Source organism: Rhodococcus sp. T2V, from assembly GCF_029269925.1.
GTDB classification, from domain to species: Bacteria; Actinomycetota; Actinomycetes; order Mycobacteriales; family Mycobacteriaceae; genus Rhodococcus_F; species Rhodococcus_F koreensis.
Map to the genome: position 1 here is coordinate 1 of NZ_JARJBD010000042.1, position 82,064 is coordinate 82,064.

At 68.4% G+C, this 82,064-nt stretch carries 74 protein-coding genes; 26 read left to right on the forward strand and 48 right to left on the reverse strand.

All coding sequences use genetic code 11. The features are described 5' to 3' along the window. Nucleotides 1–142: 142 nt before the first annotated feature. From P3H15_RS29695 to P3H15_RS29710, 4 genes are read right to left on the reverse strand one after another with little or no spacing between them, the layout of a single operon-like run. Nucleotides 143–634, reverse strand: a complete 492-nt coding sequence (locus P3H15_RS29695; protein ID WP_095862545.1) for a YbjN domain-containing protein — start codon at nt 632–634, stop codon at nt 143–145. Further along, the gene (gene mshA, locus P3H15_RS29700; protein WP_276140500.1) at nt 631–1,989 is read right to left on the reverse strand and encodes a D-inositol-3-phosphate glycosyltransferase; all 1,359 of its coding nucleotides are present in this window, start codon (nt 1,987–1,989) and stop codon (nt 631–633) included. Before mshA ends, P3H15_RS29695 begins: the two co-directional genes overlap by 4 nt. Nucleotides 1,990–2,001: 12 nt before the next feature. Further along, nucleotides 2,002–2,829 (reverse strand): alpha/beta fold hydrolase, encoded by an 828-nt coding sequence (locus tag P3H15_RS29705; RefSeq protein WP_276140501.1) that lies wholly within the window; start codon nt 2,827–2,829, stop codon nt 2,002–2,004. Then, nucleotides 2,775–3,977, reverse strand: a complete 1,203-nt coding sequence (locus P3H15_RS29710; protein WP_072939827.1) for an MFS transporter — start codon at nt 3,975–3,977, stop codon at nt 2,775–2,777. Before P3H15_RS29710 ends, P3H15_RS29705 begins: the two co-directional genes overlap by 55 nt. A gap of 56 nt (nt 3,978–4,033) precedes the next feature. Here P3H15_RS29710 and P3H15_RS29715 point away from each other — a divergent pair, with 56 nt between their 5' ends. The 3 genes from P3H15_RS29715 to P3H15_RS29725 are packed head-to-tail and all read left to right on the forward strand — an operon-like array spanning nt 4,034 to nt 6,295. Further along, nucleotides 4,034–4,807 carry a PIG-L family deacetylase gene (locus tag P3H15_RS29715; RefSeq protein WP_219459239.1) on the forward strand — a complete coding sequence of 258 codons (774 nt, stop codon included), beginning with the start codon at nt 4,034–4,036 and terminating at the stop codon, nt 4,805–4,807. A 47-nt stretch (nt 4,808–4,854) separates the two neighbouring features. Then, nucleotides 4,855–5,259, forward strand: a complete 405-nt coding sequence (locus tag P3H15_RS29720) for a PaaI family thioesterase (protein WP_276140502.1) — start codon at nt 4,855–4,857, stop codon at nt 5,257–5,259. Nucleotides 5,260–5,263: 4 nt separating this feature from the next. Next, nucleotides 5,264–6,295, forward strand: a complete 1,032-nt coding sequence (locus P3H15_RS29725; protein WP_276140503.1) for a tocopherol cyclase family protein — start codon at nt 5,264–5,266, stop codon at nt 6,293–6,295. Here the strand turns inward: P3H15_RS29725 and P3H15_RS29730 are convergent. Continuing rightward, entirely contained in the window at nt 6,288–6,953 is a 666-nt protein-coding gene (locus P3H15_RS29730) for a cysteine hydrolase family protein (protein ID WP_276140504.1), read from the reverse strand. The two genes, P3H15_RS29725 and P3H15_RS29730, sit on opposite strands and share 8 nt — an antisense overlap. 120 nt (nt 6,954–7,073) lie before the next feature. Here P3H15_RS29730 and P3H15_RS29735 point away from each other — a divergent pair, with 120 nt between their 5' ends. Next, complete coding sequence (locus tag P3H15_RS29735) at nt 7,074–7,658, forward strand: DUF742 domain-containing protein (RefSeq protein WP_276140505.1); 585 nt, start codon at nt 7,074–7,076, stop codon at nt 7,656–7,658. Between the two features lie 84 nt (nt 7,659–7,742). Here the strand turns inward: P3H15_RS29735 and P3H15_RS29740 are convergent, their stop codons facing one another. Then, nucleotides 7,743–8,954, reverse strand: a complete 1,212-nt coding sequence (locus P3H15_RS29740; protein WP_276140562.1) for an ROK family transcriptional regulator — start codon at nt 8,952–8,954, stop codon at nt 7,743–7,745. A 544-nt stretch (nt 8,955–9,498) separates the two neighbouring features. Here P3H15_RS29740 and P3H15_RS29745 point away from each other — a divergent pair. The 4 genes from P3H15_RS29745 (at nt 9,499) to P3H15_RS29760 (ending at nt 15,190) form a co-directional block, all read left to right on the forward strand. Beyond that, on the forward strand, nt 9,499–11,934 hold the full coding sequence (locus P3H15_RS29745; protein ID WP_276140506.1) for a penicillin acylase family protein: 2,436 nt from the start codon (nt 9,499–9,501) through the stop codon (nt 11,932–11,934). A gap of 84 nt (nt 11,935–12,018) precedes the next feature. Continuing rightward, nucleotides 12,019–13,317: an MFS transporter gene (locus P3H15_RS29750; RefSeq protein ID WP_276140507.1), complete on the forward strand. Its 1,299-nt coding sequence runs from the start codon at nt 12,019–12,021 to the stop codon at nt 13,315–13,317. A gap of 169 nt (nt 13,318–13,486) precedes the next feature. Next, entirely contained in the window at nt 13,487–14,434 is a 948-nt protein-coding gene (locus P3H15_RS29755; protein ID WP_276140508.1) for a TauD/TfdA family dioxygenase, read from the forward strand. 9 nt (nt 14,435–14,443) lie between these two features. After that, nucleotides 14,444–15,190 (forward strand): SDR family NAD(P)-dependent oxidoreductase, encoded by a 747-nt coding sequence (locus P3H15_RS29760; RefSeq protein ID WP_276140509.1) that lies wholly within the window; start codon nt 14,444–14,446, stop codon nt 15,188–15,190. A 343-nt stretch (nt 15,191–15,533) separates the two neighbouring features. On the opposite strand, the gene P3H15_RS29765 is transcribed toward P3H15_RS29760, so the two are convergent. Continuing rightward, nucleotides 15,534–16,733, reverse strand: a complete 1,200-nt coding sequence (locus P3H15_RS29765; protein WP_276140510.1) for an Ig-like domain-containing protein — start codon at nt 16,731–16,733, stop codon at nt 15,534–15,536. A 32-nt stretch (nt 16,734–16,765) separates the two neighbouring features. Then, complete coding sequence (locus P3H15_RS29770; RefSeq protein ID WP_276140511.1) at nt 16,766–17,857, reverse strand: UDP-N-acetylmuramate dehydrogenase; 1,092 nt, start codon at nt 17,855–17,857, stop codon at nt 16,766–16,768. A 26-nt stretch (nt 17,858–17,883) separates the two neighbouring features. Between P3H15_RS29770 and P3H15_RS29775 the strand changes: the two genes are divergently transcribed. From P3H15_RS29775 to P3H15_RS29790, 4 genes are all read left to right on the forward strand, one after another. Continuing rightward, the gene (locus tag P3H15_RS29775) at nt 17,884–18,381 is read left to right on the forward strand and encodes a DUF2505 domain-containing protein (protein WP_276140512.1); all 498 of its coding nucleotides are present in this window, start codon (nt 17,884–17,886) and stop codon (nt 18,379–18,381) included. Nucleotides 18,382–18,432: 51 nt separating this feature from the next. Beyond that, complete coding sequence (locus tag P3H15_RS29780; protein ID WP_276140513.1) at nt 18,433–18,933, forward strand: DUF2505 domain-containing protein; 501 nt, start codon at nt 18,433–18,435, stop codon at nt 18,931–18,933. A gap of 21 nt (nt 18,934–18,954) precedes the next feature. Next, nucleotides 18,955–19,752 (forward strand): SAM-dependent methyltransferase, encoded by a 798-nt coding sequence (locus P3H15_RS29785; RefSeq protein ID WP_072939793.1) that lies wholly within the window; start codon nt 18,955–18,957, stop codon nt 19,750–19,752. 155 nt (nt 19,753–19,907) lie between these two features. Beyond that, on the forward strand, nt 19,908–20,360 hold the full coding sequence (locus tag P3H15_RS29790) for a hypothetical protein (protein WP_276140514.1): 453 nt from the start codon (nt 19,908–19,910) through the stop codon (nt 20,358–20,360). A 16-nt stretch (nt 20,361–20,376) separates the two neighbouring features. Here P3H15_RS29790 and P3H15_RS29795 read toward each other — a convergent pair whose 3' ends face one another. Continuing rightward, nucleotides 20,377–20,994, reverse strand: a complete 618-nt coding sequence (locus tag P3H15_RS29795; RefSeq protein ID WP_072939789.1) for a hypothetical protein — start codon at nt 20,992–20,994, stop codon at nt 20,377–20,379. A gap of 113 nt (nt 20,995–21,107) precedes the next feature. On the opposite strand from P3H15_RS29795, the gene P3H15_RS29800 reads away from it, so the two are divergent. Next, on the forward strand, nt 21,108–21,875 hold the full coding sequence (locus P3H15_RS29800; RefSeq protein ID WP_276140515.1) for a DUF2993 domain-containing protein: 768 nt from the start codon (nt 21,108–21,110) through the stop codon (nt 21,873–21,875). A gap of 12 nt (nt 21,876–21,887) precedes the next feature. Here the strand turns inward: P3H15_RS29800 and deoC are convergent, their stop codons facing one another. Then, nucleotides 21,888–22,553 (reverse strand): deoxyribose-phosphate aldolase, encoded by a 666-nt coding sequence (deoC, locus tag P3H15_RS29805; RefSeq protein WP_276140516.1) that lies wholly within the window; start codon nt 22,551–22,553, stop codon nt 21,888–21,890. A gap of 57 nt (nt 22,554–22,610) precedes the next feature. Between deoC and P3H15_RS29810 the strand changes: the two genes are divergently transcribed. Then, complete coding sequence (locus P3H15_RS29810) at nt 22,611–23,444, forward strand: class I SAM-dependent methyltransferase (protein WP_276140517.1); 834 nt, start codon at nt 22,611–22,613, stop codon at nt 23,442–23,444. Nucleotides 23,445–23,457: 13 nt separating this feature from the next. After that, on the forward strand, nt 23,458–24,342 hold the full coding sequence (gene purU / locus P3H15_RS29815; RefSeq protein ID WP_276140518.1) for a formyltetrahydrofolate deformylase: 885 nt from the start codon (nt 23,458–23,460) through the stop codon (nt 24,340–24,342). A 12-nt stretch (nt 24,343–24,354) separates the two neighbouring features. Here purU and P3H15_RS29820 read toward each other — a convergent pair whose 3' ends face one another. Next, nucleotides 24,355–25,026 (reverse strand): GntR family transcriptional regulator, encoded by a 672-nt coding sequence (locus tag P3H15_RS29820; protein ID WP_276140519.1) that lies wholly within the window; start codon nt 25,024–25,026, stop codon nt 24,355–24,357. 197 nt (nt 25,027–25,223) lie between these two features. Here P3H15_RS29820 and P3H15_RS29825 point away from each other — a divergent pair, with 197 nt between their 5' ends. Genes P3H15_RS29825 through P3H15_RS29835 form a run of 3 tightly spaced genes read left to right on the forward strand, consistent with a single transcriptional unit; the run spans nt 25,224 to nt 28,127 of the window. Continuing rightward, nucleotides 25,224–25,976, forward strand: a complete 753-nt coding sequence (locus P3H15_RS29825; protein WP_276140520.1) for an HpcH/HpaI aldolase/citrate lyase family protein — start codon at nt 25,224–25,226, stop codon at nt 25,974–25,976. Beyond that, a complete protein-coding gene (locus P3H15_RS29830; RefSeq protein WP_276140521.1) occupies nt 25,973–27,325 on the forward strand; it encodes an MFS transporter in 1,353 nt (450 codons plus the stop codon). The genes P3H15_RS29825 and P3H15_RS29830 overlap by 4 nt, the downstream gene beginning before the upstream one ends. 1 nt (nt 27,326) lies before the next feature. Further along, nucleotides 27,327–28,127, forward strand: coding sequence for a carbon-nitrogen hydrolase family protein (locus P3H15_RS29835; RefSeq protein WP_276140522.1), 801 nt, complete (start codon nt 27,327–27,329; stop codon nt 28,125–28,127). Nucleotides 28,128–28,195: 68 nt separating this feature from the next. On the opposite strand, the gene P3H15_RS29840 is transcribed toward P3H15_RS29835, so the two are convergent. From P3H15_RS29840 to P3H15_RS29855, 4 genes are all read right to left on the reverse strand, one after another. Continuing rightward, the gene (locus P3H15_RS29840; RefSeq protein ID WP_276140523.1) at nt 28,196–29,038 is read right to left on the reverse strand and encodes an enoyl-CoA hydratase-related protein; all 843 of its coding nucleotides are present in this window, start codon (nt 29,036–29,038) and stop codon (nt 28,196–28,198) included. A gap of 44 nt (nt 29,039–29,082) precedes the next feature. Next, nucleotides 29,083–30,600: a class I adenylate-forming enzyme family protein gene (locus tag P3H15_RS29845; RefSeq protein ID WP_276140524.1), complete on the reverse strand. Its 1,518-nt coding sequence runs from the start codon at nt 30,598–30,600 to the stop codon at nt 29,083–29,085. Between the two features lie 82 nt (nt 30,601–30,682). Further along, nucleotides 30,683–32,164 (reverse strand): MFS transporter, encoded by a 1,482-nt coding sequence (locus tag P3H15_RS29850; RefSeq protein ID WP_276140525.1) that lies wholly within the window; start codon nt 32,162–32,164, stop codon nt 30,683–30,685. A 3-nt stretch (nt 32,165–32,167) separates the two neighbouring features. Then, the gene (locus tag P3H15_RS29855; RefSeq protein WP_276140526.1) at nt 32,168–33,127 is read right to left on the reverse strand and encodes a PDR/VanB family oxidoreductase; all 960 of its coding nucleotides are present in this window, start codon (nt 33,125–33,127) and stop codon (nt 32,168–32,170) included. A 150-nt stretch (nt 33,128–33,277) separates the two neighbouring features. On the opposite strand from P3H15_RS29855, the gene P3H15_RS29860 reads away from it, so the two are divergent. The 3 genes from P3H15_RS29860 to P3H15_RS29870 are packed head-to-tail and all read left to right on the forward strand — an operon-like array spanning nt 33,278 to nt 35,680. Further along, nucleotides 33,278–34,057, forward strand: a complete 780-nt coding sequence (locus P3H15_RS29860) for an SDR family NAD(P)-dependent oxidoreductase (RefSeq protein ID WP_172651449.1) — start codon at nt 33,278–33,280, stop codon at nt 34,055–34,057. Nucleotides 34,058–34,079: 22 nt separating this feature from the next. Next, the gene (locus P3H15_RS29865; RefSeq protein ID WP_276140527.1) at nt 34,080–34,985 is read left to right on the forward strand and encodes an alpha/beta fold hydrolase; all 906 of its coding nucleotides are present in this window, start codon (nt 34,080–34,082) and stop codon (nt 34,983–34,985) included. A 38-nt stretch (nt 34,986–35,023) separates the two neighbouring features. Beyond that, nucleotides 35,024–35,680 carry a TetR family transcriptional regulator gene (locus P3H15_RS29870; RefSeq protein ID WP_072939750.1) on the forward strand — a complete coding sequence of 219 codons (657 nt, stop codon included), beginning with the start codon at nt 35,024–35,026 and terminating at the stop codon, nt 35,678–35,680. 80 nt (nt 35,681–35,760) lie between these two features. Here the strand turns inward: P3H15_RS29870 and P3H15_RS29875 are convergent, their stop codons facing one another. The 3 genes from P3H15_RS29875 to P3H15_RS29885 form a co-directional block, all read right to left on the reverse strand. Further along, on the reverse strand, nt 35,761–37,254 hold the full coding sequence (locus tag P3H15_RS29875) for an aldehyde dehydrogenase (protein WP_276140528.1): 1,494 nt from the start codon (nt 37,252–37,254) through the stop codon (nt 35,761–35,763). Nucleotides 37,255–37,273: 19 nt separating this feature from the next. Then, nucleotides 37,274–38,098, reverse strand: a complete 825-nt coding sequence (locus P3H15_RS29880; RefSeq protein WP_072939746.1) for a mycofactocin-coupled SDR family oxidoreductase — start codon at nt 38,096–38,098, stop codon at nt 37,274–37,276. A gap of 221 nt (nt 38,099–38,319) precedes the next feature. Next, nucleotides 38,320–39,309: a GNAT family N-acetyltransferase gene (locus P3H15_RS29885; protein WP_276140529.1), complete on the reverse strand. Its 990-nt coding sequence runs from the start codon at nt 39,307–39,309 to the stop codon at nt 38,320–38,322. 201 nt (nt 39,310–39,510) lie between these two features. On the opposite strand from P3H15_RS29885, the gene P3H15_RS29890 reads away from it, so the two are divergent. From P3H15_RS29890 to P3H15_RS29900, 3 genes are all read left to right on the forward strand, one after another. Beyond that, complete coding sequence (locus P3H15_RS29890; RefSeq protein WP_276140530.1) at nt 39,511–40,680, forward strand: aromatic ring-hydroxylating dioxygenase subunit alpha; 1,170 nt, start codon at nt 39,511–39,513, stop codon at nt 40,678–40,680. Between the two features lie 52 nt (nt 40,681–40,732). After that, complete coding sequence (locus tag P3H15_RS29895; RefSeq protein WP_276140531.1) at nt 40,733–41,884, forward strand: acyl-CoA dehydrogenase family protein; 1,152 nt, start codon at nt 40,733–40,735, stop codon at nt 41,882–41,884. A 137-nt stretch (nt 41,885–42,021) separates the two neighbouring features. Further along, nucleotides 42,022–42,939, forward strand: a complete 918-nt coding sequence (locus P3H15_RS29900) for a triacylglycerol lipase (RefSeq protein WP_276140532.1) — start codon at nt 42,022–42,024, stop codon at nt 42,937–42,939. Between the two features lie 69 nt (nt 42,940–43,008). On the opposite strand, the gene P3H15_RS29905 is transcribed toward P3H15_RS29900, so the two are convergent. The 9 genes from P3H15_RS29905 to P3H15_RS29945 all read right to left on the reverse strand — a co-directional run bounded on the left by P3H15_RS29905 (nt 43,009) and on the right by P3H15_RS29945 (nt 53,921). After that, complete coding sequence (locus P3H15_RS29905; protein WP_276140533.1) at nt 43,009–44,382, reverse strand: MFS transporter; 1,374 nt, start codon at nt 44,380–44,382, stop codon at nt 43,009–43,011. 190 nt (nt 44,383–44,572) lie between these two features. Next, the gene (locus P3H15_RS29910) at nt 44,573–46,996 is read right to left on the reverse strand and encodes a CaiB/BaiF CoA-transferase family protein (protein WP_276140534.1); all 2,424 of its coding nucleotides are present in this window, start codon (nt 46,994–46,996) and stop codon (nt 44,573–44,575) included. Nucleotides 46,997–47,045: 49 nt separating this feature from the next. Then, nucleotides 47,046–48,497 carry an aldehyde dehydrogenase gene (locus P3H15_RS29915; protein ID WP_276140535.1) on the reverse strand — a complete coding sequence of 484 codons (1,452 nt, stop codon included), beginning with the start codon at nt 48,495–48,497 and terminating at the stop codon, nt 47,046–47,048. Nucleotides 48,498–48,524: 27 nt separating this feature from the next. After that, entirely contained in the window at nt 48,525–49,709 is a 1,185-nt protein-coding gene (locus P3H15_RS29920; protein WP_276140536.1) for a transporter, read from the reverse strand. Next, nucleotides 49,706–50,137 (reverse strand): Zn-ribbon domain-containing OB-fold protein, encoded by a 432-nt coding sequence (locus P3H15_RS29925; RefSeq protein WP_160100351.1) that lies wholly within the window; start codon nt 50,135–50,137, stop codon nt 49,706–49,708. The genes P3H15_RS29920 and P3H15_RS29925 overlap by 4 nt, the downstream gene beginning before the upstream one ends. Continuing rightward, the gene (locus P3H15_RS29930) at nt 50,134–50,451 is read right to left on the reverse strand and encodes a hypothetical protein (protein ID WP_172651461.1); all 318 of its coding nucleotides are present in this window, start codon (nt 50,449–50,451) and stop codon (nt 50,134–50,136) included. The genes P3H15_RS29925 and P3H15_RS29930 overlap by 4 nt, the downstream gene beginning before the upstream one ends. A gap of 86 nt (nt 50,452–50,537) precedes the next feature. Continuing rightward, complete coding sequence (locus P3H15_RS29935) at nt 50,538–52,025, reverse strand: acetyl-CoA acetyltransferase (protein WP_276140537.1); 1,488 nt, start codon at nt 52,023–52,025, stop codon at nt 50,538–50,540. Then, nucleotides 52,022–53,059, reverse strand: a complete 1,038-nt coding sequence (locus P3H15_RS29940; protein WP_276140538.1) for an LLM class F420-dependent oxidoreductase — start codon at nt 53,057–53,059, stop codon at nt 52,022–52,024. The genes P3H15_RS29935 and P3H15_RS29940 overlap by 4 nt, the downstream gene beginning before the upstream one ends. A 52-nt stretch (nt 53,060–53,111) precedes the next feature. Continuing rightward, nucleotides 53,112–53,921: an enoyl-CoA hydratase/isomerase family protein gene (locus P3H15_RS29945; protein ID WP_276140539.1), complete on the reverse strand. Its 810-nt coding sequence runs from the start codon at nt 53,919–53,921 to the stop codon at nt 53,112–53,114. Between the two features lie 133 nt (nt 53,922–54,054). Here P3H15_RS29945 and P3H15_RS29950 point away from each other — a divergent pair, with 133 nt between their 5' ends. Then, nucleotides 54,055–54,855 carry a glucose 1-dehydrogenase gene (locus tag P3H15_RS29950; protein ID WP_276140540.1) on the forward strand — a complete coding sequence of 267 codons (801 nt, stop codon included), beginning with the start codon at nt 54,055–54,057 and terminating at the stop codon, nt 54,853–54,855. A gap of 64 nt (nt 54,856–54,919) precedes the next feature. Here the strand turns inward: P3H15_RS29950 and P3H15_RS29955 are convergent, their stop codons facing one another. The 12 genes from P3H15_RS29955 to P3H15_RS30010 all read right to left on the reverse strand — a co-directional run bounded on the left by P3H15_RS29955 (nt 54,920) and on the right by P3H15_RS30010 (nt 72,614). Further along, nucleotides 54,920–55,669, reverse strand: a complete 750-nt coding sequence (locus P3H15_RS29955; RefSeq protein ID WP_276140541.1) for an SDR family NAD(P)-dependent oxidoreductase — start codon at nt 55,667–55,669, stop codon at nt 54,920–54,922. Next, on the reverse strand, nt 55,670–57,193 hold the full coding sequence (locus P3H15_RS29960) for a class I adenylate-forming enzyme family protein (RefSeq protein ID WP_276140542.1): 1,524 nt from the start codon (nt 57,191–57,193) through the stop codon (nt 55,670–55,672). A gap of 188 nt (nt 57,194–57,381) precedes the next feature. Next, nucleotides 57,382–59,520 carry a molybdopterin-dependent oxidoreductase gene (locus P3H15_RS29965; protein ID WP_276140543.1) on the reverse strand — a complete coding sequence of 713 codons (2,139 nt, stop codon included), beginning with the start codon at nt 59,518–59,520 and terminating at the stop codon, nt 57,382–57,384. Beyond that, nucleotides 59,517–61,139 carry an FAD-dependent oxidoreductase gene (locus P3H15_RS29970; RefSeq protein WP_276140544.1) on the reverse strand — a complete coding sequence of 541 codons (1,623 nt, stop codon included), beginning with the start codon at nt 61,137–61,139 and terminating at the stop codon, nt 59,517–59,519. Before P3H15_RS29970 ends, P3H15_RS29965 begins: the two co-directional genes overlap by 4 nt. Further along, nucleotides 61,139–63,376, reverse strand: a complete 2,238-nt coding sequence (locus tag P3H15_RS29975) for a molybdopterin-dependent oxidoreductase (RefSeq protein ID WP_276140545.1) — start codon at nt 63,374–63,376, stop codon at nt 61,139–61,141. The genes P3H15_RS29970 and P3H15_RS29975 overlap by 1 nt, the downstream gene beginning before the upstream one ends. Further along, nucleotides 63,376–65,505, reverse strand: a complete 2,130-nt coding sequence (locus tag P3H15_RS29980) for a molybdopterin-dependent oxidoreductase (RefSeq protein ID WP_276140546.1) — start codon at nt 65,503–65,505, stop codon at nt 63,376–63,378. The genes P3H15_RS29975 and P3H15_RS29980 overlap by 1 nt, the downstream gene beginning before the upstream one ends. A gap of 3 nt (nt 65,506–65,508) precedes the next feature. Continuing rightward, nucleotides 65,509–66,915: an MFS transporter gene (locus P3H15_RS29985; protein WP_276140547.1), complete on the reverse strand. Its 1,407-nt coding sequence runs from the start codon at nt 66,913–66,915 to the stop codon at nt 65,509–65,511. A 63-nt stretch (nt 66,916–66,978) separates the two neighbouring features. After that, nucleotides 66,979–68,520 carry a class I adenylate-forming enzyme family protein gene (locus tag P3H15_RS29990; protein ID WP_276140548.1) on the reverse strand — a complete coding sequence of 514 codons (1,542 nt, stop codon included), beginning with the start codon at nt 68,518–68,520 and terminating at the stop codon, nt 66,979–66,981. A gap of 191 nt (nt 68,521–68,711) precedes the next feature. Next, nucleotides 68,712–69,962, reverse strand: a complete 1,251-nt coding sequence (locus tag P3H15_RS29995) for a CaiB/BaiF CoA-transferase family protein (protein ID WP_276140549.1) — start codon at nt 69,960–69,962, stop codon at nt 68,712–68,714. Then, nucleotides 69,959–70,633, reverse strand: coding sequence for a PaaI family thioesterase (locus P3H15_RS30000; protein ID WP_276140550.1), 675 nt, complete (start codon nt 70,631–70,633; stop codon nt 69,959–69,961). Before P3H15_RS30000 ends, P3H15_RS29995 begins: the two co-directional genes overlap by 4 nt. A 41-nt stretch (nt 70,634–70,674) precedes the next feature. Continuing rightward, complete coding sequence (locus P3H15_RS30005) at nt 70,675–71,436, reverse strand: enoyl-CoA hydratase/isomerase family protein (protein ID WP_276140551.1); 762 nt, start codon at nt 71,434–71,436, stop codon at nt 70,675–70,677. After that, entirely contained in the window at nt 71,433–72,614 is a 1,182-nt protein-coding gene (locus tag P3H15_RS30010) for a Rieske 2Fe-2S domain-containing protein (protein WP_276140552.1), read from the reverse strand. The genes P3H15_RS30005 and P3H15_RS30010 overlap by 4 nt, the downstream gene beginning before the upstream one ends. Before the next feature lie 71 nt (nt 72,615–72,685). Here P3H15_RS30010 and P3H15_RS30015 point away from each other — a divergent pair, with 71 nt between their 5' ends. After that, complete coding sequence (locus P3H15_RS30015) at nt 72,686–73,300, forward strand: TetR/AcrR family transcriptional regulator (protein WP_276140553.1); 615 nt, start codon at nt 72,686–72,688, stop codon at nt 73,298–73,300. A gap of 45 nt (nt 73,301–73,345) precedes the next feature. On the opposite strand, the gene P3H15_RS30020 is transcribed toward P3H15_RS30015, so the two are convergent. From P3H15_RS30020 to P3H15_RS30060, 9 genes are all read right to left on the reverse strand, one after another. Beyond that, entirely contained in the window at nt 73,346–73,963 is a 618-nt protein-coding gene (locus P3H15_RS30020; protein ID WP_276140554.1) for a hypothetical protein, read from the reverse strand. 71 nt (nt 73,964–74,034) lie between these two features. After that, nucleotides 74,035–74,994, reverse strand: a complete 960-nt coding sequence (locus P3H15_RS30025; RefSeq protein WP_276140555.1) for an MlaD family protein — start codon at nt 74,992–74,994, stop codon at nt 74,035–74,037. Further along, the gene (locus tag P3H15_RS30030) at nt 74,991–75,998 is read right to left on the reverse strand and encodes an MlaD family protein (RefSeq protein ID WP_276140556.1); all 1,008 of its coding nucleotides are present in this window, start codon (nt 75,996–75,998) and stop codon (nt 74,991–74,993) included. The genes P3H15_RS30025 and P3H15_RS30030 overlap by 4 nt, the downstream gene beginning before the upstream one ends. Before the next feature lies 1 nt (nt 75,999). Further along, a complete protein-coding gene (locus P3H15_RS30035) occupies nt 76,000–77,031 on the reverse strand; it encodes an MlaD family protein (protein WP_276140557.1) in 1,032 nt (343 codons plus the stop codon). A 1-nt stretch (nt 77,032) separates the two neighbouring features. Next, on the reverse strand, nt 77,033–78,049 hold the full coding sequence (locus P3H15_RS30040) for an MlaD family protein (protein WP_276140558.1): 1,017 nt from the start codon (nt 78,047–78,049) through the stop codon (nt 77,033–77,035). Then, nucleotides 78,046–79,059 (reverse strand): MlaD family protein, encoded by a 1,014-nt coding sequence (locus P3H15_RS30045; RefSeq protein WP_276140559.1) that lies wholly within the window; start codon nt 79,057–79,059, stop codon nt 78,046–78,048. The genes P3H15_RS30040 and P3H15_RS30045 overlap by 4 nt, the downstream gene beginning before the upstream one ends. Then, nucleotides 79,056–80,138, reverse strand: a complete 1,083-nt coding sequence (locus P3H15_RS30050; protein WP_276140560.1) for an Mce family protein — start codon at nt 80,136–80,138, stop codon at nt 79,056–79,058. Before P3H15_RS30050 ends, P3H15_RS30045 begins: the two co-directional genes overlap by 4 nt. Before the next feature lie 4 nt (nt 80,139–80,142). Further along, nucleotides 80,143–81,018, reverse strand: coding sequence for an ABC transporter permease (locus P3H15_RS30055; RefSeq protein ID WP_276140561.1), 876 nt, complete (start codon nt 81,016–81,018; stop codon nt 80,143–80,145). A gap of 1 nt (nt 81,019) precedes the next feature. Further along, a complete protein-coding gene (locus tag P3H15_RS30060; protein WP_276140563.1) occupies nt 81,020–81,826 on the reverse strand; it encodes an ABC transporter permease in 807 nt (268 codons plus the stop codon). Nucleotides 81,827–82,064 lie beyond the last annotated feature (238 nt).

The following is an 82,064-nucleotide window of genomic DNA, read 5'->3' on the forward strand; positions in this document are numbered from 1 at the left end:
GATCTCGACGTCCGGAAACGGGCTCTTGAAGCTCACGTGGGTCACTCCCTCGAAGTGTTGCAGCAGCAGTTGTGACACCAGTCACAGGTTCGCCGCAACTCTACCCGCGCGCAATTCCCGTCCGCGGGAGGTCAACCCACACTCAGGACTGCGAGTCCTCGATGAGATGTTCGAACGGTTTCAGGTTCGCCAGCGACTCGCCGCGCGAGACACGCCATTCCCACTCCCGCTTGATGGAACCGGCGAATCCGAGTTCGAGAAGGGTGTTGAAGTCGCCGTCGGCCGCCTCGAGCACCTGCCCGAGAATGCGGTCCAGTTCGTCCGCGGTCACCGCGTGCTCGGCGATCTGACCGACCAGGTAGATGTCACCGATCTTGTCGATCGTGTAGGCCACCGAGTACAGCCGGCGGTTGCGCCGCAGCAGGTACTTGTAGACGCCTTCGAAGTTCTCGTCGGGCTTGCGGCAGACGAATGCCTCGACGCGCAGGCCGTGCTTTCCGACGGTCAGCAGCGTGGTGGTCTTGAGCTTGCGCTCGCCGGGCAACTCGACGACGAAGTGTGTCGAGTCCTTCCTCGTGAAGTCCAACTCCCGGTCGGTCAGGGCGGACTCGATCACCTCGGCCAAGTCGGTCATGCGCGCACTCCCCCGACCCTGCGCAGCTTCCACAATCCGCGTCCGCGACGCGGGGAGAACTCGCTCGGGCCGTGTCCGTAGTTGTAGTTGACGGTCGCCATCCGATAGCTCTCGAGGAGTCCGTCGGCGGTGTGTTCCCAGGAGAAATTCTCGGCGTGCCGCGGAGCCTCGGCGGCCAGCGCGGCCAGCTTGCCGCGCGCGGAGACCAGCGACTGCAACGCCGTCGCCCAGTCCTCGGTGCGGTGCCCGTCCACGAGGAGCCCCGTCTCGCCGTGACGGACCGCGACGCCGAGTCCACCCACGTTCGCGGCGATCACCGGCGTGCCGCAGGCCTGCGCCTCGATGGCGACCAGACCGAACGATTCCGAATAGCTCGGCACCGCAACGAGATCCGAAGCCCGGTACACATCGGCGAGCCGATCGGGCGCCTGCGGCGGGAGGAACGTGACCCGCGCGGCGATGCCGAGCGAGGACGCGAGTTCGATCAGCGCGTCCGGCCGGGCCAGTCCGGATCCGGACGGACCCCCGACCACGAGCACCCGCAGCGACGACTCGGGATCCCGGGCGATCAGTTCGGCGGCGGCGCGGAGCAGGACGTCGGGGGCCTTGAGCGGCTGGATGCGTCCGACGAACGTCACGACGGTCTCGCGGGGGTCGAGGCCCAGCTTCGCGCGGGCGGCGTCCCGGTCGCCCGGGCGGTAGCGCGTCAGGTCGGCGCCGGGCGCCACCACGTCGATCCGGTTCGGGTCGGCGCCGTAATGGCGGACCAGCTGATCGGATTCGTCGGTGGTGTTCGCTACGAGCCGGTCGGATTCGGCGACCACCTGCTGTTCGCCGATCTGGCGGGCGGCCGGTTCGGGGGTGTCCCCCTCGGCGAGCGACAGATTCTTGACCGCGGCGAGCGTGTGCGCGGTGTGCACGAGCGGCACACCCCACCGGTCGCGGGCGAGCCAGCCGACCTGCCCTGACAGCCAGTAATGCGAGTGCACCAGGTTGTAGTAACCCGGTTCGTGGCGGGCCTCCTCGCGGAGCACCCCGGCCACGAACGCGCAGAGCTGCGTGGGCAGATCCTGCTTGTCGAGCCCCTCGAACGGGCCGGCGACGACGTTGCGGACGAGGACCCCCGGCGCCGCTTCCTGGACCGGGGCGTCGGCGGACGACGTGGCCCGGGTGAAGATCTCCACCTCCACGCCGCGGCGGGCCATCTGGATGGCGGACTGCAGCACGTAGACGTTCATGCCGCCCGCATCTCCGGTACCGGGCTGCGCCAGCGGTGAGGTGTGGACCGAGAGGACGGCCACCCTGCGGGGGCGCGAGTTGTGCAAGGGCGTCACCACTCCATAGTGCTCCCCCACCAATCGGCCCCTTTAACCGAGGTTGTCGACGAACGCGCCGACCTCCTTCACGAAGCGGCCGGGATCCTCGACGAACGGCCCGTGGTCGCAGCCTTCCCAGAACGACGCCCGCGCCTGCGGGATCAGGTCTGCAGCGTGCCTACCAGCCGAGATGTCGACGACGGAGTCCTCGGTTCCGTGCAGGACGAGTACCGGGACGTCGAGCGACCGGAGCAGGTCGTCGTGGCTCGCGGAGCGGTTGAACAGGGCGGCCCGCACGTGCGGCGGGGTGGCGAGGCTGGCGCCGAACAACGCCTGCGACTGCGCGCCCTTGCCTTCGGGAGGTCCGGTGAGCGCGGTGCCGAACGCGCCCAGCGCGCGGATCGCCTCGCGTGGCTCCTCGGACATCGCGCCGGGGATCGCGGCGCGCATCGCCGCTCCGACCTTGCCGCCGGCCTCCCCGCGACCGATGCTGGTGATGGCCCCGACGAGGACGACGCCGTCGACGGCGGACGTGCCGTGGGACGCCAGGTAGTCACAGATCACGAGGCCGCCGTAGGACCAGCCGAGGAGCACCGCACCGGACGTGACGCCTTCGGCCGTGAGTACCGCGTCGACGTCCCCGGCCCAGATCGCGGAGTCGTCGTAGCCGGCGACGGGAGCACCCGAGTAGCCGTGTCCGCGAAGGTCGACGGCGATCACGCGGTAACGGTCGGCGAGTTCGTCGAGCACGCCGGCGCCCCAGCATTTCGACGACTGCGCCCAGCCGTGCAGGAGAACCAGGGCCCGCGCGTCGGGGTCACCGGTCACCGAGTAGACGAGGGACGTTCCGTCGACGCCGACTGCTTCACGAATAGCCATGGGGTCACCATAGAGGCCAGCAACGCGGCGACCGCCGCCACCGCGTACCCGGCGGTCGTGCCGAATTCGTCGATCATCCGGCCGGCGAGTGCCGACCCGACGGCGACGCCGACACCGAGTCCGGTGACGATCCAGGTGATGCCCTCGGTGAGCGCGGCCGCGGGCACGATCTGCTCGACCAGACCGGTGGTGACGATCATGATCGGCGCCACCGTCATCCCCGCCACCGCGTAGGCGACGGCGAGCGCCGGGATGCTCCCCGCCAACAGCAGCGGCACCATCAGCACCGCCACTGCGAGGACCGCGACCATCAGCTGTTTCCGGAGCGACGCCGACACCCGGACCGCACCGAACACGAGGCCCGCCACCGCGGACCCGGCCGCGAACAGGGCCAGCACCACGGTGGCGGAGGCGGGTGCGTCGTGGCTCCGCGTGAAGGCGATGGCACCGACGTCGATGACGCCGAAGATCGTGCCCATCGACACCATGACCGCCACCAGGATCCACAGCGCGGGGGTCCGGACGACGGACGGGCGGCCGCCGTCCGGCGACGAGTGCACGGGCGGCTCGGTGCCACGCTGAGCGACGAGCGCGAGCGTGCCGACCACCAGCAACACGAGCCCTGCGAGGGGTCCCGCCTCGGGGAACACCGTGACGGAGAGCCCGACGGAGACCACCGGTCCGGCGATGAAGCACAGTTCGTCCACCACCGCCTCGAATGCGAACGCCGTCCGCAGCAGTGGCGTCCCGCGGTACAGCTCGGTCCAGCGGGCGCGCACCATCGCACCGATCGTGGGCATGCAGCCGGCCGGGACGGCCCACACGAACAGCACCCAGTCGGGGGTCCCGAACCGCACGCACAGCAGCATCGCGGCGAGGGATGTCGCGCTGATCCCCGACGCTACGGGCAGCACGCGGGACTGCCCGTAGCGGTCGACCGCCCGGGACACGACCGGCGTGATGAACGCGTAGGTCAGCGCGAACACCGCGGCCAGGGCGCCGGCGAGCGCGTAGTCTCCGCGCAGTTCGGACAGCATCGTGACGATGCCGATGCCGACCATGGCGATCGGTACGCGCGCGACGAATCCTGCTGCCGAGAACGCTGCGGAGCCGGGGGCGGCGAAGATCTGACGATAGGTACCGAGCACGCGTCGAGCCTCACAGATCGTGGCCGCGACTTCCAGCACGTGCAAGTATTGCGCTCATGAGTGTCCTGGTGTGTTTCCACGCCCATCCCGACGACGAAGTGTTCACCACCGGCGGCGTGATGCGTCAGGCCGCCGACGCCGGTCACCGCGTCGTCGTGGTCACCGCGACGGACGGGGCGCTCGGCGAGGCGCCCGAGGGGATCCTGATCGACGGCGAGTCGCTCGCCGAGCGTCGGCGCCGCGAACTCGAGGAGTCGACGTCGCTGCTCGGCGCCCAGCGTGTGGTGTTGCTGCACTACGCGGATTCCGGGATGGCGGGAACGCCGGAGAACGAGAATCCGGCGGCGTTCTGCAACGTCGACGTCGAGGAGGCCGCTGCCCGGCTGGCCGCGATCCTCGTCGAGGAATCCGCCGACGTGGTCACCATCTACGACCCCAACGGTGGCTATGGGCACCCCGATCACGTCCAGGTGCATCACGTGGGTCTCCGCGCCGCCGAACTGGCCGGGGTACCGCACGTCTACGAGGCCGCCGTCAGCCGCGACCACATCCGGCGACTGATGGCCGCGAATCCGGAATGGTCCGAGAACGCCCAGCCACCGGACCTCGACACGTTCGGTCTTCCGGACTCCGAGATCACCACGGTCGTGGACGTCACCTCGGCGATGGGCGCCAAACGCGCCGCGATGCACGCGCACGCCACCCAGATCGGGGACTTCGGCCCGTTCCTGCAGATGCCCGAGGAGCAGTTGCAGGCGGCGTTCGGTCAGGAATGGTTCCGCCGTCGCGGGGCGCCTGCGGGGCTCGCGGAGTCGTCGCTGCCGCTCTGACCGGAACTGCCTGCGCGGGTTCGGGTCCGCGCCTAGCATCCACGGGTATGGATCCCGCTGATCTCGTCGCGACCATGCCGTTCGCCGTGCACACCGGGGTTCGCCTCACCAAGGCCGCGCCCGAGGAGGTCGTCGGGCACCTCGAGTGGGACCGGCACCGCACCACGGCGGGAGACGGCATGCACGGCGGGGCGCTGATGACTCTCGCCGACAGTGTCGGCGCCGTCTGCGCGTTTCTGAATCTTCCGGCGGGGGCGTCCACGTCGACCACGAGTTCGAGCACGGTGTTCACCCGCGGCGTCCGCAAGGGCACCGTCACCGCGACCGCGCGTCCGCTGCACGCCGGACGCACCACGGTCGCCGTCGTCACCGAACTGCGGGACGACGAGGACCGGCTGGTGGCGCAGGTGACGCAGTCGCAGGCGGTGCTGTACTCCCAGCCGGGAAGCTGACCCCGTGTCGAGACTGCTGCGGGCCTACCGGTCCACGGGCGCAGATCTGCCGTTCGGCAACGTCCTCGCCGCGCACGACGTCGCGATGGAAGGCTATTTCTGGCGGTTCACGCAGCCCGCGACCGGACAGGTCGTCATCGCGCTGGCCGGAATCAACAGGGCCGCGGACGGCCACTGGGCGACGCTCGGTCTGGCCGGTCACCCTTCCCGGTTCCTGCGGACCGCCGCACATCCGGAGGGCTACGCCAATCCGGCCGGACTCGGCGCGTTCGCCGGCGACGCGTTCCGCGGGTCCGTCGACCGCGTGCGGGTGGATCTCGGAGCGGACGCCCGCCTCGACGTCCGGATCGGCGCCCAGGTCCCGTGGCCGCGTCGCAGGCTCGGTGGGTCGAGCGTGTTCCAGACCGTGCCCGCGCTGAACCAGTACTGGCATCCGTGGTTGCTCGGCGGACGGGCCGAGGGAACCGCGGTGCTCGGCGGCACCGAGATCGACCTCGACGGCGCCCAGGTCTACGCCGAGAAGAACTGGGGCAGGGGCGGATTCCCCGACTCCTGGTGGTGGGGCCAGGCCCAGGGATTCGCCGACCGGCAGGCGTGCGTCGCGTTCGCCGGCGGCGAGATCACTGCGGGCGGGCTGCGCACCGAGGTCACGGCCGTCGTCGTCGCGCTACCCGACGGCACGGTGTTCCGCCTCGGCAACCCGGTCACCTCCCCCGTCCGGGCGCACGTGACGGACGAGCGGTGGTGGCTGCGCGGCCGCGGCCGCACGTGGAGCGTCGAGATCGAGGGCACCTCCCCGCTGGGCTCGGCCCACGTGCTTCCGGTTCCGCTCCCCGCCGAGCGTCGCAACATTCCCGGCGCCCTCGAGCACCTCGCGGGTTCGATGAGTGTCACGGTCCGCCGCCGAGGTGAGCTCGTCTGGGCGGACGAATCGCCGCTCGCCGCGTTGGAGCACGGCGGGATCGAGCGGGCGCGTGCGGAACTGCGCAGACGGGGTGCGCCGCCGGACGCGACGTCGGCTCCGCCCCTCAGCTGATCACCTCGAGTTCGGGTGGCTGCAACGCCTCGACGATCTCGTCGGTCTCCGCGTGCAGAACCCCGATCCGTCCGGCCTCCTCCAGGTGACGCGCGTCGACGCCCGAGATCGCATCGGCGGCGACGAGCACCTTGTAGTCCCGTTCGCTGGCGTCGACGATCGTGGCGCGGGGACAGTTGGGGTAGTTGCAGCCCGCGATCACCACGGTGTCGACCCGCCACCGGCGCAGGTGCTCGTCGAGCCCGGTGCGGTAGAACGCACTCCACCGCGGCTTGAACAGGACGTGTTCGGTGGGCGAGACGGCCTGGACGTCACCGGCGAGGAGCGATTCGGGGTCGAGTCCCGGCACTCCCAGCTCGGGCGCCACCTGGGATCCGGGGGTGCCCGGCCTGGCCAGATCCAGCCCGGCGGCGATCACGCGGCGCCGGCACAGGTCCACGTCGTCGCCCTCGTACAACCGGACGGCGTGCACGATCGGGGCCGAGGACTCCCGGTAGGCGTCCACGAGACGTGCGATCGCGGGCAGCACCGCCGACGTGCCCGGGATCGGGGCCTTCCCGCCGTCCACGAAGTCCACCTGCATGTCGACGACGAGCAGCGCGGAACGGCCGAGATCGGGCGCGAGGAACGGATCCGAGTTCTGCCGCCAATGCGTCACGCAGCAAATCTAACGCTCATGCGGACTCTGTAGCCGGAATCACAGGGACCGGACCATGGGCATGGAACGCGGGTTTGGGACCATGGAACGGGTGGGGTAGTGCGAGAAGGGTCCCGACCGATGACTGTGAGCGATGAGAACTGGCCGATGATCGGCGCGACAGGGGCGCGTTTCGGTTCGGCCGGCCGGCGCCGAAGCGGCAGGAAAGAGCAGTCGCCGACGGCAGAACCGAGCCCGTCGCAGTCGGTCGAGTGGGTGGAGCCCGGCCGGGCCGAGGCCGGTCCCGAGCAGGCGGAGGCCGTGTACGGACCCGCCGATCGAGCGCCCCAGACTTCCGAGGCCACCGAGTGGGCGGAACCCGAGGAGACCGTCTCGATCGTCCGGCCGTTCATTCTCACGGGCGGACGGACGGAGTCCGGCGTCGATCTGCCGTTGGAGGCGGTCATCGTCGCCCGCGCGGACGGGGACGCCGTCGTGGACGCGATGCCGGCGCCGGACGAACTGCGCCGCGTCTTCGCGCTGTGCTCCGAGCCGCGGTCGGTGGCCGAGATCGCGTCGCTCGCGTCGATCCCGCTCGGGGTCGCGCGCGTGCTCGTCGGCGACCTCGCGGCGGCCGGAGCGGTCACCGTGAACGAGACGGCCGGATCCACCGGCCCGGATCGGAAGCTGATGGAACGGGTCCTCGACGGGCTGCGCAAACTCTGAAGCCCCCGCTCGCCGGGACAAGATGCACACGAATTCGTCAGCCGCACAGGCTATTGCCTGTGCGGCTGACGAATTGCTGTGACGCTACGGCGACGTGCGGCGCATCGCTCCGACCGGGTCGGAGTAGATGGTGCTCAGCGACACCACCGTCGACGCGTACTCCTGCACCCGGTTGCCGAATCCGGAAATGCGAATGTCCCTGCGCTCCAGCGACGATGCCTGCGCGAAGGCCTCCGCGACGTGCGGGATTCCGGCCGGGTACTCGGTGAACGCCTGACCGCCGAGGATCACCCGGTCCGGGTTGAACAGGTCCCGCAGCATCGCGACCGTCTTGCCGAGCACCTGCGCGCGTTCCACCAGAATCTCGTGCGCGGGAACGGAACCCGAGGACGCCGCCTTGTAGAGCGCGCTCATCGTCGGACGCTGGTTCGACTCGGGGAGGATGCCGGCGTCGAGTGCGGCGGAGATGACCGCGCGATCGCTGATCGTCGCCTCGAGGCATCCGCGTGAACCGCACGAGCACTGCGCCGACGAACCGGTCGGCAGGTGCGCGATGGAACCGGGACCGCTCGACGGCGTGTGGACGCGGCCGTCGATCGTGATCGCGATTCCGGCCGTCTCACGGGCGTAGAAGTACAGGCCCGTTTCACCTTGCGCGACACCGTCTTCGCTGCCCGGGCTCAGCAGCAACTCGGATGCGGCCATCGCTTCGACGTGCGCCGCGACGGAGACGGGCAACCCGAGTCCGGTCGCGATGATGGCGCCGACCTGAGCGGACTTCCACCCCAGCCTGGGGTGGTCGACGACACCGGTCTGCGCGTCGACGCGCCCGCCGAGCGCGACACCCGCCCACAGCGGGCGACGCCGGTGCCAGCGGGACGCGAAGGCCCGTGCGCTGCGGGCGATGCCGGTCAGCGCGTCGGCGGACGCGCCCTGCGGGGTGGGCACCTCGACCGCGCCGAGGACCTTCCCGCGGAGGTCGCTGGCGATGATGCTGGTCACGACCGCACCGATGTGGATGCCCACGGTCAGGTACGGCTCGTGGTTGACCTCGAACGGAACACGCGGACGACCGATCGCGCCGGACGGCGTGAGGTCGCCGCGTTCGCGCAGCAACCCGAGGTCGAGGAGCGCCGACACCTGACGGTTGACGGTGGCGATGCTCAGTCCGGTCGCCTTCGCGGCGACGTCCCGCGACAGCGGCCCGCGGGACCGGGCCACCCGCAGAACGCCGGCGGCGGGGCCGTCGCTGATCCGCAGTTCGGGAGGAACGATGTGGAGACGGGGTCGGGACACGGGCCGCTGGAATCGAGATGCGGACCCGGTCCGGGTGGGGCTGGAAAGGGTGGGGGTAGACACGTGGCAGTCCTTGCATGCGGAGGCGGTGCGCACCTTCGTCCGAACGCTGCATCGGTCCCGGGTGGAGACGGGGACGACCGAGGACGATCGATCAGGAGAAGACGGCGCGAATTAGCTGCAGATGCTGAGACAGCGACAACACAGTTCCCGCGCCAAGGGCAGCCGCGAACCCAGCGCAGAGGTCACGTAGGTGACCCGCGGAGCGGTCGACTGGCCTGAGGACATGTCACGAAAGTAGCAGCTTCGGTCGGTTTCACCAATCCGAAGGCGCGACGGCGCGTACCGGCGCGCCACCCCTCTTCCCCAGTTCCCGCTGCTGCGGGGCGGCGGCACCCGCAGCAGCGGGAGACCGACGCCACTCTTGACGAGCAACCGTGTTTCACGACACAATACGCCGGGATACCAACCGAACGTACGGTTATAGGAGTGAGATGTATCGATGTGATCGTCACTGGTCGGCACACCGGGCCCGGAGTTGTCGGTGAAGACGACGAGAGCGGTGCTCGCCCTCGGAGTGGGACTCACCGTGCTGCTGACGGCCTGCACGGCCACCGGAACGCAGGAGTCCACCGCAGCCGGAATCACCGTCAAGCGGGACGGCTACGGAATCCCGCACGTGTACGCCGACACCACGCGCGCGCTCTACTCCGGATACGGCTACTCCGTCGCCGAGGATCGCCTGTTCCAGATGGAGATGGCCAAGCGGTCGTCGATCGGCACGGCGGCCGAGGTGCTCGGACCCGACTACGTCGAGATCGACAAGACGGCGCGCAGCAGCATCGATCCGCAGTCGATCAAGGATCAGCTCTCCCGACTGCCGCAGGCGGAACGCGACATCTTCGACGGCTACGCCGAGGGGTTCAACAAGCGGATCGACGAGGTCGCCGCAGACCCGGACCGCCTGATGCCGAAGCAGTTCCTGGACGGCGATTTCCGGCCGGAGCACTGGACCGGGTACGACGTGGCGATGGTCTGGGTGCAGACCATGGCCAACAGGTTCTCCCAGTCGAGCAGTGAACTCGCGAACCTCCAGGTCCTGAAGAGCCTGCAGGCGAAGAACGGCGAGGAGAAGGGCCGGCAGCTCTTCGACCAGCTGATCTGGGCCGAGGAGGATCCCGCTGCCCCGACCACGGTCCCCCGCGACCAGTCGACGTCGCCCGGCGACGAACCGCACGCGATGTCCGCGGAAGCCGGGCTCTCCGACGTGACGCAGGCGCTCCCCGACGCGAATCTGACTCGCATGAAGAACGCGGGCGGTGGCGACTGGCCGCACATGAAACCCGAGGCCAGCAACCTCTGGATGGTCGGCGCCGACAAGACCACCGACGGCACGTCCGTCCTGATGAACGGGCCGCAGTTCGGCTGGTTCAACCCGTCCTATGTGTACGGCGTGGGTTTGCACGGCGCCGGTCTCGACGTCGCGGGCAACACGCCCTATGCCGTCCCGACCGTTCTGTTCGGCACCAACAAGACGATCTCGTGGGGAGCGACCGCCGGGCCGCTCGACGTCAACGACGTCTACCAGGAAGTCCTCGACCCCTCGAACGAGCACGCATACCGATTCGACGGCGGGTACCGCCCGATGGAGATCCGGAACGAGACGATCGAGGTGCGCGGCGGGGCAGACGTCGCGTACCCGGTCTACTCGACGGTGCACGGCCGGGTCACCAGCTTCGACACCCCGAACGGAAGCGCCTACTCCCTGAAGGAGAGCTGGGCGGGGTACGAGATCCAGTCGCTGGTCGCCTGGATCGACATCATGAAGGCCACCAACTGGGACGAGTTCCTCGAGCAGGCGAAGAAGGTCGCCATCACCATCAACTGGTACTACGCCGACAACCAGGGAAACATCGGTTACGTCTCTCCCGGTCGACTGCCCGTCCGCCCGGCCGGCCAGGACCTGCGGCTTCCCGCGATCGGTGACGGCAGCATGGAATGGGAGGGCATCCGGCCCTTCGAGGACAACCCGCAGTCGTACAACCCCGAGCAGGGCTACCTCGCCAATTGGAACAACCAGTCCGCCGCAGGCGCACTCGCCGACGGCTACAACTGGTCCCCCGTCGACCGCGTGCGGGCCATCACCACCCGCCTCGAAGCCAAGGACAAGTTCACTCCCGGCGAGATCTGGGACATCAACAGGCAGGCGTCGTTCGCCGACCTCAACGTCGACTATCTGCTGCCGTACCTGGAGCAGGCCACCGCGCAACTACCGGACAGCGACCCTGTCGCCTCGGGCGTGAACCTCCTCCGCAACTGGGACGGACAGGCCACCGACGACAACGCGGACGGCGTGTACGACGGACCGGAACCGGTGATCATGCGCACGTGGCTGCCGATCCTGTTCGATGCGGTGATCCGCGACGACCTTCCGGACGACGTGTACGCGTCGTATGCGGCCAAGGTGTACCCCGCCGCGGGCACCGCACGTCCCGCCGAGGCGACGAAACTCGTCTACAACGCCCTGCGCGGCGACGAGTCCGGCGTTCCGCAGACCACCGACTTCTTCAACGGAGCGGACCGCATGTCCGTCCTCCGTTCGACGTTCGGCCAGGCGATGGACCGGCTGCGCGCCGAGCAGGGCCCCGACCCCGCCGGCTGGAAGTTGCCGGTCGGAGCGAACCGGTTCGACTTCAAGAACTACCTGGGCGTCCCCCAGGCCGGTAGCGAAGAGGTGCTGTCGCTGTCGCCGTACATGAACCGCGGAACCCAGAACGACCGCATCGTGCTCGGCGACGGCATCGCCGACCTCTGCACCGTCGGGCCGCCCGGCCAGAGCGGTTTCATCGCACCGGACGGTACGCGGTCACCGCATTACAGCGACCAGATGGACATGTACCGGAACTTCCAGTGCAAGACCGACCACCTGACCGAACAGTCGGTTGACGCGAACACGTCCGGCGAGGTGACGTTGAACTAACGGATTCGGCAGTTCGGTAGGCATTCCTCATCCCCCTGCCGGGGCGGCACGTCCGCCGCCCCGGCGCCCTCGAAGGACATCGACATGACCTCCACGCAGATCTCCGTGACACCGCAGGCGCCCGTCCGGCCGCTGAAGGTGGCCGGCGCCAGTCTCATCGGGACCGCCATCGAGTGGTACGACTACTTCATCTACGGCATGGCCGCCGCGATCGTGTTCGGCCCGCTGTTCTTTCCGTCCTTCTCCTCGATCGCGGGCACCCTGGCCGCGTTCGCGACGTTCTCGGTCGGCTTCGTCGCGCGGCCGATCGGCGGCGTCGTGATGGGCCACTTCGGTGACCGCATCGGACGCAAGTCGATGCTCGTGCTGTCGCTGATGCTGATGGGCGGCGCGACCGTCGGCATCGGACTGCTGCCCACATACGCCACCATCGGCGTCTGGGCGCCGATTCTGCTGGTCACCCTGCGTTTCATCCAGGGAATCGGGGTCGGCGGAGAGTGGGGCGGCGCCGTGCTGATGGCAGTGGAACACGCACCCGCCAACCGGAAGGGCTTCTACGGGAGCTTCCCGCAGATGGGCGTGCCCGGCGGTCTGATCCTGGCGAATCTCGTGTTCCTCGGAGTGTCGACGAGCCTCAGCGAGGAAGCGTTCCTGGCGTGGGGCTGGCGGATCCCGTTCCTGGCCAGCGCGGTGATGGTGCTGATGGGTCTCGTCATCCGGTTCACCATCACCGAGAGCCCCGACTTCGAGGAGGTCAAGGACACGCACCGCGATCAGCGACTGCCGATCGTCACCGTCCTGCGGGAGAACCTGCGCGAAGTGCTGCTGTCCGCGGGCGCGTTCATCGGCATCAACACCGTCGGATACATCTTCATGGCGTACCTGCTGTCCTATTCGACGAAGGTCCTGGGCATGAGCAAGACACTGGTGCTCGTCTTCACACTGGTCGCCTCGTTCGTGTGGCTGATCGTCATCCCCGTCGCGTCGATGCTGTCCGACCGGTACGGGCGTCGGCGACTGCTCGTCACCGGCTCGGTCGGGCTGACGGTCTGGGCGGCGGCGCTGTTCCCGCTGATCGATCTCGGAAACCCCGCGGTGATGATGATCGCGCTTCTCGGCACGGCCGTGTTCATGGGCATCGTGTACGGGCCGATCGCCGCGCTGTTCACCGAATTGTTCAGCGCCGAGGTCCGGTACAGCGGTGCGTCGCTCGGCTATCAGATCGGTTCGGTTCTCGGCGGTGGGCTCGCCCCGACGGTGGCCGCCGCGCTGTACGCGAGCTGGGGTTCGTCGGCGCCGATCTCCGTGTACCTCACCGCGGTCACGCTGCTCAGCCTGCTGTGCGTCGTGGCGATCACCCGGAAGGTCCGCGCCGCCGCGTAGCACCGACACGATGGATCACAGTCTCCGCTGCACCGCCCGCCGGTGCGGCGGAGACGTCGTCGTGCGCCCACCCGTTGCGATCAGGGTGACGCAAATCCTTCCGGCGGCACCCTCCCCGATGGTTCGGTTACAGGACTCCACACCGTCTCCGGTATCCGAAAGGCCCACCATGTCCATCGATTTCGCGCCCGAGCACGTGACCGACGCCGAGGGTTCCCCGAACGCGGCGAGCGTCGTCAAGCTGGGCGCCCACATCGGCGCCCGGATCGACGGCGTCCGGCTCGGCGGCCACCTCGACCCCGCCACCGTCTCGCTCATCCGTCAGGCCCTGCTCGAGCACAAGGTGATCTTCTTCCGCGGCCAGGAACATCTCACCGACGACTCGCAGTACGAGTTCGCGGAGCTTCTCGGCTCCCCCACCACGGCGCACCCGACCGTCACCTCGCGCGGCACCAAGGTGCTGCCCATCGACTCCGACTACGGCAAGGCCAACAGCTGGCACACCGACGTCACGTTCGTCGACCGCATCCCGAAGGCGTCGATCCTGCGCGCCGTGGAACTCCCCACGTACGGCGGAACCACCACCTGGGCGTCGGGTGTCGCCGCCTACAACGCGCTGCCCGAGCCGCTGAAGGTCCTCGCCGACAACCTGTGGGCGACGCACACCAACGTCTACGACTATGCCGCGACCAGCGCCGAACGCGCGCAGGACGAGAAGTCGCAGGAGTACCGCGCCGAGTTCCAGTCCACCTACTTCGAGACGGAGCACCCGGTGGTGCGGGTCCACCCCGAGACCGGCGAGCGCACACTGCTGCTCGGTCACTTCGTCAAGAAGCTGATCGGCCTGAGCAGCACCCAGTCGCAGGCGCTCTTCAAGGTTCTGCAGGATCACGCCATCTCCCTCGAGTTCACCACCCGGTGGAACTGGCAGTCGGGCGATGTCGCGATCTGGGACAACCGTGCCACTCAGCACTACGCCGTCGCCGACTACGACGACCAGTACCGGCGACTCAACCGCATCACCCTGGCCGGCGACGTCCCCGTCAACGTCCGGGGCGAGCGCAGCCGCAGCGTCGCGGGCGACGCGAGTGACTACTCCGTCATCGACGAGTCCTAACATGTCGGCATGACCTTTTCACCTGACACCCGCATCGCCGTCGTCACCGGAGCGAGCTCCGGAATCGGCGAAGCCACCGCCCGCACCCTGGCCGAGCAGGGATTTCATGTGGTGATCGGGGCTCGGCGGCTGGATCGTCTGGAGAAGATCGCCGAAGACATCGGCGGTACCGCGCTCGAACTCGACGTCACGGACCAGGATTCCGTGGACGCGTTCGCCGCGGTACTGCCGAGGGTCGACGTGCTCGTGAACAACGCGGGCGGCGCCAAGGGACTGGCCACCGTCGCCGAGGCCGACCTCGACGACTGGCGGTGGATGTGGGAGACCAATGTCCTGGGCACCCTTCGGATCACCAAGGCGCTGCTGCCGAAGTTGATCGAGTCGGGCGACGGTCTGGTCGTCACCATCACGTCCGTGGCGGCGCTCGAGGCGTACGACAACGGCGCCGGGTACACGACGGCCAAGCACGCGGAGGCCGTCCTGCACCGCACGCTGCGCGGGGAACTGCTCGGCAAGCCGGTCCGCCTCACCGAGATCGCCCCGGGCGCAGTGGAAACCGAATTCTCGCTGGTGCGCTTCGAAGGCGACCAGGATCGCGCCGACAAGGTCTACGAGGGCATCACGCCGCTGGTGGCCGCAGACGTCGCGGACATCATCGGGTTCGTCGCCTCCCGGCCGTCCCACGTGAACATCGACCAGATCGTCGTCAAGCCACGAGATCAGGCTTCGTCCGGACGTTTTCACCGTACGACGTAGGCGACTTCGCGGCGCTCCGCCTGTCCTGGTGTTCGAGGAACAGGACCACCGCCCACAGTCCCGCCACGATCGTCACCGAACCCAGCAACATCCATCCCATCCCACAGCCCCCTGCCGATCAACGACTTTCGACCGAAACGAACTGTCGGGGTCGTCCGTCGACCCCTCGACAGCGGACGACTCCCCACAGTTGTGTCACCCGAGAACGCGGCGCCGTTGACGCGTCCTCATTCAGGTAGACGCAGGCGGACCCGGTTTCGGTTCCACCGAGTGCGAAGAAAGTTCTGGACCGGCGACCCGTAGGTGAGCGGCAAAGTGTGCCCGGGCACGCTTTGCCGCTCACCTATGCGAGGGCCGACAGGGACTGCCATTCGGGCCAGCTGATCGCCCAGTCGTAGATGTCGCCGTCGGCGGCCGAGAGGTCGATGGACGTCCCGGTCACCTCGACGGGGTCGCCGTACAGCGCGGTGCCGAAGTACTGCTGGGCGTCCTCGAGGGACAGGTTGATGCAGCCGTTGGTGACGTTCGACGAACCCTGGACGCCGATGGTCTCGGGGTTGGCGTGGATGAACTCGCCGTTGTTGGAGATGCGGACCGCCCAGCGTTCGCGGACGTTCTCGTAGAACGGCGGGTTGGACATGAGGAAGTCCTCGTGCTTCTCGGTCACCATGTGGATGCCGCTGCGGGTGACGTTGCGCGCCTCGTTGCCCTCGCCGTAGCTGACCGGGATGTCCATGATGGTTTCGCCGCCGCGCACCACCTGCATGCGGTGGCTGGGGGCGTTCGCGATCACGATCTGACTGCGCCCGACGGTGAAGTTCAGCGACAGGTCCTGCTCGCCGTACGCTCCCCCGCCGAAGTCCACGCCGTACAGCTTCGCGTCCAGGGCGACGGTGGTGCCGGGCGCCCAGTAGTTCTGGGGACGCCAGTGCGCCCGCGACCCGTTGTCGTCGGGCAGCCACGCCCAGGAGCCGGGGGTGGGCGGGTCGGTCGTGACGGTCATCGCCTTCTCGACCGCCGCCTTGTCCTCGACGGAATCGTGGAATTGCACGATGATCGGCGCGGCGATCCCGACTTCCTGGCCGTCGCCGATGTTGAGTGTGGCGCCGATCGTCTCGTCGGGTTCGAGCGTGGTGAAGCTGCCGTCGACGGCGACGGACTTGCCGTCCGTGCCGAGCGCCGTGCCCTTCCACGTGTACGTGGCGCCGTAGCCCAGCGCCTCCCCGACGGTGAACGTGGTCCGGTCGGGTGACAGCACACCCTGCACGGCACGCCCCGCGGCGTTGACGAGGGAGATGTCGGTGAACGTGCCCTGCGACGCGGTCGCGGAGATCGGCGCCACCGGACTGACGTCCTCGGTGCCCGACGCCGGATTCTGGGTGACCTCGACCGCCGGTTCGGGCGGCGCGGTGGCGGTTCCCGACTCGGAGCCGACCGTGCATCCGGTCAGCACAAGGAGAAACGCGATCAGCGCGGCCGCGATCAGCGCGGCCGCGATCAGCGCGACGCGCGACCGACTCGTCCGAGAACCCAGTTCATGCACAGCTAACAGGTTACCTGCGCTACGGACCTGTCTCAGATCGCGCAGCCGACCGTCACGGGTTCGGGTTCGAGCCGGACACCGAATGCCGACTGGACGCCGTCCCGGACGTCGCGGGCCAGTGCCAGCAGGTCTTCACTCTTCGCGGCACCGCGATTGGTCAACGCGAGTGTGTGCTTCGTCGACAGCCGCGCGACGGCGTTCTCGCCCGGATACCCCTTCGAGAAGCCGGACCGCTCGATCAGCCAACCCGCAGACAACTTGGTTCCCCCGTCGGCCGGGTACTGCGGAACGGTGACGTCGCCGAGGCGGGTCTCGATCGCGGCGAGGACCCCCGCCAGCTCGCCGCCGGAGACGACGGGATTGGTGAAGAACGAGCCCGCGCTCCAGGTGTCGTGGTCGTCGGGGTCCAGCACCATGCCCTTGCCCCGGCGGAGATCCAGCACGGCACCCCGGACCTGCGCCGACGGCAACCGGTCGCCCTCGGAGCCGTCGAGCGCCGAGACGAGTTCGCGGTAGCCCAGCGGCTCGGAGAGTCCGTCGGGGTGCACGGTCAGTTCGACGGCGAGCACCAGTGCCGCATCGGAGTGCTTGAGGACGCTCGTGCGGTACCCGAGGCCGAGCGCATCGGGTTCGACCCAGCGCGCCTCGCCGGTGCGCCGATCGAGGAGGTGCACCCGCCGCAGCATCGATCCGATCTCGACGCCGTACGCGCCGACGTTCTGCACCGGGGTGGCCCCGGTCGACCCGGGGATCCCCGACAGGCATTCGAGCCCGCCCAGTTCGGCGGCGACGGTCTGCGCGACCACCTGATCCCACTCTGCGCCCGCCTCCGCAGTGACGAATCCCTCCTCCAGGCCGACAGTGGTGTTGCACACACGCACCACCACACCGTCGAATCCGTCGTCCCCGACGACGAGATTGGAGCCGCCGGCGAGGATCAGCGTCGGGATGTGCGCGGCGTCGAGAAGACGCACCACGTCGGCGAGGACCTGCGTGGTCGGGCACTCCGCCACGATCCGCGCCGGCCCGCCGACCCGCAGCGTGGTCATCCCCGACAGTTCGAGGTTTTCCGACACGAAGGCGCCCGAATCGACGAGTTGACTGACAATGCTCACGTCCCACACAACCGCAAACGGTAGCGTGGCCGATCGTGAGCCGCCGCATCGAGCATTCGTCGTCCTATGCGTTTCCCGTCGCCCAGGTCCATGCGGGCCTGATCACCGAGCAGTACTGGCGCGACCGTCTGAACAAGGCCGGAGGACCGGGGGCCACCCTGGACCAGGTCACGACCGGCCCGGGCACGATCTCGGTGGCCATGTCGCAGTCGATTCCCGCCGAGCACCTGCCCAGCATCGTCTCGAAGGTCCGTCCGGGCGACCTCGTGATCAAGCGCACGGAGACGTGGGGCACGCTCGACGGCGATCACGCCGAGGGCACGTTCACGGCCGAGGTCGTGGGTGCGCCCGCGACGATCTCTGGAACCCAGACGCTGACGGCCGACAGTTCAGGGTCGAACGTGCAGGTCGAAGGCAAGGCCGAGGTCAGGATCCCGCTCATCGGCGGCAAGATCGAGAACGCGATCGCGGACGAGGTCCTCCGCCTGATCACGAAGGAGCAGGAGTTCACCGAGCAGTGGCTCGGGAGCTGACCTGGGGCGGGTGTCCATTGTGTCGGGTCCCAGCCGGTAACCTAGGCGATCATGGCTCGCCGCATCGACTACTCAGCCCGTTACAAGCACACCCCCAAAGAGGTGTACAACGCGTTCACCAACCGTGACTACTGGGATGCGCGCATCGAGGAGATGCGGAAGTACTCCGAGAACCACATCGAGCACTTCGACGTGAACGACGACGGGATCGACATCGTCCTGCACCACATCCTGCCGCGGTCGGAACTCCCCGAGATCGCGCAGACCGTGATGAAGAAGGACATGGTCATCACGCGCAAGGAGTCGTACACGCCCTTCGGTGAGCCGACCACGGGCACGTACGAGGCGTCGATCCCGGCGGGCCCGGGCAGTCTCGCGGGCACCATGAAGCTGTTCGCCACCGAGACGGGGTGCACGTTCCGCACCTCGTCCGAGGCGAAGGTGTACCTACCGTTCATCGGTGGAAAGCTCGAGCAGCTGATGCTCGTCAATCTGATCGACCTGTTCCGCGCCGAGGCCGAGATCACCGAAACCTGGTTGTCGCAGCACTAGCACCCACCGCACGGATTTCCCATGACTTCAGCGACGCTGAGGCGGCCTCACGGTGTCATCACCCGAGGTACGACAGGCATCAACAGGCTGCGCCGCAGCGACCGCTGGCTCGTCCACGACGCGCTGGTGCGCCGGACGCTGCACGCGTCCGCTGACCCGCTCGTCGTCGACCTCGGGTACGGCGCCCGGCCGCACACCACGTTCGAGCTCGCCGACCGGTTGACCGCCGTGCGCGGCGACCGCCGGGTGGTCGGGCTCGAGATCGACCCCGAGCGAGTGGTCGAGAGCAGGAACGGAGTGAGTTTCGCCCGCGGCGGGTTCGAGCTCTCCGGACTGCGTCCCGTCCTGGTCCGTGCGTTCAACGTGCTGCGGCAGTACCCCGAGGATGCCGTCGGGCCTGCCTGGGCGCGGATGCAGTCCGGGCTCGCACCGGGCGGGTTGATCCTCGACGGCACGTGTGACGAGCTGGGCCGCCGCTGCGCGTGGGTGCTGCTCGACGCCATCCGCCCGCTGTCGCTGACACTGGCGTGGGATCCGTTCGCGGTGGAGAAGCCGTCGGACATCGCCGAACGACTGCCCAAGGCGCTGATCCATCGGAACGTCCCGGGTGAGCCGGTCCACGCCCTCCTCGCGGCGGCGGATCGCGCGTGGGCCACCGCGGCGCCGCACGGCTCGTTCGGACCGCGGGTGCGGTGGCGGGCCGCCCTCGAACTGCTGCGTGCGCAGGGACTTCCCGTGCAACCGCAGCGCCGCCGGATCCGCGACAACATTCTCACCGTTCCGTGGGATCTGGTCGCACCCGGTTCCGGCACGAATTAGTTCACGCGACATCCCCGACGCGCCCCGTAGAGTCGGTTCACGAAACATGTTGTGCCGGTGCGCAGACGACGGATACTTCTCTGGCGAAGTGCGTGGGGCACGCGGTTCGACTCCGCTCCCCGACCACGTCGCCGAGCAGGTGGCGGTCCGGATCGATGTTCTACAGCCGCGTCTCGGCGCGGTCGGAACTGACGAGGGCGGACGCGGCCGCTGTGTTCGGCACCGTGCTGGCGGCACCCGCCGAGCAGGCGGACCTCGTCGAGTTCGGCACGGACAGCCGGATCGTTCCGTTCGCGCATCAGGCGGTCCTGCGGGTGGTCGACAGCTTCGGCGACCTGGGCGGCACCGACACGGCGTCGGCGGTGCGGACGCATTACCGCGGCCACGATCGCGTCGTCATCGTCACCGACGAACAGGCGGCGTGGGGAGATCCGACCCGGCATGTCCCGGCCGATATCCCCGTCTACACGTGGAACGTGGCGGGCTACCGGCACGGTCACGGGCCGGCGGGGTCCGCGAACCGTCACACGTTCGGCGGACTGTCGGACGCGGGGTTCTCGATGATCCCGCTGATGGAGGGCACCCGGGACGGTGAGTGGCCGGTCTGAGTGCCGCGGTGATCCGTCAGGTGCAGGTGGCCAGTGCGTGTTCGACGCGCTGCGCCACCTGCGCCGGCAGGGATCCGCATTCGCCGTGCAGTGCGCGGGCGTTCAGTCGCCCGATCGCGACGCCGTCGGCGACCACCTCGTCGAGCAGCTCCTGCGAGATTCCGCTGGCGGCGAGGTCGAGGGCCGTGCACAGCGGCGTGGTGATGCGCAGCGGGCCGACCTGCTCGCAGTCCTCCGGGCGGAGTGACCGCCGGTGCAGCGCCAGCTGCTGAGTCGGCGAGGGCGGCGACAGCACCGTCGAGAGGTGGATGAACCGCGGGTACAGGTGTCCGAGACCGTGAAGTTCGGCGGCACTCTGGTGGGAGACCGCGGCGGCGGCACCGAACCAGGTGCACCACTTTGCGAATTCCTCGAGATCGGAGTGCGGACAATCCTTCAAGCGGAACAGGTCTCGCTCTATCTTGACCCATGAGCCGTCGGCGAGTCGCTCGCCGATCTCGTCGGCAGCGAACCCGAGGCGCAGCACCTGCGCAGTGGTGAAGAAACCCGCCTGAGCCGTCGCGACGCGTGTCAGCTCTTCACCGACACCTTCGCGCTCCGGGTCACCGGGACGTGGAGCCAACCATCCGGACATTCCCCTACATTACTGGGCAATTGTGGCAGGTATCACAATTTCTGCGGATCTCGACGACCCGCCGCCGACGCATTCACAGAATTTGTTCAGAGTTGTCGGGAAGAATCCGTGTAATGGCAGCCCGAACGAACTCCGCACCCCGAAGTAACCGTGTGCTCGTCATCTCTCTGGTCGTCATCGCCGCGCTCGTGGCGGTACTCGTCGGCGGCGAACTCTTCGTCCGCCACAGAGTGAAGACCTGCATGGCAGACCAGTTCGAGAGCCAACTCGGCTCGCAGGTGGACGTGGGACTGAGCTGGAAGCCGGTCCTGCTGCAGTCGATCGACAAGAACGTCCCGTACATCACCATCGACAGCGACGACACCAAGTTCGGTCCCGCACAGGGAATGCAGGTGCACGCCCAGGTCAACGACATCCGGATCGAGAACACCGCGGACAGCAGCGGCACCATCGGCAGTTCCGACGCCGACGTCACCTGGTCCACCGCCGGAATCCTCGCCACGCTGCAGCAGCAGGCGTTCGGCTCGCTGATCAGCGGTGTCACCGCCGATTCGAGCGCAGGAACCCTGAAGTTCTCCGTCGGCCCGGCCGGTCTCGCGGATCTGACCGTCAAACCGCAGATCGTGAACGGGACCGTCAAGGTCGACACGGTGGGCGCCGCGATTCTCGGTTTCGGGCTCCCCACCGACCTCGTCGACGGCGTGGTCCAGATCCTGACCTCGAGCCTGCAGACCTACCCGCTGGGCATGCAGCCGACGGCGCTGAAGGTCACCGACGACGCCATCGAGATCACCCTCGAAGGCGGCGCGTACACGATGCCCGCCGCGCCCACCCAGCAACAGCAGCAGGAACAGCTGAGCAGCTGCGGGCTCCTCGTCTGATCGGCGGCCGGGTCAGTCGGGCAGTCCGTCCAGGACGGCGCGGGTGCCCGACAATCCGAGCCGCGTCGCACCGGCCGCGATCATGTCGAGCGCGGCCGCCGCGGTGCGGATACCGCCACTCGCCTTGACCCCGATCCGCCCGCCGACGGTCTGCGCCATCAACCTCACCGCCTCCACGGTCGCTCCCCCTGCCGGGTGGAACCCGGTGGACGTCTTCACGAAGTTCGCGCCTGCCCGCTCGGCGGCCCGGCACGCTTCCACGATCGCCTCGTCGCTCAGCGCGGCGGTCTCGAGGATCACCTTGAGGACGGTGCTGTCGCCGACGGCCTCGCGCACGGTGAGGACATCGGCGAGCACCGCGTTGAAGTCGCCCGCCACGGCGGCACCGATGTCGATCACCATGTCGATCTCCTGGGCGCCCTGATCCACGGCGAGCCTGGCCTCTGCCCCCTTGACCAGCGAGTGGTGCTTCCCCGACGGGAACCCGACCACCGCCGCGGTCACCAGCCCGGGTGCCTTGACCGGCAGCATCGACGGCGACACGCAGACGGCGAGCACACCGAGCGAACGCGCCTCGTCGATCAGCGCCTTCACGTCTTCGGTGGTGGCCTCGGGTTTGAGGAGCGTGTGGTCGACGAGGTCGGCCACCTGGGAGCGGGTCAGTGCAACGTCGGACATACCTGTGAGCTTCGCACAATGCCTTCCCGGGCCCGCCGCACGGCCTAGCATCGCCGTATGAGTGATCCGGGATCGGTCTTCGACGAGGCACGGCTCGAGTTCGACCGGCTGACGACGGCCGTGTGGGGACCGGCCGGGCAGTCCCTCGCCTTCCAGCTCGGATTGCGTCCCGGGGACGCCGTCCTCGACGTGTGCTGCGGCGCAGGGTCTTCGGCGCTTCCCGCGGCCACCGCGGTGGGTCCGTCGGGTCTCGTCCACGGCGTCGACCTGTCCGACGAACTCCTGGAGGTGGGGCGGCTGAAGGCGTCGGACCGCGGGCTGCAGAACATCGAGTTCGTCCGCGCGGACGCCACCACATGGGAGCCACCGAGCACCGTCCCGGCGGCAGGCTACGACGCACTCGCCTGTTCGTACGGCGTGTTCTTCCTGCCCCACATGGACGCCGCGTTCACCCGGCTCGCGCGCCTCGTCCGGCCGGGCGGCAAGGTCGGGATCACGGTGTGGCGGCGGGGCGCGTTACGGGACTTCGCCGAGGCGCTCCACGACGCTGTCGCCCGGCACCGGGAACCGGAGGCGGACTCCGGCGGGTCGCCGTTCGACGCACTCGAACACATCGACACCCCGGACGGGCTGCACCAGTGGCTCGGCGAGCTGGGCGCGCACTCGACCGAGGTCCGGGAGCTGTCCAACATCATTCCCGCGACACCCGAGTTCGTATGGGACCTCGTGATGGGCGGGAACCTGCGCCGCGCGCTGTCCCCGTTCGACGACCGGACGGTCGAGCAGATCCGTCTCGATTTCCTGGAGTTGCTCACCGAGCGCGCGATCCACGACGTCGACGCCGGCACCCTCGTCGGCACCGCCGTGGTGAACGGCCGGAGTGCGACCTGAAAGACTGGTGCCCATGAGCGCTGCTTCGACCGAGGACCACCGGTACGTTCTTTCTCTCGGCTGCCCCGACCGCACCGGCATCGTCGCCCGGATCTCGACGTTCCTCGCCGAGGTCGGCGGCTGGATCGTCGAGGCCGCGTACCACGCCGACGCCGACACCGGCTGGTTCTTCACCCGTCAGGCGGTGCGGGCGTCGTCGGTCGACATGTCGATCGGGGAACTCCGGGAGCGGTTCGCGGCCGTCGCCGCCGAACTCGGCCCGGAGACGGAGTGGACCGTGTCCGACACGGGCGAGCGCAAACGGGTGGTGCTGCTGGTGAGCAAGGAGGCGCACTGCCTCCACGACCTGCTGGGCCGCGCGGCCGGAGGCGAGTTGCCCGCCGACATCTGCGCGGTGATCGGCAACCACCGCGACCTCGAGGCCGTCACGCGACAGCACGGCATCGACTTCCATCACGTGCCGTTCCCGAAGGATCCCGCCGAGCGCGGGCCGGCGTTCGAGCAGGTGCGTGAACTGGTCGACGCCCACGACCCCGATGCCGTGGTGCTGGCACGGTTCATGCAGGTGCTGCCGTCGGAACTGTGCGAGCACTGGGCCGGCCGGGCGATCAACATCCACCACAGCTTCCTGCCGTCGTTCGTCGGAGCCCGCCCGTACCACCAGGCATTCGCCCGCGGCGTGAAGCTGATCGGCGCGACCTGCCACTACGTGACGGCCGAACTCGACGCGGGCCCCATCATCGAGCAGGACGTGATCCGCGTCGACCACGCCGACGAGGTCGCGGACATGGTCCGGCAGGGTCGCGACATCGAGAAGCTGGTGCTGTCCCGCGGCCTGCGCTGGCACCTCGAGGACCGCGTCCTCGTGCACGGCCGTAAGACGGTGGTGTTCAGCTGATTTCGCGCCCGGTTACTGGGACGGCAGCAGCGCCAGCACTTCCGGGACGGGCCGCAGGTGGGCGGCGAGGATGTCCAGCGCCGTGTCCGCGTCGACCGCGTCGAGTGCGGCGACGAGCGCCCGGTGCTGCGCGTTGATGGTGTCGAGCCGTTGGGGCCCGACGTGCAGCGCGCGGACGGCGACGCGCTGCTGCCGTGACCGCAGCGAATCGTAGAGTTCGGTCAGGACGGAGTTCTGCGCGGCACTGACCATGGTCAGGTGGAATTCGCGGTCGAGGCCGGATACGGCGAACCAGTCCTGCTCACGTCCGGCTGCTTCCATCGGCTCGATCAGGTCGACCATGTGCGCGGGTGCGCCGGCTCCCCGCGCGCACAGGGCGGCCACCGCGTGGCCCTCGATCAGCAGCCGGGCCTGGTAGACCTCTTCGAGTTCACGAGCCGTGACCGTGCGCACCTGCGCCCCCTTGCGCGGGAGCAGCGTGATGAATCGTTCGGCGGCGAGGCGGTGGAACGCTTCTCGCACCGGAGTCCGTGACACCCCCATCGTCCCGGAGACCCAGAGCTCGTCGAGGAATCGGCCGCCTTCGATGGATCCGCGGATGATCTCGTCCCGCAGCCAGACGTACACCCGATCTCGTGCCGGTCCGGATTCACCGGTGGGCCCGGTGAGCGTCGATGCCGACATCTCGATCCCTTCGTCAGACGACCCGTCGGGATTGACGGACTCGTAACAAATTGATCATACAAGCTATGGACACACCAAGTATTCTCTGTGTATACATGACGTATACGGACTGGATGTGTGAGCGGTCACAGCGCAGTGACGATCGAGAACCAGCCGTTTTCCGGGCAAGGAACCCCCACGAGAAGGAGACCACCAGCATGTACAGCACTCCCGCCGATCGGCGTTACGCGATCTGGCTGTCCGACCCGAGCTTCGCCGCAGCGGAAATCGCGCGCGGCATCGGCTACGGCGCCGTGGTCCTCGACATCGAGCACGGGTCGTTCGACCTCGCGGATCTCGAACGGTTCATCCCGTTCCTGCGCAGCCTCGGCATGGAGGTTCTGGCCAAGGTACTCGGACCCGAACGCGGACCCATTCAGCAGGCCCTGGACTTCGGCGCAACCGCGGTCGTCATCCCGCACATCGAAAATGCCACTCATGCAAAGGAAGTCACGGCATTCGCGAAGTTTCCGCCACTCGGCGACCGGAGCTTCGCGGGCGGGCGGACCACCGGCTACGGCGGTTTCACCGACGAGTGGGTCGCGGAGCAGGACGCGTTCACTCGCTGCTACCCGATGATCGAGGACGCCGGGGCGATCGAGGCCATCGCCGAGATCCTGGCGCTCGACACCGTCGACGGTGTGTTCGTCGGACCCTCGGACCTGTCCCTCCGCCGCGAGCGCGGAGCATACTCACGCAAGGAGGGTGACTTCACCGACCTCGCCGCGGTGGCCTCGGCAGCCGCCGAAGCGGGCAAGCCGTGGGTGCTCCCCGCGTGGAGCGTGGAAGAGAAGGAGTTCGCGGTGCAGCACGGGGCCGATCAGATGGCGCTGATCATGCAGCACGGCGCGCTCGCCGCAGGGTTCGCGGGACCGTTCGAGCAGATCAAGCAGATCAGGGAGTCACGATGACGACCCAGACGTCGGGATCGGCGTCCCCCGCAGGCACGGACGCGGCCGCCGGTCCCCGCGTGGGTCGTGCCCGGTGGACGATCGCCGGAGTTCTCGGCGTCGGCATGTTCGTCAACTACATCGACCGCGTCAACCTGTCGATCGCAGCCCCGGAGATCATGCGGGACTTCGACATCAGCGCCTCGCAGATGGGCATGGTGTCCTCGGCGTTCCTCTGGACCTACGCCATGCTGCAGATGCCGATCGGATCGTTCATCGACAAGATCGGGGTCCGGTGGGTCAACCGGGTGGCGGCGTTCCTGTGGGCAGTCGCCTCGTTCGCGTCCGCCGCCGCGGGTGGTCTCGGCATGCTTCTCCTTGCCCGTCTGGTCCTCGGCGTCGGTGAGGCGCCGACGGTACCCGCGGGCTGGAAGGCGATCGGCCAGTGGTTCCCCCGCCAGGAGCGCGGAACCGCGACGGCCGTCTTCGACGGGTGCGCGAAGATCTCCAACGTGATCGGCATCCCGATCATGGCCTTCCTCGTCACGACGTTCAGCTGGCATGCGGCGTTCATCTTCACCGGCATCCTGTCCGTCGGCTATCTGGCCGTGTGGTGGCTGCTCTATCTCACCCCGAAGCAGGCGCTCGCCAAGGGGCGCCTCAGCCAGGAGGAATTCGACTTCATCCGGGAGGGCGGCGCCGAGGACGAGGACGCCGAGACGGCGGGCTCACTGAACGGACTGGGATACCTTCTGCGCCGGCGCAAGACGTGGGGCCTGGCGCTCGGCTACGCGTCGTACACCTACGCGTACTACGTTTTGCTCACCTGGTTGCCTGCCTACCTGGAGAAGCAGTTCGGGGTGAACCTGCTCAAAGGAGGCATCTACACGATGATTCCGTGGCTGGTGGCCGTCATCGCGCAGTTCCTCATCGCGGGCGTCCTGATGGACCGATGGCTGGCTCGGAGCGGCGACGTCACCAAGGTGCGCCGGACGGTGCTGGTGGTCAGCCTCCTCGCGTCCCTGGCCGTGACGGGTGCAGCGTATGCGGGATCGATCGCCGTCGCGCTGATCTTCCTGTCGATCGGTGCGGCCGGTCTGGCCGTGTCCGTTCCCGCGGGTTCGAGCATCGTCGCCCTGATCGCACCGCAGGGCTACACCGGATCACTCGGCGGAATCGTCAACTTTGTCGCCAACCTCCTCGGGATCGCGGCGCCTATCGTGACCGGCATGGTGGTCGACTCCACGGGCTCGTTCGCGGGCGCCTTCATCGCTACCGGAGCCGTACTCGTCGGCGGAATCTTCTGCTACACCGTGGTGCTCGGCAAGATCGAACGCATGCCCGCACCCATCACCTCGGAAAGGTACTGACATGATCGACGTCGCAATCGCACAGTTCGCATCGGGTGCGGACAAGCACGACAACCTCGCGCAGATCGCGAAATTCGCGGAGGAAGCGGCCGCGGGTGGCGCCCGGGTGCTGGCGACTCCCGAATACGCGATGTTCACGCTCCCGGTGATGGACGAGCGGTTCGTGGACTCCGCGGAATCCCTCGACGGTGAATTCGTCACCGGCCTGCGCGAGATCGCCGTCCGGCACGGGCTGACGCTCGTCACCGGGATCAACGAGGCGATCCCGGGCGAGCGCCGGATCTTCAACACGCTCGTCGCGATCGCCCCCGACGGCGAAATCGCCGCCACGTATCGGAAGCTGCATCTGTACGACGCGTTCGGTTACCGGGAGTCGGAGTTCGTGCAGGCGGGGACCATCGGCGATCCCGAGACGTTCACGGTCGACGGCATCACGTTCGGCCTGCAGACGTGTTACGACCTGCGGTTCCCGGAGGTGACCCGGCGCATCGTCGACGCGGGCGCCGACGTCCTGGTCCTGCCGGCCGAGTGGGTGCCCGGCCCGCTCAAGGAGGACCACTGGACCACGCTGGTCCGCGCCCGGGCGATCGAGAACACCATCTACGTCGCCGCGGCCGATCAGTGCGCCCCGGTGGGTTCGGGTGCGTCCGTCATCGTCGATCCGATGGGCGTGGTGATCGCGTCTCTCGGCGAACGGACCGGGACCGCGATCGGCACCGTCTCCGCCGAGCGCATCGCCGAGGTCCGCGCCAAGAACCCGGCGCTGACGCTGCGCCGCTTCGAGGTGGTGGCCAAGCAGTAGATTCCGGCGAATTGGTCAGGTTCACACGCTATTGCGTGTGAACCTGACCAATTCCCGGGCAACGGTGTTCAGCGGAAGACGTCGGGCAGGCCGTCGGACACCGACTGGGGGAAGTCGGGTTGCCGCTTGTCGAGGAACGCCGCGACCCCTTCGCGGACATCCGCCGACGTTCCGCGGACGTGGATGGCGATCGACTCGGCCCGGTGCGCGACCTCGGGGCTGTCGGCGCCGAGCATTCTCCACATCAACTGCCGGGTCAGCGCGACGGAGACCGGCGAGGTGCCCGCCGCCAGTTCGCGCGCCACCGCAATCGCGCGCGGCAGCACATCTGCGGCGGGGACGACCTCGCGGACGAGGCCGCGTTCGAGCGCCTCCGCCGCCGACACCGTCTTCCCGCCCACGGCCCACTCGACGGCGGTCGAGATCCCGACGATCCGGGGCAGGAACCAGGTGGAACAGGCCTCGGGCACGAGCCCGCGACGGGTGAACACGAAACCGAACTTGGCTGTGTCGGAGGCGATCCGGACGTCGGCGGGCAGTGTCATCGTCACACCGACTCCCGCTGCAGGACCGTTGATCGCCGCGATCACCGGCTTCGTCGACCGGTAGATCCGCAGCGACGCCTGACCGCCCGAATCGGGCGGCGCCTCGCCGCTTTCCGCGTCGTCCTCCGTGACGAACGTGTCGCCACCCTTCGCGAGGTCGGCCCCGGCGCAGAAGGCCCGGCCGGTTCCTGTGAGGACGATCGCACGGATGGTGTCGTCGGCATCGCACTCGTCGAAGACCTCGATGATGCGGTCCCGCACCTCGAGGGTGAAGGCGTTGAGTCGATCCGGGCGATTCAGCCGCACGATCGCGATCTCACCGTCCCGCTCGAGTTGGACGACGCTCTCGGTGGCGATACTCGTCATGAACTGTTCTCTTTTCGTCGTGTGGTCCCGTGCCGCGCGGTGTGTCAGCGCACCTTCGAGAACCGTTCGGATACGTCGCGGTACTCGGATCTGATCGCGGTCTTCGACAGCTTTCCGCTGGGGAGGCGCGGCAGGGGTTCGTTCCGGATCACGACGTACCGGGGCACCTTGTAGTCGGCGACGAGTCGGTCGCAGTGCTCGACGATGGCGACCTCGTCGACGTCGCCGGTCACCGTCACGATCGCGGCGGGAGTCTCACCGAATCGTGGGTCCTTCGCGGCGATCACCGCCACTTCCTCCACTCCCTCGATCTCACCGATCACGCGTTCGAGTTCCACCGGAGAGATGTTGATACCTCCGGTGATGATGAGGTCCTTGAGCCGGTCGACGAACTGCAGACGTCCTTCGCCGTCCCGGGTTCCCAGATCACCGCTGTGCAGCCAGCCGTCCCGCAGCGCGGCCGCGGTGGACTCCTCGTCGTTCCAGTAGCCGGGCGTGACGCCGGGCCCGCTGAGGAGAATTTCGCCTTCCTCGCCGGGGTCGGCCTCGGTCCCGTCCGGGCGGACAACCTTCATCTCGGTGAAGATGGAGCCGTTTCCGCACGTCCCGGGGTGGTCGAATGCCTCGCTCACGAGGGTGGCTGTCGCGACTCCCCCGGCCTCGGTCATTCCGTAGATCTGCCGGAGCGCCACGCCCTTGTCCGCCCACCGCTGCAGCAGGGCGGGTGCGACGGCGGCGCCGCCGACGATCGCCGTGCGCAGGGAACCGAGATCCGCGTCGTCGAATTCCGGGGCACGGGAGATGGCCTCGAAGATCAACGGGACACCGAACAGGGCCTGGACCTTGTGCTCGCTCAGCAACGCCGCGGCGCGTCCCGGCTTCAGCTCGCGTTCGATGATGATGGTGCCGCCGAGCACGGTGGTCATGAGAAGACCCCACACGAGGCCCGGGGTGAAGACGAGCGGCAGTACCAGCAGTGTCGTCGCCCCGGGGCGCAGCCCCTCTTCGGTCAGCGACGCCTCGAAGACGATGTTGAGCAGGGTGCGATTGGTGCAGATCACGCCCTTGGAGAGCCCCGTCGACCCGCTGGTGAACAGCAGCGCCGTCGGGTCTTCGGGACCGACGTCGATCCGGAAGTCGTCCACACCGCCACCGCGCAGCGCAACGAACTCGTCGAAGGGCAGCGAATCGAACGTCGCGCCCAGCGTGCGGGTCTTCTCGACCGCGTCGCCGAACTCGGCGGGCGCCAGCACCAGCCGGGCTCCCGCGTCGTCGACCACCTTGCGGAGTTCCGCGGGCTTGAGCCGGGGGTTCAGCGGGACGAGGACCGCGCCCGCCTTGAGCACTCCGAGCGCGACGGCCGGCCACTCCAGCGAGTTCGGGCCGAGCACGCCGACGCGATCTCCCGGCTCGATTCCGGCCTCGACGACCCGGCGAGCGACGCGGCTCGACCAGTCCTGCAGTTCCCGGTATGTGAGCGCGTCGTCGTCGACGACGATCGCCCGCTGGTCGCCCTTCGTCGCCGCCCACCAGTGCAATGCCGACCCGATTGTCGCAGCCATCTCCACTCAACCTTCCGCCGTCGCCGCCGGGCGACATCGATGTCACGGCAGACGCCTCGCGCCACCGCTACAAACCTATGATCTATAGGTTAACTGATGCTGCACCGAATCGGACACCCCGATCGGCACGTTTTCTCGAAAAGTGTTCCGCTCGAGCAATTGCCAACCCAGCCGATCCCGCCGCCGCGCCGCCCACCCAGAACGCGATCACGAACGCACGCTCGGACGCCAGATCCGTGCCGGCGACCGTCACGGACGCGAGCAGTGTCGCGACCAGAGCGCTGGCGAGGGAACTACCGAACGTCCGCGCAATCGCGTTGACGCCGTTGGCGACCCCGGTGAACTCGGCAGGCACGGCGTCGACGAGCAACGCGGGCAGCACCGCGTAGGACCCGCTCACGAAGACGTTGATCACGACGAGCGCCACGACCACCTGCCACAACCGGGAGTGGGCCAGTGCCAGCATCGCGAATCCGGCCACCCCGATCCCGCAGGCCGCGACGAGCACGCGGTCGGCGCGGAAGCGGTGAACGAATCGGCCGCTCGCCGACGCCGCCACCACCCCCGCCACCGAACCGGGGAGCAGCACGAGGACGCTGGTGCGCAGCACCGAGGCGTCGAAGCCGTATCCGACGGTGGCGCGCGCGGCCTGCACGAACTGCGCCGAACCGAGGAACTGGATGTACATGGCCATCCCGACGAGAAACGCCGCGAGGTGCGTGCCCGCAACTCGCCGCCCGGTCAGCAGCATCGGCGGGACGAGAGGCGCCCGGGTCCGTCGCTCGTGCAGGTACCACCCCGCCGTGACGGCGATCCCCAGTGCCGCCACGCCGATCGTCGCCGGTGAGGCCCAGCCCCACCGGCCGCCTTCGGCGAGGGCGATCAGGATCGCGGACAGGCCCACGGCCATGAGTCCGACGCCGACCGGGTCCATGCCGTCGCGGGTCCGCGCCGCGCCGCCGCGAGGTACGGTCGCCCAGGCGACGACGAGGGCGGCGAGGTTCAGCCCGACGAGCAGGGCGAACACTCGCCGGAAGTCCGCGCCCTCGGTGTGCAGGACGCCGGCGGCGACCATGCCGAGTCCCCCGCCCACGGCCAGGATCCCCGACATCAGCCCGATGGCACCGAGGAGCCGGCGCGGGTCGAGGCGCCCTCTCAGCACGGCGACGCCGATCGGGAACAGCGCGAACGACACCCCCTGAAGGATTCGGCCGAGCACGAGGAACGGGAGTTCCTCGGTGACGGTGCACAGCACCGAACCGAGGAGCACCAGGACGAGCGTCCCCAGCAGCACCGGGCGCGGACCTTGCCGATCGGCGAGTCTGCCGAGAACCGGAGTGCACACTGCCGCGGCGAGCAGGTTCGCGGTGACCACCCAGCCCACGGCGGCCGAATCGACCCCGAGTTGCGACGCCATCGCGGGGAGCAGCGGCACGACCGCCGTCTGCATGACGGCCGTGGTCATGACGACGAAGCACAGCGCCGGGACCAGCAGCCGATCGCGCTCCCCGGACCGTCGGGCCGGAAGCGTGACCGTGGCCGACTCCGCCCCCGTCGTCACCATCGGTCAGAGATCCAGGATCAGCTTGGGTGTGCAACTCCGGGATACGCAGATCATCATCGCGTCGTTCTCCGCCTGCTCGTCCTCGCTGAGAACGGAGTCCCGGTGATCGGGGGTGCCGCCGAGGACCGCGACCTCGCACGTTCCGCAGGTGCCCTCCCGGCAGGAGAAGTCGACGTCGAGGCCTTCCCGGAGGACGGCGTCGAGAACCGTCTCGTCCGCGGCAACCTGCACCGTGCGCCCGGATCGGCCGAGTTCGACCTCGAACGCGCCGTCGTCGCCTTCCGGAAGCGCCTTCGGCGCGAAACGCTCGACGTGCAGGGTGACGTGCGGACGTTCCCGGCACGCCGATTCGATGGCCTGCAGCAACGGTTCCGGCCCGCAGCAGTACACGACGGTTCCCGGCTCGGCCTCGTCGAGGGCCGTGGCGAGATCGAGGTGTCCGTGCTCGTCCTGCGGGCGGAGGAGCACCCGATCCGGGTGTGCGTCCGCGAGTTCGTCGGCGAACGCCATGCTCGCGCGGGTCCGCCCGCCGTAGAGCAGGCGCCAGGGCGTTCCCCTCGAATCCACTTCCCGCGCCATGGGGAGCAGGGGCGTGATGCCGATCCCGCCCGCCACGAACAGGTACGAGTCCGCGTCGACGAGGGCGAAGTGGTTCCGGGGACCGGCCACGGTGACGAGGTCGCCGGATTCGAGCTTGTCGTGGACGCGGATCGAGCCGCCTCGACCGTCGGCCTCACGGAGCACGGCCACGGTCAGCGACGTCGTGTCGCCGGGATCCCCGCACAGCGAGTACTGGCGGGTGATCGTGTCGTCGAGGACCAGATCGATGTGCGAACCCGGCGTCCAGGCCGGGGCCGCGGCACCGGACTCGTCGACCAGCGTGAGTCGCACGACGCCGTCGGCAAGCGTTTCCTTACCGGCGACCTGCATCTGCAGCCGCTCCTGGTTCGCATTGCTGGTCATGTACCCGTCTCGTTCCACTCGACTGCACTTGCTCGTAAATCTTATGTCATTAGATTAATGTCACGCAAGACGCACGTCGGAGATGTTGCCCCACGGCAGCACCTGCGATAAACCTATGTGCATTAGAATTTTGGATGGGAGACCTCGCTCATGAACCCGCAGGCAACCGAATCGGTGCTCGACCTGTTCCGCCTGACCGACTCCGTGGCCGTCGTCACCGGCGCGGGCAGCGGCCTCGGCGCAGGTTTCGCGTGCGCGCTCGCCGAGGCGGGCGCGGATGTCGTGATCGCCGCACGACGGCGCGACCGACTCGACGCGGTCGCCCGATCGGTGACCGAACGCGGTCGCGACTGCCTGGTCGTCCCCACCGACGTGACCGATCCAGAGCAGTGCGACGCGCTCGCCCGGGCGGCGATCGACCGGTTCGGCAGACTCGACATCCTGGTGAACAATGCCGGGGTCACCCACGCCGCACCCGCCACGCGCGAGCGGCCCGAGGACTATCGGGCGGTGCTCGACGTGAACCTCTTCGGCGCCTACTGGGCCGCGCAGGCCTGCGCCCGCGTGATGGGCCCCGGTTCCAGCATCGTCAACATCACCAGCATGCTCGGCCTGGTGAAGTCGGTACTCCCGCAGGCCGCGTACTCGTCGAGCAAGGCGGGGCTCATCGGCTTGACCAGGGATCTGTCGAACCAGTGGTCGGGGCGCAAGGGCATCCGGGTCAATGCGATCGCACCGGGATTCGTCGACACCGACATGATCGGCGAGATGTCGGCGGAGACACTCGCGGCATTCCTCCACGACTGTTCACTCGGACGGACCGCCACCCAGCGCGAACTCGACGCGGCGGTGGTCTTCCTCGCCAGCCGGGCCTCGGGCTACATCACCGGTTCGACGCTCGCCGTCGACGGCGGAACCTCCGGTCACTGACCGACGAAAGGCGACAACGACCATGCCGATCACCACGATGCGCACCGAACTGCGAGGCGACGGGGTCACACTCGTCGCGGACCGGTGGGAGCCGGCGTCCGCGAAGAGGAAGGGAATCGTCCTGCTGCTGCACGGTGGTGGGCAGACCCGCCATTCGTGGCAGCGCACCGGAATTCGACTCGCCGACAACGGCTGGTGCGCCCTGGCCATCGACGCTCGCGGTCACGGTGAGAGCGAGTGGGCCGAGGACGGCGACTACGGCAGCAACGCCCATGCGCGCGACGTCGCGGCCGTCGCCGCCGGTCTCGACGAGCCACCGGTCCTGGTCGGCGCGTCCATGGGAGGAATGGCGTCGTTGCTCGCACAGGGCGACCACGGCATCGGCCGCGCGCTGGTTCTGGTGGACATCACGCCCCGCGCCGAACCCGGCGGCCTCGCCAAGATCACGTCGTTCATGGAGAGCGGCCTCGCCGGTTTCGACACCCTCGACGACGCGCTCGACGCCGTCGTCGCCTACAACCCGCACCGTCGTCGTCCGCCGCGCGTCGAGGGACTTCGCAAGAACCTTCGCCTCCGCGACGGGCGCTGGTACTGGCACTGGGATCCACGGATGATCACGTATCGGGAGAACACCGACGCCCACGCCGAGGTCCGGGAAGCACGGGCCCGTGCCGCGGCGCGCGCGGTGCGCGTCCCGACCCTCCTCATCCGGGGCGCCCAGTCCGACGTCGTCAGCGCGGACGGTGCGCGTGACCTGCTGGAACTGATCCCGACGGCCCGTCACATCGATGTCGGAGGGGCCGGGCACATGGTCAGCGGCGACGACAACGACCTGCTCAGCGGTGGCCTGCTCGACTTCCTCGACGGCGACGTCGCCTACACCCATGAGGTGACCACGACCGACTACGATTCACCTCATCATGACTGACAACCATCCGAGCGAACACCCTGACCGGAAAGCCTGACATGCCCCGACCATCGAAGCCCCTGATCAGCCGCGCGGCTGCGGTGCAGGCGTCCATCGAGATCATCGATTCCCAAGGACTCGAGGCATTCAGTCTGCCGCGACTGGCCAAGCACCTCGGAGTGCAGGCGCCGTCGTTGTACCACCACTTCGCGGACAAGAGCGAGATCCTCTCCGCGGTGGCTCGGCACATCGCCGGCGCGTCCGTAGTCCGTCCCCGCCGCAAACCCGGTCCCGACTGGCCCGAGTTCTTCGTGGCGTTGAGCATGAATTTCCGCCAGGCCATCCTGCGGCACCGGAACGCCGCGCCGATCCTGCTGCAGTACCTGCCCCGGGACCTCCTGATCGGCACGTACGAGGACACGGCCCGGTTCCTGCTGGACTCCGGCGTTCCGACGCATCTCCACGTCCAGATCCTGGACGGGATGGAGACGTTGTCGATCGGCGCGGTCCTCACGGAGGCGATGCGCAAGCCGAGCACCCGGGCCACGATCTTCCCGAACGTCGATCCGGAGTCTCAGCCGCTCCTCGCCGAAGCGCTTGCCGCCAACGAACTCTCGTCGAAGCGATTGTTCGAGGAGATGATCCGCAGCTTCCTGTACGGCGTGATGCGAAACGACGCGGCCGCCGCGAACGCGCCGCAGGAACGCTCCGCCTGACACGCGGCGCCCGACGACGCGAAGGGCCCCTGGGACACGATGTTCCAGGGGCCCTTCGTCATCTCGGTGCCGGCGATCCGCTACCCGATGGCGGGCAGATGCACCGTCTTGGTCTCGAAGAACTCCTCGAGACCCTCGACGCCGCCTTCACGTCCGACGCCGGACTGCTTGTAACCGCCGAAGGGCACGGTGAAGTCGATGATGGTGGCGTTCACGCTGACCGTTCCGGTCCGGATGCGCTGCGCCACCTCGAAACCGTGCTCGAGGTCGGCGGTGTACACCGCGCCGGACAGTCCGTAGATCGAGTCGTTGGCGATGGCGATCGCCTCCTCCTCGTCCTCGTAGGTGATCACGGAGACCACGGGACCGAAGATCTCCTCCTGCGCGACGCGCATGTCGTTGCGCACGCCGTCGATCAGGGTCGGTTCGACGAAGAAGCCGTGGTCGACGCCTGCGGGACGGCCGCCGCCGAGCACGACGGTCGCACCCTCCTCCTTCGCCGAGGCGATGTAGCTCTCGACCCGGTCACGCTGCCGTTCCATGGCGAGCGGGCCGAGGAACGTCGTCTGCTCCCACGGGTTTCCCATGGTGAGGAAACCCAGTGCGCCCTTGAGCGCCTCGACCACCTCGTCGTGGCGCTTGCGTGACACGAGCACCCGCGTCAGCGCGATACACGCCTGACCGCTCTGCATGCAGCCACCCATCGGGAGCGACTGCATGACGTGCCCCAGGTCGGCGTCGTCGAGGATGATCGCCGCCGACTTGCCACCGAGTTCGAGCGACACCCGGGCGATGCGCTCACCGGCGAGCGACATGATGCGCCGCCCGGCGAGAGTGCTTCCGGTGAACGTGATGTGATCGACGTCGGGGTTGGTGACGAGAGTTTCGGATACCTCCCGGTCGGCGCAGAGAACGCTGACGACACCGTCCGGAATCTTGCCTTCGGCCGTCAGTTCCCCGATGACGTCGGCGAACACGGACGGCGACACCGGGGCCTCCGGCGCCGTCTTGAGGATCACCGAGCACCCTGCGGCGAGTGCGGGGGCCACCTTGAAGGCGATCGTCCCGATGGGCCCGTTCCAGGGAATGATGGCTGCGACGACCCCGGTCGGTTCCTTCAGGATTCGCGAGACCCCGCCGTCTGCCCTGGTCCGGTCGTCGCGGGTGGAGTAGTCGCGGGCCACGGCCGCCACGGCGCGGAACAACCCGGCGGTCATCTGCTGGGTCGGGCCGCTGACCGCGACGGGGATGCCGACCTCGATCACGCCGAGCGGGGTCAACTCCTCCACGCGACTCTCGAGTCGCGCAGCGATCTCGTCGAGGACGTCGGCGCGTTCGGCCATCGTGCGCGACGCCCACTCGCCGGAATCGAACGACGTGCGAGCGGCCTGCACGGCGCGTTCGACGTCTTCGGTTGTGGCGCTGCGGATTCGCGCCGCCTTCTTCTCGGTGAACGGGTCGACGAGGTCGATCCACTCGTCTCCCGTCGACTCCACCCACCGGCCGCCCACGAACACCTGCTCGCGATCGGCGATCTTCGGAGGCGCCGCGGCCGCCGACTCTGTTGTCGTCATGGTCGAAAATTCCCTTCGCTCAGCGGTTGTTGTAGCCGGCATCGACCGGCAGGGTCACGCCCGTGACGTACCGCGCCTCGTCGGAGGCGAGGAACACGATGGCGTTGCTGATGTCGACGGCCTCGATCAGCTCGACCGGCATCGGATTCTTGTACGATTCGTCGTTCGCGACCTCGGGGTGCGAGTTCACGAACTCGCCGTATTCGGCGTTGGCCACCATCGGGGTGTTCACCCCGGTGGGATGCACGGTGTTGACCCGAATGCTGTGCTTGGCAAGCTGCTTCGAGTACAGGCGCATGAGACCGACGACGCCGTGTTTGGCCGCGGAGTAACCGGCCTGGCCGGGGAACGTGTTGAGCCCGATGCTGGTGAGGCCCGCGGCGGAACTGGTGATGACGATCGACCCGCCCTCGCCCCGCTCGATCAGCCCGGGCACCGTCACCTCGAGTACGTGCCACACGCCGGTGAGCATCACGTCGATGGCGTCGTGCCACGCCTGCGGCTGATTTCCGGGTCCGATGACGGGCATGATGCCGGCGTTGGGCAGGACGATGTCGACGTGACCGAACTGTTCGATCCCGGCGTCGTACGCGCGCTGGACGTCGGCGCGGTTCCGGACGTCGCCCACCGACGTGACGATGGAACCGCCGGCCTCCTTGACCAGGCGTTCGGTCTCGGCGAGGTCGTCCGTGGTCGCCATCGGATAGAAGACGGTGTCGATCTGCTCGCAGATGTCCATCGCGATGACGGAGGCGCCCTCCTCCGCCAGTCGCACCGCGTGCGAACGTCCCTGTCCGCGTGCGGCACCGGTGACGAACGCGACCTTCCCCTCGAGTCGTGCCATGACGTGTCCTCTCGTTCAACCGAGCCTGAGATGTCGGTGATGTGCGCCGAAATGTCGCGCGGCGTGCGCGCGATGTGAGCACTGGATGTGGGTCTTGGGTTCGAGGGCCGTCGGCCGGACGCCCTCGAAACGGACACTGCTTGTGAACCGTGTCACAGGACAGTAGCGCGGCATTCGCCGCCCGTCAACAGTGACACAAATATCGTTCTCCGTCTCATGCCTCAGAGGTAGCCGGGAGCCTCGTGCCACTCACCGACCTGGTAGCACGTATGCGCATCCTCCTGCTCGAACGACAGCAGCCGGCAGAGCCGGACCGCACCGTCGTCGTCGGGATCTATTCTCATCAAGGCGATCTGGGCCCCCGCCTCGCGCAGCACCTCGAGCGCCCGCACGAGCAGCGCCGCACCCAGGCCACCGCCCCGCGCCTCCTTCTCGAGCACCAGCGCACGGATCCACGCCGCCCGTAGTTCGAGGTGCGTGTGCAGCGACGGGTCCAGCCAGACGAACCCCTGGGGCCGGCCGGCGTCTCCGGACGCGAGTACGACGGACCCGGTTCCGTGGGCACGACTCTCCGCCAGTTTCTCGAGCTGAGCGGCCGGAATTCCCGAACGGCCCAGCACGTCGTCGAGAGCCGTCACCGACTCGCGGGCCCCGAGCCCGCGCGGCGCCTCCAGCACGGACCCGGCCGGGAGGTGCACCGGATCGAGCGGAACCGCGAACGGCCCGGTCAGGCTGCGGAACAGGGTCCACAGCCGGCTCACCGACGAGATCCCGAACCGTCGAGTCAGGCGCTCGGCCGCGGGATGCGTGCCGAAGGCCCAGACGCGCAGCGCGCGTGCACCGGTACCCATCCAGCCGTCCGGCCGGTCCACGTCGAGGCCCAGTTCCTCGACGAGCAGGGTCGCAATCCCCCGCGATCGATAGTCGGGATGCACGACGAACTGGACGGTCCCGAGACCGTCGTCGTCCACGGCGATGTTGAGGTACGCCACCACGACGAGCGGAACGTCGTCGACGGCGCTCAAACCGCGGCGCGCCTTGACAGCAAGATGCGATACCCGCATCCCCGGCCGCGAACGTGCCGTGACGTCACGCGGTTCGATGCGCGAGAACCCCGCCTCGTCGTCGTATTCCGCGGCCGCGCCCACCAGGGCGAGAACTTCGTCGCGGTCGTCGTCTGCGAGTTCCTCGCACCACTGACAGGAAATCATCCGTATCACTCCTCATCGGACGGTGTCACCTAAACCTAATGCTCATTGATAACACCCGCAACGGCCGGACCTGCGAGGGTTTACACATAAATCTATGTGAGTTAGATTTAACGGGTCGATCCACACCGCATTCGGAGCCGGTGACGGGTAGCGGCGACAACGCCGGGCCCATCGACTCCGCACGACACTGGAGGAAACGCAATGACCGAGGTCGGAGCCCCCCGCGAGGAACGCATTCGCCGCGCCCTGGATCACCTGCGCAACGACACGACGGACGAATTCGACCACATCACGTGGTTCCAGCCGGAGGAATTCACCGATCCGGCCGTGGCCAAGCGGGAACGTGACCTCATCTTCGGACGTGTCCCCTCGATCGTCGCTCACGGTTCCGAGATCCCCCGCGCCGGCGACTTCTTCACCCTGCAGATGCCGCGGAACAACATCATCGTGGTCCGTCAGCGCGACGGCGGCGTCAAGACGTTCGTCAACCTCTGCCGGCACCGTGGCGCCCTCCTCGAAAAGGAGGAGAAGGGCCGTTGCCGACTCTTCTCCTGCCCCTACCACCGGTGGTCGTACGACACGGACGGCAGCCTCCGGACGATCACCCGCGACAACACGTTCGGCGAGACCGACACCACCGACATGGGGCTCGTGGAATTGCCGACCGAGGAGCGTCACGGTTTCATCTGGGTCGTCGACGACGCGGACGCCGAGATCGACGTGGCGGGCTGGCTCGGCGAAGAGATGGATACGATCGTCGCCGGCTACGACCTCGGTTCCAAGATCGCCTTCCAGTCCGAGGGATTCGACGAGCCGGTGAACTGGAAGATCATGCAGGACGCCTTCCTCGACGGGTATCACATCCAGTACGCCCACCCGAATACCGCGGCAAAGCACATCCACACCAACGTGCTGGCATTCGAGGACTTCGGCAGGCACTGCCGATTCATCGCGCCGCGCAAGTCGATCGACCGGTGGATCGAAGAGGATCCCGGTGACCGGAGCCTGGCCAAGGACATCACGGAAACCCATTTCCTGCTTCCCAACAGCACCCTGCTGCGGCAGCCGGATCACTTCCAGCTCCTCACCTTCCGGCCGCACCCCACCGATCCGCAGCGCTGCCGCATGGAGATGCGCCTGATCGTGCCGCCGGTCGCGGAGACCGAGATGACCGAGGAGAGGTGGAACCGCCTGTGGACCAAGAACTGGGAGATCCTCCTCGCCGTTCTCCACGCGGAGGATTTCCCCCTCCTGCGGGACTCGCAGCACGGCATGACCAGCGCCAACGCCGGCCGGATGGTGTTGGGCCAGAACGAGGTCGCCAACCAGGTGTTCCGGCGTGAGACGCAGAAACTACTGGCAACGAACTGACAACACATGATGTGCGGGGCGCCCCACGGGCGTCCCGCATCAGGAGGAAGACATGCAGAGCGATCTGTTCGACCGGGACCACGAGTTGTTCCGCGAATCCGTGCGGGGATTCGTCGACAAGCACGTGGTGCCCCAACTCGAGAAATGGGATGCGGATCGCCTGATCGATCGCGAGACCTGGCTGGCAGCCGGTCGCCAGGGTCTGCTCGGACTGCCCGTCCCCGAGGAGTACGGCGGGCCGGGCGAACTGGACTACCGCTTCCGCTTCGTGATCCAGCAGGAGATCGCCCGGGTCGGCGCGTCGGCCCTGCAGTCCGGATTCTCCACGAACGACGACATCGTCCTGAACTACCTGCTCCGTCACGCCGACGACGAGCAGCGCCGGCGCTGGCTGCCCGGGTTCGTCACCGGCGAGACCATCGGCGCGATCGCGATGAGCGAGCCTGCCGCGGGCAGCGACCTGCGCGCCATCCAGACCACGGCGGTCCTCGACGGCGACAGCTGGGTGATCAACGGGTCCAAGACGTTCATCACCAGCGGAATCCTCGCCGACCTGGTGATCGTGTTCGCGAAGACCGATCCTTCCTCCGGCTCCCGCGGGTTCAGCCTCTTCGTCGTCGAAGACGGGACGCCGGGATTCGCCCGGGGCCGCAAGCTCGACAAGCTCGGTCTGCACGCCCAGGACACCGCCGAGTTGTTCTTCGAGGACGTCCGCGTCCCCAAGGAGAATCTGCTCGGTGAGCTCGGTTCGGGATTCGCGTATCTGATGCAGAGCCTCCCCCTCGAACGACTCGGCATCGGCATCGCCGCGCAGGTGTCCGCCGAGGCGGTCCTCGGCTGGACCCTCGACTACGTCAAGGAGCGGACTGCCTTCGGCAAGCGGGTCGGGGAGTTTCAGGGCCTCGGCTTCACCCTCGCCGAACTGCAGACGGCCGTCGAGGTGTCCCGCGCATACATCGACCGGTGCGTACGTGAGCACAACGCCGGCACCCTCACCGCGGTGGATGCGGCGAAGGCCAAGCTCTGGGCCACGGAACTGCAGGGCCGTGTCATCGATGCCGGGGTGCAGTTCCACGGTGGGTACGGCTACATGATGGAGTATCCCGTCGCCAAGGCGTACATCGACGCGCGGATCCAGCGGATCTACGGCGGCACCAACGAGATCATGAAGGAAATCATCCATCGAGACCTGATGAAGGCCTGAACGATTCCGAGGAGAAGGGGTGCGGCGAAGTAATCTTCGCCGCACCCCTTTTTGCGCCGTTCCCACCCACGCCCATCCGCGAAGAAACTATATTTGTTAGGTAAAATGGTCCCCCTGGGGTAGAGGAGTCGGACGCGATGGGTGCACGCGCGCGCACGGTGGCAGTTCTCGGGGCCCTGGCAGTCCTGGGCACTCCGGCGGTGGCCGACGCCGCCCCGGACAAGGCTCCGGTCGGGCCCCCGCAAACCGGGTGGCCTGCCGCGTGGGCCTATTCCATCGAGCATCCCGACGCGATTCCGCAGGGCATGAACGATTTCTCGTGCAAGCCGGACGCCGCTCATCCGCGGCCCGTCGTCCTCGTCAACGGAACATTCGAGAACAGCTACGCCAACTGGGCGATGTACTCACCCCAGCTGAAAACCGACGGCTACTGCGTCTTCGGCCTCGACTACGGGGGCCCGGACACCGGCCCGTTCCATCAGACCGGCGACATGCGCGTGTCCGCCCGGCAGGTCGGCGATTTCGTCGAGACGGTCCTCGCCGCCACCGGCGCCGACCGAGTCGACCTCGTCGGGCACTCCCAGGGCGGACTCGTGCCGCTGTATTACATCAACCACCTCGGTGGAGAGTCGAAGATCGGCACGATGATCGGGGTCGCTCCCGCCACCAACGGCATCAGCGCCTACGGAATGCTGCATTTTCTCGCTGCGCATTCCCAGGCGAAAGATGCCGTCGGGAACGTGATTCCGGCGGTCGACGACGGGACGGCGGGTTCGGCGTTCGTCACGGAGACCGGTGAGGGTGGCATGACCCGCCCGGAAGTCGAGTATGCGACCGTCAGTTCGCGGCACGACCTCGTCGTGCAACTGAGCGAGTCGCAACTGCCGCCCGGACCGAACGTGTCCAACGTCGTGGTTCAGGAATTCTGCCCCGAGGATCTGACCAATCACGGAACCATGGTGTACGACGACATCACGCTCCGGATCGTGCGCAACCTCCTCGACCCGGCGACGGCCGTTGCCCCCGCCTGCCATCCTGTCGCGCCGCTGCCCTGAACCTCGACGTGCGAAAGCGGGATGGGCCGAGGTTTCCCCGGGCCCATCCCGCCGTGTGAGCGTCGGCCGTTATGCGGCGACCTCGGGCGACGACGGGGCCCGCTCCGCACCGTCCGTTGCGAGCTGTGTGCGCGACACCGAGACCCATGCGGCGGCGACGCCCGCCACCGAAATCGCCACCAGCAGGATGCTCAGTGCCGCGGTGCTGCCACCGTCGTTGAACGCGAGTTGCACCGCGAGGACCGGCACGAGCGCGGCGCCGAGCGCGTTCCCGAGTTCACGGCCCAGCCCCAGACCGCTGAAGGCGTGCCGGGTCTCGAAGAGTTCGGTGACGTACGCCCCCATCGGCCCGAAGATCGCAGCGACACCGACCCCGTTCCCCAGCACCAGGACCAACCAGAACGCGGCGCTACCGCCCCCGTGCCCGACGAGCCAGAACGCCGGGAAGGCGAGCAGCGCGGAGAACACGAAGCCGGAGATGATGACCGGTCGTCGGCCCACCCGGTCCGACAGCATCCCGAACAGGGGAATGAATGCCGCACAACTCAATTGCGCGAGCACCAGGCCGATCAGGATGTCGGTCTGCCCCATGCCCAATTGGTTGCGGCCGAACGTCAGCATGAAGACGAGATAGAAGTAGCCGAGACCGGCCTGCCCGAACACCATCACGAGTACGGACAGGATGGCGCGGGGTTGCCGGCGGATGACGTCGAGAACCGGGGAGGTGGTCTTGTCGTTCGATTCCTCGATGTGGCGGAACGCCGGAGTCTCGGGCAACCGGGCCCGCAGCGACAGGCCGTACAGCAGAATCAGTCCGCTGAGCAGGAACGGCAGGCGCCATCCCCACGACATGAAGGCTTCCTCGGGAAGGGCGGCCGACACGATCAGCAGGGCACTGGTGCCGAGAACGCCGCCGATGGACGCTCCCGCCCCGGGCAGGGATCCGAGAAGTCCCTTTCGGCGTTGCGGCGCGAACTCCACCGCGACCAGGGTCGCGCCGCCGTATTCGGCGCTGGCCCCGATTCCCTGAAGGATCCGGAGGAGGACGAGGAGGGCCGGGGCCAGCCAGCCGATCTGCGAGTAGCCGGGCAGCAGACCCACGAGCATCGTCGCGGCCCCCATCATCACGAGGGTGAAGACGAGGATCTTCTTCCGTCCGATCCGGTCGCCGAGGCTGCCGAGGACGACGCCGCCGATCGGCCGGACGAGGAAGCCGACCGCGAACGTCCCGACCGCTTGCAGCGTGGCCAGGAAGGGACTCGCACCGGAGAAGAAGACGCTCCCGAACACCACCGACGCGGCGGAGGCGTAGAGACTGAAATCGTAGTATTCGAGCAGAGTTCCGACGAAGGCGGCTCGGCTGGCTCGCTTCGAGTCGCCGGCGGACCCGGACTCGGAGACCGTCGTGGCACCGTCTGCGGCGGTTGATGGGTTGGTCGTCATGCACACACTCCGTGTCGTGCGGTCTCGAAGAGTTCGAGAATGATTGTGACGGGTGCCACGTTAACCAACAGCCATTAGGTTTGTCCAGACTTTACCTTCGGGCTTTCGACCTCACCGGAACACCGGTGACATGGACGTGATTCGACAGCGGCCCAGGGTAACCCGGGCCGCTGTCGAATCCACTCGCGTGTCACCGCGCGGCGGAGGCGGCCACCCCGAGCGGGGGATCCGTGACGGGCGGTTGCAGGATTCCCTCGTCCACGAGACGATCCACCTCGGCGGACGTCATACCCAGCAGCTCCTCGCAGATCTCGCGGGTGTGCTGCCCGGCGAGCGGGGCCTGGCTCAGCGGCGGATCGGAAATGGCCGAGAAGCGCGCGACGCGGGCTGCCGTGGGCAACGCCTTCGGGAGCAACGCGTGACGGGTGACCGTGTAGGCGTCGCGGGCCGCCAGGTGCGGATCGGTGAGCAGTTCGGGAAGTCGCAGCATCATCCCGGCGGGCACTCCCGCCGCCTGCAACTGCGCGACCGCCGCTGCGGGAGAACGCGTCTGCAGCCACTCACCCAGCACGGCGTCGACGTCCACGCGGTTGCGGATCCGCTCGGCCCGGGTGCGGAACGCTGGAACATCCGCCAGTTCGGGCGTGCCGATCGCGGCGCACAGTCGCACCCAGTCGTCGTCGTCCCTGACCGACACGACGCACCACTCGTCGTCACCCGCACAGGCGAACACCCCGGCCGGCGCGGCGAACGGGTCCGAGTTGCCGGGCGCGGAGACGGTGCCCGGTCGGAGCGATTCGGTGACGAGTTGAGCACCGAGTTGGACGAGCGCGGTGTCCGCCTGCGCCACCTCGAGCGCTGCGCCCCTACCCGTGCGGGTCCGCTGGATCAGGGCGGCGAGCACCGCGATCGCCGTGACGTGGGCGGCGATGTGATCGGGATAGACGGTCGAGCCGTCACAGAGCAGATCCTCGTTCCCGGGGTACCGCCACAGGGCGGACACACCGCACGCGGCACGCACCAGCGGGCCGTATCCGAGTCGGTTGTTCCACGGTCCGGTACTGCCGAACGCGCTGCTCTCGGACACGATGATGCGGGGGTTGAGTGCGGCGAGTTCGTCGTACGACAGGCCCATCGACGCGAGTGTTCCGGGCTTGAAATTGGCCAGGACCACGTCGGCCTCGGCGACGAGTCGGCGGAACAACTCCCCGCCCTCGGGGCTGCGCAGGTCCAGACCGAGGCTGCGCTTGTTGCGGTGCCCCCAGGCGACGGACGCGGCCAGCGCCGCACCCCGCTTCGACTGGCGGAGACCGTCGGGGAACTTGGCATTCTCGACCTTGACGACATCGGCGCCGTAGTCGGCGAACTGACGGCTGAGTTCGGCGCCGAAGACGATCACGCCCAGGTCGAGAACGCGGAGGCCGTCGAGTGGGCGGGTGCCCAGCTGCCGGGTCCCGGACGCCTCGCCCGCCGGCGCCTCCCGCGCCGCCCGGGGCTGGGCGTCGTGCTCCCCGACCTCGGGCGCCGGGGTCCTGATTCCGACGCGTGCGCCGTCGATCGACACGTATCCCGTCGGAACCCGGGCGTGCACCCCGGTGGCGATCTCCATGTCCGCGAGGGCACCGGCCACGTCGAAGTGCTCGGTCGTCAGCACTTCCCCGAGCGAGAGGACGCCGCCGACGGGCACTCCCCTGGCCGCGCCCTCCGCGACGAGCTGGTCGCGGGTGCGGGTCGCGAACAGCGCCTCGATGAGGGGGTGCAGGGCGTCGGCGGCGGCGAATCGGGCCGGAATCGTGTCGTACTTCGGGTCGGCGAATTCCTCCGGCTCGCCGAGCCATGCGAACATTCCCCGCCACTGCCGTTTGGCCAGCAGGCAGATCCGCACGTGGCCGTCGGCACAGGGGAACACCGGATAGAAGTTCGACGCGTCCGGCCGATTCCGGGGGAAGTCGTCGGAGCGCCCCGCGGCCGCGGAACCCTGCGTCCCGAAACCGGGATCGAAGCCGTGGACGAGCGCTTCGAAGGCCGACAGATCCACGACTTGGCCGCGACCGGTGTGGATGCGGTCGTAGTAGGCGAGCAGCGCCGACCAGGCGGCGTGCATCCCCACCGTCTCCTCCACCAGGCCGGCGGGAGGAAGCAGGGGTTCGGCTCCGGGAGCGCCGGAGCGGGACAGCACACCGCTCAGTGCGTACAGCACCTGTTCCGTGGCCGCCCAGTCCCGGTAGGGCCCGGTCTGCCCGAACGGCGTGACCGACACGCACACCAGTGACGGTGCGAGAGCGGAGAGTTCAGCCGCGCCCACTCCGCGCTCGCTCAGCGCGCCCGGCGCGTGCGATTCGATCAGGATGTCGGATTCCGCGGCGAGTTCCCGCAGCCGATCGAGGCCCACGGGGTCGTCGAGGTCCACGACGATCCCCCGCTTGTTCGCGTTGCGCAGCGCGAACGGGATGCTGACCCCGTCCACCACCGGCTCGGCGCGGCGTGAACGGGCACCTCCCGGACCTTCCACCTTCGTCACCTGCGCGCCGAGGTCGGCGAGGTACCGGCCACACGACTCACCGAGGCCGTCGGTGAGGTCCAGTACGCGGACACCGGTCAGCGGTAGCGTCATCGCCTGCTCCGTTCGATCAGATCTGATGGTGAATGAAAAGCGTTTCGAATCAGCGTGTTCCGAAGTACACGGACTTCGTCGCGAAATACGGATTCAGGCCTTCCGGACCGAGTTCACGTCCGAGACCGGACGACTTGACGCCGCCGAACGGCGCGTCGAGGTCGAGGGCGTAATGGTTGACGCCGACGGTCCCGCTGTGGACCCGGGAGGCCAGGGCGAGGCCGTGCTCCTCGTCTGCGGTCCAGACCGTGCCGCCCAGGCCGTATTCGGAGTCGTTGGCGATCGCCACGGCCTCGTCCTCGTCCGTGTAGGGGGTGATCGTCAGAACGGGCCCGAAGATCTCCTCCTGGGCGATGCGGGCGGAGTTGTCCACGTCCACGAACACCGTCGGCTCGACGAACCAGCCGAGCGGCTGCGAATCCGGTACGCCCCCGCCGGTCGTCGTGCGGTAGCCCGCGCTGCGCCCGTCCTCGATGTAGCCGAGCACGCGCTCGCGCTGGGCGGCGCTGACCAACGGCCCGATCGCGGTGGCCTTGTCGAGGGGATCCCCGACGACGAGACCCCGGACCGTCTCGGTGACCGCCTCGACGACCTCCTCGTACCGGGCACGGGGGGCGAGGATCCGGGTACTCGCATGGCACGTCTGGCCGTTGTTCACGAGCGACACCTCCGCGAGGTTCGCGGCGAACACGGACAGGTCGGCGTCGGGTGCCACGATTGCAGCCGATTTGCCGCCGAGTTCGAGCGTGACGGGGCGCAGCAGCCTGCCACACACCTCCCCGATCGCTCGTCCCGCTGCCGTCGAACCGGTGAACGCGACCTTGTCGACCCCCGGGTGCTGCACCAGGTAGGCGCTCGCCTCGCGGCCCGCGGGCACGATGTTCAACACTCCCGGCGGCAGACCGGCTTCCTCGGCGGCATCCGCGAACGCGAACGCGTCGAGCGCGGTTTCGGGGGCGGCCTTGAGCACCACGGTGCAGCCGGCCGCGAGCGCGGGCGCGATCTTCATCGCGGCGAGCGGTTGCGGGTAGTTCCACGGGGTGATCGCGGCGACGACGCCCACCGGCTCCCGCCGGACCACCGTGCGGCCGCCGAACGCGCTGGGACGGACGTCCTCGGACGCCGCGTCGCGGACGAGCGCGGCGTAGTAGCGGATCATGGCGGCGGGTCCGAAACCGTTGACCCCGGCGGAGAGTGAGATCGGCATCCCGTTCTCGCGGCTCACCAACGTCGCGGTGTCGCGACCACGCTTCTTCAGCGCGGACGCGAACGCGTCGAGAAGGTCTGCGCGAGCGCGGTTGTCGAGCTGCCCCCACGGTCCGCGGAGTGCGTCGCGTGCGGCGGAGACGGCGGCGTCGATGTCGGCGGCGGAAGCGAGAGCCGAACGCCCGAGCACCTTCTCCGTGGCAGCCTCGACGACGTCGGCCGCGGCACCCTCCTGCGGGGCGACCCACCGGCCACCGATGAACAGAGCGTCGCGGTCCACGGTCATGTTGTCCATGTCGATCCTTCTCACAGAGTCGGGGTGCTACAGCACGTCTTCGTGGGCGAACAGCGTCGAACTGACGAGCGGTGCCATCGGGCCGCCGATGAACAGCGACGTCTTGGCGTGCGCCACGGGATTGGTCGACGTGCCGCGGATCTGCCGCACCGCTTCGACCGCGAGCCCCATTCCGTTGACGAACGAGTCGGCGATGTTGCCGCCACTCGTGTTCACGGGGAGCTTGCCGACGCCCGCGGTGAGGTTGTCGACGGTGAGGACCTCGCCTGCGGCGGGGCCGGACGGCGCCAGGCCGTGGTCGATGAGCGCGGCGACGGCGGGCCCGCTGAAGTTCTCGTACACCTGGACGACGTCCACGTCGTCGGGGCCGAGACCTGCCGCGGCCCAGAGTCGGTCCGCGACTCCGGGCCGTCCGGCGGCGCCCGCGAAACCCGCTGTGGCGTACTGGTCGTCGTTGTCGATGATCGAGGAGTAGCCGCCCGGTGCGCCCTGGGCGCCCGCGAGAACGTACGCGGGATCGGGTCGCAGCGACTTCGCGCGGTCGGCGGAGACCAGCACCAGCGCGACGGCGCCGTCGCTCTCCCGCGAGCAGTCGTACAGGTGGAACGGTTCGGTGATCAGGCGGGACGACTCGTACGTCGCCTCGTCGAGCGGCTTGCCGTAGCCCTGCGCGGTCGGATTGTTCTGGGCGTGCCGATACGCGGCGAGCACCAGCGCACGCATGGTCTCGCGCGGCACCCCGTCGTGCTCGAGCAGTCGCTGTGTCCGCAGCGCGCACACCTGGGCGGGCGATCCGACGCCGTGCGCGAGGAAGTGCGGGCCGTAGTGGTACTTCGCGTATCCGAGGCGACCGGTATCCGCCTGTGCCATCGAGCGGTAGACGACGACGCAGTCGGCCTGCCCGGCAGCGATCGCGACGGCGGCATTGTTGATCGCGGCAGCGACCGTCCCACCGCCGCCGCCCCACATCATGTTCGACCACCGGACGTCGTCGACGCCCAGTGCGCCGCCGATGACCGCACCGTCGTGCCCGCCGCCCGCATACGACACGAATCCGTCGAGTTCGCGCGGCGAGATGCCGGCGTCCGAGCATGCCGCGAGGATCGCCTCGAGCGTCATCCTCAGTTCACCCGCCGGGGCCTCGCCGCGGCGGTAATGCAGTTCGGACACGCCGACGACGGCGGCCGCCCCGCGCATGGTGAGTGCACTCATGCCTGCGCTCCTTCGGTGGATCGACGCCAGCGCAGTAGCGGCCAGGTCGCGCCTTCGTCGTGCTCGATGTGCCCGACGACCGGGTCGCCGATGCGGATGGCGTCGGTGTCGTCGCCGGTCAGGATTCCGAGTACCCGGCGGTGCCCGGCCTCGGGAAGTTCCACCAGGACCGTCACGTACGGGACCCGGTCGGCCAGTTCGGTGATGAACGGGTACCAGCTGCGCGACCAGCTGTACACGGTCCCGGTGGGCGTCACGGACTCCCAGTTCGGGTCGAGGGTGTGGCAGGATCCGCAGACCCATTGCGGTCCCCAGATCCAGGTCTTGCAGTTGCCGCAACGCTGGAGTCGCAGCTCACCTCGGGTGAGTCCGTCCCAGTACGGTTGGTCGAGGCCGTCGGCGGACGGTCCCCACGGTTCTCCCGTCATGCCGGATGCCCTCCTTCGGCGGGGAAGTTCTCGAGCGCCGCGGCCAGCCAGCGGCCGTCGTGACGCTCCCAGATCGATCGCAGGCCGATCGTGCCGCCCGGGGTCGTGTACACCGTCTCGCCGATGCGGCGGTCACCGTCGGCCCGGACGTCCTTGATCTCGAACCCGTCGACGTCGCCGCGGGGAACGGTGACACCGTCGAACACGGCGGGCAGGTTCTCCTGAACCATGTCGGCGAGTGCGGACTTCATGTCTCCGGACACCACGTATCCGACGTGCCGCTCGTACAGTTCGCGGAAGTCTTCGACAGACATTCGAAACTCCTTTTCTCCGTGAGAACCTCACGCCTCACGGCGGATGCCCTCGATTCCTATACCTTATGACTTTAGGTAAACCGGAGTCAATCGTCCGCGAACCGGACCGTGCCGTCGGCGGCGACGACCGCTGTGCCCCGCGCGACGTCGACGCCGACCAGACGCGCCAGCGCGCCCGCTTCCGTCGTGGTGGCCAGCGTGCGTTCGCCGCTGCCGGTCCGCACCGCCACGAAGCCGCGCTCCGGGGCGCCGTCGCGGCCGTGCACGACGGTCCAGGACTCGATCGAGCCGGACCCCTCATAGCTCGTGAGCGCTCGCGTGGTCGGCAACGCATCGACGTCGGCCTGAACGTCGTGACGCCGGAAACCGCTGCGCGGCGGCTCCGTCCGGTAGACGCCGAACGCGTGCTTGGTGAGGTAGCCGCCGTTCGCCGTGATCAGCCCGTACGTTCCCGGCGCCTCGCGCAGCCGGGTCGCCAGGGTGGCGATCGCGTGGGTGCTGTAGTTGTTCCACGGACCGCCCGCGAACGTCAGGCCGCCGGTGAGCGTCAGCGGTCGACCGGGATCGTCGACGGGCAGCCCCAACTCGGCCGCGGCGACCTGGACGGCCGACGGGAAGCACGAATACACGTCCACGTGCGCCAGGTCGTCCCGCCCGATTCCCGACAGTTCCAGGGCGCGCGCCCCCGCCAGCCGGATGGCGGGTGACCGATCGAGCGCCTCCCGTTCGGCGATGTCGTACGTGTCGTGCGCTTCGGTGCCCGCATGCGGAAAGACCCAGTTGTCGCGGGGAATCCCGAGACGGGTAGCGACGCCGACGGAGCAGAGGAGCAGCGCCGCGCCCTGCTCCACCATGTTGTTCGAGTTCATCAGCTTGGTGTACGGCCGGCTGATCCACCGATTGTCCTCGGACGGCGTGACGATTTCGTCGGCCGTGTACTCACGGCCGGTCCACGCGTGCGGGTTCGTCGCCGCCACCTTGCTGAATCCCGACCAGAGTGCGCCGATCGCGGCACGATGCTCGTCCTCCGACCGCCCCGACGAGATCCGCAGCGCCTGCTCGAACAGCGGGTACACGTACGCGGGCCGATCGAGCCCGATCCTGGACTGACCGTCGAAGACCATCGGCACCTCGGGGACGAGGACCTCCGCGGATGGAACCGAGTCATCCTGTACGGTCCACTCCGGGCGAACACCCTGAGACCGCAACTTCATCCGGGTCCGCCAGGACTCGGCACCGCCCACCAGGACCACGTCGGCCCGGCCCGCCGCGATGTCCTCGGCCGCCTGGTTGACGAGGACCTGCGGGCCGCTGCCCCCGCTGCCGGTGTACCCGGTGTGCCGGACGGCGGCGCCGATGCGTTCGCCGACCAGCGCCCCGGGGTCGCGGTACCGCCACGACAGCATCCCGATCAACCGCACCGAGTCGACGAGTTCGAGCAGACGCGACGATCCTGCCTCTGAGGCGGCGGCGCGGGCCGCCGCGACGATCAGATCGACGGGTTCCACTCCGCCGCTCCGCTCGTTGACCTGTCCGCCGCCGACGAGGATCGGGGTGCGCGGATCGAGCGTCACGACATCACCGCCTCGAGGATGCGTTCCCGGTTCTCCGGCCTCGGCCAGCCGCCGAGGATCAGCGTCGTCAAGCAGGTGGGTTTCCAGCGGTTCACGATGTCCTCACAGATCTTGTCGGCAGGCCCGATCAGCGCGACGTCCTCGACCATCTCCGTCGGAACGGCCTGCGCGGCGAGATCGGGCCGTCCACGCAGGTACAACTCCTGGATCTCGGCGCAGGCGTCGGCCCAGCCCATGCGGGCGAAGACGTCGTTGTGGAAATTGGCGCCCTTCGCGCCCATGCCACCGGCGTACAACGCGACGACGGGTTTGATCTTGGCCGCCGCCTTTTCCACATCGTCGTTTTCGACCAGCCAGCACACGTTGGCGATCTCGAAATCCGACGGCGACCGGCGGGCCCCGTCCCGGCCGAACCCCTCGGCCAGCGCGGCGCGGTAGAACTCGTCGCTCTTGGGCGAGAACCACAGCGGGGTCCAGCCGTCCGCGATCTCCGCGGCGAGCGCGACATTCTTCGGACCCTCCGCCCCGAGATAGACCGGAATGTCCTCGCGCAGTGGGTGAACGATCGACTTCAACGGCTTTCCGAGACCGCTGCCACCGTCCAGCGGCAGCTGATAGTGCCTGCCTTCGTAGGTCACCGGCTTCTCCCGGGCCCACACCGCACGCATGATCTCGACGTACTCGCGGGTCCGCTCGAGCGGCCGGGGATACGGTTGCCCGTACCAGCCCTCGACCACCTGCGGTCCCGACGCGCCGATGCCGACGATCACCCGGCCCCCGCTGAGGTGGTCGACCGTCTGCGCCGCCATCGCCAGGGCCGTCGGCGTCCGGGCCGACATCTGGCAGACCGCGGTTCCGAGTGTGATGGTGGACGTGCGGGATCCCCACCAGGCGAGGGGGGTCAGCGCGTCCGATCCGTAGGTCTCCGCCGTCCAGAAGCTGTCCACGCCGAGTGCTTCGGCTTCGGCGAGCATCCGTTCGACGTTGCGCGGCGGTCCGGAGCCCCAATATCCGGCGGCGATACCGACTTTCACTGGTATTCCTCACTTACTGCCCCGTTGGGCCGGTGTTGCTGGTCGCTGAAGTTCAGTGATTCAGATACTCGGGCGGTCGCTTCTCGAGGAAGGACTTCACCGCCTCGCGGTGGTCCTTGGTCATGGCTGCCAGGATCTGGGTGCGATTCTCGAGATCGATCGCCGCCCGGAGACTCGGCACCTCGAGGTTCGACCACATCACCTCTTTGGTCATCCACACCCCGAACGGGGTGTTCTGCGCGATCGCCTCGGCGGTGCCCAGCGCCGCGTCGATCAGGGTGCTGCTCGATTCGACGGACGAGGCGATTCCGATGCGTTCCGCCTCCAGGGCGTCGATCGTCCGGCCGGTGAGCAGGATCTGCGCCGCGCGCGAGAACCCGATCATGCGCGGCAGCAGCCAACTGACTCCGATGTCGCAGTTGGACAGGCCGCGTTTGATGAACGACGCGTGCAGCGCCGCCGAGTCGGCGATGATGCGGATGTCGGCCATCAGCGCCAGCGCCATCCCGCCGCCTGCCGCGGCGCCGTTGATCGCGGCGATGATCGGCGGGCGCGCACCACGGAACGCCTCCACCAGGTCGGCGATGTGCTTCTGCACCCGCAACCCGGCCTGGGGGCGGCCCTCGCCGTCCGCGGCGCCGTCCGGGGTGCCGTACCCGCGCAGGTCCAGGCCGGCGCAGAACGCCTTGCCCGCGCCGGTGAGGACGATCGCCCGGATCGTCGAGTCGTCCCGCACCCGGGCCAGAACCCGGTGCAGTTCGCCGATCATCTCCGCGTTCATCGCGTTGAGCGCTTCGGGTCGGTTCAGTCGCACGAGCAGGATGCCGGGCCGCGGCTGCTCGGTCAGTATCAGTTCGGACATTCGGGGCCTTCCCCTCGTGTGGTTCCGACGGCCTCCGCTTCGTGTCGGTACCGTCGACATATCAAGCTAATACCTTTAGGTTAATACCTCAAGATCCACAGTTCGGACGGACGGCGCGAAAGGACAGAACACAATGACGGAACTGCACGGCAAGGTCGCGGTGGTGACCGGTGGCGCGAGCGGGATCGGGGCGGCGACCTGCGCACTCCTCGCGGAGCGGGGTGCGCGGGTGGTGGTCACGGACATCGACGACGAACGCGGCGAGGCGGTCGCGGCCGCCCTCGGCGAGCACGGCGCCTACCTGCACACCGACGTCACCCGCGAGGAGGATGTCGCGGCCGCGGTCCGCGCCGCGACCGAGCGCTTCGGACGCCTCGACGCGATGGTCAACAACGCCGGCCGGGTCGGGGCCTGGACGTACGTCGCCGACACGACCGTCGACGAGTGGGACTCCTCGTTCGCCGTCCTGGCGCGCAGCGCCTTCCTCGGCACCAAGCACGCCGCCCGGGTGATGCGCGAGCAGGGGTTCGGCACCGTGGTCAACGTGTCGTCCGTGGCGGGCGTGCGCACCGGCTTCGGCCCGCACCCCTACGGCGCCGCGAAGGCCGCCGTGCTGCAGATGACCCGCAGCGCCGCACGCGAACTCGCGGAATTCCACGTCCGGGTCAACGCGGTCACCCCCGGCGGTGTCGCCACCCGCATCGTCGGCCACGGCGCCGGCCTGGACGGAGACGCGCTGGACGCCAGCGTCGACAGCGTGCGGCAGGGCCTGGCGACATTCCAGCCGATCCCCCGCGCCGGCGAGGGCCAGGACATCGCCGGCGCCATCGCCTATCTGGTCTCCGACGACGCAACGTTCGTGACCGGGCAGAACCTCGTCGTCGACGGGGGCCTGACCCTCGGGAAGGCGTGGCCCGCGAACTACAGGCGCTGACGCGCCCGTGCGCGGTTGACGAGTCCTGGGACTCGTCAACCGCGCACGAGCGCCGGAGGCGCCTTCAGACGCCGACCGGACCACCGAGCCAGACGCCCACCTCTTCACCCGACACATGGCGGGCGTCGTCACTGACGAGGAAGGACACGGTCGCCGCCACGGACTCCGCCGGGATCCGCGGCCAATGGGCGGCCAGGGCGTCGACGGCGGCGTCGCCCCCGGAACTGATGATGTCGGTCTCGACGAAACCGGGAACGACGGTGTTGACGGTGATGCCGCGCCGCGCGACCTCGAGTGCCAACGTCCGGGTCATCCCGGTCAGACCGGCTTTCGCCGCCGAGTAGGCGCTCATCCCGGGCGACGGCCGCCGTCCGCCGGACGGGCTTCCGAAGAAGACGACCCGGCCCCAGCCGTTCTCGTACATCGCAGGCAACGCGGCGTGCGTGCAGTAGAACGCCCCGCTGAGGTTGACCGCGATCACACGATCCCAGTCCTCCGGTTCCTGCTTGCGGACCGAGCCGGCGAGGTTCATGCCCGCGTTGTTGACCAGTACCGTCGGCGCCCCGAGCGTGTCGGCGGTCCGTGAGATCAGCTCCTCGGCGGAGGCCGCGTCCCCGATGTCCGCCTTGATCGCCACCGCGCGACCACCGCCCGCGACGATCTTCGCGACCACGTCGGCCGCATGAGTCTCGCTGCGCGAATAGTTCACCGCCACGGCGAAACCGTCCGACGCGAGTCGCTGCGCGATTGCCGCACCGATGCCCCGGCCACCCCCGGTGACGACGGCGACCTTCTGTTCACCCGCGTTCGTCATTCAGCGCACCTTCCGGTGGGTGTCCGGCACGTCCGCGTACGTGTCGCGCAGTTCCCGTTTGGCGATCTTGCCGCTGGCCATCCGCGGCAACGGCTCGTCCAGCAGGACGACGTAGCGCGGGACCTTGAAGTCGGCGAGGCGCCGATTGCAGAACTCGACGACATCCGCCTCGGTCAGGCCCGGCGCCGCCTTCACGAGGGCAGCCGGAGTCTCTCCGAACTTCGCGTCGGGCACGCTGATCACCGCGACTTCCTCGACCTCGGGGATCTGATTGATCACCGATTCGATTTCGGCGGGCGAGATGTTGAGCCCACCGGAGATGATCATGTCCTTGAGGCGGTCCACGTAGGTCAGGTAGCCGTTCTCGTCGAGCTTTCCGAGATCTCCCGTGTGTAACCAGCCGTCGATCAGCGTGGCTTTCGTCGCGTCCTCGTTGCGCCAGTAGCCCGGCATCATTCCCGGACCGCGGAGGAGGATCTGCCCGGTTTCGCCGGGCGCGCAGTCGTTTCCGGACGCGTCGACGACTCGGATCTTGGTGAAGATGCCACCCCACCCGCACTTGTCCGGATGCTCGGCCGCCTCGTCGCGGGGCATCACGGTGGCGGAACCGCCGATCTCGGTCTGCCCGTAGATCTGCCGCAACTGCACACCCCGGTCCTGCCAGATCCCCAGCAGGTGTGCAGGCACCCGGGCACCGCCCACGTGTGCGGTGGTGAGGTGGCGGAGGTCGGCGTCGGCGAATCCCGGGACCTTCGCGATCTGCTCGAACAGGATGGGTGGACCGGTGAGCGTCGTTGCCTTGTCCTCGACCAGAACACGCAGGGCCGCCTGCGGGTCGAATCCCGGTTGCAGGAAAAGCGTGCCGCCGTGGATGACGGTGCGGGAGATGCCCCAGATGATGCCCGCCGCGGTGAACAACGGCAGCACGAGCAGAGGACGAAGACCGTTGGGCAGGATCGGTTCCATCAGCGACCACTCGTGCATCTCGCCCGCGATGGTGGCGTGGGTGAACACCACCCCCTTGGGCCTGCCCGTGGTGCCGCTGGTGAAGACGATCGCGGTCGGTGTCGAGATGTCGACCACGGGAATCGGGAACGTACTGTGCTCCCCGCCGCGCAGGGGCCGCACGTCGTGTTCGAGCACGGCGATCGAGAAGGTGTCGTGTGCCTTCAGGACCTCTTCGAGTCCCGGAAGGTACGCCTGATCGCAGTAGACGATCTTCGGCTCACAATCCTCGACCAGCGCCGTGAGCTCGCCGGCGAGCATCCGTTGATTGAATGGCGCGGCGATGGCGCCCACCTTCATCGCCCCCAGCGCCGCCGCGCACCATTCGAGGGTGTTGGTTCCCACGAAGCTGACCCGGTCGCCCGGCAGGACGCCGCGCGCCGCGAGGTCGTGGGCGACGCCGTCGGCCCACCTCGACAGTTCCGCGTACGTGACGACGTCGCCGTCGAAATCGATGGCCGGTTGGCCGGGGACGATCCGCGCCCAGAAATTCAGCGCGTCGATCACGGTTCCGCTCATTCATTGCCTCCTGTGTGCCCGGCCGCGACCGGCGGGATCGAAACCGAAGTTCTCCGTGACAGGGACTCGTGCGTACGGTCGCACTGTGCCGCCCGTCACAACTGCTAAATCTAAAGGTTGTTGTTAAATCCGGCAAGGTGCGCTTCGCACCCGTGAGTACTTGTTAACGTCCGGCGGTTAACAAGTACTCACGGGTGCCGGAGGCGCACCACCTCGACGTTGATGCCGGTGAGCTGCGACTGGTTGCTCAGCGGGTCGTAGCCGTCCGTCCCGGTGGGCGCGAGACGGTTGACGTTCACACCCGGGTTGCGCCTCGCGACGTCCAGCCCCCGGGCCGTGCGCTGCCCCCAGCCGTGGGTCATCGCCACGACGCCCGGCCGGAGGGTGTCGTCGTAGATCAGCATCGCGTCGACCTCGCCGTGGCGGTTGCGCACGGTGACGTCGTCGCCCTCGACGAGGTCCCGGCACCGCGCGTCGTCCGGGTGCATCCACAGCGGATTGCTCTGGTGGACGCCCTGTTTGAACACCGGAAGATTGTGCAGCCAGCTGTTGACCATGTAGTGGGTGCGCCGGGTGATCAGTTTGAGTTGGTCGGCGGGCTCCGCGGCCAACTCCTCGAAGATGCGTTCCGCGGTCCCGTACGAGCGCTGGAACAGCGCGGGACAGCAGTCGATCAGGCCGTCGTCGTGCTGGACCGCGATACTGAAAACGTGCGACGGTTCGGCCTCCGGCAGCACCGCGGTCTGGCACGGCATGGTCGCGAGGAGATCGATGCTCAGACCCGACTCCCGCATCATCGCGTCGACCGCGGCGAACGGATTCGGGTCGGGGTCGTCGAGCAGGGTCGGAACGCCCATCGCCTGCTGGATGCGGGACAGGATCCACCAGTCGTCGCGGCGCTCCCCCCTCGCGGGGACGACGGCGGGCGTGTACTGCACGTACGGCTCCATCGCCACGCCCATCGTGTTGAGGAAGTTGACGTCCTCCCGTTCCAGCCAGTCCGTAGCCGGCAGAACATAGTCCGCCATCTCACCGGTGACCGTGCGGTACAGATCGACGGTCACGATCAGGTCCAACTGCTCGAACGCCCGGCGCAGGCGGTCGTCGCCACCGACCGACAGCAGCGGGTTGCCCGACACCACGATCAGCGCGCGGACCGGGTCGTCGGGATTCTCGATGAAGTCCGGCAGGAGCGCGGCGGGGAGATCACCGCCGACGGTCCGCATCTCACCGAAGGGCCCCTCGTAGAACGGGTCCTCCCGTTTGCGCTTGGAACCCTGCACCACGTCGGCGACGCCACGCGAGTAGATGTTGCCACCGCGCCTTCCGAGGTTGCCGGAGAACAGGCTGACCATGGTGAGCATCCAGTAGGCCAGGGTGCCCTGACGGCCCTGGTTCACCCCGGTCGCCATGTAGACGCTTGCGCTCGGTGCCGCGCAGAACTCGTCGGCGACCCGCCGGATCGTGTCGGCCTCGATGCCGGTGACTCCGGCGATCCGATCGACGGGATACTGCCGGACGAAGTCGAGCAACTCGTCGACGCGGCGAGCGTGACGTTCCACCTCGGCCCGGTCGTACCCGATCCGGAAGACGATCTCGTGCAGGATTCCGGCGAGGAAGTAGAAGTCGGTGTCCGGCTTGATCAACAACACGTCCCCGGTCTCCGGCGACGACGACTCGATGCGGCGCGGATTGACGAACTGGACGGTCCCGCCACGGCTCTTCACGGCGCGGATCTTGGCCATCGGATCCGAGATGTGGATCAGCGTCATGTGCGAGACCTGCGGGTTGCTGCCGACGCACAGGAAGTAGTCGGTGTGCAGCAGGTCGGGGATCGGATGTGCCATCGACGCCCCGTAGATCGCCTCACTCGCAGCATATTTGGCCGAGGTGTCCTGGGTTCCCGCACTGAAGCGCATCCGGGTGTCGAAGCCGCGCGCGATCGTGGCGGCGTTCGCATAGTAGGCGCCGTTGAACGCCGACGGGTTTCCCTGATAGACGGCGAGGGCACCCCGGCCGTACCGGCGCCGCACTTCCGCGAGCCTGTCGGCGATCTCGCGCGCGGCGACGTCCCACTCGACGGGTTCGAAGTCGCCGCGCTCCTCGCTCCGCGGATTCGTCCGCTTCAGCGGCCGGTCGAGGCGATCCGGATCGTTGTGAACCTGGAGGTAGTGCACACCCTTGTGGCAGGAGAACCCCTTGTGCACGGGATGATCCCGGTCCGGTTGCAGCCGGACCACTTCGCCGTCCCGGACCTCGGCGAGCAGGCCGCACCCCGGCTCGCAGATGCGGCAGAACGTGTGCACCCGGGCCGTGTCCGGACTCACCGGGCGGCCGCACCCGCGACGACGGCCGCCTCCCGGGCGTCGACGATCTTGATGCGGGGCCTGCCCTCCTCGCGGCCGCGCTCGCGCTCGAACCGGTCGATCGCGCGCCAGTCCGCACCGCCGAGCGCGTCGGGCCTGCGTTCGCGCACCAGCGCCGCCAGGTCCGCAGCGGCCGCGGTGGGGGCGGCGAGCAGTCCCGCGCGATGATCGGCGAGGAGTGCCTCGACGGTCTCCGCCGCGCAGTAGCGATTGGTGCCGATCACACCGGTGGCACCGCGTTTGATCCAGCCCGCCACGTAGTGGCCGCGGACGGTCTCCCCGGTGCCGGGCAGCGTGACGCGGCCCGCGGCGTTGGCGACGGTTCCGGCGGCCTCGTCGAACGGGAGGCCGTCGATCGGCAGTCCGCGGTACCCGACCGCCCGGAGGATCAGTCCGCACTCGATCCGGTCGGCGGTGTCGGCGTGGGCCACCAGAAGCGACTCGGCACGGCCCGCACCGAGCACCTCTCGTGGGGAGGTACCGAAGCGCAGCACGATGCGCTTGTTCCCCGGCGTCGCCTCCCGCCGGGAGTAGTCGGCGAGGATCCGCAGCTTGGCCGGTGCGTCCGGTGCCGCCGTCACCGGACCGTCGACGAGGACGTCGATTCCCGGCAGCGAGCCGAGCGCGAGCAGTTCCGGCGTGGTGCAGGCCGCGTGCTCGGGTCCCCGCCTGCCGAGCACCACCACCTCCTCGACCCGGCTGTCGGCCAGGGCGGCGAGGGCGTGGTCGGCGATGTCGGTGCGGCGCAGGGTGTCCACATCGGAGACGAGGATGCGGGCGACGTCCAGGGCGACGTTGCCGTTGCCGACCACGACGGCGCGGCGCGCGGACAGGTCGAACGTGCGCTCGGCGTGGTCGGGGTGGCCGTTGTACCAGGCGACGAACTCCCGGGCGGCGTAGCTGCCCGGCAGGTCCTCGCCGGGGATGCCGAGGCGCCGGTCTCCCGACGCACCGGACGCGTGGATCACCGCGTGGTGGTGGGCCAGCACCTCGTCGATCGTCACGTCCCGCCCGACCTCGACGCCGAGATGGAAGGTGAAGCCGTCGCGTCGGGCGGTGCGGTCGAACACCCGGTCCACCGTCTTGGTGTGCCAGTGGTCCGGCGCGACGCCGAACCGCACGAGTCCGCCCGCGACGGGCAGCCGTTCGAACATGGTGACCTCGGCGGCGATGTCGCGACGGGCCAGCAGTTCCTCGGCGGCGTAGAACGCCGAGGGTCCGGATCCGACGATCGCCACCCGCAGCGCAGGCGGATCGGTGACGCCGGTGGTCGCGAGGGCGAGCGGAAGCGGCTGCACGTGCGCACCCGGTGCGGCGCTGCGGGGATTCCGCTGGAAGTACTCGGCGTTGATCTCCCGGTATCGGTCGATGTCGGGTGCGGGGGCGTCGCCGGGAACGATCGCGTCGACCGGGCACACGTCGGAGCAGGCGCCGCAGTCGATGCACGCGCCCGGGTCGATGTACAGCATCTCGGTGCGCGTGTACTCCCGCTCGGCGGGAGTCGGGTGGATGCAGTCGACGGGGCAGACCGCGACGCAGGTCGCGTCGTTGCAGCAGTTCTGGGTGACCACGTACGCCATCAGGGATGCTCCTCGCTGGTGCGCGTCACGGTGACCGGGACGCCGTTGAAGATCGGGGACGCCGTCAGCGCCTCGAGGTCGGTGGTGTCGTCCACCAGGGCGTTGTAGTTGCTGCCGGGCACCGACGCCGACCGGGGCGTCCGCAGGCCCGGCCCGTGGTGGCCCCACCCGTGCGGCATGCTCACGACACCGGGACGCAACGCGTCGTCGATTCGCAGTTCGGCCGTCACGGTGGTGACCTTGGACGTCACCGCCACCCGGTCGCCGCCGACCAGGCCGCGCTCGGCCGCGTCGCGTGGGCCGATCAGCAGGGCGCACTGGCCGCCGTCCGGTTGGGGCAGGGCATTGTGCAGCCACGAATTCATGCCACGACGTTGACGCCGGTTGATCAGCAGCAGATCCGGGGCAGCCCGGGTCATGCTCGCCCGCACCCGCGGCAGATCCCCGACGATCATCTCCGGCATCAGGTCGATCCGCCCGTCCGGAGTGCGCAACACCTCCGGGACGCGCGGTGTCAGCGGCCCGTAGTCGATGCCGTCCGGGTTGGCCTCCAGCAGTGCGAGAGTCAGCCCGTCCGGGTCCAGCCCGAAACGGTCGCCGTAGGGCCCGCTGCGCAGACGCAGGTCCAGCAGTCGCTGAGGGCCGCGCCTGCCGGTGACGGCGTGCAGTGCCTGTTCCGCCTCGCAGCCGGCGAGTTTCGCGGCGCGCCGGGCGGCGACGGCCGCCACCTCGTCGTCCATCTCCTCGACCGCACGGTGCGGGGTTCCCTGGGCGATCGCGGCGATCCGCAGCAGGATCTGCCATTCCGCCAGCTCGCCGTCGGCGAGGTCGAGCAGGGGTGGGGTGTACCGCGCGACGTTCCGGATCTGGAAGTGCGCCAGCGTCACGTCGTGGTGGCCGCGGGTCGCCAGCGGTGGCGGCGGCAGGATCACGTCGGCGTGGCGGGTGGTCTCGTTGAGGTAGCAGTCCACCGACACCATGAAGTCGAGGGCGCCGAGCGCCTCCTCGATCGCCCCACTGTTGGGCAGGGAGCGGGCCGGGTTCCCGGCGAGGGTGATCAGCGCCCGGGTACGGCCCGGTCCGGGCGTGAGGATCTCCTCGGCGAAGCACACCGCGGGCAACTCCCCCATCGCCTCCGGCAGCCCCCGCACTCGCGAACGCCACCGGTCGAACATCAGCTTCGGCGGTCTGGTCACCGGCCAGGTGTTCTGCCCGCCGGCCGGCGGCAGCGCGAACATCGCCCCTCCCGGCCGGTCCAGGTTGCCAGTGACGATGGTGAGCACCTCGACGAGCCAGTTCGCGAGGGTGCCGAACTCCTGCATGCACGTCCCGATCCGTGAATGCGCCACCGCTGCAGGCGCGCCCGCGAACCCCCGCGCGACCGCGCGGATCATATCGGCGTCGACCCCGCACGCGGCGGCGACGGCGTGGGGGTCGAAGTCCGCCGCCATCGCCAGAGCGGCGTCCAGGCCGTCGACCACCGCAGGCACCCGGTCCGGTCGGGACAGCCCCTCGGACGCGATGACGGACAGCACCCCGAGCAGGAACAGGGCGTCGGTCCCGGGCCGGATCGGCACGTGCAGATCCGCGACCTCGGCGGTGCGGGTGCGGACCGGATCCACCACGACGAGGGTGCCGCCCCGCTCACGCAACGCCTGCAGGCGGTGGTGCATGCCGGGTGCGGTGACGGTGCTGCCGTTGGAGACCATCGGGTTCGAGCCGAGGATCAGCAGGTAGTCGGTGCGGTCGAGGTCCGGCAGGCTCATTCCCAGCCCGGTGCCGTACAGCAGCATGTGCGCGAGGTTCTTCGGCCAGGTGTCGACGCTGGCCGGCGAGTAGATGTTCCGGGTACCGACCGCACCGATCAGCTCACCCAGGTAGAACGTCGAATCCAGGTGGTGGGCGGCCGGATTCCCGTGGTAGACGGCGCAGCTGCCCGGGTCACCGGTGACGAACTCCGGTAGCCGGCGCTCGATCTCGGCGAACGCCTCGTCCCAGGTGGCCTCGCGGAACCCACCGTCCGCGGTGCGCAGGAGCGGGGTCCGGATCCGGTCCGGGTCGCCCTCGATGCGGCCGAGACCGAGTCCCTTCGCGCAACTGTGCCCGGCGCTCATCACGTCGTCGGGGTTCGGCGCGACCCGCGTGATGGCGCGACCGTCGAGTTCGACCAGCAGTCCGCAGGTCGACTCGCACAGCGGGCAGATCCGGTGCCCGGCGATCGGTTCTGCCGTCGTCATCACACGTCCTGTTCGATGGTGGTGGGCTCGACCGCGACGGGAACCGCGGTCATGGTGGGCATCGCATTGATCGACTGGACGCCGTCACCGGTTCCGGTCAGCGCGTTCACGTTCACTCCGACGTCGTCGCGTGGGTCGACGCTCCCGAAGCAGTGCGTCATCGACACCGTGCCGCGGGCCAGTGTGGCGTCCGCCCGCGCGGTCGCACGCAGGTGCCCGGACGCCGAGCGCACGATCACCGTCTGCCCGTCGGCGATGCCCACGGCGGCGAGGTCGTCCGGGTGCACACTCGCGGGGTTGGCGCCACCGGGAACAAGTCCCGGCACGCGGGTACCGGTGGAGTTGACGGCCTCCCGGATCCGCCGCACCGTCAACAGGAGCGGGAACTGTGCTGCGACAGCCCTGTCCGTCAGCGCTGCACGCAGTTCGGCGCGCACGTCCTCGGGCATCAGTGTCAGGCGGTGCCCGGCATTCTCCTCGGCCGCTGGACCCACGACGGCGCCGCTGCGTCCGGCGAGGTGTCCGTGCGGGGCGGCGACCAAGTCCGCGAACGGGATGCGCCCCCGCTCGGCCATCATGGCCAGCAACTGCTCGGAGGTCGGCGGCGAGGCGGGGTCCAGGATGCGACCGGCGAACTTGACGAGCTGCCCGGAGGCGGCGGCGAGGTCGAGGAAGAATCGCCAGTCGTCGACGACGCCGGGCGGCGCAGTCACGACCGCGGGGGTGTACTGCGCGAACGGCTGCGGGAAGAACGGCTCCATGATCGCGGTGTGATCGGCGCGCTCGTACATCGTGGTCGGGGCGATCACGTAGTCGGCGAGCCGCGCGGTGTCCGACATACGCGGGTCGACGCACACCAGTAGGTCCAGTGATCGCATCGCGCGCAACGCCTTCCCGCGATCGGGCAGCGCCGCCGCCGGGTTGCCGCCGGAGACGATCAGCGCCCGCACCCGGTCGGGGCCGGGTGCGAGGATCTCGTCGGCGAGGATGCCGGACGGCAGTTCGCCGCGGATCGCCCGCACCCCGCCGATGCGGCTGCGGAATCCGTGCTCGAATGCCCGGGTGGCCGGCGCGACCTCCGCGCGCGCCGGTTGGTGCCGGGTCAGGACGGCGCGGTCGTCGGCCCGCTCCCCCTCGCGCAGATACCGGCCGCACACCACGTTCAGTGCCGCGACGAGGTGTTCCGCGAGGTTCGAGTGCGGGCCCATGCACAACCCGGTGCCGCTGGTCGCCATGCCCCGTGCCGCGCCTGCGAACACCCGTGCCGCGTCGCGGATCCGGCCTGCGGGAATACCGCAGATCCGCTGCACGACGCCGGGGGTCACACCGGCGACGGCATCGGCGAGCACGGCCAGGTCGGCCGTGTACCGGTGGCAGAAGCCGGCGTCGTGGAGGCGCTCGGTGAGGACGACGTGCAGGAGACCGGCGAACAGCACTGCGTCCGTGCCCGGCCTGGGTGCCAGGTGGATGTCGGCGAGAGCCGCGGTCTCGGTGCGTCGCGGGTCGACGACGATGAGCCGCAGGCCCCGTTCCCGCGCCGCCCTCAGGGTGACGGACGGGTTCTGCACCACCGCGCCGTCCCCGTCGCCGCCGTTGCCGGAGACGACGGGGTTGGTGCCCGCGAGCAACCACACGTCTGCGTCCTCGAATCGCTGCCGACCGCCGAGGTACGTTCCCATCCGTTCGGCGACAACCCATTTCGCGGACTGGTCGATGGTCATCGTGGAGAACAGCTTGTGCGAGCCGGTACCCCGGAACCAGGCCCGGGCCATCGGCGGGGTGAGTGCGGCGAAGTTCTGCTGTGTCCCCATGAACAGCGCGACCGCATCCGGTCCGTGCCGGTCGACGATTGCGCGCAGCCGGTCCGCGATGTCGGTGACCGCCCGCGCCACCGGCACCGGCTCGTGGGTACCTGCCGCGGTGCGGCGCATCGAGGTGGTGAGCCGGTCCGGCCCGTGGACGAGGTCGCCGCCGCGGCGCCCCTTCGGGCAGGTGTAGCCGCCGGAGATCGGATGGTGGGCATCGCCGAGCACCCGCGCGATCCGCCCGTCCTCGATGTCGAGCAGGACCCCGCACGAGGAGGCACACAGCCTGCAGTACGACGTGGCCCTCGACGTGACGGATCGCATGGCTCAGTGCGCCTCGGCGGTGACGGCGGTCGACTCCGCGGCCCCCGCGACGGTGCGAACGCGCAGTCGTTCCCGCGCGAACAGCGCACCGAGCGTGAGGACGGCGACGGCGGTCGGCACGATCATCAGCAGGAAGATCGTGCGGGCATCCATCCCGGCCACGATCAGGGCAGCGCCGAGGGTGGGCCCGGCGATGGACCCGATCCGCCCGATTCCCATGGCCCAGCCGATGCCGGTCGAGCGCGCCGCGACCGGGTAGATCGACGCCGCGATCGCGATGATGCCCGCCGAACTGCCGGACATCCCGAATCCGACGATGCAGATCGTGATCAGCAGCAACGTGGAGTTCGCCAGGAACATCGCGACGACGCCGATGAACAGTGCGCCGAGTGTGTAGCCGGCCATCACCACCGCGTAGGCGGCGTCCGCGCCCCGCGACCGGCGCCACGCAGTGCCGACGCGGTCGGTGATCCACCCGATCGACAGTGCGCCTGCCATGCCGCCGAGGTTGAACAGCGCCGCGGCGAGGATCGCGTGGGCGGGGCTCTGCCCGGCCTGGCTGAACAGCGACGGCATCCACCCGAACAGGAAGTAGATCACCAGGAAGTTGATGACGAACACGACCCACAGCAGCACCGTGTCCAGCGCCCGGCCGCCGGCGAAGAGTTCCCGGATAGGCGATTTAGTGGCCACGGCGGCGTCGACGGTGAACGTCACCGATCCGGTGATGCCCGCCTGCGGTGCGATCGCCGAGAGGATCTTCGCGGCCCCGGCGTGATCACCGCGGGAGGCGAGGAACTTGCCCGATTCCGGCAACCCGGCCCACGCGAGCGCCGCCACGATCAGCGGGAGGACGCCGCCGGCCACGAAGATCGACTGCCACCCGTACGCAGGGATCAGCTGAGCGGCAGCGAGTCCGCCGAGGAAGCCGCCGAGCGACATGCCCGCGACGACGATGGTGACCAGGGTGGAGCGGCTGCGAGCGGGGCTGTACTCACTGGTCAGCGCAATCAGGTTCGGGGTGACGCCGCCGAGCCCGATTCCGGCGAGAATGCGCAGCACGATCAGCACCCCCATCGACGGCGCGAACGCGGACGCGAGGGTGAACACCGCGAACAGCACGGTGCACAGCAGGATCACCCGGCGCCGGCCCCAGCGGTCGGCGACGGGACCGAACAGCAGGCTGCCGACGACCATCGCGCCGCTGCTGAGCGCCAGCAGCAGCCCGAACGAGGCCTTGGACAGGCCCCAGTCCTCGGACAGTGCGGGAATCGCGAATCCGATCAGCTGGGCGTCCATGCCGTCGAGGATCGCGAGCGCCAGGCACAACGCGATCGCACGCTTCTGGAGGGCCGACACCGGTGCGGCGTCGATGAGTTGGGAGATGTCGACTTCACGAGTGGGGGCCACGACGTGCATTCCTCTCGAAGGGGGGAACCGCGGGAGATGGAGCCTCGAACTGGATGGGCCTTGCTAGACGGGGGTGACGGTGCCGTCGACCGCGAGTGCGTCGGCGGGCACCTCGGGGAAGCGCTGGCGCAGAGACGGCTTCGCGAGCTTGCCGGAGAACGTGCGCGGCAGGGGCTCGCCCAGCGCCACGGCGTGCTTGGGACGCTTGAACTTCGCCAGGTTCTCGCCGGCGACCTCGGCGATGTCGGCGACGATCTCGGCGGCGGGGCGCTGGCTGTGGAACACCACCATCGGCACCTCGCCCCATCGGTCGTCCTTGACGCCGATGACCGCGAGGTCGACCAGGCCGTCGATGCCGTGCAGCGCCTTCTCGATCTCGGCGGGGTAGACGTTGAGGCCCCCGGAGATCAGCATGTCCTTGCTGCGGTCGACGATCTTCAGAAATCCGCCCTCGTCCTGCATGCCGAGGTCGCCGGTACGCAGCCACCCGTCGCCGAGGGTCGCCGCGGTGGCCTCGGGCTTGTTCCAGTACTCCCGCAGCACGTGCTCGCCGCGGACCAGGATCTCGCCGACCTCCCCGGCCGGGGTGTCGACTCCCGGATCACCGATCCGGATGTGGGTGCCGACGAGCGGCAGCCCCGCGAAGCCGGGACGGGACACGGCGTCCTCGTAGGCGAGCGTCGAGACCATGCCGGACGCCTCGGTCAGGCCGTAGCACTGGGTGAGCGGGATGCCGTGCGAGCGGTAGAAGTCGAGCAGGTCGAGGCTGACGGGGGCGCCACCGGTGCCGGCGAACGTGAACTTCGCGAGCGTGCGGGTGCCGAAGTCGGGCAGCATCGTCATCCGTTCCCAGATCACGGGGACGGTCGTGGTGGCCGTGATCTGCTCACGCTCGAACGTGTCGAGGGCGATCTCCGGGTCGTACTCGCGCAGCAGGACCATCGTCGCGCCGGGCACGACGACGAGCTGCATGAAGATCGACAGGACCGAGCCGGTGTACACCAGCGGAGCGGAGCACAGCACCCGGTCGCGGGACGAGAAGCCGAACGTGATCGACTGCGAGATGCCGGGAGTCATCGCGTTGCGGTGAGTGATCAGGGCGCCCTTCTGCACGCCGGTGGTCCCCGACGTGTAGCAGATGAAGCCGGGGTCGTCGGCGTCGATGGCGACGACGGGCGCGGTCCCGGGGTCGATCAGCCGCTCGTACGGCGGATGGGCACTGCCCCCGATCGCGTAGGTCTCGAACTCCGCCTGCTCGGCGGCGACCTCGAGCAGCGACGCGAAGCCGTCCTCGACGATCACCACGCGCGGCGCGGAGTCGAGCACCATCGGCGCCAGCTCCTTGCCGGTGAGCCGGAAGTTCAGCGGCACGCTGATGGCGCCGAGCTTGAGGGTCGCCAGGATGACGTGGGCGAGTTCGGGGCGATTGAGCATCATCACCGCCACCCGGTCCCCCTTGCGGACGCCCCGCGCGGCGAGGCCACGGGCGAGTGCGTCGGTGATCGCGTCGACCTCGGCCCAGGTCTGTGCCGTGTCCCCGAACACGATGGCCTGCTGCTGCGAACGTGTCTTACCCCAGAACCGGGTCAGGTCCGCGAGATTCATCTGTGCTCCTCGTGCTCGTCAGCCGGGTGTGACCACCCTCACTTCGTGTGCCGTAAACCTAACAGTTGTAGGCGAATGGCGCAATGCTCGATTCGGGAATTTCGGGCACCCGGCAGAACCGGTCAATCGCACGAAAACAACACCCACACAGTGTATTTCGTGTGGGTGTTGCTTCTGGGGACTGCGTCCGGTCAGCCGGCGGGAGGGGCCTCGCGCCGAGGGCTCGCCGAGTCGGTTGCCGCGGCGACCCGCGTGGTGTCGTACTGCGCCACCGTCCGCAGCACCTCCGTGGTGTCCGCGCCCACGACCGGCGGCAGCGCGGGCGCGAACTTCTCCCCGGCGACGCGCACGGGGCTGACCACGAATTCGAGCTCGCCGACCCCCGGGTAGTCGACCCGGTAGGTGTTGTCCCGCGCCCGGAAGTGCGGGTCGACGAGCATGTCGGCCACGCTGTTGACCGGACCTCCCGCGATGCCGTGTTCGAGGAACAGCTGCACCCACTCGGCGCGGGTGCGCTGCGCGAAGATCTCCGTCAGCGCCCGCCACACCAGGTCCGCGCGGGCGGGGGCACCGTCGTCCGTGCCGGTGAGGTCGACGTCGATCAGGTCCTGGCGTCCGACCGCCACCAGGAAGTTGTGCCAGAACTTCTCCACGTGCGACCCGAACAGGATCGCCTCGCTGTCGCTGGTGCGATAGGCCTCGAGCCGTGGCCAGTCGGGCAGCCGGCCGTCCGGCAGCCAGGTCGGCCGGGGAATCGAGCGGTCCCTGTTCAACTCCGCGTCCACCAGGTCCGGCATCCACGCGGCGGCGACGTCGATGCCCGCCACCTCGACGTGGCAGCCGGTACCGGTGGCGCCGGCCTTGTGCAGCGCCGCGAGCAGGCCCATCGCCCCGTACGCGCCGAGCGCGTACATCGCGATCGGCGGCGTCGTGGATCCCGCCATCCCCTCGGTCGGCGGCTCCGCGGGAGTGCCGACCTCGCGGAGCCCGGCGTACGCGTCGAACACCGGACCTCCGGTGCCGAGAACACGGTACGGCCCGTCGGTGCCCATGCCCGACACCGTGCACAGCACGATCTTCGGATTCACCTGTCGCAGTTGCTCGTAGCCGATGCCGAGCCAGTCGAGGTATCCGCCCCGCATGCCCTCGATGACCGCGTCGCACGACCGCGCGAGGTCGAGAAACGCCTGCTTGCCCTCGGGAGTGCGCAGATCGAGTGCGACGCTGCGCTTTCCGCGATTCCATCGCAGGTGCATGAAGGCAGGCCCGTCCTCGCCTCCGACGGCACGGCTGCCGCCGATGCGCACGGGATCCCCGAGCGGACCGGATTCGATCTTGATCACGTCCGCACCCAGATCGGCGAGATGCCCGCCGAGCGACGACGGCGCCAGCTGGGCGACCTCGAGGATCCGAACGCCGTCCAGCAGCGAGTACCCACTCATGAACCCTCCTCCGCTCCCCGGCCGACGGCCAGCGAGACATTCTGTGTCTGTTCCGGTTTCAGTTCGATCCAGAGTCCGTCGACGTCGGCGACGAGGACGTCGCCGTGATACATCGCGCCGCGCAGGAATCGCTTGCGGCCCTCCTGCCCGGCCAGCTCCGCCTCCACGCGCAATTCGACGCCGAGCGGCGCGAGGGCACGATAGTTGACGTGCAGGTACGCCGTGCGTGCCCAGTGCCTGCCGGAACTGTTGGCGAGGCGCGCGAGTATCTCGTCGAAGATCAGCGGCGTCACGCCGCCGTTCATCGCGTAGCGCCCGGAATGGAATCTGCCGACCGTGACGCGCCCCCGCGCCCGGGTCGCGGTCACCTCGTCGACGTGGAGGGGTGGCGTCAGCGCCTGCGCCCGGCCGGGAAGATCCCAGCGCCTGCCGGCGATCTGTTCGTCCTCACCGACCTCGAACTCCGTCAGTCGTGCTGCGAGGTCGCGGAGCGTACGCGCCGCGCGACTCGCCGCGTCCGGACTCGGGCGACTGCGGGTGACGGCCTCCTGCACGGAGCGCAGAGCCTCGGCCAGTTCCGCGAACTCGTCGTCGCCGTCCGCGGTCGGTTCGAACGGGTCGTGCCAGCTGGGGCTCCAGATGTCGTCGGGAGCCGGGAGGGTGACGTCCATCCGGACCTCGCTTTCGGTGCTGAGGAGTGACGGCCCGCGGTTCACCGGGCGCGCCGTCCGAAGTAGGAGCCGAACATCTCCTCGACCGGACGCGGCCGGAGCGTCGTGCGCGACACGACGTTCTCCCGGTCGTACCGGGACCGCAGGTCGCGTCCCGGTCCGTCGAGCAGCAGAGTCTTGATCTCGCGCATCGACTCCGGGGGCTGGGCGGCGATCTGCCCGGCCGCCTCGAGCGCGGCGCCGAGCACGTCGCCGTCGGCGGCGTACCGGGAGACGAGCCCCATCCGGTGGGCCTCCTCACCGGTGACTGCCCGCGACGTCATCAGCAGATCGCGGGCGAGCCCGGCGCCGATCAGGTGGTCGAGTACCCACGTGAGGTTGGCACCGCCGTACTTCGCCGCGGTGACGGTGATGCGGGTGCCGGGACCTCCGACGCGCAGATCAGAACACGCCGCCAGCAGGGTGCCCGCGCCGTAGGCCATGCCCTGGACCGCGGCGACGGTGGGTTTGGGGAACGTGAAGTATCTCCACAACAGTTCGTCCCGTTCGAGCAGGCTGAGGGCGCAGGCGTCCGCCGTCATCGCCCGGAGTTCCTTCAGGTCGTATCCCGCGGAGAACGCGGCGGTGCCCTCCCCTGCCAGCAGCACCACCCGGACGTCCGGGTCGTCCGCCGCCTCGGCGAGCGCGGCATCGAGTTCACGTTGCAGGCCGAGGGTGATCGCGTTGTGCACGTCGGGCCGCGCGAGGTCGAGTTGCAGCACTCCGGGCGCGGGCGACGATCGGCGCAGGTCGCCCGTCGTCACCTCACACCGCCGGCCGCGGCCTCCTGCCGAGCGACCTCCTCGGCATCGCGGGTGATCATCTTGTGGAACACCTGACCGGGAAGCTCGTTGCGTCCGTAGATCAGCTCGTCGACCTGCCCGTGCGCCGCGTTGGCCGTGATCGTCTTCGTGACGAACCAGTCCTCGGCGTGCAGGGTCTCCATCAGGAGTTCCCAGTTCTTGTCCAGAATCCGCTTCTCCCGCGGAGTCTCGGGTTCCTTCGGGGAGAGCAGGCGAATGGTGCAGTACGACACGTTGGGATCTTCGGTGTCGGGCACGATCGTCCAGATCTCGAAGTGGTTGGGCTCGGTCACGAGCATCGTGCCCGGGTAGATCGTGTAGTTCGCGAGGGAGTAGTCGCGGACGTCGAACGAGTCGGGATCTGCGCCGCGAACCTCGGTGATCGACTTGCGGGCCACGACGATTCGCCACGAACGGTCGACCAGGTCGTAAGCCGTGATGTTGCCCTCGAGGTAGTTGCACACGGTCTTGGTGTGCAGCTGGCACAGGTGGTACGAGTCCTGGACACCGTCGACGGCGATCTTCCAGTTCATGTCGAGTTTCCAGGTCTCCTTGCGCACCTGGAACGACTCGGCCATGCCGGTCGCCGTCACCTCCGCGTCGTGCTTGGCGCCGAGAATCCCGGCGATGTCGAGGTCGGCGCCGACCGTCGGAACCACCCAGACCAGGCCGTGCCGCACCTCGCAGGGAAATTCGACGAGCCCGTACTGCGAGCGGTCCATGCCGTCGAAGCCTTCTGCGTGCGGCATTCCCCGCAGATCTCCACCGCGGCCGTACGCCCAGTTGTGATACGGGCAGCTGAAGACGCGCTTGCAGCCGGCTTCCTCGAACTCCACCTTCGAGCCCCGGTGCCTGCAGACGTTGGAGAAGGCCTTGACGCTGCCGTCCGTCTGCTTGACCACCAGTAGCGGCGTGCCGATCAGCTCGGTCGTGACGAAGTCGCCCGCCTTCTTCAGTTCGTCGACGTGGGCGACGATGTGCGGCAGCCGCCGGACCACCGTGCGCTCGCGTTCGGCGAGCTCGGGGTCGTTGAACACCGAGAACGGCACTCGAAGCAGGTCGTCCGCGTAGTCGGTGCTGTTGTTGTCGACGTGTGCGATCAGTCGCTCGGTGAGTGTGATCTTGTCTTCGCGCTCCATACACCGAGAGTGGCACATGAGACATTCATTGTCTAGCGTCTCACGCCAGATTGTGGTTGTACTGTTTCCTGGTGGCTGCAAGGACTGGAAACGACCCCGCGACCGACGTCCGCTCGACGATCCTCACCGCAGCGGAGTCGTGCTTCGAACGCTTCGGGATCACCAAGACGACGATGGAGGACGTCGCCCGCGCCGCGGACATGTCCCGCGCGACCGTCTACCGGTATTTCTCGGACCGGGAGAGTCTCATCATCGAATCGGTCGCGCGCCGCGCGCGCAAGAACATGACGCCCGCCCGCGCCTTCATCGCGAAATGGCCCACTATCGAGGAGCGACTCGTCGAGGGCATCTGCCAGAACGTCGAGAGTGGCCTGCGGGACCCCATGGTCCACCTGCTCGTCTCCCCCTCGGAGATGACCCTGGCGAACTCCCTGCTGACCACGTCGGGCAAGGCCGTCGAACTGACGAGTGAGCTGTGGGAGCCGATTCTGCGCGAAGCGCAGGAAGCCGGCGACCTCCGCGCCGACCTGGATCTGACATTGCTGTGCGAATGGATCTCGGAACTCGAGATCATGTGTATCAGCCAACTCAACGGCGGCACCGGCTCGCTGGAACGGTTCCGCGAGAAGATCCGCGCGTTCCTGGTACCCTCGGTCGTTCCTGCCGCGCTGCCTGCCGGCGACTGAGTACGCAAAGGTACGACGCCGCCGGCAGAGGGCCCCGAACTCCGGCTACCGCGGCGCCGTGTCCCCGTCGAGTGCGGAATCGATTCCGCTGATCTCGGTGATCTTCCAGTCGTTTCCGCTGTCGACCGTCATCTTGTAGGTCGCGGTCGACTGCAGTCCGTCCGGTGCCTGGCTGTTCTTCGTCAGGACGCTGACGAAGCAGTCGACCGAATAGGTTCCGTCCGGTCCCGGTTCTGCTTTCGCCGAGATCGGCTGTGCGCTCGACGTCCACTGGAGCGGAGCGATGATCTGCTCCATCGACGTCGCGGCCTGGGTGAGACGGTTGGACAGTTCCGGGGCGGTGCCCGCCGTCAGCCGTGTTCGCCACGCGGGCAGGTCGCGAAAGTCCATTTCGGCGGCGCCGGTCGCGTAGTCGAGGGCGATCCGTTCGGCCTGCTGCCTGCTCGCCGCCGCGTCGTGGAGTTGGTCGAGTTCGTCGGTCGTGCTCCGAAGTTGCCACCCGAGCACCGCCAGTGCGACGACGAGAACGGCGACCAGGCCCCCGACCACCACCGACCGCAGTGGCACGTTCCTGCCACCTCGACGCTCACGATCGCCCGCACCCTCGGAGGGATCGGCCTCGGGGGCGGTTCCGGAGTTCACGAGTTCCATTGATTTCTGCATCGTTCGCCTTTCACTGGGCTGTCCGATCTCCGGGGGTGGACGATCGAGTACGTCTCGGGGTGCGGTCGGCTCTACCGTCCCGACGGGCTGAGGTGGACTGTCAGTGCATCTCCGGATGCGGTGGACGCCATGACGTTGTCGAGCAGGCGGCCCACGTCGACGGTCCGCATCGACGCCGCCCCGGCCTGGACCGAGGGCAGGAGGTTCACGCCGATCACCTGCAGGTCCGGGGCGGTGTGATCGAGGAACGTCTGCAGTTCGCCGATGAAAGGACTTGCTCCGCTGGCGATTCCGTCGCGCAGCGGGCCCTTCTCGGTGGCGAACCGGATTCCGCCGAGCACGTCGTGGAACCCGCTGCCGAACTCGGCGACGATCGGTGTCGTATCCCGGAAACCCTGCGGGAGGGTGGCGCTGTCCATCAGCAGTGGTTGGAGGGTGTCGAACAGCGTCGTGAGGTTGTCGGACTGCTGGGCGAGCGTCGCCGCGAGTAGTTCGCCTGCCCGCGTGAGATTGTTCAGGACCGCGAAGTCGTCGGGAAGCGCGACGTCGATCGTGTCGAAGATCGCTTGTACCCGAACGGGATCCACCTGCTCGAGGAGCCTGGTCAGGCGCTCCGAGAGCTCCTTGAACGTCGTCGGCACCACGACCTGGTTCGCCGGGACGGTGTCCCCGTCCTCGAGATACGGCCCCGCCGCGGACGAGGGCAGCACCGCGAGGAACGGTTCGCCCAGCGCCGACAGGTTGTCGACGCGGAACTCGCTGTCGGCGGGGATCGACCGGTCACTCTCGTAGTTCCACACGACCTCGATGTGATCGGCCGACGCCGTCACCCCACTGATGTGTCCGATCGCCACCCCCCGGAGCAGCACACGGGAGCCGACGACGAGTCCGTTCGTGTCCGGCACGTCCAACGTGGCGGTGCGTACGTCGTCGAACCGGGCAACGTGCAGGCCCGCCCGGCCCATGTAGAGGAACGACAGCACGGCGATCACCACCATGCCGAGAATCGACAACGAAGTCTTGACGGTCATTTCACTGCTCCCAGCATGCGGAGCAGGTTCTCCGCGTCGGCCACGATCTGGTCTCCCCCGGCAGATTCGATGCCCTCGATCTCGACGGAAGGCTTCTGCGCGAACGGCACGATCCTGCTGCGCAGGAAACGCGACAGCACGACGGTCGTGTCCGGGCCCTCGTCCCAGACCTCGCGCGCCACGTCCCCCGTGTCGGCGAGCGTGTTCAGCATGGGAACCATCCACAGTCCGCCTTCGTAGACGCTGCCGACGGAGGGCAGGATCTGGCCGATGTGCGACACCACCGAGATCGCGAGTCGCCGCCAGTAATGCACGCTGGAACTGTCGAACATGGCCGACAGGGCGTCGGTGCGATCGTCGAACGACAGTGCGGTCTCGTTCAACCCCGTCAGCGTCCGGTCGATCTCCTGCGTCCTGGCAGCGAGATCCTGCATGTCCAGCGCCGCCACGGACGCCACGTCGCGCACGGCCGGGAGCGGCGGCACGACGGCGTTGACCCGGGCCATCACATCCTCGATCCGCTGGATGCTGCCGCCGTTGACGAAGTTCGCGAGGACTGCGATGGTGTCCTCCAACTGCGGTGGCGAGATGGTGCGGGCGACGGGGATCGTGCCACCGGCAGGCAGGTACCCGTCGGCGGAATGTTCGCCGTCGCCGGTGACCGCGATATAGGTGTCGCCGAGGAGAGTGTCCTGACGGACGATCGCCCGCGCATCGGCGGGAATCCTGGTGCCGCTTCCGATTCCGGCCGACACCGTCACCGTCGATCCGGACACCTGCAACGACCGGACCTCGCCGACCCGCAGACCGTCCATCATCACGTCGGCACCGGCGGGCAGATTCATCACACTGGCGAACTCGAGCGACAGGTCGTAGGTGTCGCCGACGCCACCACGGACCGAGGGCAGGTCGTCCGGCCCCAGGGAACATGCCGGCACCGTCAGCACCACCGCGCTCACGGAGGCGGCGCACAGAAGCTGCCGCGTTCTTCTCGACAGATTCATCTCAGTTCCTTCCCGTCCGCACGAGGTCGAGCAGCCGATCCATCGGCACCTCGGTTCCGGCGGTCGTCAGAGCCACCGTCGGCGGCTGGTAGGCAATGGTGAGCGCTCCGTCGCGCGTCGTCTGCTGCGCGAGGAAGGGTGCAACCGACGGAATCGTCGAGATCAGGCCTGCCATGTCGTTCGACCGTGTCGCCGCCAGCTTCAGGGCGTCGGTCGCCGGTCCGTGCACGAAAGGCCAGATGTCGGCGCCGTAGTTCTGCTGGATGTCGTGCAAAGTCGCTACCAGCCAACCGATTCCCTCGCACACCTCGATGACTCCGGGCCACAGATCGATGCCCGCGGCCACGACGGCAGGCATCTGCTCCACGATCGACCGGATCGAACTCCACCGACGCAGCGCTTCGTCCGTCAGCGGGGCCATGTTCGCGATCGACGAGCCGATGTCGGCGACGAGTTTGTCCGGATCGGCTGCCGCCTCGGCGGCATGCCTCATCATGTCCGCGGCGTTCTCCCCCTGGCCGCGGAGCGCCTCGTCCAGACCGAGCACCGTCTTCCGGACGTTCTCCTCACCGTCGTCCGGAGCGATCGCATCGATGAAATCGGCTGCCGAACCCGCGATCTCGGAGATGCTCTTCGGAGTGTGACTGTGCCCCAGCGGGATGCACTGTTCCGGCGCGAGTTCCGGACCGGACGTGTAGTTGCCGACGAGTTCGAGACTCCGATCGGCGAGCAGGGACTTCGAGCGGGTGACCGCTCGGACATCGAACGGATAGGACCGGCCACTCGCGAGCGAGAAGGTGACCTGCACGTGGTCGCCCTGCGGCTCGATACCTTCGACACGGCCCACCTCGTAACCCATCTGGGTGACCGGGTTGCCGGCGTAGAGTCCGATGGCGTCGGGCATGAGCGCGCAGAACGCCGACCGGTCTGCCGGCTCCCCCGTCGTCGCGACCGCCACACCGGCGCCACAGACGGCGGCGGCCGCGCACACGACGGCCAGCACCTTGACGATCACGCGTGATTTCCCGGACATCTCAGCACGTCCGTCCGGGAACGGGGACACAGAAGTCCGAGGCCATGAGTGTGCCGCCCTTGATCGCGGCCATTCCTTCGGGCGTCAGCCATTCGGCAAGCTGAGTGCGCAACGACTGAAGATTGTCGATGGCCGGGCCCATCGACGTCCGGAACTCGTCGATCACACCCTTCGCGTGGTTCACAGCGTCGAGTACCTCCGTCTTGTGGTCGAGATAGAACGCCTCGAACGGCTGAATCGTCATCAGGACGTTGCCGAGCAGGGAATACGCCTCGTTGAATCCGGCGTGGGTGGTGTTGTACGTCGAGAGAACCACGTCGATCTCGCGGATCAGGTCGAACACCATGCCCTGATCGGCCTCGAAACTCTGGAGATACTCCGCGGCGAGGTCGGCGATCGTGCGGACCTGCGCACGCTGTTGATCCATCACGCGGGCGATGCTGGTCAGGCCCGAGATCATCGACGCGATCGACGTCGGGTTCTCCTCGAGCGCCCGGGCCATCTCGTCGAGGTTCGCGTCGACGGTGCCGCCCTCGACGTTGTCGGTCGTGTGCGGCGCGGCCTGGAGGACATCGCCGATCGAATACGGAACACTGACCTGCTCGACGGGCAGCGGGGTGTCCCCGAGCGGCAGAACGCCGAGAGGGACGAGGGTGATCGCGTACCCCCCGACCGGGGTGAGCATGCGCACCTCCACCCGGGAGTCCGAGCCGACCGGTACCGCGTCGTCGATCTCGGCCGTCACCAGTACCGCGTCCGGCTCGATCGACACGCCCGTGACGGTTCCCACGCCGATGCCCGCCACCCGGACGTCCTGGCCGATGTCGATCGAGGAGGCGTCGTCGGTACGGAACGAGAACGACATCCGTCCCGGTGGGTTCGCGTAGAGGACGGCGGTGGTCACGAGCGCGAAGACCACCAGGAGAACGATGCCCGCGCCGAACGCGACCTCCCTGCCGACCAGCGCCCGCGCCCGGCCCAGCACCCCGCCGATACGCTGGGCACGGTTCTTCGTCACGGGTTGCATACGACGACCTCACTCCCTCTCAGCAGAACCTCGACGTCGGTGGGTAGCTGCGCCACACCGTTCGTGCACTGGATACCGCCCGGGCCTGCCCCGGCGGTCTGCGGAACCTGCAGTCCGGCGAAGGCGACCGGAAGCAGTCGCAACGCTTCCGCGGTGTCCGGCACCGATGCGAATGCGTCGGAGAGCATCTGCTCGACGTCCATTCCCGGTTGCAGACCGAGAGCATCGATCAACCGTGTGATCGGTGTGAGGAATTCGGGGCCGAACGCAGCCGTCTTCGGGAACTCGTCGATAACCGTCATCGCCTTCGCGATCGGGAAACTCACCGAGCGCAGGAACTCGACGACCTCGGGCGACCGCCCTCCCATGCTGTCGGAGATCCGTGCGAGATTGCCGGTGAGGGTCGAGATGACCTGTTCGCGGTCGTGGGCGAGGCCGGCGAGTTTCTGTGCGTCTTCGAGCATCGGTGACAGTCCGTTTCCGTCTCCTTGCAGAAGCGAGATCGCGTTCTCGGTGAAGGTGTTGATGTCGTCGGTGCTCATGGTCGCGAGTACCGGTTGCAGTCCGTTGAACAACTCGGTGATGTCGAACGAGGCCCGCGTCTTGTCGGCAGGCAGTCGATCGACTGTTTCGCCCGGATTCTCGGGGAATTCGGCGTCGATGTAGCGAACGCCGGTGAGGTTCTGGTACTTCACCGCGAGGATCGTGTCGGAGGTGAGCTGATACGGCTTCTCCATCGTGAAGTGCACTTCCGCGAGACTCCGCCCGCCGTCCCGGATCAGTCCGACCGATTCGACCTTGCCGATCCGGACCCCCTTCGTTCGGATGTCCCCATGTGCACCGAGCCCGGAGACATCGGTGAATTCCGCTGTGTAGCTGTTTGTCTCATTTGTCACCGGGCTCTTCATCGCGCTGATCACGATGATGAAGAGGACCACGGAGACCGCGGCCGCGACGGCGAGCTTGACGAGGGTGACGATGTACCTGGTTCGGTTGCTCATCGGCCGGCCCCGTCCTCGGACGGCGGGGCACCGGTCAACGCGAGCGGGGCCGCCAGTGCGGGCAGATCGTCCAGGACGATCCGGAGATTGAGCCGCTGCCCGTCGCCGCTGTCCTCGAACGCCGAGTCCAGCCGCTCGACGGCGGTGCGCAGTCGCTCGGGGCGCGCCCCACCGTCGTAGAGGTGCGGCACCACGCCGGCGAGTTCCGAAACCACCTCGGTGACCGGTACCAGTTCGTCACCGTGAGATTTCAGCAACTGCCCGGCCTGTCCGAACAATTGTCCGGCCGCCAGGGTCAGACCGGCGTCCGTCTCGTCCATGAACGGGTCGTCGACCCCTACCGAACCGTCGGGTCGCTGGTTGTAGGTGCTGTTGTAGATGTGGGTCAGCGAATCGATCGCCTGTCGATTGAACGCCGGGAACACGTCGAGGACGTCGTTGACACGCCCGAGCAGGTCGGCCGGAAGTGCCTGCTGAGTCTGCGCGACCCGGTCGCCGAGCACGAGTGCCGCATCGAACATCGGTGTCAGGCCGTCGGTGTACCGGACAACCTTGTCCAAGCTGGTGATCATCGAGTCCGTCAGGGTGCCGTCGACGGCCAGCGAACCCTTCTCGATCATGGTCGACATCGTGAAATCTCCTGTGGGCGTGCGGTCCAGGGTGCGGTGTGCCTCCAGACCGGAACCGCCGGGCCTGCCGACCAGATTGACGGCGGTGGATCCGAAGTAGTTCTGCGGCCGGAAGTCGACATCGAAGGCATCGGTCAGGCCGCCGATCTGATCGGGATCCAGCTGGAGGTCCATGCGGACGGAGTCCGCGCCCGTCCGTTCCAATCCGGTGACGACACCGACCTCACCGCCCCGCAGGATCACCTTCGTACCGGAGTCGACGCCCGGGCCCACGTAGGGGACGTCGATGCTGATCGGCAACCCTTCCGTGTCCGCGCCGCTCGGGTATGCCCAGACTGCAGCGATCACTGCGCAGGTCGTCACGACGACCCCCAGCCCCGCCCCGTGCAGCACTCGGCTCTGACGGCCGGGAACCCCTCTCAGGAAGTCCTGACTCCTCGCTCTGCTCATTGACTCATCCTTTGAACACCAGTTCGGGACTGAGGCCCCAGATCGCCACAGTCATACAGAAATTCAGGACGACGATCGCGACGAGGCTCGCCCGGATCGCCCGCCCGGACGCCGCGCCCACCCCCGCGGGCCCACCACCCGCGAAGTATCCGTAGTAGCAGTGGATCATGGTGACGACGGCACAGAAGACGACTGCTTTGACCAGCGACGCCACGAGGTCGGGAACACTGAGAAATTGGCTGAAGTAGTGATCGTAGGTACCCGCAGGCTGGCGGTGAAACGTCTTGATGATCAACCCTCCGGTGAAGAAACTGACCACGAGCGCCATCAGATACCCGGGAATCACGATGAGCATGCTTCCGATCAGCCGCGTCCCGACCACGAACGGAATGGCCTGCAATCCCATCGATTCGGTGGCGTCGATCTCCTCGGAGATGCGCATCGAGCCGATCTCGGCGGTCATCCGGCAGCCTGCCTGCGCGGCGAATCCAATTCCGGTGATGATCGGGGCGATGACCCGGACATTGCCGAACGATCCGATGATCCCGGTCAACGCGCCGAATCCCAGCAGATCGAAGGCCATGAACGCCTGGATCGCGACCACGGCGCCGACGGCCAGTCCGAGGAAGAACATCAGGCTGACGACACCGCCGTCGACGACGAGGGATCCGTTCCCCCACGCCATGTTGTTCATGGTCGTCATCGTCTGCTTGCGGTAGTGCCGCAGCGTTGTGGGCAGCAATGCGACCGTCTTGACGGTGAAGACCGTCACCTGACCGATTTCTTCGATCACCGACGTCGCAGCGCGACCCACCGAGCGAATCGGTTGCAGCAGAACCCCGCCGACAGGTCCCCTGCGACGCGTGGAGTGTGTGTTCATGTCACGCCAACCGGGCCGGAAAGAACATCATCTGGATCTGACTGACCACGAGATTGGTCATGAAGATGCAGAAGACACTGAGTACCACCGACGCATTGACCGCGTTGGCCACGCCTTTTGGGCCGCCCTTCGCTTCGAGACCTCGCAGGCTGGCGATCAACACGACGAGCGCCGCGAAGATCACCGACTTGAGCACGGAGAAGACCAGATCGGTCGGTGTCGCGAACGAGCCGAACGATTGCCAGAAACTGCCGGGCACCACATCGTTGACATTCGCCGAAATCACCAGCCCCGCCGCCACACCCGCCGCGACGATGACGATGCACAGCATCGGTGCGATGGCGACCATCGCGATGAACCGCGGAACGACCAGTCGCTGGACCGGGTCGATTCCCATGACCCGGACCGCTTCGATCTCCTCGCGGATTGCGCGGGCACCGAGATCGGAGGCGATCGCCGATGCGGCCGCACCGCTCATCAGCAGTCCCGCCGCCATCGGCGCCCCCTGGCCCACCACGCCCAGCCCACTCGCGGCTCCTGCCAGCGAGTTCGCGCCGACCTGGTTCATGATTCCACCGACCTGCACCGAGACCTCGGCACCGATCGGCACCGCCATCAGCAGCGCGGGAAGTGCGGTGACCTTGAGAAGTTTCCACATCTGCGTGGCCACCTCTTCGAGGGGCAACCGCAGGGCGATCGTGTCGGATACCGTGTATTTCAGGATGTTCACGGCGAGCTCACCGGATCGCCCCAAAGTCGCGAGGCTGCGAAGGGGCGTGTCCTTCAGGTATTTCCCCACCGCGGCGATCGACAGACGCGGCCGCCGTCGCTTCTCCGTTGCGACCGGCTCGATCGGCGCGGCGTGCACTGCGATCGGGACCTTCACACTTGTCACTTCGCAACTCCCGCGTCGAATCCCGCCGCCTCGAAGTACATTCGGTCCGTGTCTGCGTCGCCCGGACTCCACTCGTCGACGACGCGGTCCGCTCCAAGGCTTTCCTGGATCGCGATCTGCGCGTTCTCCGGCAACGTGTGCATGATGTGCC

Bases quoted from the DNA above. Each gene is read 5' to 3' on its own strand.
- P3H15_RS29695 (WP_095862545.1), bottom strand. From the start codon at position 634: ATGACCGACTTGGCCGAGGTGATCGAGTCCGCCCTGACCGACCGGGAG.
- P3H15_RS29705 (WP_276140501.1), bottom strand. From the start codon at position 2,829: ATGGCTATTCGTGAAGCAGTCGGCGTCGACGGAACGTCCCTCGTCTAC.
- P3H15_RS29715 (WP_219459239.1), top strand. From the start codon at position 4,034: ATGAGTGTCCTGGTGTGTTTCCACGCCCATCCCGACGACGAAGTGTTC.
- P3H15_RS29720 (WP_276140502.1), top strand. From the start codon at position 4,855: ATGGATCCCGCTGATCTCGTCGCGACCATGCCGTTCGCCGTGCACACC.
- P3H15_RS29735 (WP_276140505.1), top strand. From the start codon at position 7,074: ATGACTGTGAGCGATGAGAACTGGCCGATGATCGGCGCGACAGGGGCG.
- P3H15_RS29750 (WP_276140507.1), top strand. From the start codon at position 12,019: ATGACCTCCACGCAGATCTCCGTGACACCGCAGGCGCCCGTCCGGCCG.
- P3H15_RS29755 (WP_276140508.1), top strand. From the start codon at position 13,487: ATGTCCATCGATTTCGCGCCCGAGCACGTGACCGACGCCGAGGGTTCC.
- P3H15_RS29760 (WP_276140509.1), top strand. From the start codon at position 14,444: ATGACCTTTTCACCTGACACCCGCATCGCCGTCGTCACCGGAGCGAGC.
- P3H15_RS29780 (WP_276140513.1), top strand. From the start codon at position 18,433: ATGGCTCGCCGCATCGACTACTCAGCCCGTTACAAGCACACCCCCAAA.
- P3H15_RS29785 (WP_072939793.1), top strand. From the start codon at position 18,955: ATGACTTCAGCGACGCTGAGGCGGCCTCACGGTGTCATCACCCGAGGT.
- P3H15_RS29790 (WP_276140514.1), top strand. From the start codon at position 19,908: ATGTTCTACAGCCGCGTCTCGGCGCGGTCGGAACTGACGAGGGCGGAC.
- P3H15_RS29795 (WP_072939789.1), bottom strand. From the start codon at position 20,994: ATGTCCGGATGGTTGGCTCCACGTCCCGGTGACCCGGAGCGCGAAGGT.
- P3H15_RS29800 (WP_276140515.1), top strand. From the start codon at position 21,108: ATGGCAGCCCGAACGAACTCCGCACCCCGAAGTAACCGTGTGCTCGTC.
- deoC (WP_276140516.1), bottom strand. From the start codon at position 22,553: ATGTCCGACGTTGCACTGACCCGCTCCCAGGTGGCCGACCTCGTCGAC.
- P3H15_RS29810 (WP_276140517.1), top strand. From the start codon at position 22,611: ATGAGTGATCCGGGATCGGTCTTCGACGAGGCACGGCTCGAGTTCGAC.
- purU (WP_276140518.1), top strand. From the start codon at position 23,458: ATGAGCGCTGCTTCGACCGAGGACCACCGGTACGTTCTTTCTCTCGGC.
- P3H15_RS29820 (WP_276140519.1), bottom strand. From the start codon at position 25,026: ATGTCGGCATCGACGCTCACCGGGCCCACCGGTGAATCCGGACCGGCA.
- P3H15_RS29825 (WP_276140520.1), top strand. From the start codon at position 25,224: ATGTACAGCACTCCCGCCGATCGGCGTTACGCGATCTGGCTGTCCGAC.
- P3H15_RS29830 (WP_276140521.1), top strand. From the start codon at position 25,973: ATGACGACCCAGACGTCGGGATCGGCGTCCCCCGCAGGCACGGACGCG.
- P3H15_RS29835 (WP_276140522.1), top strand. From the start codon at position 27,327: ATGATCGACGTCGCAATCGCACAGTTCGCATCGGGTGCGGACAAGCAC.
- P3H15_RS29840 (WP_276140523.1), bottom strand. From the start codon at position 29,038: ATGACGAGTATCGCCACCGAGAGCGTCGTCCAACTCGAGCGGGACGGT.
- P3H15_RS29845 (WP_276140524.1), bottom strand. From the start codon at position 30,600: ATGGCTGCGACAATCGGGTCGGCATTGCACTGGTGGGCGGCGACGAAG.
- P3H15_RS29850 (WP_276140525.1), bottom strand. From the start codon at position 32,164: ATGGTGACGACGGGGGCGGAGTCGGCCACGGTCACGCTTCCGGCCCGA.
- P3H15_RS29855 (WP_276140526.1), bottom strand. From the start codon at position 33,127: ATGACCAGCAATGCGAACCAGGAGCGGCTGCAGATGCAGGTCGCCGGT.
- P3H15_RS29860 (WP_172651449.1), top strand. From the start codon at position 33,278: ATGAACCCGCAGGCAACCGAATCGGTGCTCGACCTGTTCCGCCTGACC.
- P3H15_RS29865 (WP_276140527.1), top strand. From the start codon at position 34,080: ATGCCGATCACCACGATGCGCACCGAACTGCGAGGCGACGGGGTCACA.
- P3H15_RS29870 (WP_072939750.1), top strand. From the start codon at position 35,024: ATGCCCCGACCATCGAAGCCCCTGATCAGCCGCGCGGCTGCGGTGCAG.
- P3H15_RS29875 (WP_276140528.1), bottom strand. From the start codon at position 37,254: ATGACGACAACAGAGTCGGCGGCCGCGGCGCCTCCGAAGATCGCCGAT.
- P3H15_RS29880 (WP_072939746.1), bottom strand. From the start codon at position 38,098: ATGGCACGACTCGAGGGGAAGGTCGCGTTCGTCACCGGTGCCGCACGC.
- P3H15_RS29885 (WP_276140529.1), bottom strand. From the start codon at position 39,309: ATGATTTCCTGTCAGTGGTGCGAGGAACTCGCAGACGACGACCGCGAC.
- P3H15_RS29890 (WP_276140530.1), top strand. From the start codon at position 39,511: ATGACCGAGGTCGGAGCCCCCCGCGAGGAACGCATTCGCCGCGCCCTG.
- P3H15_RS29895 (WP_276140531.1), top strand. From the start codon at position 40,733: ATGCAGAGCGATCTGTTCGACCGGGACCACGAGTTGTTCCGCGAATCC.
- P3H15_RS29900 (WP_276140532.1), top strand. From the start codon at position 42,022: ATGGGTGCACGCGCGCGCACGGTGGCAGTTCTCGGGGCCCTGGCAGTC.
- P3H15_RS29905 (WP_276140533.1), bottom strand. From the start codon at position 44,382: ATGACGACCAACCCATCAACCGCCGCAGACGGTGCCACGACGGTCTCC.
- P3H15_RS29910 (WP_276140534.1), bottom strand. From the start codon at position 46,996: ATGACGCTACCGCTGACCGGTGTCCGCGTACTGGACCTCACCGACGGC.
- P3H15_RS29915 (WP_276140535.1), bottom strand. From the start codon at position 48,497: ATGGACAACATGACCGTGGACCGCGACGCTCTGTTCATCGGTGGCCGG.
- P3H15_RS29920 (WP_276140536.1), bottom strand. From the start codon at position 49,709: ATGAGTGCACTCACCATGCGCGGGGCGGCCGCCGTCGTCGGCGTGTCC.
- P3H15_RS29925 (WP_160100351.1), bottom strand. From the start codon at position 50,137: ATGACGGGAGAACCGTGGGGACCGTCCGCCGACGGCCTCGACCAACCG.
- P3H15_RS29930 (WP_172651461.1), bottom strand. From the start codon at position 50,451: ATGTCTGTCGAAGACTTCCGCGAACTGTACGAGCGGCACGTCGGATAC.
- P3H15_RS29945 (WP_276140539.1), bottom strand. From the start codon at position 53,921: ATGTCCGAACTGATACTGACCGAGCAGCCGCGGCCCGGCATCCTGCTC.
- P3H15_RS29950 (WP_276140540.1), top strand. From the start codon at position 54,055: ATGACGGAACTGCACGGCAAGGTCGCGGTGGTGACCGGTGGCGCGAGC.
- P3H15_RS29955 (WP_276140541.1), bottom strand. From the start codon at position 55,669: ATGACGAACGCGGGTGAACAGAAGGTCGCCGTCGTCACCGGGGGTGGC.
- P3H15_RS29960 (WP_276140542.1), bottom strand. From the start codon at position 57,193: ATGAGCGGAACCGTGATCGACGCGCTGAATTTCTGGGCGCGGATCGTC.
- P3H15_RS29970 (WP_276140544.1), bottom strand. From the start codon at position 61,139: ATGGCGTACGTGGTCACCCAGAACTGCTGCAACGACGCGACCTGCGTC.
- P3H15_RS29975 (WP_276140545.1), bottom strand. From the start codon at position 63,376: ATGACGACGGCAGAACCGATCGCCGGGCACCGGATCTGCCCGCTGTGC.
- P3H15_RS29980 (WP_276140546.1), bottom strand. From the start codon at position 65,505: ATGCGATCCGTCACGTCGAGGGCCACGTCGTACTGCAGGCTGTGTGCC.
- P3H15_RS29990 (WP_276140548.1), bottom strand. From the start codon at position 68,520: ATGAATCTCGCGGACCTGACCCGGTTCTGGGGTAAGACACGTTCGCAG.
- P3H15_RS29995 (WP_276140549.1), bottom strand. From the start codon at position 69,962: ATGAGTGGGTACTCGCTGCTGGACGGCGTTCGGATCCTCGAGGTCGCC.
- P3H15_RS30000 (WP_276140550.1), bottom strand. From the start codon at position 70,633: ATGGACGTCACCCTCCCGGCTCCCGACGACATCTGGAGCCCCAGCTGG.
- P3H15_RS30010 (WP_276140552.1), bottom strand. From the start codon at position 72,614: ATGGAGCGCGAAGACAAGATCACACTCACCGAGCGACTGATCGCACAC.
- P3H15_RS30020 (WP_276140554.1), bottom strand. From the start codon at position 73,963: ATGCAGAAATCAATGGAACTCGTGAACTCCGGAACCGCCCCCGAGGCC.
- P3H15_RS30025 (WP_276140555.1), bottom strand. From the start codon at position 74,994: ATGACCGTCAAGACTTCGTTGTCGATTCTCGGCATGGTGGTGATCGCC.
- P3H15_RS30030 (WP_276140556.1), bottom strand. From the start codon at position 75,998: ATGAATCTGTCGAGAAGAACGCGGCAGCTTCTGTGCGCCGCCTCCGTG.
- P3H15_RS30035 (WP_276140557.1), bottom strand. From the start codon at position 77,031: ATGTCCGGGAAATCACGCGTGATCGTCAAGGTGCTGGCCGTCGTGTGC.
- P3H15_RS30045 (WP_276140559.1), bottom strand. From the start codon at position 79,059: ATGAGCAACCGAACCAGGTACATCGTCACCCTCGTCAAGCTCGCCGTC.
- P3H15_RS30050 (WP_276140560.1), bottom strand. From the start codon at position 80,138: ATGAGCAGAGCGAGGAGTCAGGACTTCCTGAGAGGGGTTCCCGGCCGT.
- P3H15_RS30055 (WP_276140561.1), bottom strand. From the start codon at position 81,018: ATGAACACACACTCCACGCGTCGCAGGGGACCTGTCGGCGGGGTTCTG.